Raw genomic sequence first — 107,681 nt, 5'->3', positions numbered from 1 at the left:
TGTGGTCTGCGAGCCTGCCCGGATATGATTTGAACTCATACCCCCATGATTTTTATTGGTTACAGCCCCGCCAACCCTCAGTGTTAAAAAAACGCAAACACAGCTCATCAACAACAAAAAGAGCGTTTGCAAAATGACTGATCCTCACTGTCAAGTCCACGCCAGCCCATCGCTGCGCTCTCCGACATCCCGATGTCTGTCCCGCGATCTTCGTGATCCGCGTGCACGTCTGATCGCCCAAAATAAATCCAAGAGTACCCCCCAATGAAAGAACTTGACCTCTACATCGGTGAAGGTTTCGAAGGCCCAGGTGTGAACGCCGCCCACATCAACATTCTGATCGGCCCGCGTAACGGTCATGCGGGGCAGGCGTTTGCCACCAGCTTGGCGTCGCCGAGCCAGGGGCATTGCCCGTTCATGGTGATCGCCCAACCGAACATCCCGGTCAAGCCGATGACCCTTTACGTCAACAAAGCTGCGATCAACAGCGACTTACATGGTAACGCCACTTGGGGCGCGTCCCAGGCCGGGATTGCCAAGGCTGTGTTAGAGGCCTTGCTGGACGGCACCTTGCCGCCGGAAGCCGAAGACGAGTGGGCAATCGTGACGGCCAACTGGGTCAACCCGGCCTGCGATGATCTCGATGCGGTGTACCTGAACAACTACAACGCCTGCTGCACCGCCATCCGCGCCGCCCTGACGGGCAAGCCGGAAACCGCGCAGCTGGCGGATGTGGTGGCGCATATCAGCAACCCTTTTTACACCCCCAAAGCCTGAGGTCTGCGCCATGCAATACATTCGTTTGGGCAACTCCGGCCTGCAAGTCTCCCGCCTGTGCCTGGGTACCATGAACATGGGTACCCCGGACTGGAAACCGTGGATCTTCGATGAAAAGCAAAGTGAGCCCATCGTTGCCCATGCACTCGATAACGGGGTGAATTTCATTGACCTGGCAGACTTCTATTCCGCCGGTGTGGGTGAGGAAGTGGTGGGGCGGATCGTCAAGCGCCTGGCCCGTCGCGACGACCTTGTGATCACCACTAAAGTCGGTTACGGCACCCGTAACGGCATCAATGCCAGCGGCCATTCGCGCAAGCACATCATGGACAGCATCGACGCCTCGCTGAAGCGCTTGAGCATGGATTACGTTGATGTGTTCATGCTGCATTACTTCGACCTGAATACCCCGGTTGAAGAAACCATGAGTGCGATGAACGACATCGTGCGTTCCGGCAAGGCTCGATACATCGGCGTTTCGACCATGCTCACCGGGCAACTGGCGAAGATCCTCATGGCCTGCGAGCGCAGTGGCTGGGTCAAGCCGATCAACATGCAGCTGCAATTGAATTGCGCCTACCGCGAAGAAGAGCGCGAGATGATTCCGTTCTGCCGCGATCAGGGCCTTGGTGTCTCGGTGTTCAGCCCGCTGGCTCGCGGCTTGCTGACCGGCGACGTGCAATCGACCCGCAACCAGACCGACTTTTTCACCCAGCAGATGTACAGCGACGACGCTTCGTACGAGATCGCTCGTTCGGTGCAACGCGTGGCCCGTGCCCGTGGCGTGGCAAATGCGCAGATCGCTCAGGCGTGGGTCGCCAACCATCCGGGCGTCGATTGCATGCTGGTCGGCGCTGACACCACTGCGCAGTTCGACAGTGCCCTGGCGGCGCTGGAGACCAAACTTGATGCCGAAGAGCTGCAGGAACTGGAACGTAACTACACCCCGTGCGACGTGATCAACGATTACACCGCCGGCAAACGCATCCTGCGCTCGGCCCGCCCGGGTCTGGAACGCTTTACCCTGACTGAGGCTGTGGCATGAGCACGCTGATCCGTAACGGCAATTTCATCGACGGCCAATGGTCGAGCGGTGGTGCGACCTATCCGGTGTTGAACCCGGCCAATGGCGATGTGATAGCCGACGTGCAAAAGGCCGGCGCCGAAGCAACCCACCTCGCCATCGCCGCGGCCAACCGTGCCTTGCCGGCCTGGCGAAAATTGACCGCCAAAGAACGCAGCCAGTGCCTCAAGCGCTGGAGCGAACTGATGCTGAGCAACCAGAAAGACCTCGCCACCTTGCTCAGCCGCGAGCAGGGCAAACCGTTGGCTGAAGCCATGGGTGAAGTGGTCTACGCCGCGAGTTTTCTGGAGTGGTTCGCCGAAGAGGCCAAGCGCGCTTATGGCGACGTGATTCCCAGCCACAAGGCCGACGCGCGAATCATCGTGGTCAAGGAAGCCATCGGTGTGGTCGCGGCGATTACCCCGTGGAACTTCCCGCTGGCGATGGTCACCCGCAAGGTCGGTCCGGCGCTGGCGGCGGGTTGCACAATGATTCTCAAACCGTCAGAAGAAACGCCACTGTCAGCCTTCGCCCTGGCGGTGTTGGCCGAGCAGGCGGGCATTCCGGCCGGCGTGTTCAACATCGTTTCGGGTGACGCGGTGGCGATTGGCGGCGCACTGCAGGCCTCCAGTATCGTGCGCAAACTGTCGTTCACCGGCTCCACCCGCACCGGCAAATTGCTGATGCGCCAAGCGGCGGACACCCTGAAAAAAGTGTCGCTGGAACTGGGCGGCAACGCGCCATTCATTGTGTTTGACGATGCGGATCTGGACGCTGCGGTCAAAGGCGCCATGGCCTCGAAATTCCGCAACACCGGGCAGACCTGCGTCTGCGTGAACCGCTTCTTTATCCAGGACGGCGTCTACGAAGTCTTCACCGGCAAACTTGCCGAAGCAGTCGCCGCCCTGCGCGTCGGCAGTGCGCTGGACGGTGAAACCGAGCAAGGTCCGCTGATCAACACGGCAGCGTTGGCCAAGGTTGAACGGCATGTGGGCGACGCCTTGGAGAAGGGCGCCAAACTGCTGTGCGGCGGTCGTCGCCATGCACTCGGCGGCACGTTCTTCGAACCGACCATCCTCACCGAAGCCAACAGCGAGATGTTGATCGCCCAGGATGAAACCTTCGGCCCGGTAGCCGCGTGCTTCCGCTTCAAGGACGAAGCCGACGTATTGCAACGCGCGAATGACACGCCCTACGGGTTGTCGGCGTACTTCTACAGCCGCGACATCGGTCGCGTCTGGCGCATGGCTGAAGGCCTGGAAGCCGGCATGGTCGGGATCAACGAAGGCATGATCTCCACGGAAGTCGCGCCGTTTGGCGGCATCAAGGAATCGGGCCTGGGGCGCGAAGGCTCCAGGTACGGCCTGGAAGACTACCTGGAGATCAAATACCTGTTGATGGGCGGCCTCTAGTCCCCAACGGCAATTTCTGTGGGAGCGAGCGAGCCAGCTCCCACAGGTTCAAGCGCTATCGATTTCATTTCTCCGTCAATAACAACAACTGGAGACGAACATGTCCGCTCAATCGATCAAGATCGATGACCTGCCCATTGGGCGCTTCCACATTAAAATTGCCGGTCTCACTTTCGGCGCGCATTTCACCGACGGCTACATCCTGGGCCTGATCGGAATTGCTTTCACATTGCTCAGCCCGCAGATGCACCTCGATGCCTTTTGGCAAGGCCTGATCGGCGCTTCGGCACTGATTGGCCTGTTTGTTGGCAGCCTGTTCTTCGGCTGGATTTCCGACAAGGTCGGGCGGCAGAAAATCTTCCTGGTCAGTTTTGTCCTGATCACCGTTGCATCGGTCATGCAGTTCTATGCCGAGACCGCGATGCAGCTATTCCTCTGCCGGGTGCTGATCGGTATCGGCCTGGGCGGCGACTTCAGCGTCGGTCACGCGATGCTCGCCGAGTTTTCGCCGAAAAAACACCGGGGCGTGTTGCTCGGTTCATTCAGCGTTATCTGGACGTTCGGCTACGTCGCCGCGACCTTCGTCGGCACCGCGATGCTCAACCTCGGTGATGACGCCTGGCGCTGGATGCTGGCCTCTTCAGCCATTCCGGCAGCGTTCATCCTGATCGCGCGGATCGGTACACCCGAGTCACCGCGCTGGCTGGTCAATCAGGGGCGAATCGCCGAAGCTCGGGCGATTGTCAAAAAACACCTGGGCGGTAATGTCGAACTCGATGAAACCCGCTCCACCGAAACCCGCTCCGGCTACGCGGTGCTGTTCAGCCGCGAATACCGCAAGCGCACCGCGTTCAACTGCCTGTTCTTCGTCTGCATCGTGATGCCGTATTTTGCGATCTACACCTTTCTGCCGTCGATTCTGCAGAAGCTGGGCCTGGCAGAGGGTTTTGGCACTGAATTGATGCTGAACCTGCTGCTGATCCTCGGCGCATTGATCGGCATCTGGTGCACGGTGAAGTTCTCGCGCCGAGGGTTCCTGATCAATTCGTTCATCATCCTCGCAGTAGCCTTGTTCCTGCTGGCGGCGTTGCCGGGGAGCGCGGCCTTCCTGATGGTGCTGGTGTTTGGCGTGTTCACGCTGGTGTTGTCAGCGGTAAGCAACCTGGTGGGCGTGTTCCCGGCCGAGAGCTTTCCGACCGAAGTGCGGGCCAGCGGGATTGGCCTGGCGACGGCGGTGAGTCGCCTGGGCTCGGCGGTCAGCACCTTCCTGTTGCCGGTGAGTGTGGCCGGGATGGGGTTGAGCCCGACCATGGGCATTCTGGCGGCAATTCTGGCCTTGGGCGCGATGATTTCCTGGGCCTGGGCACCGGAAACCAAATCCCTGACATTGAGCCAGGCGTGCAAGGCGCAGACCCCGGCGGAGCGCGCGGAGCCTGTCACGACCAAGGTCGCAGCCCCGATCTGAAACCCACTACCGTTCCAATGTGGGGGCGGTTTTGCTTCCACATTGGTATATCGATGGTTCAAGGATTACTCACCAACCCCAACCACTGCGTAAACAACCGCACCTTCGACAACCCCTGCTTATCATTCGCCACATCCAGCCAATACCCATAAGGCCCAAGCACTTCCACCGGTGTGATCGGCTGCAGGCTGCCATTTGCCAGTTCCTTTTCAATCATTTGCCGGTCAATCACCGCCAACCCACCCCCCGCCAGCGCCGTGTGGATCACCTGGTCCAGCGTGCTGAATTCGAGCCCTTGCGCGGCATCGACATCCTCGCGGCCCATCACCGCCAACCAGTTCTCCCACACCTTCAAGCGTTTGCCATCGTGCAGGATGTGCAATAGCGGAAACTGCCGCAGATCCGGCGGCTGGCCATTGACGAACAAATCCGGGCTGGCCACTGCCATGTGCCGCTCCATCACCAGCAACTGACTGCTGCAATGGTTGGCCGCCTCAAGGCCGAAGCGGATGTGGCAGTCGGTTTCCGCGAGGCTGTCGTTGCCGTTCTGGTGGGTCACGCTGAGGCTGATGTCCGGGTAGCGTTGGCAGAACGCGCGCAAATGCGCCGACAACCAGCGGGTCGCCCAGGTGGGTGGCGCAACGATGCGCAGGCGTTGGCGCAGGTTGGGCACGCGCACCGCTTGCAAAGCACGTTCGACGTGGTCGAAGGCATCGCTCAATTGAGGGGAGAGGGCGAGGCCGGTCTGGGTCAGCGACAGGCCTTGGGGTGTGCGGATAAACAGCGCCACGCCGAGATAGTCTTCGAGCTGCTTGATCTGACGGCTGACCGCGCCTTGGGTGACGTTCAGACCCAAAGCCGCCTGGCTGAAACTGCGATGCCGCGCGACTTCTTCAAAGACGCGCAGCATGTTGAGCGGGGGCAGTTGACGCATGAAAGGGTGACTCCGAAACGGCCTTCTACGCATTAAATGCGTGGGCAGATTTATTGTTTTTGGTGGATATTGGTTGGTGCGTGTGTGACTCCATCAGTGATGGGCTGATGCAAGTGTTCTGTCTGTTATTCGCCAGCAGGCTCACTCCCACACGTTATGCGCCAAACCTGTGGTGTGGAGACGAACCTGCTGGCGAAGGCGCCTTCAAGGGCAACAAAGCACCTGGGTCAGAAGTAATACCCAATGTTCATGTACAGCTGGTTTTCCCAGTGGTCAGTGCCCCCGGCCCCCAGGCTCTGGGTGTAGCTGCTGCCCCCAATGTACGGATCATTTTTGCCGTACAACCATTCCGTCGCGATCCACAGTTTGCTGAAGGAAAACGAGGTCCCCAGGATCAACCGCTGCGACGTCTTGAACGCGTCGGCGGATTTATCGAAGGCGCTGTAGTTGGCGTATAGCTTCACACCGCTTATCTGATCGAACAGGTATTTACCGGCGACGTCGTAGCTCAGGTCGGCGACGTACAAATTGCCTCGACTGGCGACGTTGTAGGTGCCGTCGTACCCGCCGAGTGTGACCACTTCATCGCTGCCGGGATTGCGCGGCGACATCTGTTGCCGCGCCGCTTGCAGTTGCACGCCCCATGGGCCGTTCTTGCCGAGGTAGTGCACGGCCACGGCGTTGCGGCGGCCGTCGTTGTCGGTGTCCTTGTTTTCCAGAGTCGAGGTCAGGCCGGAGATCCCTATTTCGGACTTCCACCCCCCCAGGTCCAGGGCTTTGGCCACCCGCACCACCACAGTGTTGCGTTCCTGGTTGTCGCTGCCATCGCCCACGTAACTGTCGGCCCCGGACACCACGCTGGAGTAAGTCACCCCTTTGCTGGTGCCTTTGCCTTGCCACGCCGGGCGCAGGTAGTAGCCGGCCTGGATGTTCCAGTCGCCACTTTGCTGGATGTACTTGGCGCCGATTTGTTGCACATCTTCCAGGCCGATGACGTTGCCCAGGGTTTCGTAAAAGGTGCTGCCGAAGTACGGCTGCAAACCGAACGGCACTGTATTCAGGCCCACCTGCACTTGCTGGTCGGGATTGAACTTGTAGCCGACCCAGGCGAACTTGGCGAACTGAATATCGCCGTAGTTCTTGGTGTACTGGTAAGGATAGGAACGTCCGTAGAAGCGGTATTGGGCCTCGCCGATCCAGGTGTCGGAGTTGTACTTGGCGCTGAGGAACACCGTGTCCAGGCCAAACTTCTGGATGTCTCGGTCCGGATCATAGTCCCAACGCGCCCGGACGGCGCCGCCGAGGTCGAGGTTATCGGTGACCTGCACCGCCATGGCTGGCGCCGCGAAGGCGCCGAGCAGCGGAATGAGAACGATGGAACGGGCTGCAATCGGGGTGTTGGTGCGCACAGTCATGCTCCTGATTTTTTAGTTATCGTTGGCAACAGCAACCCATGCCGCAGCGAACGCTGCGACTGGGTGAGAGGGTTATTGACTCAGTGGGCTTGTGGTCTGATCAGCCTCAGCGTGGGTTCGGCGGCAGGCACCACCGGGATAGCCGACGCGCCGGGTGCCGCTGCCAGCAAGGTCTGGGTGTAGGTGTTTTGCGGACGCAAGAGCACCTGTTCCGCCGTGCCGTATTCCACCACTTCGCCCTGACGCATCACCGCGATGTAGTCGCTGATCTGCGCCGCCACGCGCAGGTCGTGGGTGATGAACAAAATGCTCAGGCTGAGGCGCTGTTGCAGTTCAGCGAGCAGTTCCAGCACCTGCTTTTGCACCGAGACATCCAGTGCCGAGACGCTTTCATCGGCGATCAACACTTCCGGGCGCATCGCCAGGGCCCGGGCGATGCCGATGCGCTGGCGCTGACCGCCGGAGAACTGCCGAGGCTTGCGCTTGAGGGCGTCACGTTTGAGCCCGACCTGTTCCAGCAAATCACCGGCCTCGGTCCATGCATCCCTGGACGACAACCCGCGCAATTGCGCCGCGCGGGCGATGATGTCGCCGACTCGGTGGCGTGGATTGAGCGAGCCATACGGGTCCTGGAAAATCATTTGAATCCGCCGCCGATTGGCCGCCAGCGCAGAGCCGCGCAACGCGAGAAAATCCGTGTCACCGACCCAGACGTGGCCGCTGTCGCTTTCCACCAGCCTGATCGCCGCTTTCACCAACGTACTTTTGCCCGAGCCAGACTCGCCAACAATCGCCAGCGTCTTGCCCCGTGGCAGTTGCAGCGAGACATCCTTGAGCGCCGGGATCAACCTGCCACCGACGTTGTAGGTTTTGGTCAGGTGCTCGATGCGCAACGCCAACTCACCGTCGGCGCAGGGGACGTGCAACTCGGGATGAAGCGCCGGCACGGCGGCAATCAGCTTGCGGGTGTACGGGTGCTTCGGCGCATTCAACACTTGATCGCGCTCACCGATTTCCACCAGCACGCCGCCCTCCATTACCGCGATACGGTCGGCGATTTCCGCTACCACGCCGAAGTCGTGGGTGATGAACAGGATGCCGTGCTGACCACGACCGCGCAGGTCGCGGACCAGTTTCAGCACTTGGGCCTGTGTGGTCACATCCAGTGCCGTTGTCGGTTCGTCGGCAATCAGCAGATCCGGGTTCATCGCCAGCGCCATCGCAATCACCACCCGTTGGCATTGGCCGCCGGAGAGTTGATGCGGGAAGCTGTTGGCGATCCGTGGCGGATCGGGCAGTTGGGTGGAATCCAGGAGGGCGAGCATGCGTTCGCGGCGCTCTGTGGCGGGCATGTGCGGCGCGTGAATGTCGAAGATTTCCTCGACCTGCTGACCAATACGAATCGCCGGATTCAGCGCTGCCATCGGCTCCTGGAAAATCATTGTGATGCGGTTGCCACGCAACTGGCGCAGGGCGTTGTCGTCCATGCGACAGATGTCGTCGCCGAGGAAGTCAATCACGCCTTCTGTGTGGCGCAACCCCTTGGCGTAGTCGCCCATGATCGCCGCCGAGAGCACCGATTTGCCGGAGCCCGACTCGCCGATCACACACAGGATTTCGCCCTTGCGCACGTCGAAGCTGATGCTTTTTATCGCGTGGCTGCGGTCGGCGCCGGGAGGCAGTTCGATGGAGAGGTTCTCCACGCGTAGCACCTGTTGCACGTTCTCCAGTTGACTCATGCTCAACTCCTTGCGCCGTTCTGGGCGTGTTCGTCCAGACCGTCCGCCAACAGGCTCAGGCCCAGCATCAGGGTGGAGATGGCAATGCACGGGAAGATAACCAGGTGCGGGAAAGCGATGGCCATGCTGCGGCCTTCGTTGATCATGCTGCCCCAGTCCGGGGTCGGCGGTGGAAGGCCGAGGCCGAGGAAACCGAGGGCGCCGATCATGATCGCGGTGTAGCCGATGCGCAGGCAGAAATCCACGATCAGCGGGCCGCCACAGTTGGGAAGGATTTCCATCAGCATGATTCGCAACGACCCTTCGCCCTGGGTGATCGCGCTGAGCACGTAGTCCCGGGAACGAATGTCGATGGTCAGCGCGCGCATGATCCGGAAGATCGCCGGGGCGCTAGTGAAGGTCACCGCAATCAGGATGTTCAGTGCCGAGGCGCCGAGGGCGATGATAATCACGATGTACAGCACCAGCACCGGAAACGACAGCACGGTGTCGGCGAGATAGGAAAGCAATCCGTCGACCCAGCCGTTGAAGTAACCGGCGCACAGGCCCATGGCAATGCCCACGGCAAAGGCGGTCAAGGTCGCGAGGATCGACCAGAACAACACGGTCCGCGTGCCCCAGACCAGCCGCGAGAGAATGTCCCGACCGATCATATCGGTGCCCAGCAGGAATCTCATGCCATTGCCGTCCGGAGTCATCGGCGTCAGCAGCGGGGTGAAGCTTTCGAGAGGGTCATGAGGTGCCAGCCACGGCGCGAAAAGCGCCATCAGCACCCAGCCGCCGACGAGTAGCAAACCGAGGAACGCCAAGGGATGTTTGAATGCGTTGAGGACGTTCATTGCCCACCTCCGCCAAGACTGCGCAGGGTGATGCGCGGGTTGAGCCAGGTGTAGGCCAGGTCCGAGAAGATTTTAGTCGCGCCGACGACGATGCCGCTGATCATCGCGCAGGCTTCGATCAGGTAGACGTCATGGTTCAACGACGCGGTGTAGAGCAATGAGCCAAACCCTTTGTAGGCGAAGAACACCTCGACCACGATCACGTTCGACAGCAGCCACGGGATGTACAACATGATCACGGTGATTGGCGCGATCAGCACATTGCGCAGGGCATGGCGCAACACGATGCGTGAGGTCGACGCGCCTTTGAGGCGGGCGGTGCGGATGTACGGAGCCTGCATCACTTCGACCATCGAGGCCCGAGTGATACGCGCCAGATAACCGATGCCGAACAGGCACAGCACCATTAGCGGCAGCGCCAGTTCCACGGGATTGAATCCGTCGCTCATGCTGCTCACACCCGGCAGCCAGTTGAGCCAGAACACGAAGATCGCCGAGACAAAAACCGCGCTGGCGAAGTCCGGGATCGAGGTGGTGACAATCGACAGAAACGACACCAGTCGATCCACCGCCGAGCCCTGACGAATACCTGCCAGAATGCCGAGCGTCAACGCCACCGGCACCATCACCGTCAAGGCCAGGCCGGCGAGGATCAGGGTTTGCCACAGCGTTGGCAGCAGCAGGTTGATCACTGGCTCACGAAAATGCACCGAAGTGCCCCATTCGCCGCTGACAAAATCTTTCAGCCACACCAGGTAACGCCACACGAAAGGCTGGTTGTAACCGTGCTCCACCAGCCACGCGGCGCGTTGGTCCGCGGCGGAGTAGGGGCCCAGGACGTTGATCGCTACGTCCTCGATGTTCAGTTCCAGGGCCAGGAACACGATCGCCGACACTGACAGCAAGGTCGCCGCCAGCGCCAATAACTTGCGCAATAGAAATTCAGCCATGCTCGCACGCTCCGGCTAATCAAGGGATGGCGGCCCGCCGCACCGAGGTGGGTGAGCTCGTTTTTCCGGCGCTTGAATCAGGCGCTCAACCAGACTTCATCCATTGGGTAGAAGTCCGAAGGGTGAACCTTGAATCCCTGAACTTTCTTACTGGCGGCGGTGAATTTGTCGCCCCAGAACGGCTGCACCATCACGCAGGCGTCCTGGAGGATTTGCTCGACGTTTTGCATGGACACGGCTCGTTGTTTCGGATCGATTATGCCCATGGCTTTATCCAGTGCGGCGTCGAAGGCCGGGTCGCTGTAGTGGCTTTCGTTCCAGGCCGCGCCGCTGCGGTAGGCCAGTTCCAGCGACATCACCCCCAACGGGCGATGCGCCCAGTAGGTGAGGCTAAACGCGGCTTTGTCCCAGATCGGCCAATATTGGGTGGCCGGAATAACCTTGAGGTTGATGCGGATGCCGGCCTCGGCGCAGTTCTGCTGCAGGATCTGCGCACAGTCCTGTTCGTAGCGTCCCTGGGTGTTGCCGACGATCAGGTCGATGTCGATGCCGTTCGGATGACCGGCTTCAGCGAGGAGTGTCTTGGCGCCAGCCACATCCCGGGCACGTTTGGGCAGCGGGATGTATTCCGGGTGGGACGGGGCGACATGATGGTCTTCGCCCAGGGTTCCCATGCCGCGATACGCGATCTTGAGCATTTGTGCGTTGTCGGCGCAGAGCACCACGGCTTTGCGGATCCGCAGGTCGTCAAACGGTTTCTGGTCACAGGCCATGCGCATGACGACGGTTTGCGCCGATTTACAGGTCAGCAGTTGCGCGCCCGGCAAGCGTTTGGCCAGGTCGAGTTCGGCCACGGTGACCCGGTACAACACGTCCACTTGCCCGGCCTGCAACGCCGCGAGGTGGGTGGAGATGTCGGTGCCCATGTCGACGTAGCGCAACTCGTCGAGGTTGGCCGGTTTGCGCCAGTAATCCGCGCGCTTGGCGAAGGTTGCCTGTTTGTTCACGGCAAAAGAGACCAGCTTGAATGGCCCGGTGCCGAGTGGATTTTTCGCCCAGTCGTCACCGGCCTTGAAGCTGCGGTGGACGATGGCGCAAGTAAAGGCATTGAGCATTTCCGGGATAGCCAGCATCGGCCGCTTGAGCACCAGGCGGAACTGGAAGTCGGTTACTTTTTCGAAAGCGGTAACGTCCTGGAACGCGGTGCGGTTGACGGACTTGGAGTCGGTGGCGATCCAGCGCTCGATGTTGTGCCCCACGTCCTCGACGTTGAAGGTGTCGCCGTTGCTCCACTTCACGTCCTGGCGCAGGTTGAAGGTCCAGGTTTTCAGGTCTTCGGACGGGCTCCAGCTCTCGGCCAGGTACGGGTGAGTGATGTTGTCGGCATCGACCCAGGTCAGGAACTCCAGCGAGTTGCGCAGCAGGTTCGACGCTTCGATCCAGGTGATCAGCATCGGGTCCTGGATTTCCTGGATGGCGCAGGCAAACCGCACGCTACCGCCCTGGCGCGGCGTCACCGCATCGGCGGCGTGGGCGGGGTTACCGAGCAGCGCGGAACCGATGAAGGCGCTGGCGCTGGCGGCGGTGATGCCCAGCAGTGCTGCGGTGCGCAGGAATTGGCGACGGTTGATCTCACCGCTGCTGACTTGGGTACACAGATCGTTAACCGCTGGATGCGGCAGGGCGCCGTCCAATGTCATTAGGTCTTTCATATGCCTCTCCGATAACGTGCAAAAGTGCGTTTTTCGACTGGCCGCAAACAGGGCGAGCGGCAGACGCGGTCGGTTTTCGATGAACCGAAACTGTCAGTGGCAGGCGCCGTGAAGGCGCAGGCAAGACAGGCGTGAAGCCGGCAGCAGAACAAGGCGCAACGGAATCAGAAGGACGTAGGCGGGGTAGGACATAGGGCGGCTCTCATGTTGTTTTTATTTGAGATGTCCGCAGTTTTGTCATCTGGGCAACGATCGACAAACGATAAATTCAACGTGGAAACGTTCGATAAATGCATGTTACTGACCGTAAGGAAGGCTGCTGCTTGAGCTAGACACGCCGGATGAATAAAAACGCAGATACGAAACACTGCGCGGTGGCCGAAAACGCCCCCTGCTCCGGGAGCAACAAGGTGCAAACGGGCGGCGTCAAAGGAGGTGATGGCGTCGCCCGGGGCAACTCAACGCGGCATCAGGCGTGCATCGAACGGGTAGTCGGAAAGCAGTTCGATGCCGTTTTCGTGGATGTAGATCTGCTCTTCGAGCTTGACGCCTTCGCCGCCCTCATCGTGGCCGATGTAGCTTTCCACGCAGATGGTCATGCCGGCTTCGAACACGCCGTCGTAGCCCAGCGCATCGATATCTTCGCGGTGCACGACGTACGGGTATTCACCGGTCATGCCAACGCCGTGGGCCAAGGCGAAATAGCGATTGGTCTTGTAGTTGTCCGGGATGCGCCAGGCCAGCTCGGCGTACTCCTTGAAGCTGCGGCCGGCCTTGAGCATTTCCATGTTGGTCTGCACTTGCTCGTAGGCCAGTTTGTACAGCTCCTGTTGTTTGGCGGTGGCGGCTTGTTCGCCACAGAGAAATGTTCGAGAGAAGTCGGCGTAGTAGCCGAAACGCCCGACCACGTCGGTATCAAGCGCCACCAGGTCACCGGCCTCGATGGGCCGGGTGCTGCATTCCTGAAACCATGGATTGGTGCGCGGTCCGGAGGACAGCAGGCGGGTTTCGATATAGTCGCCGTCGGTGGCGATCACGTGCTGATGCAGGTGCGACCACAGTTCGTTTTCGCTGATGCCCGGCACCAGTTTGCTTTCCATCAAGCGCACGCCAGCCTCGGTGGCGCGCAGGCTGGCGCGGATCATCTTCAGCTCGTTCGGCACCTTGATGCAGCGCGCGCGCTCCAGGGGTTCCTGGGCGTCGAAAATCTGGTAACCGAGTTTTTGCAGTTCAAACGCAGCGGCTGAGGTTGCGCTTTCGATGGCGATCCTTTTGTTGCCGCCACCGTGTTTGCGCACCAGCTCATCGATTTCGGCGGCCCATTCGGCGGTGACGTTATTCAGGAAGCTGTCGCAGAAATAATAGGAGATGGCTTTGGCCGGGCGCACTTCATCGACGGTATTGAGTTGTTCGGCCAGGTGCAGGCAGCCGCCGAATTCGAAGACCACCACCGGGCCTTCTGCCGGGATGAAGGCGTAACGCGCCGGGTTGCGCGCCGAGTACACCTGCATGTTGCGCGAGCCTGTGGCGTAACGCATATGGGTCGGGTCGAACAGCACGCACGCAGCGTAGTCGCGCTTTTTCAGTTCGTTGCGCACCCGTTGCAAGCGGTCGAGCTGGATCTGCTGGATCTCGTCATACGTCGGTTCGCAGTCGGCGGGGTTGCGGTTAGGGCCAGACAGACTCATGGGGTGTTCCTCGCAGGGCGGATACGGTTGGTTTTTCAGGATTTTTTTTGAAGGGTTCAGTCGAGCAACTGGTCGCTGCGCACCAGGTTGCGTTCGGCTTGCAGATGGGCTTCGGACAGGCGTCCGTAAAGCTGCTTGGTGCGCTGGGCACGGCCGATGATTCCGGGCTTTTCGGAGTAGGCGAAGATGGCGGTGTTGCGCTCGGTGGCGCCCTCGACGCGAGTGACCCGGTGCACCGAAAAGCGGCCCTTGAAAATCTGCAGGTCGCCGGGGTTGAGTTGCAATTCCTGCACGCGGCTGCGGTCGTTGCCTCGCACCACGTTACCGACGGCCCCGAGGTTTTCCTGTGTGCGGGTGCGGATCATCGGCGCGTACTCGAACAGACCGCCAGCCTCGGGCTTCTGGGTCATCATGCTGACGATGAATTCGTTGGTGTCGAAGTGCCAGGGCTGTTCGGTGCCTTCTGGCATGACGTTGATGACTAGACCGGCAAACGGGTCGGCGTATTCGAAAATCTCTGGCTCGTTGAGGCAGGCACCGATAAATCGCTTCATCATGGGCGAGACGTACAGACGATGAATGATCGCGTCCGGGGCAATCATGTCCCGGGTAACAAAACCGCTGGTGCGCTCCATGAATGTGCGGCGCGGGTCATCCTGGGGCAGGGCGGGGTCGTCCTCGGTGAAGTAGGCGTTGACCTTGCGCACCGAGTAAAAGGTCTTGCCCGACAGTGCCTGACCTTCGGCACGGGCCTGTTCCAGCGCCTCGGGCCGCAGGAAGTTCTTCAGCAGGCAGCAACCGTCCTCGGCGAGTTCGGCACGGGCGTGTTCGATCAGCGCCTGCAACCGGACATGGCCCGAATCATGTATGGGGTATAACTCAGTATTAATAATGTCGCTGATATCGCCCACTTCGGCGTCGGCAAGTTGAAGGCTCATGCAAGTCTCCTGAAACTATCAATTAACAGTGTTTGGCGTTGAATCGATAGTTGCCTACAGAGGTGCGAAGTGGAAATTACACGTTGTGATCGAATCCATCGGCAGGGGCGATAGTTATGTCGGGCGAACTGGATGGAAGCTTACTTAAAGTGTTTGTCGCGATTATCGAGTGCCATGGATTTTCTGCGGCGGCCGAACGCCTGCATAAAACCCAGTCGACGATCAGTCAGAGCTTGCAGCGGCTGGAAGAGATCGTCGGTACACCGCTGGTCCAGCGCACCAGTCGCTCCGTAAGTCTGACGCCCAGTGGTGAGACATTTCTGATTTACGCCCGCCAGATCCTCAAATTGCACGCGGATGCGATCAACGCCATGCATCGGCCCGAGGCGCAAGCGTGCATTCACGTGGGCATGCCTGAAGACTACGCGCAGTTCTGTCTGGCTGAAGTACTGCGGGACTTTCAAGCGCAGTTTCCCAACGTGCGACCGGACATTTGTTGCGAGATGTCGACGGCGCTGGTCAGCCGTTTGCAGCGCGGTGAACTGGATCTGGTCTTGGGTGTGCAACACGCCAATCTGCAACCGGGTGAATACCTGTGCGATGAGCCGCTGGTGTGAGTGGCAGCTGCAGGTTGGCGCGCGGGTTCGGAGGCATCGATACCCTTGGCGGTGTATGCCGAGGGGTGTGCGTTTCGCGCGAACGCGGTGCGCGCGCTGGCCGAAGCCGGGCGGCGTTGGCATGTGGTTTACACCAGCCAGAGCCCGCGCGGCATCGGGATTGCCATCGAGCAGGGGCAGTCGGTCGGTGTCACGGCGCGGCGTCTGGTACCGGCAGGTTGGCAGGTTCTGGACGAAGCCCAGGGCTTTCCGCCGATTGAGCCGGCGCGGTTGATGTTCTGGCGCTCGACTCAGTGTGAGGCGCTGGCTCTGGAGACCTTGGTAGACATTCTTTCACGCCAGTTGGGACGTTCAGCGTGGTTGAACGAGAGCGGGGGCGCGACGTTGACGACGAGCCATCAGTCTCAGCAATAGCAGGCTCGCCGTCACACAGCAGGCGATCCAGCCATGCACCAGGGCAAACTGCCCGGAGGCTTGCAACAGCCAGCCGCAGAACCCGTTGGCGGTGGCGCTGCCCAGGCCATAGCCCACCATGCTCAGGCTCACCACTTGCAGACTGTGCACCGGACTCAACCGGGCGCTGAGGTAAGCTGCCATCAAGCCCCAGACCGGGAAATAGAACAGCGCAAACAGCCCGGCCGCCAGCCAGGTCAGTCCCAGCCCCGGTTGCCAGAGCAGGGCCAGCATCGACACGCCGAAGGCGCTGATGCTAGCCGCCATGACCCGAAGCCCGCCCCAGCGATCCGCCAGCGAGCCGAGCAGCAAACCTCCGACCACCCCGCCAATACCGATCAGCGTCCACAACGACCCGGTGACCTGTGCGTTGGCGCCAAGGCGATCAGTGGCAAACGCTGAGAGAAAATTCAGGAACGGTCCGCTGACAGCGCCGGTACACCCACTGAGCAGCAATATATGCAGCGCCACCGGATGCTCCACGCACAGTTGCAGCCATTGTCGGAGTACCCGGCTTAGCGACGGCGCGCTGGCGGGTTTGATACGCGCGTGCTCTGTGAGCGGGGCCAGGGCCCAGAACGTCAGCAGCGTGACCATCAACGTCAGGCCCGCGCAGATCAGCCAGAAGTGTGTCAGGGAAATGCCTTGCAGCAGGGCGATCAGTAAGCCGTTCAGGCAAATCGCAAACGCTGCCCCGGAAGAGGCCAGACCCAGCACTCGGCTGCGGTGAGAGGCCGGGATCACCTCGCCGGCCAGCGCCGCAATCGCATTCCAGTTCGACACCGCACACGCCGAGACCAGCGCAAGGCATAGCGCAAACGGCAGCACCCACGGTGTGGCGACGGCCAGTGCCAGCAGCGCCGGACTCAATGCCATCGTCAGGCGCACCATGTTGCGCGGGCTGATCCACGCTGCCGCGATGCCACTGACGATCGACGCGCCCATATAGAACAGTTGCAGCAGCGCGGCAATAAATGCGGCCTGGCTGTAACTCATTTCGAACACTTCGCGGATCTCGGGCAATAACGCTGAATACAGGAAAATACTGAACCCGTGGGTAGTGGCATTACACGCAGTGAAGATCAGCGCCAATACACCGATACTTCTTGCAGGCGAACCTTTTGCACGTGTCATGGAGTTGGCTCAATCAGATGGGTTGCAGCAGAAGGGGGCGAAGTTGCAGTGTCCGCCCTCTGAAAGTGCGCAGTCTTTTCGGTCAATTAATTAAAGTCAGACTAGCGTTTACAGGAAGAAATCAGCCAGTGCTTAATAGTCATGAGTGGCCTGCGAAATACTCATGCCATTTATGCGTCAGCGACAGTTATCGGGCTGAAAACGACCCCGATTGCTCGCGAAGATTCGTCGTCGTCCACACAGCGCGCTGTTGCGCTCCGAACACACGACCGTGGAAAGCGTTTGCGAGCGCCGGCAGGACGGGGCGATGCCATCGAAATCGCCCTGCACAACACAAAAAGGCATGTTACTCAGGAAATTTCCCGCAAGCCGTGGGATGCTTCGCACTTGTCAGCCCTTGCGCGAGTACTGTCCATGAAACGCAAAATGCCCGCGCTCAATGCGCTCAAAGCCTTTGAAGTGGCCGGCAGCACAGGGAGTTTCACCCGGGCGGCAGAGCTGCTGAATGTCACGCAAAGTGCGGTCAGCCGCCAGGTGCGTCAGCTCGAAGAAAATCTCGGTGAAACCCTGCTGGAGCGCCGGCATCATCATCTCGAATTGACCAGTGCAGGACGGGTGTTGCTGCGGGCTTTGCACCAGTCATTCGACAAGATCGAGCTGACAGTGCGCAGTATCCAGCAGAAATCTCACGCCAATCGCCTGCACATCAACGCGCCGCCAACCTTTACCAGTCGCTGGCTGATGCCACGGCTTGGACGGCTGCGGGAAAAGCACCCGGAGCTGGACCTGAGCATCACCACGCGCCTGCAAGACAGCCTGGCGGAGACCAGCACCCTGGACTGCTCAATCCGTTTCGGCGATGGCGAATGGGACGGGCTCGACAGCTCGTTGCTGATCCAGGAGCGGCACATCGCCGTGTGCGCGCCGTCCTTGTACGCAAGGGAGTGGGGCGAGCGGGGCATCGACCTCAATCGCATGACCCTGCTGCATGTGCTGGCCCGGGAAGACCAGCGCTACCTGACCTGGAAACACTGGCTCGACGCAGCGAAAATCAGCGGGGTGGACACCCAGGGCGGTTATGAATTCGACCTGCTGGACCTGGCGATCCGTGCGGCGACCGACGGCCTGGGGATCACCATCGCCGACTGGCACATGGTCGCGCCGGAACTGGCCAGCGGGCAGTTGACCCAAGTGCTGAACGTGCACGTGGAAGGGCATCAATCCTACTGGCTGGTGACCCGCCCTGAGCAGACGCTGATGCCGCAATTGCAGGTGTTCAGCCAGTGGTTGCAGGAAGAAATCTGGTTGGCGCAACGGCAGCTCGAACCCTCGACCGCCGCCACCTGAGGACGCATACCAGGTAACCTGCGTTTTTTGAATGTTCCTGCGCTCAATAAATCGTTTGTTCAAGCCGCTCCGGATGCCAAGACTGCGGGAACTGGATAAAAACAACGATGGGCGATTCACATGCGACTTGAGCGAAACTTTGTAAACGGTCACTTCATCGAGCCTGCCAGCAACGCGCTGATCGCAGTCTACAACCCGGCGACCGAAGCCCTGGTCGGTCATGTTTCAGCGGCCACGGCTGCTGAAGCCACCGCCGCCGTCGATGCTGCCGCTGCGGCGCAGAAGCGCTGGGGCAAGCTCACCAGCATTGAACGCGCCGAACATCTGCGCGCATTCGCCGACGCCCTGGAAGCCTGCGCCGACAACATCGGTCATGCGCTGGCGGCGGAATCCGGCAAGAGCGTCAGCGACGCCAGCAACGAAGCCCGATACGCGGCGCAGATCACCCGTTACCACGCCGAGTGGGCACGCCGGATCGAAGGCGAGATCATTCCCAGCGATTCCCCGAACGAAAACCTGTTCCTGCACCGCGAACCGATCGGCGTGGTCGCCTGCCTGATCCCGTTCAATTACCCGGTCTACACCTTATTGCGCAAAATCGCCCCGGCCCTGATTGCCGGTAATACAGTGGTCGTGCGCCCGAGTAACAACACGCCCATTTCGGCGTTTGAAATCGCCAGGGCGGTGCAACAGTCCGGCTTGCCGGCCGGGGTCGTGAACATCCTGACCATGGACCACGCCACTGCCGCTGCCGTTTGCACCCACAAAGCCGTGGGTCTGATCACCCTCACCGGCAGCGTCAACGCCGGGCGCATCGTGCTCGATTACTGCAAGGCCAATATTGCCAAGCCATCGCTGGAGCTGGGCGGCAAGACCCCGGCGATCATCGAAGCCGATGCCGATCTGGAAGCCGCCGCCAGCGCCATCGTGGCCTCAAAGACCACCCACTGCGGCCAGTTGTGCACGGCAGTGGAGCGGGTCTACGTCCAGGAAAGCGTCTACGAGCAATTCCTCGCGCTGCTCAAAGCCAAGATCAGCGCCGTCCGGTTCGGCGACCGCGCCACCGATGCGAACCTCATGGGGCCGCTGGTCAACGCCAGTTCGCGGCAGAACATCCACGCCATGGTCGAGCGCGCGGTTGCTGACGGCGCGGTATTGGAAACCGGCGGTTTTATCCCGCAAGGCGACGGCCATTTCTATCCGCCGACGCTGCTCGGCAACTGCCGGCAGGACATGGAAATCATCCAGGAAGAAATCTTTGGCCCGGTGTTGCCGGTGCTCAAATACCGCGACATCGACGAAGCGCTGGCCATGGCCAACGATCACCAGTTCGGTCTGTCGTCGGTGCTGTACACCGAGAACTATCGCACCACGATGAAAGTGGCCAATGCCATCGAGGCCGGCGAGCTGTACGTCAATCGCACCCCGGCTGACCCGTATCAGGGCTTCCACGCCGGCTGGAAACGCTCCGGTCTGGGCGGCGATGACGGCAAGCACGGCATGCTCGAATTTACTCAGACCCGTCTGGTGGTCATGAAGTACTAGCCAGCAGCTACAAGTTTCAAGCTACAAGCGGCAAATAAAAGCGAAAAGCGACCGGCTGTGACTTGCCGCTTGTAGCGCTGCCCTTGCCGCTGCTGCAAACCTATAAAAACAATTATTCAGGACGCCTGGACCACCGGGCTCCCCGAGGTCTCATCGATGTCCAAGCCTGCAACCACTGCTGCCGCTGTTCAGGGTTCGAACGCGGGTTCAAAAAGCCATAGTGATACGGGAAGTCGGTATGTCCAGTTGATGCTGCTGGTGCTGGCGGCAGGGGCGATCTACCCGATCCTGTACCTGCGCCAGGTCTATCAGACCACCATGCTGGAAGTGTTCCAGATCAACCACAGCGAGCTGGGTTATCTGTACTCGATACTGGGGACGATTTTTCTGCTCAGCTACTTGCCCAGTGGCTGGCTGGCGGACCGAATTGCACCACGGTTTCTGATTTTCTTTTCGCTGTTGGCCACCGGAGCCTTGGGGCTCTGGTACTCCACGGCGCCGTCGATGAGCGGTTTGATGATCATCTTCGGTTGCTGGGGCCTGACCACTGGCCTGACGTTCTGGGCCTCGGTGCTCAAGCGGGTGAAGATGATTGCCCATCACACTGAGCAAGGCCGGTTCTTCGGCATTCTCGACGGCGGTCGCGGTCTGGTTGAAGCGTTGCTGGCGACCGTCGCCCTGGGGCTGTTTGCGTTTTCTACCGAAACCCGAGGCGAATCCGCCGCCGAAGGCTTCAAACACGTGGTTTATCTCTACGCCTTCACCTGTGTCGCCATTGGCTGTGTGCTGGTGCTGATCAAGGACCCGAAGTCGATCGAAGACACGGCAGCGGTGGAGAAGGGCACGTACAACCTGCTCAGCGACCTGACGACGCTGGTGAAAATCCCGGAGCTATGGCTGGTGACAGCCATTGTGTTCTGCGGTTATCACATCTTCTGGGCCACCTATAGCTTCTCCGATTACTTGCAGGGCGGCGGCATGACGGCCGTCATGGCCGGCACCATTACCACCATCAAATTGTGGATGCGCCCGATTGGCGGGATCGGTGGTGGCTGGCTCGGTGACAAGTTCTCGAACATTTCGGTGCTGATCGTGGCGCTGTTCCTCGCGACCCTGGCCATGGTCGGCCTGATCGTGTTCCCGGCGCTCAACAGCATGGGGCTGCTGATCGGCACGGTGATCTTCATCGGCTTGATGACCTACGCCATTCGCGGCTTGTACTGGGCCATCCTCGACACCTGCAACATCCCATTGCGCACCACCGGCCTGGCCATCGGCATCGTCTCGGTGGTCGGTTACCTGCCGGACGCCTTCATTCCGTTGATCAATGGCTACCTCACCGAACATTTCCCGGGTGCCGCCGGTTACCAGCTGTATTTCGGCTACATCGCTTTCGTCGGCCTGCTCGGAACCCTGGCAGCCTTGACCCTGCGCGCCCGAATCAATCGTCAATTCTTGAACAAGACTTCTTTGAAAAAATCAGGCGCCTGAAATGAAAATCATAGCCCTAGAAACCCACATCGTTGCCGTACCGCCACCGCACATCGGCGGCATGTACTGGCTGTTCGTCAAGCTCAAAACCGATTGCGGCATTGAAGGCGTGGGCGAAATCTATGCCGCGACCTTCGGCCCGAAGGCCATGCTGCCGATCATCGAAGACGTGTTTGAACGCCATCTGCTTAACCACGACCCGCACCACATCGAGCGCTTTTTCCGCCAGGCCTACTCCAGCGGTTTCACCCAGCGTCCAGACCTGACGATGATGGGCGTGGTCAGCGGCCTGGAGATGGCGTGCTGGGACATCATCGGCAAAGCGGCGAACAAACCGGTCTATGAACTGCTGGGTGGCAAGGTCAACGAGCGCCTGCGTTCATACACGTATCTGTACCCGGTCAACAGCAAGGGCCAGTACGACTACGACGACCCGGACCTTGCGGCCGAGTGCGCCATCGAGAACATGAACAAAGGTTTCACCGCCGTGAAGTTCGACCCGGCAGGGCCTTACACGGCCTACTCCGGCCACCAGATCTCGCTGCAAGTGCTGGAACGCTGCGAAACCTTCTGCCGCAAGATCCGCGAAGCGGTGGGCGACAAGTGCGACCTGCTGTTCGGCACCCATGGACAAATGGTGCCGTCCTCAGCCATTCGCCTGGCCAGGCGCCTGGAGAAATACGACCCGCTATGGTTCGAAGAACCCGTGCCGCCGGGTCAGGAAGAGGCCATGGCGCAGGTCGCGGCCAAGACCAGCATCCCGATTGCCACTGGTGAGCGTCTGACCACCAAGTACGAATTCTTCAAACTGCTGCAGGCTGGCGGGGCGTCGATTCTGCAGATGAACGTTGCCCGCTGCGGCGGCCTGCTGGAAGCCAAGAAAATCGCGAGCATGGCCGAGGCCTATTACGCGCAAATCGCGCCGCATCTTTACAACGGGCCGATTGGTGCCGCAGCGAGTTTCCAGCTGGCGACCTGCACGCCGAACTTCCTGATCCAGGAAAGCATCATGACCTGGGGCGGTTTCCATGCTGAAGTCCTGACCAAACCGCTGCAATGGGAGGACGGCTACATCATCCCGTCCACCGAGCCGGGCCTTGGGGTGGAGCTGAACATGGAGGTGGTACGCAGGCATTCGCCCTACACCGGCGAGCGCTTGCACCTGCAAATGGCGCCGACCCCGGTTGACGTGAAAGACACATCGCCAGCCAGGGGCTGACGGGAGAGGGCGCAAGCGTTGTAGCAGCGAGACTCGCTGCTACAACGCGAGCGCTCGGTTTCGTACAACGACTTACGCGGTAACCGTACATGACATACGACTACATCATCGTTGGCGCTGGCGCCGCCGGCTGCATCCTCGCCAACCGGCTCTCTGCCTCGGGCCAACACACGGTGCTGCTGCTGGAGGCGGGCGGCAAGGACAGTTCCCTGTGGTTCAAGATTCCTGTCGGCTTCGCCAAGATGTATTACAACCCGACGTTCAACTGGATGTACTACAGCCAGCCGCAAAAGCAACTGAACAACCGGGAAATCTATGCCCCGCGCGGCAAGGTCCAAGGCGGTTCGGGGTCGATCAATGCGATGGTCTACGTCCGTGGTCAGGCCCATGACTTTGACGACTGGGCAGCCAACGGCAACGATGGCTGGGGCTTCAAGGACGTCCTGCCGTACTTCCGCAAACTGGAAAACCATCCGCTGGGCGACAGCGAATACCACGGCGGCAGCGGTCCGATCAGCATCACCCCGATGAAGGGCCAGACCCACCCGATCTGCGACGTGTTTCTCAAGGGCTGCGATGAACTGGGCTATCCGCACAGTGACGACTTCAACGGCCCGAGATTCGAAGGTTCGGGCATCTACGACGTCAACACCAGGAATGGCCAGCGCTCCTCCAGCAGCTTCGAGCATCTGCACCCGGCGCTCAGTCGGCCGAACCTGACGGTCGAGCATTACGCCCTGGTGGATCGCGTGCTGTTCGAAAACAAGCGGGCGACGGGAATTGCCGTCACCCAGCGTGGTGTCGCCCGCACGTTCACGGCATCCAGGGAAGTGATCCTCTGCGCCGGTGCCGTGGACACGCCCAAAGTGCTGCAATTGTCCGGTGTGGCAGATCAGGCGCTGTTGGCCAGACACGACGTACCGCTCGTCAAACACCTGCCAGCGGTGGGGCAGAATCTGCAGGATCACCTGTGCGCCAGCTATTACTACAAGGCCAACATCCCGACGCTGAACGATCAGCTTGGCTCGCTGTTCGGCCAGTTCAAGCTCGGCATCAAATACCTGCTTACCCGCAAGGGTGCGCTGGCGATGAGCGTTAACCAGGCGGGCGGTTTTTTCCGCGGGAACACTGCGCAAGCCAATCCGAACCTGCAGCTGTACTTCAATCCGCTGTCGTACCAGATCCCGAAAAACAACAAGGCCAGCCTCAAACCCGAGCCGTATTCAGGCTTCCTGCTGTGCTTCAACCCGTGCCGGCCTACCAGCCGTGGGCGTATCGAGATCAAGTCGAAGAACCCTCGGGACGCGGCACTGATCGACCCCAATTACCTGAGCACCCAGAAGGACATCGACGAAGTCATCCAGGGCAGTCGGCTGATGCGCAAAATCATGCAGGCGCCCGCACTGAAGGACATCACCGTTGCCGAGGTACTGCCGGGGGCGGCGGTCGAAAGCGACGAGCAGATGTTGCAGTACTTTCGCGAGAACAGCGGTTCGATTTATCACCTGTGCGGTTCGTGCGCGATGGGGGCTGATGAACAAAAAACCGTGGTGGACAAACGGCTTAAGGTTCACGGTCTAGACGGTTTACGCATTGTCGACGCATCAATTTTCCCCAACGTGACCAGCGGCAACACCCATGCGGCAGTACTGATGGTGGCAGAGAAGGGCGCTGACCTGATTCTGCAGGACGCTTGATTTTGTAGGCTTACTCTAGGGTAAAACCTTTTGATGGGCCGTTTACTGCCCAGTCACTGGCAGTCTGGACCCACGGCGGTCATTCAGGGCGAATGACCTCCCCATGCCTATTTCAACGCTTTCAAGCGCACGCTCGCCCTTTGCACGGCCGCCATTTTTTCAGGGCGCTTCATGCGTTTCCACTTTTTGATGTCTTCCTTGGTCCGCCCACAACTCACACACAAATCCCCCCTCAGCTGGCACACAGAGATGCACGGATTTTCGATTTCTTTAGCCATCGTCAGTCACCCTTAACCAGTCGCTTCTGCCACTGGCCACCCTGAACGCGCTGGCATTCCTCCTCAGAGTCAAAGCGGACATTGCGATCTGACAGCTTCAGATCGATGCAGGCTTCATCCAGCGCGGTGGCCGTCAGCTCGAAAATGCGAGCCTTCGCTTCAACCTGGGCGAGCTTTCTGTCCGCCGCCGTTTCGAACACCCAGATCACCTCCAGGGTTTCAGCCAACGCGTCCAGGTCAGCCATGTGGGTAAGCCAGGTGAAGCCTTTGATTTCACCTTTTGCGGTTTCGCACGCTTCGGTCAGCGTGGCGATCAACCGGCGTTCGATTCGCGCCAGTTCACGTTTGCCGGGTGGCATCGCAATTTCCTTTGGAGTAAGTGCAGAGGCGCTAAATCAGGCCAGTCGGAATTCGACCGTCAGATGCCTGACTTCATGGACCGGCTGGAGACGTTCACGAATGGTGTCGGCGTTCGCAGTGGCTGCGCCAAGGACGCTGACGATGGCCGCATGGGCTTGCGGTCCAACCCGCCAGACGTGCAAGTCGGTGATGGTGGCATCCCCCGGTTCTTCAACCAGTTGGCGGATCTCCTCGGCAACGTGTGCGTCAGTCTGATCGAGCAATACGCCTGCGGTGGCTCTCATCAAGGTCCATGCCCACCGCGCGATAACGATGGCGCCGACGATGCCCATGGCCGGGTCCAGCCACACCCAGCCCAGATAGCGACCGGCGAGCAGTGCAGCGATGGCCAGCACCGAAGTCAGCGCGTCCGCGAGGACATGGACATAGGCTGATTTCAGATTGTTGTCGTTGCCATGGTGATCATGGGTATGGCCATGATCATCATGATCGTGTTCATGGTCGTGTTCATGACTGTGCCCGTGGCCCAGCAACAGGGCGCTGACGATGTTGACTATCAAGCCGGCAATCGCGATGAGCGTCGCGGTGCCGAACTGAACGTCCGTTGGCTGCAAGAGGCGCATGACGGATTCAACGCCGATTCCCAGGGAAACCATACCGAGGATCAGCGCCGACGCGAACCCGCCCAGATCTCCTACCTTTCCTGTGCCGAAACTGTAACGCTGGCTGGAAGCGTTGCGTTTAGCGTATCCATAGGCGGCCGCCGCGATGCCCAATGCACCGGCATGGGTGGCCATGTGAAAACCATCGGCCAGTAACGCCATCGAGCCCGTGACGTACCCGGCGGTGATTTCACCCACCATCATCACAACCGTCAGGGCCACCACCCACAGTGTGCGCCTGGCATTCTCATCGTGGGCCGTGCCAAGGAACACGTGGTCGTGCCCGTAGTTGATGTTCGTGCTTTGCATAAGCGAGTGCCTGGATGTGTTCATTTGGAATAACGACGGATGGCTTCAAGAAGCTCTTCGACGCCTTTGTTACGCTCTGCGTCGCTGAGATCAGGATTCGCCACATGCGCGCGCGCGTGGTCTTCAATGATCTCCTCCATCAAGCCGTTGATGGCCCCGCGAGTGGCGGCAACAAGGTGCAGTGTCTTGGCGCAGTCGAGATCCGACTCCAATGCCCGTTCGACGGCCTGGATTTGTCCGGCGATGCGTTTGACACGCTTGAGAAGATCGTTTTTGTTTGCTGCGATATGACCCATCGGATACCCCCCTGACCAGACGGCTTGCATCATAGGGATACCCCCTATACCTATGCAAGGATTGGCCTACGAATGGATCAACAATGGATCAACCGCGCCATGCACGCCGGACATACCGGCGCACATCGTCCAGCGCAGGCACAACGGCCAGTGTTCCGAGGACCAGCGAAAGCGGCACCGTTGCGATGTACCCCACGTGTTTGAACCCGTACGCGCCCGCCACCCCACCGGCGAAAAAGCTCAAGGCCAGTACGGTCAATATTTTCAGGCGCGCACGATTCGCCAGCACTCGCGGCTGCCCGGGCGGTGTGGCGCCATTCCAGTAAAAGAGTTTGCCGCATTCAATACCGATGTCCGTGACGATGCCGGTGATGTGCGTCGTTCTGATTTCGGCTTTGGAGACTTTGGTGATGAGGGCGTTTTGCAGGCCCATGATGAAACACAGCAGCATGACGGTCAGGGAGACGATCAATCCGTCCACTGCCGACAACCTGGCGCCCAGAAAGCCGAAGCACAGGAGCAAAAAAGCCTCGAACAACAGGGGCAAAGCGAACGCGCTGTGCAGGCGTCTGCGGCGGGAGTAATTGACCATGATGGCCGAACAGGCAGCGCCTGCCATGAAAGACAACAGGGCGCTGACCCCGCGCAGTAGCAGATCGTACGCACCCAGCACCGCGTTGTCGGCCATTAACGAGACGATGCCGGTCATGTGCGACGTGTATTGCTGAACCGCCAGAAAGCCCCCCGCGTTGATGGCGCCGGCCACAAACGCCAGGGCAAACCCGAGGTGCCGGTTGGCGTCCGGGGTCCGTCTCCTGCCGGTCAGGCTGCGGATGTATCTGATCGACATTAAAAGGTCCCGTTTCTGCTTGCTCGCTTGACGCAGTATTCACCCGACCTGCGCAAAACCGCCTCGAACCTTCAAGGCCTCAGCGCCGACATGATCACTCATGTCGGTGGGTGTCGTTCAGCAAACGGTCGGACTCGGCCTTTACCACCGAATAACATTCGCAGCTCAAGCGCTCCAGCTGCGGGCGGTCAAGGACGTTGATCTGGCCCCGGTGGTATTCGATGACCCCCAGGCGCTGCAGCTTGCCCGCCGCCTCGGTAACGCCCTCTCTGCGAACACCCAGCATGTTGGCCATGAGTTCCTGGGTCATGGTCAGCTGATGGCCTTCCAGCCGATCCGGCGACACCGGCGACCAGCGGCACTGGGGGTCAATCATCAGCCGCTGTCGTGTATTCGACCGGCTCCGGCGCTGCGGGCCGCGAGCCGCCGCATTCAATGCGCACCCGGCGCTCCACGCCATCGTCCACCAGCGCCAGCGTATTGCCTTCGACCGGCGTGCCATCCACTGTCATTGAGGTGCCGGTCGTATCGCCACGGGTCACCTCGAAGTGGTACTGCGTGCGTGCAAAGCGATAACTCAAGGAAAATCCGGGCCAGTCCGCTGGAAGCACCGGGTTCAGCTGCAGCAGATTGCCGTTGCGCTGAAGCCCGAGCAGTGACTCGACGCCCAGACGGTACATCCAGCCAGCCGAACCGGTGTACCAGGTCCAGCCGCCACGTCCTGCATGGGGCGCAATGCCGTAGACATCGGCCGCCATCACATAGGGTTCGACTTTATAGGTGTCGATCCTGGCGCTGTTGAGGGGGTCGGCCGGGTTGATCATGTGCAACAGCTCCCAGGCTTTGGTCGAGTCGCCCAACTGCGCAAACGCCATCGCCGCCCAGACAGCCGCGTGGGTGTACTGCCCACCGTTCTCGCGCACGCCCGGTACATAGCCCTTGATGTAGCCCGGGTCTTGCAGGCCTTTGTCGAACGGCGGGTCAAGCAGCAGGACCGCGCGGATGTCGGGTTTGACCAGATACTGATCCACCGCCTGCATCGCCCGATGCTGGCGGGCGGGTGATCCGGCACCGGACAACACCGACCAACTCTGGGCGATGGAATCCAGCCGACACTCATCGTTGACTGAAGAGCCCAGAGGCTGCCCGTCGTCAAACCAGCCGCGGCGATACCACGCCCCGTCCCAGGCAGAGGCTTCCAGGTTGTCACGCAGCTGTTTCGCCTGTTCGCCGCAGCGTGCCGCGAATTCACTGTCGCCATGGCGCTCGGCCACCTGTGCGAAGCGTTCAAGCACATGACACCCGAAAAAGCCCAGCCAGACGCTTTCACCACGGCCGAGATAGCCCACGCGATTCATCCCGTCGTTCCAGTCGCCACTGCCCATCAACGGCAGGCCGTGTTCGCCGCGGGTCAGGCCGTGCTCGATGGCGCGGACGCAGTGCCGATACAGCGGCTCCTGCAAGGGCGACGCACCGGGCAAGTCGTAATAGGATTCTTCCCCCGGACCCAGCGCGCGCCCTTCAAGATAGCCGGCGGGTTCATCCAGCACCGACAGATCATCGGTGACCTCGACGTAACGGCTGGTGGCGGCGACGAGCCACAGGAAATCGTCGGAGCAGGCCGTGCGTACGCCTCGATTGAGGGGAGGGTGCCACCAGTGTTGAACATCGCCCTCGGCGTATTGATGATTCGCGCACAGCAACAGATGCGTCCGCGCCGCCGCTGGGTCGGCATGAATCATCGCCATGCTGTCTTGCAACTGATCGCGAAAGCCGATGGCGCCGCCCGACTGGTAATAGCCACTGCGGGCGAGGAAACGGCAAGCGATCACTTGATACATCAACCAGCCGTTGAGCATCACGTCCAGCGCCGGCACGGGCGTCTTGACCTGAATGACGGAGAGCACCGAGCGCCAGTGATCCTTCACTTTCTGCAACTGCGCTGCCGCCACCTGCACGCCCTTGTAGCGTTGCGCCAACTGGGTCGCCGCCTGACCATTTTTCTCCGCCCCCAGGCGCAAAATGACTTCTGTGCCTTGCCCATGGGCGAGCGCCACCGCCACCTGTATCGCGGCGCACGGGTCCAGACCGCCACCGGTTTTCCCGGACAGTCCTTTATGCCGCATCGCGGCGGGAGACTGCAGGCTGCCGCAGCGTCCGATGAACTCGGTACGGTCCGCCGTGACACTGTGCTCGACAGCATCGGTATCAAAGAACGCCACACGCTCGCTGAATTCCACCGACCACGCGTTGCGCGCGAACAATGCGCCGCTGGCAGGATCCGAATGGGTGACCACGTGCATGGCTGATTTACTGCGCAGATCGCCCAGCACCCACTCCACATAGCCCGTCACCGTCAGGTTGCGGTCACGCCCCGACACATTACGCAGCACCAGCCTTGAGAACTTGATCGGCGCATCCAGCGCCACGTAAACCCACAGTTCGCTGTGGATGCCATCTTCCTCGTGCTCGAACACGGTGTAACCAAAGCCGTGGCGCGTTCGGTAGGCGCCAGTACCCGAGGCCGGCCTGGGGGTCGCCGACCAGAAATGCCCGGTGTCTTCATCCCGCAGGTAAATGACCTCGCCGACGGGGTCGCTCACCGGGTCGTTGTGCCAGGGCGTCAGGCGGTATTCGTGCGCATTTTCGGCCCAGGTGTAGGCGCTGCCGGACTCCGAGACCACCGTGCCCATCTGGGCATTGGCAATCACGTTGACCCAGGGCGCTGGCGTGGGATGGGATGCCGGGGCATCGATAATGTACTCACCGCCGTCCTGGCTGAACGCACCGTAGGCGTTGCTCAGTGGCAACGACACGGGCAACGGGGCAAGGGCCTGTAATGGCGCTGGCACATGAACGCGGGTCGCGACAAACGCTGGGTGCACCCGTACCACGCGGCGGCGGTGAACCTGTTCGGCAAGGCTTCCCCGTCCTTCGGAAAACACCAGGCGCGCAGCCGACAGGATCAGCGTGCGGTCCTCGTTCGACATCTGCTGCGCCATACGGACGAATATTCCGCCCGGCCGATCCACCAGCGTGGCTTCGCTGCCGGACGTGACCAGCCCCATGATCGCGTCCTGCAGTTGCTGGCGATAACCCACCTGATCTTCGTTCCAGATCAGCAGGTCCGTCAGCAAGCCTTTCTGGCGCCAGTAGGCGTGGGCCTGAATCATCTTCTGGACCAGCTCGATATTCTCAAGGCTTGTGACCTGCAACAGCACAATGGGAAGGTCGCCGGAAATCGACTGTCCCCACAGGCCTTGCTGGTTGCGCAGGTTGGCCGTCAGCACGGTGCTGTCGGGGCGCAACCCTGCGTTGGCGTAAATCAGTGAAGAGGCCATCTGTTCAAACAAACGGGCATCGGCGGGCGAAACGTTGAGCTGACGCACCAGCACCTGACTGTGGGTCCACGACAAGTCGAAGACCCGATCCGCCAGATGTCGATCCCGGTACTTGTTGATCAGAGAGAGGCAGTCTTGGCGGCTGTCCGCGACGCCTGTGACCAGATCGATGGTGCCTTGCTGCCCGGGCTGCAGGGTGATCCGGCAACGAATGGCGACAATCGGGTCCAGGACCGGGCCGGCGCTGCCGGACAGTTGCTCGCAGTCCGGGTCCAGCGCTGCCGGCGACTGGGTGCTGCGGCCTCGACCAATGAAGCGGGCACGGTCGGTCTCGTAGGAGATGGCCTGGATATCCACCCCATGGGCCGCCAGCAGGTGGCACATCCACGGCGTGATTTCATCGCTGGCGCGCGGGCGGCGGCTACAGACGATGGCTTGCAGCGGCAGCAGCAATTCGGTCTGCACGAATAACTTGCTGAACGCCGGGTGCATGGCGTCCGTTTCCGGCGAAGCCAGCACCACTTCCGCATAGGTGGTGATCTCCAGCGTCTTGGCAGATTCCCCTCGGTTGGTCACGTGCAGGCGGCGCAGTTCGATGTTGTCTTCAGGGGAAACGACGATTTCCATATGGGTGTCGAAGTCCCGTTCCCGGGTGCGAAACTCGGCACGGGCATCGCTGAAAATGGCCTCGTGGCTCTCGGCCCTGTGCAAAGTCGGCTGAAAGGCGCTGGACCAGACGGCGCCCGTTGCAACGTCCCTCAAGTAACAGAACATGCCCCAGTTGTCCCGGGTGGTGTCTTCCTGCCAGCGGGTGGCGGCCATGGTGTCGAGGCGGCTGTAACCGCCGCCGGCGCTGGTGAGCATGACGTGGTACTTGCCGTTGGACAGCAATTGCACCGCCGGGCGCTTCTGTCCGGGGTTGGCGAACACCCTCAGGTCGTGTTCCTGGCCGGCACCTGCATCGCCTGCGGCCGGCTGCTGGGCGGTTTGCAGGTAAGGTGTTGCCACTTTGGGCACCCGCTCTTGCAACAGCAACAGGGCCGACTGCAGGGTTGGGTCGGATTCAAACCGCCGTTGCATGGGCTGATTGAGTAACACACTGGCCAAGGCCAGCAGACTCATCCCCTGATGGTGGGCCATGAAGGACTGCACCCAGACGTAACGCTGGCCCCGTGGCAGACGCGCTTCGGTGTAATCAATGGCCTCGTAGAATCCGTAGCGCCCGCAGGCACCTTTGCGGGCAAGACGCTGCAGGTTTTTGCAGGCCGCCTCGGCGTCCACCATCAAGGCCAGCACGCTGGCATAAGGCGCGACAACCACGTCGTCGCCCAGGCCGCGCTTGAGGCCGAGGGCCTGAACGCCGAACGCCCGGTACTGGTAATTGAAGTGCGCATCCAGCGTGTAATAGCCCGATTCCGATACGCCCCACGGGATGCCCAGGCGTTTTCCGTGTTCGATCTGCACGGCCACCGCCGCACGGCAGGTCTGGTCAAGCAGGCTGCCGTCGTAGTTGGGCATAACCAGCATGGGCATCAGGTATTCGAACATCGAGCCGGACCAGGACATCAACGTCGGTACGCCGGCGGAGTCACCGAGCAGTCGCCCGAGGGTGAACCACGCCCGCTGCGGAATCTGACCTTGGGCGATCACCACGAAGTTGGTCAGGCGCACTTCGGACGCCAGCAGGTCGTAATAGCCGGTGTCCAGGCGACGCTCGTCGGCGTTGTAGCCGATCACGAACAAGTCGCGTTTGTGGTCATAGAGCAGGGAGAAGTCCATCTGCGCCAGATTGCCCGTCAGCATGATCAGGCGATCCAGTTGGGCGATCGCGTCGCGGGCAGCCTGGCGGACGGCGTCAATGCGCGGGTGATCATCCAGAGCCCAGTCAGCTTCATCCAGCCTGGACAGCTCCCGCAGCGTGCGGCGACGCGGGTGTCGACCGATCGAAGGCGTGGGCAGTCGATAACGTTCGAGGGCCGCGATCCAGTCATCACACTGCGCGAGCAACGCGTTTTGCCAATAAACGCTGTCTTCGGTGCTGCCCGCCGTCATGGCCGCCACCCGAACACGGGCGGTCTGCAACGCCGTCAACAGCGCACTGGGTTCGTGGGCTTCGGCAACCTCTTCAAGCAGGGGGTAAAGCGCGTTCAATGTGCCGTCGGCGTCCGTTGTCTCAAGCAGCGTGTCCAGCGTGATGCGCAGGCCTTTAACCATCGCGGCATCGAACACCGCAGCGTCGGGCAGCTGGATCAAACCGGCACGCAGGGTCAGCAGGTGTCCGGCCAGGTTGCCGCTGTCAACGGTGGAGATGTATTGAGGGCGCAGGGGCTTGAGTGTCTGCGTGTCGTACCAGTTGTAAAAATGTTGCTGGTAACGCTCCAGGCTGTCCATGGTGTCCAGCGATGCGGACAAGCGCTGCAGCAGTCGGTCGGTGCTGAGATAGCCGAAGTCGTGGGCCGCCAGATGCGCGAGCAAGGCCATGCCCATGTTGGTCGGTGAGGTCCGGTGGGCGATCACCGATTTCGGCTCTTCCTGAATGTTGTCAGGGGGCAGCCAGTTATCCTGCGGCCCGACGAAGTCGTCGAAAAACGCCCAGGTCCGCCGCGAGAGCACCTGCAGGAAGCGCAATGCCTCCACCGAAGGCTCGAACACTGCATTTTCCGGCATCGCGCTCAGGCGCCAGGCGATCCAGGGCCCCGCAGCCCAGGCGAGCAAGAATGGCATGGCGATCGCCAGCGCGAGCGGGTCAGTCAGCAAGCCGGCGAACCCGCAGAGGGCGAGCAGAGGGCCTAGCCACATCTCGCGGTAGAGCGCCGGCAGCGGATTTTGCGTGTTGCGCTCGACTTCGCGGGAGGGTTGCCATTGCAGCAACAGGCGGCGGCTGAACAGGATGCGCCAGAGCGAGCGCGCAATGGCGCCCACGCTGTAATACATCTCGAACGGCAGCCATGCGACGTTGGCCGCAGCCTGAGCGAGGTCCTGCCCCAGACTCCTGGACAGCGCGGCCAGGTATTGCCGATAAGGCACGTTCAACGGCGGTTGCAACCCATCGGTCAGGGTCCTGAGCAGCGGTTGCATGACCAGCAAGCCGACCACCGCCAATGTCCAGGCCAGCGGTTCACTGCTGGCGAACCAACCCCAGGCCAGCATCAGCAACACAGCCGCCGGCTCAAGGCTGCGGCGCAGGTTGTCGAGAATCTTCCAGCGCGCCATCACATCGAGTCGATTGCGTGCCCATTCGCCGCGCGTGTTCAGGGTCCAGGGCAGGATCCAGGGGATCAGCTGCCAGTCGCCGCGAATCCAGCGATGGCGGCGTTTGACGTCCACGCTGTAGCGAGACGGGTATTGCTCGTACAACTGCACGTCGCTGAGCAGGCCTGACCGGGCGTAGCAGCCCTCGATCAAGTCGTGACTGAGGACCTGGTTGTCCGGCAGACAGCCCTCCAGCGCGCAGGTGAACGCGTCGACATCGTAGATGCCCTTGCCAATGAAAGAGCCCTGTTTGAAGAGGTCCTGATAGATGTCCGAGACCGCCCGGGTGTAGGGGTCAACGCCGCCGCCACTGCCAAACAGGCGCGAATAGATCGAGCGGGGGGTGCTGGTCAGGCTGATGCCGACCTGGGGTTGTAACAGCGAGTACCCGGAAATGACGCGCTCATGCTGCGCATCGAAAACCGGGCGGTTCAGCGGGTGCATCATGGCGGCCACGCACTGGCGGGCAACATCTCCCGGCAGCAGGGTGTCGGTATCAAGTGTCAGTACATAACGTACAGACCCAAGGGCCGAGATGTCACCCACGATGGTGGTGAAACGGTCTTCGCCCGCGCCACGCAGCCACGCGTTGAGGTCGGTCAGCTTGCCGCGTTTGCGTTCGTGGCCCATCCACGCGCGTTCACTTGCGCTCCAGCGGCGGGGGCGGTGAAACAGGAAAAACCGCGCTGGCAATTCGTCCGCATACTTGCCGTTGAGTCGATTGATCGCCTCTGAGGCATAGTCGAGCAGATCTGCATCCGCTGCCTGCACTTGCGTCGGCGCATCGAGAAAGTCGGTGAGCAGGGCGAAAAAAAGATTGCTGTCGCGATTGGCCAGGAACCTGACTTCCAGGCCCTCCACCAGTTCGTCGATGTCCGCGCGCGAACCGATCAGCGTGGGAATGGCGACCAGCGTACGCGCCTCATCGGGAATCCCGTCGGCGTAATCCATCTTCGGCAACATGGCGGGCAGCAGGCTGAACGTGACCAGCCAGTTGATGAGGCTGAAGGCCAGGCGACTGGTCATGACCAGGCAGGGCAGCGCCAGTGCGATGAGGGCGACATCGGGCAGCCCATCCCGGTGCGCCGAAGACAGCAGCGGCAGCGCAAAAATAATCGTCAGGGCCCCTGCAGGCGCCAGGTAGAAGGTCAGGGGTGACCGTTGCAGCAGGCGTTTCCAGCGTTCGTGAAAGGGCACACGGGCACCGAGTTTTTCTTCAAGAACGCCGATTCCGGGACCGACCAGGAAAAACCCGATATGGCGGGCGAGATCGTCTCCGGCTGCCGCGTCTCGATGTTCGCTGGACAGCGCCACGACGGTTTGCGCGACGAACATTTCAGTGCGTCGACTGCGCCTGGCCAGCCGTTCGATGACGTGGCGATAGCTGTCGCGCGTGGCGAAGTCCATGCGCGGGTAGACCGCGGCCGGGTCATGTTGAAGGGTCTGCTCGACCTGGCTCATCGCTTCGACAAATTCACGCCAAGGGGTGGCTGAGAGCAGGCGCAGGCTGGCGATGCTGTTGCTGATGGACATCTGATCCGCAGACTGCTGCTGCGCATCGAATTGCACCTGTCGTTCGGTACTCGAACCGGTCTCGGCGAGCAACTGCTCGATCCAGTTGAGCGGCAGCGCCAGGGCAGCGCTTTGACCCTGCAATCGACGGGCGAACTCGGCCACGAATGCAGCGGTCATGGGCGGGGATGAATGCGCCATGTCGGCGACGCTCAGCACCACGCTTTTCACGTCGTGCTCGGACACCTCGATGAGCCGCTCGGCCCAGTCATCGGCGAGGTTGCGATCGTCCCAGTTGGCCATGACCCGCGAGGCCACTCGCCGCAGGTTCTCGATCAATGCCAGGCGCAGCATGATCGGGATGGCCCACAACTCGCCCAGCGTCAGCGGCATGACCGTCTGATAAGAGGCGACGAAGCGCGTCAGGCTCAGTTCGTCAAACCGGCCATCACCGTGGGAAATCGTCTCCAGGGCAATGTCATAAACCCTCGGCAGGCCGCTGGAGGGCCCATTGCTCAGGCGCGGCAACTCACGGCTGTAACCCTTGGGAAGGTGGGACCTTGCTGTGCGGATGTGATCTTCGATGAGGAAAAAATTATCGAGCAGCCACTCGGCGGCCGGGGTGATACGGCGGTCGGACGCCTGGGCTTGAGTTAACGCGTTGCAGCTTTCCTTGAGCAATGCCTCATTGTCATCCAGCCTGCCCAGCAGGAAGTCCCGCGCGGTCACTGCGCCGAGTTGATGATGGCCGGCCAAGGCAATCCCATGGCTGGCCATCTGGTCGGCGTTGAAGAGTTCGGCGCGCAGTAGCCGTTCGTAGGCGAACGCAAGCTTTGGATGGGCCCCGGCGCGACCCGCAAGTGTGACCCGGGAGATCGCCTGTTTGGTGCGTTTCCATGTGCTCGTCATTATTTTCCCTGAAATGACTTGCACTCCGGCGAACGCAGCATGTTGAGCAGTGTGCACAGCGGAGCGCCGGCACCGATGTGCCCTGGTGAACGAAGCGTTCAAGCCACCACAGTGTGAGTACGCTTTTTCAGGGCTGTCTGTTCGCTGGCGCACATAGCGTCGCGCACAAGCCTCTTCCTGCGCGGTTCTCCAGCGTGATTTCACCGCCGAGGCGTCGTGCAATCGATTGCACAATGGTCAGGCCAAGCCCGGCGCCCTGATCGTTGCCGCGGCTGTAGAACCGCTCGAAAAGTCGTCCCCGCTCAGCTTCGTCAATGCCGGGCCCATCGTCGGTAACGCTGAGCTGGAAATAGCCATTGCTCACGCCCAGGGTGACGATCACCTGACCCTTCAAGGGCGAAAAATTGACCGCATTGGTGACCAGGTTTTGCAGGGCAATGTCGATGGCGGCGAAGTCCGTTCGTACCGTCAGGGAGGGCGCATCGCAGTCGAACACCAACTCCAGCCCCCGGCTCAATACCCACGGCGTCATTTGCACCAGGCTCTCGCGTACGGCCGCAACGATATCGGCGTTACGGGTGAGAACAGCGCCTGCACCGGGTTCCATCCGCGCGACGGTCAGCAACTGATTGACCAGCCGTGTCGTGCGGTCAACGCCGACGATGAGGTAACCTAGGGACTCGTCGCGCTGCGCGTCGTCGCGCGCTTCCAGCACGTTTTGCGCATGCACCCGCAGCACCGCCAGCGGCGTGCGCATTTCGTGGGCGGCGTCGGCGATGAAGCGCCGCTCACGGCTCAGCACCTCCTGAATCTGTCCGAGCAGTCTGTTCAGCGCTGCTTGCATCGGCTCCAGCTCGCTGGGCAGCGGGGCCAGTTGCAACGGTTCGAGCGAGCCTGGATGACGACCGCGCAGCGTGGCGGCCAGATCGGCCAGCGGCTTGAGTCCCCAGCCAATGGCCAGCCAGATCGCGCCCATCAGCAGCAGGCTGCCGATCAGATTGGGGGTCACTGTGTGGCGGACGATGCGGTTAACCAGATCCGAGCGCACGTCGTCACGCTCGCCGACCCAGATCAGCAAATCATGCTGCTCATCCCTGAGCACGAAGGTGCGCCACTCATGTTTGCCCAGATCATTGATATCGCTGAAGCCGGTGTACTGAGGCGCACGGGTCAGGCTCGGCGCGCTGGGGGTATGCACCAGCAGCCGGCCTTGAAGGTCCCAGACCTGAAAGGCGATTTTGCTCTCGTAGGGGTGGCCGTCGACCCGAGGTTCGGCTTGAGCCAACGCCTGATTGAACGCCTGGTACAGCTGTGCATGCTCCTGCCGCGCCAGGGGCATGCGCATCACGCCCTGCAGCAACCTGGCGTTGGTGGCGAGCTGGGCATCGTAGACTTCGGCGATTTCGTGGTTGCTGTCATGGACGTTGACCAGCGTCAGCATCAACAGCCCGATCAGTACCAGCCCGAGGATCAGGGTCAGCGTGCGTCGACGGATCGAAGTCACTGACGATCCTCCACCAGGTAGCCGACGCCGCGCACCGTGCGAATCAAGTCGCTGGAAAATTTCTTGCGCAGGTGATGGATGTGCACTTCGAGGGTGTTGCTCTCTGCTTCTTCATTCCAGCCGTACAGCAACTGCATCAAGCGTTCCCGGGTCATCACACGGCCCGGTGGGGAGAGCAGTTCGTACAACAGCTGGTATTCCTTGGGGGTGAGCGCGACGGGATCATCTTTGTAACTGACTTGCTGGGTGGTCGGGTCCAGGCGGATGCCCGCGTGCTCGATCATGACCCGCGCACGTCCGGCACTGCGCCGCAACAGCGCCCGCAAGCGTGCCTTGAGTTCGGATAGATCGAAGGGCTTTATCAGATAATCGTCAGCGCCTGCGTCGAGGCCGGCGATGCGGTCCTCGGTGGCGTCGCGTGCCGTGAGGATCAGCATTGGCAGGGATGAGCCACTTTCACGCAGGCGCCGCAACACCTCCAGGCCGTCCAGCCTGGGCAGCCCGAGATCGAGAATGGCCAGATCGAACACTTCGCTCAACAACGCATGGAGGGCGCTGGCGCCATCTTTCACCCAGTCCACCGTGTAGCCTTCGCGACTCAACGCCTGATGAATGCCCTCACCGAGGGCGACATCGTCTTCAACCAGCAGCAAACGCATGAACGCCCCGTCACTTCAGTTTTTTGTTTACGTCCACCAGCAATAGCTGGATATCTTTGCGACGTCCACTGTCGGCCACTTCGCGGCCGGGCCGTGGCGCAGCGAGCAAGGCCTTTTCCAGCGCTTCCTTTGCCTGAGCATAGTGGCCTTGGCGGTAGAGATGATCGCCCCAGAAGTACAGCGGATCGATGCCTTCGGGATTGATCTTCAGCGCCTGCTCCAGCAGTCCTTGTGCCTTATCCGAGTCGCCGAACCCGATCGGCCACCCGGGCACGCGATCGTACAGCGCAGCCAGGCTGGCGTAGGCGGAGCCTTGCAAGGCATTGGGGTCCAGCGTCAATGCTTTTTCGAGATCGGCTTTCGCGGTTTTCACCTTGCTCAATGCACCCAGTCCGCCCTGGGCACCGGCCCAACTGCTGGTGACAATGCCCGACCAGATCCAGGCCTCGGCGGCGGCGGGACGCTGCTGCGTGAAGGCAGAGGATTTGGCGGCCAACTGTTCAAATGCGGCGACTCGCTGGTCTTCCGGCAACTGGTATTGAATCCGCGCCCAATCCTGCTGGATGCCTGTCAGGCGTTGCTGGTCAGGTGCATCCAGTGCCCACACCGGCAGGGTGAAGGTGGCGAGCAGTACGACGAGTAGACGTTTCATGGCTTGGTGCTCTTTTCGAGGGGGGCGCTGCTGAGTCGGCGAATGAGGGGCAAGTGTTTGCGCAGCCCACGGTCCACCACTGAAGGCAGCAGACTGTTGAGGCGTACGAAAAACTGTTCAGGCCACCCCATATAAAGCTCGCGCTGATTACCGACGATGGCACGAACAACGGCGGCTGCGACCGTTTGCGGATCGTCCTCGGCGGTTTTAAGTGCAGCGTTGAGGGCGCGCGCTGAGGGGCTGTTCATCGTCGTGCGGGTGGCGCGCGGGGCGACGTACAACACGCCGACCCGCGTATCCGCCAGCTCACGGCGCAAGGCTTCGGAAAACCCGCGCAGCGCGAACTTGCTCGCGCAATACGTGGCGTAACCGGCATAGCCGATCGAGCCATAGGTAGAACCGACGTTCACCACCATGGCGCGGCTGGCCTGGCGCAGCAGCGGCAACATCAGGCTGGTGAGCTGAATCGGCGCGTTCAGGTTGATGTCGAGCATCGAATCGATCTCGTGCCCGGGCAACTGTTCCAGCATCGCGAAATGATTGACGCCGGCGGCGTTGATCAGCAGGTTGACCCCTTCCATCGCCTGGGCTGTCATCAGCACGTGCTGACGACCTTCGGCGGTGGTGAGATCGGCCTTCACCCAGTGCAACAGATGCGGGTACTGCTGTTGCAAAGGCAACAGCGGCTCCTGATGGCGGCACACGGCGAGCACTTCGGCGCCGTGGCTGCACAGCGCCTGGGCAATGGCCATGCCGATGCCGCCACTGGCGCCGGTCAGGACGACGCGGGTTTCAGACAGACGCATGGGCGAGTTCCTTCACGGGTTCGGCGTGCACCAGGGGCAGTTGGCGGAACATCTCGGTGTACAAGCCGTACACCACTTTCGAGGCCTTGATCACGGCCGCCTGATCCTCCGGATCTTCAAGCCGGTCCATCAGCGTGCGATAGGTCTCCATGTGGCCGACATCGAGGCTGCCATGGGAACTCAGGTAGCTGAACGCCGTGGCCGGCAGTCCCAGGCGCTGCTGAATGCTGCCGGCGGCATGGGTCGCCAGGGCAATGCTGGTGCCTTCCAGCACATTGACCATGCCGAACAGTCCCACCGGATTGCCCCGAGCGATGAGATCGTAGAGGTAGGCGACCATGAGCTCGATGGGCAGGCCGGGCGTACCGTCGCGCACGGCATCGGCATCGGCATCGGCATCGCCACCGCAGGCCCGAAGGTCGTTAAGGATCCACTGCTCGTGGCCGTATTCGTCCTCGATGTACTCGCACACCGCGCCGCGCAGCCATTCCAGCCGGGAAGGCAGCCGCGCGCCACAGGCCATCATCAACGGCACGGTATGCCGCACGTGGTAATACGCCTGAGTCAGGAAGGCGCGATAGCTGTCCAGCGAGACCTCACCGTGCAGCGCCTGATGGATGACGGGCAGATTGAACAAGGTCTCGCGCTCGGTGCGGGTGGCGTCTTGCAGCGTTTGGAAAAAACTCATGATTGAAGGTCCTTTGCTCGCGTGGGCTCAGTGAAAAGATGCCGGTAATTCGCCAGAATGGCTTCGCGCCGGGGTCGGCCGTTGGCGGTGGCCATGCCGTTGGCTGCGGTGAAAGGCTGGTCCAGACGGGTCCAGGTGTGGATGCGTGCGTAGTCCGGCAGCGCCTGGTTGGCCTGCTCGACAGCGCTGTTGATTTGCGCGTCGGTGGTGTCTGGGCGCAGTGGCCACAGCAGCGCGTGGTTGCGAGGAAGGGCTTCGCCGTAGACGAATGCTTGAGCGATCTGACCGCGTTGGGTCAGTTCGGCCTCGACCCACTCAGGGTTGACGTTGCGACCGAAGCTGGTCACGAACTGATGCTTCTTGCGGCCATGAAGGTAGAGGTAGCCGTTGGCGTCGAATTCGCCGAGATCACCGCTCGGCCACCACGCTGGTGTGGGGTCTGCGTCGCCGAGATAGCCCAGCATCCGCGACCCGCCAATCAGGACCTCACCGTCTTCGGCGAGGCGAATCTGTACATGGGGCAAGGGTTTGCCGACGCTGCCGGGATGATGGGCGTCGGGACGGTTGAGGGCCACCACCGACGCGCACTCGGACAAGCCATACCCTTCGTACACCGGAATGCCGAGGGTCTCGGCGCGCAGCAACAGTTCATGGGTGACTTTGGCGCCGCCCACCGCGATGAAACGCAGCGTTGCCGGGTTGAACGCATTCATCTCGCAAGCGCTGACCAGCAGCAACAACAGCTGCGGGACCAGGATCATGCTGTGCGGCTGGCGCACCGCCAACGTTGACAGCAGGCGCGGCAATTCCACGCCACTGGCCCCTTGAATCCCCAGGGCTCGCTGACTCGGCAGACTCAGCATGGCCCCGGCATAAAGCGCGGCATAGCAGCCGACGTTTTCCAGCAGGATCGCCAGAGGCAAGAGTGAAAGGTGGTGGGCGGGCTGGCGAGATTCGCTGGCGCGCTGCAGCTCGAATGCCACGGCGAGTACGCTTGCGGCGTCCAGGCAGACACCTTTGGGGGTGCCGGTCGTGCCAGACGTAAAGGTGAGCTTTGCCGTGCCAGCGGGAAGGGGCGACGGCTGACGGTTTGTCCGCAGCCAGAATCCCTCCTCATGACGGAACGCCGAGGTGGCGAGTTCATTGGCGTACTCGTCGCCCGCAATGACCACGTCGGCCTGGCTCTGCTCCAGGCAATGGCGGCGCTGCGCTGCGCTGAAGAACGGCGGCAGCGTCACGCAGGCCAGGCCTTCGAAGAGGATCGCCAGGTCCCAGATCAGCAGGTCCGGGCCATTTTCCAGGGCGAGGGCCACGACCCTGGCGTCCAGGTCCTTGAGCCTCTGCTGACGCAGCGTGATTTCTGCGTCCAGCTCGGCATAGCTCAACTTCAGGTCATCGCCCCACAGCGCGCACGCATCGGGCTGCCCGGAGGCCAGATCAGCGATGCGTTGGCGAAACCCGCTCAGTTCAGGCGACATGGCAGCTGTCCTCCCGTGTCAGGGGTAATCCGAAGCGTTCAAACACGCCGCTGTTGCTCAAATGCAGGAACCCGGAGCGGATGTCCCCCACGTGCACGCTGGGTTGAGAGTCGTAGTAATTGCCCCATGCGTGCCTGTCTTCACCCAGGCGCAGAGGGTCGGCAAGGCAAAGCGTGAGGGGGCGCAGCCCGAGGCGATTGAAGCTGTTCACCAGTCCGGCGTTGCCGGTGAATGCCACCCATTCCAGGCCGCTCATGGCGAGTAGCCAGGTCACAGTAATGATGCTCAGCCGCGCGCTGCCCAGGTTGCTGGCGGCGAGGTTGCCCACTTCGACGATGCCCTGACGGTCCACAGGCCTGCCTGCACTGGCTTCGATCATGTGCTCGACAGGCTGATCAAGGTAGCGCTCCAGAAACAACGCACCGGATGTCGCCACACGCACGCCGGCCACGGCGCAGAGCGTGCCTGTGTTGTCGTGGAGTCCAAACAGCTCCGGCATGAAGCTACGGATCTCGGCGTTGTGGGCCTGGCGAAAGCGATGCTGGATGAACGTCTCGTAGGCGTCGCGCAGTGGCTCCTGAGACAGCGCACGATTGAGCGAGAGGGGCGGTGATTGCGCAGTGCCGAATCCCATAGGCAGGAAATCCAGAGGCAGCGCACTGGACGGCATTGAGTGCTGTGGTGATCGGATATTCCAGTCCAGACCCTGCATGGGTGTGGCTCCTCCCCAGTGGTGAATGGGGTGGAGTATCTGCGTCGATTCTTAACGAAGTCTGAAGGTGGGAAATGTGCTTCGCCTGGCTTGCTCCGCGATCTTCGCGACGTCTTCAGACTGCCTTAAGACAGTGGCGTCAAGGTGCGTGGGAATTCATCAACATCCCCCCACTCAGCGAGCGCCCCCACATGATTTCAACCCCACACCGGTACGCCAGATTGTCGATGTCCCTGCACTGGCTGATGCTGGCGTTGTTTGTCGGCGTTTACGCCTGTATCGAGCTGAAGGGGTTTGCTCCCCGGGGCAGCACGTTGCGCTCGCTGTTGTTAGGCATGCACGGCCTGTTCGGTCTGTCGATATTTGCACTGGTCTGGCTGCGCTTGCTGGGCAGACTGATGTACAAAGCGCCACCCATCACGCCGGCCCCTCGCACCTGGCAGCTCGGGATGGCCCACCTCGTTCATGCGCTGCTGTACGCACTGATGATCGCGACACCAGTGCTGGCCTGGCTGATGCTGGCGGCGGGTGGCAAGCCGATGCCGTACTTCGGCTTCTTCCTGCCCGCGCCTGTGGCCGTCGACCCTGATCTGGCCAGACAGATCAAAGGCTGGCACGAGTGGGCCGGGAATCTGGGCTATTGGTTGATCGGCGTACACGCGGCAGCAGGGCTCTTCCATCATTACTTTGTCCGCGACAACACCCTTCGCCGCATGCTGCCGTTGACGGCCGAAAAGCGTTAAGCGGTCACTGCTTTTATCACTCCATCGCGACCCAGTGATCCGCCGCCACCGCCGAAAACCGCTGCACCGGCGCGACAAACTCCGCTGTCTTGATCGGGTCAGGACGCTCCAGCTCTTTGAGCAGGCTTTTGAAATCCCGGCGCCGGCCCACTTCCGGCACCGGCACCGCCGCCAGCAAACGTCGGGTGTAGGCATGCTGCGGGTTGTGCAGCACCTGATCGCGCGCACCGATTTCGACGATGCGCCCGCCGTACATCACCGCCACGCGGTGGCAGATGCGTTCGACCACGGCCATGTCGTGGGAGATGAACAGGTAGCTCAGGCCATGCTCGGCACGCAGCCGTTCCAGCAGCTCCAGCACCTGGGCCTGGACCGAGACGTCCAGCGCCGAGACCGATTCGTCCGCGATGATCACTTTGGGGTTCAGTGCCAGCGCCCGGGCGATGCAGATGCGCTGGCGCTGCCCGCCGGAAAACTGGTGGGGATAGCGTTCGAGGGTGTCCCGTGGCAGGTCGACCTGCTGCAGCAGCTGCGCCACACGCTCACGCCGTTGGGGCTCGGGCATCTTGTCGTGAATCAGCAGCGGCTCGCCTACCAGATCGAACACGGTCTTGCGCGGATTGAGTGCCGCGTAGGGGTCCTGAAATACCATCTGCACGTCGCGGCGCACCCGCTGCAACGCGTCACCCTGCAAACCGTTGAGTTCCTGCCCGAGCAATTTGACGCTGCCCTGGTAATTGAGCATGTTCATCAAGGCTTTGCCGGTGGTGGACTTACCGCACCCGCTTTCGCCGACCAGTCCCAGGGTCTCGCCCTGACGCAGCTCGAAACTCACGCCCTCGACCGCATGCACCGTGCGCGGGGTTTCGAACCAGCCGTGGCGCAGAGGGAAGCGCACGCTGAGGTCCTTAACGGCGAGCACCACCGGCTGTTCAGTCAATGCATCAGGCGGCGGCGCGCTGCCCAGCACCGGCACTGCGGCCAATAATTTCCGTGTGTAGGGCGCCTGCGCAGCGGTGAAGACTTGATGCAAAGAGCCACGCTCTTCCATGCGGCCCTGATTCATCACCACCACTTCATCGGCCATTTCGGCCACCACGCCCATGTCGTGGGTGATCAGTAAAAGGCTGGTCGCGAACTGCTGCTGCAATTCGCGCATCAGCTCAAGAATCTGCGCCTGAATCGTCACATCCAGCGCGGTGGTCGGCTCGTCGGCGATAAGGATTTCCGGCTGGCAGAGCATCGCCATGGCGATCATCACCCGCTGGCGCATCCCGCCAGATAACTCATGTGGGTACTGGGTCAGGCGTTTGTCGACCTGGGGCATGCGCACCGCGTCGAGCATGGCGCGGCAGCGCTGGTGAATCTCGCCGCGACTCAACGCCTCATGCCGGCGCAGGGTTTCCGCCAGTTGCTGGCCGACGGTCAGCAGGGGGTTCAGCGACGTCATCGGCTCCTGAAAAATCATGCCGATGCGTTTGCCGCGCAGGCGTTGCAGCTCCCGCTCCGGCAGGCTCAGCAGGTCGCGGTTGTCGAACAGAATCGCACCGCCCGGGACGCTGGCCGCCTTGGGCAACAGGCCCATGATCGCCAGGGACGAGAGCGATTTGCCGCTGCCGGATTCGCCAGCGATGCACAGGGTTCGGCGCGGATAAAGGGCGAAACTCAACTCATCGACCACCCGCCTGCGAGACGCACCGCCGCCGACATCAATGCTCAGCCGTTCCACCGACAGACTGGGCTGATCGTCTGGCTTCACTGGAACACCACTTTCGGAAAGTAGAACGACACCACCCAATTCGGCAGGTCGACGATTTCGCTGATGCGCAAATCGCCGCACACCGAGCACAGCATATAGGCCTGTTCCGCCGGCATGCGGTGCTCTCGGCACAACCAGTCGATGGTGTTGGCGACAGCTTGGCGTGCGGCCTGCATCAGGTCCGGGCCGATGCCGGTGAAGGCCTCGTAGCCGGCGCTGTCCAGGTGCCCGGTGACCGGGCCGGGGGTGCTGAAACGCGGCGTCGCCAAGGGCGTTTGCTTGATCAGGTCGAGCTTGACCACCACGTCCATGGCGCTCTCGATGGCGGTGCCGCAGACCTCGCCATCGCCTTGCGCCGCGTGGGTGTCGCCAATGGAAAACAACGCGCCGGCCACTTCCACCGGCAGGTACAAAATGCTGCCGGCCGCCAGGTCGCGGATGTCCAGATTGCCGCCGACCCGACGCGGCGGCACGATGGAATGCAGCCCCGCTTCGGCGGGCGCCACGCCCACGGTGCCGGCGAACGGCTTGAGCGGCACTTTGGCGAAATCGCCGAAGGCGGCGGGGGCGAGGGTGTGCGTGTCGTAATGCCACAGCGCCAAAGCGGGTGTCTGAAACTGGTCGGCGAGCAGGCCGAACCCGGGAATGTTGGCGGTCCAGCCGAAGCCCCCGGGCTTGAAACTATCCAGGGTGATTTTCAGGATGTCGCCGGGTTCGGCACCCTCGACGTAGATCGGCCCGGTGACCGGATTGATCTGGTCGAAGGGCATGACGCTGACGTCGGCGACCTGGGACTGCGCAGTGAAATACCCGTTGGACGAATCACGGCAGTTCATCTGTAACGTAGTGCTGGGCGCCACGCGCTCGACCGGGGTAAAACTGTGGTCCCAGCCGAAGTGGCTGTTGACGCTGTGAATGGTCTTGACCAGGCAGTTCTGGCACATGGGTGCGGTCCTCGTTGCAAACAGGCTATGGGGGAGGGAAAGCAGTGGCCCGTGACCCAGGCGTTGCCGGGAAGAGGCCAGAGCGAAATCACTTCACCCAGATGTAGTCATAGTTGACCGGCACGTGGACCGGGTCGACGTACAGCGCGTCGTCGCCGCCCATGCGCTTGGAGCGCACGGTGAAGCGTTGCTCGTTGAAGATCGGCACCCACGGCGCATCGGCCATGGCGTCGGTGAAGATCTTCTTCCACGCCTCGGTGCGCTCGGCCTGTTGTTCCGGGCGTGCCATGGCGTCGGCTTTGGCGGCGCGTTCATCCAGCGCCTTGTTGCAATACAGCGACCAGTTCCAGCCGCCTTCAACCGCGCCGGTGCAACCGAGAATCGGGCCGTAGAAGTTCGAGGGATCCGGGAAGTCGGCGATCCAGGCCATGCCGCCGGACCACACCATCGGCGCCTGATCCCTGGAGCTGCCGGCGGCAATCACGTTGGCCTGGGCCAGGGACTTGATCTGCACGCGGATGCCGACCTTGGCCAGGTCCTGCTGGATCGACTGGGCGATGCGCGGCTGCGGGTCGGTGTTCATCACGTAAAGCTCGGTGTCGAAACCCTTGGCGAGACCGGCGTCGGCCAGCAGCTTTTTCGCGCCTTCGACGTCGTAGGGCAGGCCCTTGTATTGCGTGTCATAGCCGGGCATCGCCGGCGGCAGCGGCTGGTTCGCCGGGACCGCGCGACCATTGATGATGCGCACGATGCGCTCTTTGCTGATGGCCATGTTGATGGCCTGGCGCACCTTGAGATTGTCGAACGGCGGCAGGGTGGTTTTCAGCGTCACGTAGCCCGTCTGCAACTGGTTGCCGGTGACCAGCAACTGCCTGGACGCCGGGTCATTCTTGAACTGCAGGAATTGCGCAGGCGGCACGCCGTCGCCGGCAATGTCCACTTCACCCTTGTTCAGGCGCAGCAGCGCAACGGTCGGGTCCTGGCCGATTTCGAAAGTGATCTTGTCGACGTAGGGCAGGCCCTTCTGGAAGTAACTGGGGTTCTTCACCAGTTCGAGCTTCTGCCCCAGCTTCCATTCGGCCAGGCTGAACGCGCCGCTGCCCACCGGGTGCTTGCCGAAGTCGGCGCCCCATTGTTCCACCGCTTCCTTGGGCACAACCGAGGCGAAGTTGATCGCCATGATGTGCAGGAACGTGGCGTTGGGCGCGCTCAGCGTGATGGTCAGGTGTTGATCATCGACCACCTTGATGCCGCTGAGCGTCGTGCTTTTGCCGCCGGTTACGTCTTCATAACCGACGATGGAGCTGAAGAAACCGGCGCCCGGGCTCTGGGTTTTCGGGTTGACGGTGCGCTCCAGGGAGTACTTGACGTCATTGGCAACCAGCTCACGGCCGTTCTGGAATTTCACGCCCTTGACCAGGGTGAAACTGTAGACCAGCCCGTCCGTGGAAATGCTGTAGTCCTCGGCCAGACTTTTCACCAGCTCAGTGGTGCCGGGCTTGTAGTCCATCAGGCGGCCGAACAGGCTTTTGATCATCGACCAGTTCTGCCAGTCGTAGCCAATCGCCGGGTCCAGCGTCGCCACATCATTCTGGTAGGTCACCACCACATCGCCGCCGCTTTTCGGCGTGTCGGCCCACAGTGGCGTGGTAAACAGCGTGGCCGCCACGGCCAGGGTCAGCGCGTTGATCTTCATTGTTGTGCCCCGTTGTGTTGATGAATTCAGTGCTGCTTGATGTCGATGCGCGGGTCCACCAGCGGGATCACCAGATCCGCCAGCAGGTTGCCGAGGACGATGGCCACCGCCGACAGTGTGGTAACGCCGACGATGACCGGGATGTCGACTTGCTGAATCGACTGCCAGGCAAGTTGGCCGATGCCGGGCCAGCCGAACACCGACTCGACCACCACCAGCCCGCCCATGAACACGCCAATGTCGATGCCGATCATCGGGATCACCGGGACGATCGCGTTGGGCAGCACGTGCACGAACACGATCCGCGCACGACTCAGGCCCTTGGCCCGTGCGGTGCGGATGAAATCCTGATGCAGCACTTCGATCATCGAAGAGCGGACCATGCGCGAATACCAGCCACTGCCGAGCAGCCCGAGGGTCAGCGCCGGCAGCATCAAATGGCTGGCGCCGCCATAGCCGCCCAGGGGGAACCAGCCCAGTTGCACGGCGAAGAAGTACAGAAACAGCATGGCGGCGATGAACTGCGGCGCCGACACGCCGACGAAGGAAAACGCCATGAGCAGTTTGTCGGCGAAGCTGTCGCGCTTGAGCGCCGCGAGCATGCCCAGGCTGATGCCGATCAACAGCTCGAAGCCGATGCCTGCCGCCATGAGTTCCAGCGAAGGCCGCAGTCGTGCGCCGATCAGCTCACTCACGGCGGTGCGCTGGATGTACGAGCGGCCAAGGTCGCCATGCAACAGGTTGCCCAGGTAACTCAGGTATTGCTGATAGAAGGGCAGGTCCAGGCCCAGTTGCGCACGAATCGCCGCGACCACTTCAGGGGTCGCGCTGCGTCCGGCAATTTGCCGCGCAGGGTCGGCGGGCAGCAGGAACAGCAGCAGGTACGTGATGAAGGTCACGCCGAGCAGAATCAGCAGCGCATAACCGACCCGACGGCCAATGAACGGCAGCATCAGCGACGCCCCTTGAGTGTGGGGTCGAGTTCGTCGCGCAGGGCGTCGCCGACCAGGTTGAACGCCAGGGACAGGAGGATGATCGCTGCCCCCGGAATGAACACCAGCCACGGTGCCGAAGTGAAGTACGTCTGGCTCTCGAAAATGATGTTGCCCCAGCTCGGCGTCGGCGGCTGCACGCCTACACCCAGGTACGACAAGGTGGCTTCCAGCAGAACGGTGGTGGAAATCCCCAGCGTCGCCCACACCAGAATGGTCGGCAGCAGATGCGGCAACAGGTGCGAGAACAGAATGCGCAGGGAACTGGCGCCGAGGGTGCGCTCCACGGCGACGAAATCACGCGCACTGAGCGCCACGGTTTCGGCATAGATCACTCGGGCGATCTGCACCCAGTTGACCATCGCGATGACCATGGCAACGATCCACACGCTGGGCTGGAAAATCGCCGACAGGGCAATCGCCAGCAGCAGGGCGGGGAAGGCCATCATCAAATCGGTCAGGCGCATCAGCACGCTGCCAAGCCAGCCGCGGACAAAACCGGCGGTCAGGCCCACCAGCGTGCCGATCAACACCGCCAGCCCGTTGGCCAGCACGCCGATGAACAGCGAGGTGCGCGCGCCGAATATCAACCGCGACAGCAAATCACGACCGAGCAAGTCGGTGCCCATCCAGTACGGCGTCGCGGGCGCCATGGGTGCGCCTTCCAGGGTCAGGCCTTCGACGAATTGCTCATCCGGGTCGAAGGGGCTAATCCACGGGGCCAGCGCCGCGAGCAGCACCACAGTGACGATGAACAGCAGCGACACCGCCACAGCGGGTCGACGCAACAGGGCCTTGAGGGTGTTCATGCGCGGTCCTCGTCCCGCGCCGCGAGCAAGTCAACACACAGCGCTTCGATCGGCCGGTTGAGCTGCATCGACAAACTGCGCAAGCGCTCGTACGCCGTCGCCTCGTTGATGCGCTGGGTCACCATCAAGCGCGCCAGGGCCTGGGCCATGAGTGGACGCAGCGCCAGCCGCTGTTGCAGCTCGTTGAGTTGTTCGGCGTCGGCGCGCTGCCGGTCGCGCAATCCCACCGCCATCATCAGCGTGGTGTAGACCGAGCCCTGGCTGATGGGTTTGTTGAGCAGTGCCGTCGCGCCAAGCTGCAGCGCGCGCTGGATCTGCGACAGGGTTTCGTGGGCGGTCAGCGCCACGATGGGAATGCTGGCCGCATTCAGCGCCTGCACCGCCAGCGGGCTGGCGAAATGTTCGATTTCAAGGATCGCCGCGAAACAGCCCTGGGTGTCACACGGCGCGTCGTGATCAAGCACCTGCGAGTGAATCCCCAGGCGTTGCAGGCTCTTGCCCAGATTCCCCTGACTGCGTTCATCGCAGTCGATCAGCAGCAAGTGACCCTGGTCAAAAGCAGGAAAGGCGCGTGTGTTCATTTGACAATCCTCAAGCGCGGCGCTGGGGTGGCGTGTCGGTCGACCACATCGGCGTGTACATCCGTAACAGTGAGATAAGGGTCGGCGGCAATGGGGTGAGGCGCCGATTGCACAACCTGGAAGCGTCCATCGCGCAGTTCGGCGATATGACTGGCCAGCGCGCTGTGATGATTGCGCGCCGACAGACTGACGGTGCCAAGCACGCTGGCGACCGGGTGCCCGTAAAGGTGCTCGCAAATCGCCTTGGGCGATGCATCCGCGCTGGCGTGCAAGGCATCGGCGAACACCCGTAACGCGGTGTAGGCGCTGGTGTAATAGTGCGAACAGGTGCGCGGGCCATGGCGCTGCTGGCCTTCGCAGAACGCCGGGTTCAGGCTCTCGAAAAACGGACCGCAGGACAGCAGCCGCAGCGCCTGCATCGGGCCTACCGCATCAAGCTCCGCTTCGGTGAGGTTGCAGCTGAGCACCGGCAGGCGCAGGCCTTGGCGCTCGCAGGCCCGATCCAGCTGCTGCAGAAAAGCGTAGGACGATTCGCCCACCAGGTTGTTCAGCACGAACGTCGGCGGGTCCTGGATGAGCCCTTCGATCAGCGTGTCGAAGCCGGTCGCGCCCAGGTGCCAGTACTTTTCCCCGAGCACTTCAGCGCCGTTGGCTTCCAGCACTTCCCGGGCAATGCGGTTGCTTTCCCAACCCCAGACGTAGTTGGAACCGAGCAGAAACGCCCGATTGCCAAACTGGCCGAGGGCGTAGCGCAGCAGTGGCAACAGCGTCTGGTTCGGGCATCCGCCGAGGTACAACACGTTCTCGCTGCTTTCGTAACCTTCGTATGGGCTCGAATACCAGAGCAGCGCGCCGTGCTGATCCAGGTCCGGGATGATTTCCTTGCGGCTCGCCGACAGCGTGGTGCCGAAGATGTGCCTGACGCCCGCCCCCAGCAATTGGCTGACGCCGCTGCTGTAGGCGGCCGGGTCGCCTTGCGGGTCAACGCAGATCGCCTCGAGCAGCACGCTGCGCTGGCCGTCAGCGTTGATCTCGGCCAGCGCGTCCTGCAACCCGAGCAAGGCACTACGGCCCATGCGCCGATAGGTGCCTTCGGTCGAGAGCAGGAAGCCCACGGTAACGGTGGGGCGCAGATCGGGAGTCAAAAAGTCCGGCATGAACAGCATCCATAAAAAAAGCCCGACCAACCCGGTGGGGGTCGATCAGGCTTCGATACCTGGCGCATTCGAGGCGCATATGTGGACGAGACTTAAGGACCTGCGTCCGGCTTGCCGTTTGCTTTAAACATGAAAGAAGCGTGCCAAGTGAAAATCTCCCGGTTTGATGGCCCTCGCCGGGGTTGGTCTGCCCGGGATTGCTCCGCAGTGGGGCGCCCGTGTGTGATCAGGCCTCAAAGCGGAGCAGGGCGGGTTGTGCGGTGTGGCGCCCGACGCTTTACCGTAAAGCCGGTCCTGCCTCCGACTCCACACTCAGTCTGCGGTGATGTACAGCTCAAGCCTCCCGCTTGAACAGGTCCTGAAAAATCAGTGGCGCCCATTGCTTGTCCCGCGCCTGCACCAGTTGTCCGCCTTCGGACAACCCGCCCAGGCTGACCGGGGCGTAGCCAAGTCGCGTGACCAACGCAGCAACTTCGCTGACAGCACCCTCGTCGTCCCCCGACAGAAAGATCACCCGCCGGCCTGACGCTGTTGCCGGAGGTTGCGCCAGCACACCGGCCGGCAGGTGATTGAACGCTTTCACCAGTCGAGCACCGGAGAAAGCCTTGGCCACGACTGCCGAAGAGGGCAGATGTTCTAGCTCGGCGAGCGGCACGCCATAGGCGTTCGTCACGTCGATGATGATCTTGCCCTGCCAGTCGGTTGCGGCGCTGGCAACGTCGACGTGGGACCAGAAAGGTACTGCCAGCACAATGACGTCCGCCTGCAGAGCGTCCTGCATAGCGAGGGGCGTGACGGTGCCGTCGAATTCTTTAACCAGCGGCGTGATGGACGCCGGTCCGCGGGTGTTGGCAATGCTGACGGGAACCCTGCTACGAGCGAACTGGCCCGCCAGTGCCAGGCCAATGCTGCCTGTGCCAATGATTGAATAGGTCATGATGACTCCTTGAATGTGCGGGGCGCCGGTGGTGTCGCTGGGCGCTGATGGCTGAGGCGCTCATCGTGCGCACTGGCCATGCATCTGAGAAGACGGCATATTGCGATGCATACCATCTCCCGTTGAGATAGAGGGCACACTCATGCTGGATGGCGTTTCTCTCGATCAACTGCGCACGTTCATCGCTGCCGTGGATGAAGGCAGCTTTTCCGCTGCCGCACGCAAGCTCAACCGCGTTCAGTCAGCAGTGAGCGGCTGGATCGGCGGGCTGGAAGATCAGATCGGGGTGCAGCTGTTCGACCGCACCGGCCGGTTTCCGAAGCTGACCCGTGAAGGCGCGCTGTTGCTCGCCGATGCGCGGGACATCGTACTCAAAGTCGACACGCTGAAAGCGCGGGCCAAGCTGATGACCTCGGGTGTCGAGCCCGAGCTTGCCGTGGTGATCGATGTGTTCTTCCCGACCGCCGTGGTCACCGCAGTGGCCAAGGCCTTCGCCAAGGCATTTCCGTTGACGCCTCTGCGGGTGTTCGTGGAGGCGCTGGGCGCGGCCTATGAACCGGTCCTCGCAGGCCGTTGCAGCCTGGGCATTCTGCCGCCGTTGCCCCTGGCGTTTCCCTCGCTGTCCATCGAAAAACTCGGCGAAGTGCCGTTAGTGGCGGTGGCTGCGCCGGATCACCCTCTCGCCCACTTTGCGTCGCGCATCCCTCGGCGTGAGCTCGCCAGGCATACCCAGTTGGTCCTCACCGACCGCTCCGAGCTGACCGCAGGCCGCGACTTCGGGGTGGCCTCGCCGGCAACCTGGCGTTTGGCGGACCTGTCGACCAAACATGCGTTCCTCAAGGATTGCGTCGGCTGGGGAGGGATGCCCTTGCACATGGTCGCCAAGGACATTGCCGATGGCACCCTGGTGGTGCTGGACGTGGACGAGATGCCGCCGTCCGGTTCCATGTTGACGATGTCGGCTTTTCATCTGGCCTCTCGTCCTCCGGGACCGGCGGGCCGGTGGTTCATTGATCGGCTCAAGCAGGTCTGGGAGCAAACGGGATGAGCGGCGGATGGGGTGAGGCGCGTTGGCTGCTCAGGTGTTCAACCGCGCTCTCATGAAATCAATGAACGCGCGCAGTTTCCGTGGAACGTGGATACGACTCGGGTAGTACAGGTGGAACGGCGAGACGCCGGGCCAGAAGGGTTCGAGCAGTGCAATCAGTTGTCCACTGTCGATCTCGGCCTGTACCTGTGCTTCAAACGCGCAACCGATGCCTGCGCCCGCCCGGATCGCGTGAATCAAGGTGTCAGCGTCATTGGAGATCAACGGGCTGGGCGGAAGAATTTCCATGATGGCGCCGTTGTGCATGTACTCCCATTGGTAGACGGCGTTGTTCAGACGAATGTTGAGGCAGCGATGCTGACGAAGGTCTTCGGGGGTACGCGGCAGATCGCGTCCCCGCAGGTAGCCGGGCGTCGCGACAGTGGCGATGCGGTGGTCGCCACCCATGGGGATCGCGACGACGTCCTGGGCGAGGAACTCACCGACCCGGATGCCCGCATCGAAGCCGCCCGCGACCAGATCCAGCAATGCGTTGTCGCAGTGAATCTCCAGTGTAATGTCCGGATAGGCGTCCATGAACGCGGCCAGATGGGGCATTAGAACGATGTCCGCCGCCGTGCGCGAAACGTTGAGCCGCAACACGCCGGTGGGTTTGTCGCGCAGTTCATTGACGTCTTCAACGGCGGACGCCAGCGCCGCCAGCCCAGGTTGCGCGTATCCGAGAAAACGCTGACCCAGTTCGGTCAAACCGACCTTGCGCGTGGAGCGCTCCAGCAGCCGCACACCCAACCGGTTCTCCAGGGTACGCAGGGTTTGCGACAGGGCCGAGGGCGACATGCCCATGACTGCCGCCGCTTTGGTAAAACTTCCGTAGTGAGCGATCTGCACAAAGGCGGCGATGCCGGGCAGCAGGTCAGGCCGGATGACGCCGTTGTGAAGCAAGGCTTCATACTGCATGCCGATTGCACCTCTGAATAAACGGGATCGTGGAGCCTACCATGCGACCCTACATTCACAGGAGCGGCAAACATGAGTCAGTTAGCGGGTAAGGTTGCCATCGTCACAGGGTCTTCAAAAGGTATCGGCGCGGGCATTGCCATGCGACTGGCGGCTGATGGCGTGAAGGTAGTCGTCAACTATTCACGGAGCGCCGAAGATGCTGAAAGTGTCGTTGACCGGATTGTCGCTGCCGGCGGGCAAGCCATCGCGTGCAAGGCGGATATCGCGCGGCCCTCTGACATCCGGCCTTTGATAGACGCAGCGGTTCAGGCGTTTGGCCGGCTGGATATTCTGGTCAATAACGCTGGCATCTATAAACCCGATTCACTGGACGAGTTGAGCGCTGACAGCTTCGATGAGCATTTCAATCTCAACGTACGCGGCCTGTTGCTCACCACCCAGGCCGCCGCTCGGGTCATGCAAGCGGGTTCGGTCATCGTCAATATCAGCTCAGGCCTGGCCCACAGCCCCTATCCCCAGGTGCATGTCTATTGCGCCACCAAAGGCGCGGTGAATACCCTGACCCGCTCCCTGGGCATGGAACTGGGTCCCCGGGGCATTCGAGTGGTCGGCATCGCGCCAGGGTTCGTCCACACAGAAGGCAATGCGGAATCGGCACGCGGTATGGATGAGTTCTTCATCGCCAAGACCCCGCTGGGACGCGTCGGCAAGCCGAGGGACATCGCTGCGGCGGTCGCGTATGCCGTGTCAGAAGACGCCGCCTGGATCACGGGCACAACGCTCGATGTCGCAGGCGGCATGGTGTTCTGAGGTTGCGTCACGCCACGTCATCGTCGAAGACCGATGACGTAGCGCTTTGACCGCCGCCATGTCCAGACTTTTGACGATTCTGCGTGCCTCCCATGAAAGCTCACGCCAGAAGAATTTGAAGGTGGCCTGAGCGCCGGCGACCGCCGCCTTGAGTTCGTCGCTCTCGCCTTTCACGCTGTAGATGATCTGCCCGGTCATAAGTGAGTCGTTCCCTCTGTCGATCTAAATAATGTTCTACCATGAGCCTTCATTCATGGTGTGGGCCGCTTCGCTCATGCCCGTTGAGGCCCGAAGTGATGAGAGATCTGCCACCCACCGCCACCTTGCGCGCCTTCGAAGTCGCCACCCGTCACGGGACGTTTACCTCCGCGTCCGAGGAGCTGCACGTTACCCAAAGTGCGGTGAGTCACCAATTAAAAAATCTAGAAGACATCTGGGGCGTGCAGCTGTTTCAGCGTGGCAAGACGTTGAGCCTGACGCCCGCCGGTGCAGCACTGGCGCCGATCGTGCGGACGTTTTTCATGAACCTGGAGGCCACGCTTGCGGACCTTCGGGAAGAGAATGGCCGCGTCAGGCTCAAGGTCAGTACGACCTATTCCTGCGCGCTGAAATGGCTGTTGCCGCGCTTGCCCAATCTGTCCCAGCTGCACCCGGAAATCCTCGTCACGCTGGACAGCACAGACACCGCCATCAACTTTGCCAGCGGCGAGGCCGACGTCGCGATCCGTCTGGGCGGCGGCAACTACCCCGCGTTGCACTCGGAATTCATGTTCAGGGAACACATTTTTCCCGTGGCGAGCCCTGACTTGCTCAAGCGCTTCGGCATGCCCCGGGAACCGGCCGAGTTGTTGCGCTATCCGCTGTTGGCCCGGGACGGTTCGGATCTGGTGCCGAAGTGGGAGGTGTGGTTTCAGAAGATCGGCCTGGGCGTGACCTCGCTGAAGGAAAGCGTGCGTTTTCCCGACACCAATATGACCGTGGAGGCGGCCTTGTTGGGGCAGGGCATCGCCCTTGTTCGAAGTGGGCATGTGGAAAAAGAGCTGCGCGACGGCAGTTTGATCAGGTTGTTCGAGGTGCCGTTTCCTTCGCCGGTGGCCTATTACTTCGTCTGCCCGAAGGGGATCGAAACGCAGCCCCACGTGGCGAGCTTTCGCGACTGGCTGATCGGGGAATCGACCGCAGCCGGCCTCAGTTATGGCTGAAGCATGAGGAATTGGTCATCATCCGATGAGCAGACTTTGCTTTCGTTCCGTGTGTCAGCCTGACTAAGATCGGCCCATGCCTACTCACATCATCCTGTTAATCCTCTTCGCCGCTTTGCTGCATGCCAGCTGGAATGCCTTGCTGCGCGGCGGTGGCGACAAGCTCTGGTCGATGACCGTCATGTGCGTCGCGGTTGCCATCGTCAGCATTGCAGGGGCACTGTTCATGGACGCCCCGGCGCCGGAGAGCTGGCCTTGCGCGGTGCTCTCGGCGCTGCTGCATATCGGCTACAACCTGTTTCTGGTACGTACTTACCGCAGCGGCGACCTCGGGCAAACCTACCCGATCTCACGGGGTTCATCGCCGGTGCTGATTACGCTGTGTGCGTCGATATTTGCGGGGGAGGTGGTCGAGACCGGCGCGATGATCGGCATTGCACTGGTGTCAGCGGGGATTATTTCCCTCGCGTTCAAGGGCCGAAAACTGGACATGACCAGCCTTCCTTATGCGCTGGGCACCGGTTGCTTCATTGCGGCCTACAGCGTGACGGACGGCATCGGCGGTCGTCTGTCCGGCGCGCCGATGGCTTACACCGCCTGGATGTGCGCCCTGTGGGGCGTACTGATGCCGATCACTTACATCTGTCTGCGGGACGCGCGCAGTCTGCTGACGGTCCGACCCGGTTTGGTCGCCTCGTTGGGCGGAGGTGTGGTGTCGCTACTGGCCTACGGCATCGTCATCTACGCCATGACCCTCGCGCCGATGGGGGCGGTGTCGGCTCTGCGCGAAACCAGCGTGCTGTTTGCCGCATTGCTCGGGTATCTGTTTTTGGGCGAGTCGCTGACTGTGCGCAAGATCCTCTCGTGCGTGGTCATTGCGGCCGGCACGATCATCATTGGCTGAGCGGCGGGTGCTCACCTTCGCAGCTTCGGTTTCACAGCCTTCAGCCGCGCAATGGCCAGGTTGTGCAGGTATTGGCGCACGGCGTCATGGTGCTCGACGCTCACGTGATAGCCGTCCAGCAGTCCCAGCAAATACCCCTCGGCCATGGCGTGGTAACGCGACACGCTTTCCCGGGTGTCACTGGTGTTGAGCCGGGCAATCAGCTCGTCGATCCGGGCGCGGTGCTCCTGTGAGAACCAGTTCTGCTGAGGCGCAGAGCCGGCGTCGTCGGTCAGGGGCGTGTGCAGATTCATTGGGCCTCCAGGCAAGCACAGCGGTCGCGGGCGGAAATGACGGGGGGCGGTTTTGCTGCGAGATCCCCCGAACATGGGGTAGGACAGCGCATCTGCCGCAAAATCCGGTAGACCGCGCCGCAAAGGCTCAGAAATACCGGCCAGCATCGCCGGCCGGGATTTCAAAGGTCAGCTGAACTTAGCCAGCGACCGGGGAGCGCCAGTCATCGGAGCCCGAAGTGCCGCATACTTCGTGGGTCCAGGTGATCTTGCGGTAGGTAAACTCCACGTCTTCCAGATGGGTGAAGTGGGCGTTAGACGGGTCCTGGCAGTTATGCATGTAGTCTTTGATGTCGACGATAATCGCGTCCTCGAGTTTGGTGGTGTAGTAATGCTCCTGCGTGCCCGCTGCCGAGGTGCGATACCACTGGATAGTGATTTCGGTTAAGCGTTCGCCCGACGTCAACGCGGCCAGCAACAGTGGCGAAGACTTGTCGAACACCTTGGTGATCTTGACCGGCTTGTGAACACGCTGACCGGTTGGCTGACCCGACTGTGGGTCGCGCGGGATGATCATTTCATGTTGAAACCCTTGCACCATGACCTGATCTTCGTGACCTTCCTGAAACGTGTTGCCGACCGAGTCTGCGGTGAAAGCGCCGGCGGTGATCAGGCCCTGCTTGGTGCCTGTGATGGACATATACGCTGGTGTCGCCATGAAGATGCTCCTTGCCTCATAAATTAAAATGCCCAACAGCGAATTCGCGTGGTGGGCAGCAGTGATGTTTCAAGCTTCGTGCCAAGTAAGAGGTTGTTCATATGGAACGTGGGCTTGATGAATGTTTAACGGTTGGTTGTCTTACAAGAAACGACTGTGTGGCGTTAATGTGCGCAAGAAGTTGCACAGTGATGCGCAACTTCTTGCGCACTCTCCTGCAGGGCACGCGCCATAAGGGGCGGACGGGGTAAATTAGCGATTTCTCGATCAGGAGGTGCGCAACTTATTGCGCATGGAGGCCCTGTGCCATTGCTCGTCGCGGGTGATTCAACATTAGCTGAGGAAGACTGCTCGATCCCCTTTACAGTGTATGAGTGACCGCGAGACCCCCCGTCCGCGCTCTGGGCAAAGTATTCCAGCTGCTTACGCATCGATAAAAAAAGATGTATGAACGAAAGCTGCTTTGAATTTCGGTATTCGAAGAAACTTCCTACAATACAAATCGAATAATCGCGTTTATAGAGAGCTTGATAGTGTTATTCGCGCTACGTATTATTCCCGGCGTCTGAAGGGTAGACGTTTTGTTACATGTCAATTGCCCAAGTAGCTCTTATTTAAATTTCGTTATGCTCGCCGATTTAATTGTCGGTACTTGGCGCGGTTTTACACTGAAGATCTCGAATGTCTTATTCAAGCCAACTTTCTGAACATTATCTTGAAGCTGCTCAAGCCTCTATATCCACCGAGAGCTTCGCGGGTGAAGACGTTCGCTTTTCAAATGAATACGAGGCGTTGGAAAGCGAAGTCAACAAAGCTCAATCCATGCACGAAACGGCTCAGATCGACTGGCTGAAAGTGCGTGAACAAAGTGAATACCTGCTTCGCACCCAATCCAAAGATCTTCGCGTCGCGGCCTGGCTTACGTGGGCCTTGTACCAGCGTGAATCTTTTCAGGGTCTGTTGGCAGGACTTGAGCTTCTTCACCATCTTTGCGTGCGCCATTGGGTTGAAGTTCATCCCGTCAAGGCCCGCACCCGTTCCGCAGCCATCGGTTGGCTGCTCCCCCGTCTTGAGCAAGTGCTCTTTGATAACGTCGCTATCAAAGAGCAGTTGCCGCTGTTCAGTCGCCTCGTCGAGATGCTCGAAGACCTTGATGCGTTGTTTACACGGCACATGGGCGCCAACGCACCTTTGCTGTTGCCGATCTCACGGCGTTTGAAAAATATGGCCCAACGCGTGGTTCACAACCTGCCCGACGCCGGGATCATTGTTGGCGCTGACGCGCCAGTCAAGCAGCCTGCTACCCAGTCATTCCCCCCAACAGCGCTGGTCAACAGCGAGAAAGACGCGAACAAGTCGCTGCGACTTCAGCAGGAGAGCGCGCGCTCATTGTGTGCCTGGTGGCTCAAGCAAAAAGCCAGCGACCTGCGCGCGTTGCGCCTGAATCGGACGTTGCTGTGGTTGCCAATCGAGGCACTGCCAGAGTGCAACTCAGAGCAAATCACCGCGCTGCGCGGGCTTCCGGCAGACAAGCTCAAGTGCTATCGAGACCAATACGATCAGGGCAGCTACGCCGATCTGCTTGTCGAACTGGAGGCGAGTCTGGCAAAGGCGCCGTTCTGGTTCGATGGCCAGCGAATGGTCTGGGAGTGTCTGCGCGCGCTAAACGCCGAGCTGGCAATGCGCGAGGTAGAAACTCAATTCGCGTTGTTGATTCAGCGGCTGCCGGGGGTCATCGAACTGCGTTTTCACGACGGCACCCCGTTTGCGGATCCAGCGACTCGCGCCTGGATTGGCGCCAGTGTCATGCCTCGCCTGCAGGCCGCCAGTGCGCCTCGCAGAGTCGAAACAACAGATAGCCAGCCGGCCTGGGAGTCTGCCCTGGAGGGCGCGCTCTCGGTGTTGCGCAATGACGGCCTCAGAGCCGCTGTACAGCTCCTGAAGCAAGGCCTGCACGGCGCCCAGGGCGGGCGTGCACGATTTTTCTGGCAATTCGCCCTGGCGCGGTTGTGCTTCACCGCCAGGAAATACGAACTGGCCAAAACCCAACTCGAAACCCTCGACCAAACCCTGCAGGACTCAGGCATCAATGCCTGGGAGCCTGATCTTGCGCTGGAAGTGCTGCATCTCTTGCACAGCTGTTTCGAATTGCTGCCTCAGGGTCATGGGGCCCGGGAGCGCAGGGAAGAGGTTCATCGCAGGCTGTGCCACCTCGACCTCGAAGTCGTACTTGAATAGGCCTCAGGGCCCTAATTACCAGGAGAACGGCCATGGCCAAAGAAGGATCGGTAGCCCCCAAAGAACGCATCAATGTCACGTTCAAACCCGCGACCGGTGGTGCGCAGGAAGAGATCGAACTGCCGTTGAAGCTGCTCGCAATCGGTGATTACACCCTGCGTAAAGACGAGCGAAAAGTCGAAGAGCGCAAGCCGATCAGCATCGACAAGATGACGTTTGACGAGGTGCTGGCGAAGCAGGCCCTGAGCCTCACGCTGAGCGTGCCAAACCGGCTGCAAGAGGATGAGGGCAATGAAGAGCTGGCGGTGCAACTGAACGTCAAGTCGATGAAGGACTTCAATCCGGCCTCGCTGGTTGACCAGGTACCGGAACTGAAAAAACTCATGGAACTGCGCGACGCCCTGGTGGCGCTCAAAGGACCGCTGGGTAACGCGCCTGCTTTCCGCAAAGCCATCGAAGGCGTCCTCGCCAATGACGAGTCTCGCGGTCGCGTGCTCGGCGAGCTGGGTTTGAACGCCGCCGCCCAGGACACCTGAGTCCATCCGCCAAGGAGCCAACATCATGAGTACTACACCAGCGCAGCAGCAGAGCAAAGAATCCGGCGAGTTCAGCATTCTCGACAGCATTATCGCCGAAACCCGTCTGCCTCGAGACGAGGATGCCTATGGCATCGCCAAGCGCGGCGTGTCGGCGTTTATCGAAGAGCTGCTCAAGCCACAAAACGCGGGTGAGCCGGTCAAGAAGGCAATGGTTGACCGCATGATTGCCGAGATCGATGCCAAGCTTGGCCGCCAGATGGATGAGATTCTGCACCACCCGGACTTCCAGTCTCTGGAGTCGTCCTGGCGTGGACTGCAATTGCTGGTCGAGCGGACCGACTTCCGCGAAAACATCAAGATTGAAATCCTCAACGTGTCCAAAGAGGACTTGCTGGAAGATTTCGAGGATTCACCCGAAGTCATGCAGGCCGGGCTCTACAAACATATCTACACCGCCGAATACGGCCAGTTCGGTGGGCAGCCTGTGGGGGCGATCATCGCCAACTACTTCATGTCTCCAAGTTCACCGGACGTGAAGCTGATGCAGTACGTTTCCAGCGTCGCCTGCATGTCCCATGCGCCGTTCATCGCCGCCGCCGGCCCCAGGTTTTTCGGCCTGGAAAGCTTCACCGGACTGCCAGATCTGAAAGACCTGAAGGATCATTTCGAGGGCCCGCAGTTCGCCAAATGGCAGAGCTTCCGTCAGTCGGAAGATGCCCGTTACGTCGGCCTGACCGTGCCGCGCTTCCTGCTGCGCAACCCGTACGACCCGGAAGAGAACCCGGTCAAGTCGTTCGTCTACAAGGAAACCGTTGCCAACAGCCATGAGCACTATCTATGGGGCAACACGGCGTACGCCTTCGGTACGAAACTGACTGACAGCTTCGCCAAATTCCGCTGGTGCCCGAACATCATCGGCCCGCAGAGCGGTGGCGCAGTCGAGGATTTACCGCTGCACCACTTCGAAAGCATGGGTGAAATCGAAACCAAGATCCCTACCGAAGTACTGGTGAGCGATCGGCGTGAATACGAACTGGCGGAGGAGGGCTTCATCTCCCTGACCATGCGCAAGGGCTCAGACAACGCGGCGTTCTTCTCCGCCAGCTCGGTACAAAAGCCGAAGTTTTTCGGCACCAGCGCGGAAGGCAAGGCGGCGGAGCTGAACTACAAACTCGGCACCCAACTGCCCTACATGATGATCGTCAACCGTCTTGCTCACTATTTGAAAGTCCTGCAACGCGAGCAGCTGGGTTCCTGGAAAGAACGCACCGACCTCGAGCTGGAACTGAACAAATGGATCCGCCAGTACGTTGCCGATCAGGAAAATCCGAGCGCTGAAGTCCGTGGTCGTCGTCCCCTGCGTGCCGCGCAGATCATCGTCAGTGACGTGGAGGGCGAGCCCGGCTGGTATCGCGTCAGCCTTAACGTGCGCCCGCATTTCAAATACATGGGCGCCGATTTCACCCTGTCGCTGGTGGGCAAGCTGGACAAAGAGTAAAGGGCTTCAACACATGACTGGATACGGCAGCCTTTTCGAACGCCTGGGTGGCGATGCAGACAAGCGCGTCGGCTGGAGCCGCGAAGACTCTGCGACGGCGTCGGTGGCTGCCCATCTGGCCAAGATGCTCAGTACCCGGGCGGGCAGCGTTCAAACGCTTTCGGACTACGGGCTGCCGGATCTCAATGACATGCGTTTGAGCCTTCATGACGCTTTAACGAAAGCGCGGCTCGCTATCGAGGTCTTCATCGAAACCTACGAGCCACGCCTGAGCAGCGTCCAGGTCATCGCGCTGCCCCACGACAACGATCAGCTTCGGCTCGCCTTCAGTATTGAAGGGTTGCTGGAGGTTGAGGGTTTCAAGCGTCAGGTCAGTTTCGCCGCACGCCTGGAGGGTGGCGGTCAGGTACAGGTCAATCGCAGGAAAACCTGATGTCAGGAACCCGCTGCACGTGGCTGCACTGATGACATAAGGCGCTAGCAGGCAGTTTTTCCGCACGCCCACCCTTGAACCAAACCGCTCCGCTCGAAGGTAATACCATGTCCTTTAACCACTACTACCAAAGCGAACTCACCGCGCTTCGCCAGTTAGGTCGTCGATTCGCCGAGCGCAGCCCGGCGTTGGCGCCTTTTCTGGGGCAGGCCGGGCGGGATCCCGACGTAGAGCGGTTGCTGGAGGGTTTTGCGTTCCTGACTGGACGCCTGCGGCAGAAGCTCGATGACGAGCTGCCTGAGCTCACCCATTCGCTGATGCAGCTGCTGTGGCCCAATTACATGCAGCCACTGCCGGCTTTCAGCATTCTCCAGTTTGACCCGTTGATGCTGGCAGGGCCTGCGCTGAGGGTGGAGCGGGATACGCCTGTGGACAGCGTGCCGATCGATGGCGTGCAGTGCCGCTTTCGCACGTGCTACCCAACCGACGTCCAGGCGCTGGATCTGGTGGAACTGACGTACTCGGTCAAGGGCGACGGCTCGCTGTTGAGCTTGCGTCTGGAGATGAGCGGCGAAGGCCATTTGGGTGAGTTGCAATTAAGCCGTTTGCGCCTTCATTTTGCTGGCGAGCGCTACATCAGCCAGATGCTCTATCTAAGCCTTCTGCGCAATCTGGAGAGCATCGAGCTGTTGCCATTGGACGGGGACGGGAAGCCCGTACAGGGCGTCAACGGCATGCCCATGGCATTCAAACTGCCTGGCGATCGTATCCAGCCTGTGGGGTTTGCCGAAGACGAAGCGCTGATTCCGTATCCGCTGAATACCTTCCGCGGTTATCGCTACCTGCAGGAATACTTCGCCTTCCAGGACAAGTTTCTGTTCGTGGACGTGAACGGCCTGGACCTGCTCGCTGCGCTACCGGAAGACACGCTCAAACAAGTGCGCGGGCTTGAATTGCGTTTCGACATTCGCAAGAGCGGCGTCCAGCGTCTGCGCCCGACGCTGGACAACGTGAAGCTCCATTGCACGCCCATCGTGAACCTGTTCAAGCATGACGCCTCGCCGATACGCCTTGAGGGCAAACAGGACGAGTACCTGTTGTTGCCGGCGCTCTACAGCCCGGAAAATTGCGGCGTGTTTTCGGTCGAATCCGTGATCGGCTGGAAGCCCGGTGGCTTGGGTTACGAGGCCTACGTACCCTTCGAGTCCTTCGAGCATGACCCCAGTTTCGATGTGCCGAACCGCCGTCCGCATTACAGCATTCGCCAGCGTTCATCGTCGCTGCACGATGGCCTCGACACCTACCTGAGCTTCGGCATCCGTCACACCGAAGCCTCTGAAACACTGTCGATCGAAATGATGTGCACCAATCAGAACCTGCCGCGCAAGCTCAAGCTGGGTGACATTTGCATCGCCTGCGAACAGACACCGGAATTTCTGACCTTCCGCAACATCACCCCGGCCACACCCAGTTATGCGCCGCCGCTGAATCGGGACTTCCTGTGGAAGCTGATCAGCAACATGTCGCTTAACTACCTGTCCCTGGCGGACGTCAACGCCTTGAAGGTGATCCTCGAAACATACGACCTGCCGCGTTATTACGACCCGCACGCAGAAAAGGTCAGCAAGCGCCTGCTGGGCGGGCTCAAGTCGATCAGGCACCAGCATGTCGACCGGCTGCACAGAGGGCTGCCGGTACGCGGGTTGCGCACCGAGCTGACCATCGATCCCCAAGGCTATATCGGCGAGGGCGACGTGTTCGTGTTCGCCTCTGTTCTCAATGAGTTTTTTGCGCTTTACGCCAGCCTCAATTCGTATCACGAGCTGCGCGTGAAAAGCACACAGGGAGAGGTGTACCAATGGACACCCCGTATGGGCCTGCAGCCCCTGCTTTAAGCGGGCTGACCCAAGGCATACGCGAATACTCGCTGTTTCAGGCCGTCTTGCTGGTCATCGACCGGCTGCGCACTGCGCACCCGCGTCTGAACGATGACGACGTGTATGACCTGCTGGAATTCCAGGCCAAGCCGAGCCTTGGCTTTCCGGGCAGTGATGTGGACCGCGTCGAATTTTTTGAAGAATCCGGGCTGATGCGTGCACGCCTGCGCTTCAACCTGCTGAGTCTTGTCGGGTCCGGATCACCCTTGCCTGCGTTCTATAGCGAGCAAGCCTTGGGCGACAGCGAGGAGGGCAATCCGACCCGCCAGTTCCTCGATCTGTTTCACCATCGGCTGCATCGGCTGATGCTGCCGATCTGGAAGAAATATCGCTACCGCGGCCGTTTTGAAAGCGGCGCGATCGACCCGTTTTCGTCGCAGTTGTTCTCGCTGATCGGACTGGGCAGCGAGGAGATTCGAAGTGCGCGGGAGCTGAACTGGAAGCGACTGCTGCCGTACCTGGGTTTGCTCAGCCTGCGCGCGCATTCGGCAGCGCTGATCGAGGCGGTGCTGCGTTACTACTTCAAACACGCAGAACTGACGATCGAGCAGTGCATGGAGCGCCGCGTGGAAATTCTCGAAGAGCAGCGCAACAGTCTTGGTCGAGCCAACAGCCACCTGGGCGATGACCTGGTAATCGGCGAACACGTTCGCGACCGCAGTGGCAAGTTCCGCATTCATGTTCGAGAGCTTGGCTGGCAGCGTTTCCACGAGTTCCTGCCCATCGGCACGGGTTACCAACCGCTGTGCGCATTGGTGCGATTCACGCTGCGTGACCCACTTGATTACGACGTTCGCCTGGCGCTGCGTCAGGAAGAAATTCGCGAGCTGCGCCTGGCCGCACAGAACGCGTGTCGCCTGGGATGGACCAGTTGGCTCGGCCGCGAACGTGCGGACGGCGTGGTGACCCTGGGCAGCCAATCATTAAGGACAGCCGAACGATGAGTAACGTCAACCTGCAACAACTTATTCAGGCGCTCGACGCCGAAAGCCGTCGCGACCTGGAGCACGCCGCCGAACGCTGTGTGGGACGCGCCGGCAGCAAGGTCCTTGTCGAGGACCTGTTGCTGTGCTTGCTGGAGCGCCCGCAGGGCCTGCTTTCCCGCGCACTGCAGGATGCCGGTGTGGACGCGGGTGAACTTGGCGCCGCGCTGCAGATGCGGATGGAAAACAGTGCCTCCCGCAACCCGGTGTTCGCGCCGGAACTGGTGCAGTGGCTGCAGGATGCATTGCTTGTGGCCAACCTTGAATTGGGCCAGACCCAGGTTGAGCAAGGGGCGCTCATCCTTGCGCTATTGCGCAACCCCATGCGTTACGCAGGCAGCCGCTATCAGGCATTGCTCGCCCGACTGGATACCGAGCGACTGAAAGCATTCGCCTTGTCGCAGAAGGAGGATTCCGACACGGACAAACGCGGCAGGGCTGGCGAGTCATTGCTCACGCGCTTTACCCATAACCTCACCCAACAGGCCCGAGACGGCAAACTCGACCCGGTGCTGTGCCGCGACGACGCCATTCGGCAAATGGTGGATATTCTCGCTCGGCGGCGGAAAAACAATCCGATCGTCGTGGGGGAGGCCGGCGTCGGTAAGACGGCGATCGTTGAAGGGCTGGCGTCGCGCATCGTCGCCGGGGAAGTGCCGCAGGCGATAAAGGGCGTTGAGCTGCTGTCTCTGGACATGGGGCTTTTGCAGGCCGGCGCCAGCGTCAAAGGGGAGTTCGAACGTCGCCTCAAGGGCGTGATCGACGAGGTCAAGGCGTCGCCCAGGCCGATCATATTGTTCATCGACGAGGCCCACACCCTGATCGGGGCCGGGGGTGATGCGGGTGGTTCCGATGCGGCCAACCTGCTAAAACCGGCGCTGGCGCGCGGCGAACTGCGCACCATCGCTGCGACCACCTGGACCGAGTACAAGAAATATTTCGAGAAAGACCCGGCGCTGGCCCGTCGCTTTCAGCCGGTGCGGCTGCACGAGCCGACCGTCGATGAGGCGGTGACCATTCTGCGGGGCCTTGCTCACGTCTACGAGCGAAGCCACGGCATCTATTTGCGTGATGATGCAGTGGTGGCGGCCGCCGAGTTGTCTGCGCGCTATCTCGCCGGCCGCCAGTTGCCGGACAAGGCCGTCGATGTGCTCGACACGGCGTGCGCGCGCGTTCGCATCAGCCTCGCCGCCGCGCCGCAACGTCTTGAGCGTCTGCGCAACGAACTGGCTGAAGGCAGCCGCCAGCGTCAGGCGCTGCGTCGTGACGCCGAAGCCGGTTTGCTCATCGATCATCCGGCACTGGATGCATTGGAAAACCGTCTGCGCGCTGCGGCGGAAGAAAGCCTTGCTCTCGAATCCCTCTGGTTGGAACAGAAAGGATTGGCCGAGCGCCTGCTGGACTTGCGTGAGCAACTGGCGCAGGCCCGTGATGTCGCGACGCTTGAACTGGCCATCACGGTTGAGGACGACACCGAAGGTACGGCGATCGAAACCGGGGTTATCGATGAAACGCGAAGCATCGAAGTCCTGCAAGCCGCGCTCAACGAGACTCTCCGCGTGTTGACTCAGGCCCAGGCCCAAGAGCGGCTGGTGAGTTTCGAAGTCTGCCCGCGGCTTGTTGCTGAGGTGATCAGCGCCTGGACCGGCGTGCCCTTGGCGCAATTGGCGCGAGAGCACAACGCCAAAATAGCCAGGTTTTCAACCGACCTGCGCGACCGCATTCGCGGTCAGGAGCAAGCTGTCCACGCCCTTGATCGTTCGATGCGTGCTACTGCAGCCGGCCTGAACAAACCTGATGCACCGGTGGGCGTGTTCCTGTTGGTCGGGCCGAGCGGTGTCGGCAAGACTGAAACCGCGTTGGCGCTCGCCGACTTGCTGTACGGCGGCGAGCGGTTCATCACCACCATCAACATGTCCGAATTTCAGGAGAAGCACACCGTCTCGCGTCTGATTGGCGCGCCGCCGGGCTACGTGGGATACGGCGAAGGCGGCATGCTCACCGAAGCGGTGCGGCAGAGGCCGTATTCCGTGGTCCTGCTCGATGAAGTGGAAAAAGCTGATCCGGACGTCCTGAACCTGTTCTATCAAATCTTTGACAAGGGCGTGGCCAACGACGGGGAAGGGCGGGAGATCAACTTCCGCAACACGCTGATCCTGATGACCTCGAACCTTGGAAGCGACCTCATCAGTGGCCTTTGCGCCGACGGCGCGCGTCCCTCCGCACAGGTGCTTGAGGAGCGTATCCGTCCGGTTCTTGCGAAACACTTCAAACCGGCGCTGCTGGCGCGCATGCGCGTTGTCCCGTACTACCCCGTGGGCGGGTCGGTGCTGCGTGAACTGATCGAGATCAAACTGAACACCCTGGGCCAGCGTCTGAACCGCCGTCAGCTGGCGTTCACCTTTTCCGAGGCGCTGGTCGATCATCTGGCTGAACGCTGCAGCCAAGGCGACAGCGGGGCACGTCTGATCGACCACTTGCTGGAGCTTCATGTTCTGCCCCGGCTGGCTGACCGATTGCTCGATGCGATGGCGGCAGGTCAACCTCTCACGTCCGTGCACGCAACGCTTGATGACGAAGCCGCCGTGACCTGCGAGTTTGCCTGAGGTGGGCGCGATGTTCATTCAGGTGCCGCAGCCGCTGGCCTACGCAGAAGCGTTGCTGGAGCAATTCGCCCGGCTCGCGTGCGCCGCCGACGATGCTGCGCTGCTGGGCGGTCTCGTGCTTGGACTCGCCGAGTTGAGCGGGTGCGAGCTGACGCAGCTTTATTTGCTGGACGCGACCCATACGTGTCTGGGCATGACGGCCGAGAGCCTTGAGGGCCGCTTGCAACCCCGTGAGGCAGACAGCCTGCCAGCCGATTACAACGGTGAGCAACTGCTGCAGTTTGCGTTGTGCCAAAACCGCGTTGTGTGCCTCGCCGATTTGCCAGGCAGCCTGCACGAAACCAGCTTCCTGCCGACCAGGGCGGTGCCTTGGCAGTCGCTGCTGTGTGTGCCCATCGTCAGTGATCAACAGACGGTAGAAGGCTTGCTCGTCTGCGCGAGCAGTCGACAAATCGAGCTGGAGGCTTTTGCCGACTCCCTTGGCCGACTGGGCACGTTCGTGCTGCGTCAATTGCACCTGCTTCAGCGCTTGAGAAGACGTATCGATGATTCACAGCCCGTGCGCGTCAGTGTGCCAAGCATTAGCGCCTACGGATTAATCGGCAAAAGCGCGCCCATGCGCCAGACCTGTTCGATGATCAGTAAAGTCCTGCACAGCCCGTATACCGTTTTACTGCGCGGAGAGACGGGCACCGGCAAGGAAGTGGTGGCACGTGCCATACACGACTATGGTCCGCGTCGCTCGCAGCCCTTTATCGTGCAGAACTGCGCGGCGCTGCCTGAAAGCCTGCTTGAAAGCGAGTTGTTCGGCTATAGCAAGGGAGCGTTCACCGGCGCTCTGCGTAATCGCGCCGGACTCTTCGACGCAGCCAACGGCGGCACGCTGTTGCTCGATGAAGTCGGCGACATGCCGCTGTCGCTGCAGGCCAAGCTGCTGCGCGTGCTGCAAGAGGGCGAGATACGCCCGCTGGGCTCCAACGACACCCACAAGATAGACGTGCGCATCCTCGCAGCGACCCACCGGGATTTGTCGGTCATGGTCAGCGAAGGCACGTTTCGCGAGGACCTCTACTACCGCCTCTCGCAATTCCCCATCGAGCTGCCAGCCCTGCGCCAGCGCGGCGATGACATCGTTGATCTCGCCCGGCATTTCGCCGACAAGGCCTGCGCATTTCTACAACGGGATGCACTGTGCTGGTCGGACGCGGCGCTCGATCATCTGTCCGGCTATGCCTTCCCCGGCAACGTTCGCGAGCTCAAGGGGCTGGTCGAACGTGCCGTTCTGCTGTGCGAAGGGGGCGAATTGCTTGCCGAGCATTTCACCCTCCGCGCCCAGGCTGCCCCTGATGATGCCCGCCTGAATCTGCGCGAACGCCTTGAGCAGGTCGAACGCGGCTTGCTGCTCGATTGCCTGCGTAAAAACGATGGTAATCAGAGCCTGTCCGCGCGTGAGCTTGGCCTGCCCAGGCGCACGCTGCTGTACCGCCTTGGCCGCCTCAATATCAATCTGGGTGAAGCCAATGCGTAGGCACGAACGACTTCTTTCCCACTCGCTTTCCATCGCGCCAACCGTCGGCGCCTTGTGCTCACCCCTGGAGACCCTCTGATGTTTGCTCATCACCGGCAAGCTGTTCTGCTGACCCTTGTTCTTCTCTGTGGCCTATCGGGTTGCAGCGGCAATTACAAGTTCAACGACCACACCTATCGCCCGCTGGGTGATCCGCAGGCGGCCAACCGCGATAACTGACCGCTAGGAGCATCACCATGGAACTGGTTTTCGAAATGCTGAGCGCCCGGCAGTTTGTGCCTGCGGAGCAATGCCAAAAGACCTTCAGGCAGGCGGGTGGCGTGATCGGACGCGGCGCGGACTGCGATTGGGTCATTCCCGACCGCAGCCGGCACGTGTCCCACCACCACATCACGATCAGCTGCCGCGATGGCGGCTTTTATCTCACCGATACCAGCAGCAATGGCGTGCTGAGTGGCGAGAGCAGGGCGCGCCTGCCCAAGGGGCAAGCCGTTCGCATCGAGCATGGCAGTCTGTATGTGCTGGGCGATTTCGAGCTCCGTGCCCGGCTCATAGGTGACCCGGCCTCATTTGACGGTGACGTTGGTCATATTTATGCGGCCGGCAGCATCATCCCGGACGACTCGTTTCTGGACCTCGACCCGCTGAATGCCCTCGACCAGCAGGAGCGCGTCCACTCAGACATCGACGAACTGATTTCGCCAGGTGCCGCCATCAAGAACGGTCAACAGCGTGCGGACTATGCCCGGGTTGATATGGAAAGCCTGCGCGTGCCCGAGCTGGTCGAAAATCCCGCAGCACAGCCAGCTCCGGCACCCACGCCTGCAACGATTGAAGTCGAGCGCCAGACCGATGATTTCTGGACCCGGTTTTCCGAAGCGCTGGGCATCGAATTCGACGGGCTGGATCAGGATGCCCGGGAGGCGCTGGCGCTCAATACCGGCCGTTTGCTCAGGCAGTGCGTCGGCGGTCTGCAGCAGAACCTGCACACCCGCAGCGAGCTGAAAAATGAATTGCGTCTGTCGCTGACAACCGTGCAGGGCGCTCAACGTAACCCGCTGAAATCAGCTGTCGATGCTGGCGAAGCATTGTCGGCGTTGTTGCGACCTGGCAAACCCGGGCAACTACCCGCTGAGCTGGCCGTAAGCCGAGCCTTCCATGACGTGCAGGCGCACCAGGTCGCCTTGCTGGCCGCCAGTCGCGCAGCAACGCGCGCCACGCTGGAGCATTTTTCACCGGAACAACTCACCCTGCGATTCGAGCGCGACAACCCGCCACTGCTCGCGACCTCCGGCAGTCGCTGGAGAGCCTATGGCCGTTATCACCAGACCTTGCGTCAGGACAATGACTGGAGCGAACGCTTGCTGGCGCGAGATTTCGCCCAGGCCTACGAAGAGCAAATTCGTCTGATTTCCACCCTCCACACTGGTCACCAGGGATGAAGCGCATGTTTCGCCGTTCAACTGTTTTTCTACACGCGCTGACTGCGTTGATTGCCTTTCTCGTGCTCGCAGGTTGCTCGACGCTGTCGCCGTACTCCCACCTCACCAAACTCAAGCTCAGCCTCACCGCCAGTGATCAGCTGAATCCCGATCTGAACGGTCGTCCGTCACCGATCGTGGTCCGCCTGTACGAGCTCAAACATGCGGTGGCCTTCGAGAACGCTGACTTCTTCAGCCTGTATGAGCGGGCCAAAGAGTCCCTGGCCCCGGACATGGTCGCCACCGAGGAGCTTGAGCTGCGTCCGGGCGAAACGGTCGAGCTCAAGCTCAGTGTGCAAAAGGGCAGTCGCTATGTCGGCGTTGTTGCGGCGTACCGCGACCTGTCACACGCCTCGTGGCGCTCAACGCTTTACCTCGCGCCGCAAACCGCTACCGAAGTCGATCTGACCCTTGATGAAAGCGGCATTCGGGCTTCACATGACGTGCTCGCCGAGGCGGTTGACCAACCATGAATACGCACAAAGTCATCTGGCAGGAGGGCATGCTGCTGCGTCCTCAGCACTTCCAGCACAACGACCGCTATTACGATCACCAGATGAAGATCCGCACTCGATTAATGGGTGGCTACGCCTGGGGATTCCTCACGCTGGAGATCGACCTGCAGTTTCTCAACATGGGCAAACTGGTGATCAGCCAGGCCTCGGGCATCCTCCCTGACGGCAGCGTGTTCGAGTTGGCCGGCAATACGGAGTCACTGGCCCTCGATATACCGCCCAATACCGGCAACACGCCTCTTTACCTGGCGTTGCCGTTGGTCACAGGCAATCATGTGGAAGCCCGGCGACCGGAGCAGTCCGATGTGCTGGCACGTTACACCGCGTATGAAGCGCAAGTTGCCGACTCAAATGCAGGTGATGACGCGGCGTGTCAGGTCACCTGCGGTCGTCCCGACTTCAGATTGCTGCTGGGCGAACAGCAAAGCGACCACGCCTACGTCAAGCTAAAGATCTGCGATGTGCTCGACACCACCCCTGACGGCGTGGTCAGCCTCGCCCCGGATTTCATACCGACCTACCTTCAGTCCCACGCCTCCAGCTATCTGCTGTCATGCCTGAAGGAAGTCATCAGCATGCTCAGTCACCGGGGCGACAGCATTGCCGAACGCATCCGCTCCAGCGGCACGGTCGCTGGCGCGGAAGTAGGCGACTTCATGATGCTTCAGCTGATCAATCGTGCCGAACTGCTGCTGCGTCACTACCTGGGTCTGGAGCACGTGCATCCGGAAGAACTCTACCGCGCGTTGCTGACCCTGCTGGGCGATCTGGCGACCTTCTCGAGTGACAGCAAGCGGCCGCGTCTGGACGGCCGCTACCGGCACAGCGATCAAGGGGAAAGCTTTCGCAAGTTGATGGAAGCGCTGCGCCAGATGCTGTCGATGGTGCTGGAGCAACACGCTATCGAGCTTGTGCTACAGCCGCGTCAATACGGCATCACCGTCTCGCCGCTGCACGATCGCACGCTGCTCGGTTCGGCTTCCTTTGTATTGGCGGCGAGTGCCAATTGCGACGCCGAGGAACTGCGCCATCGTCTGCCCGCGCATTTCAAGGTTGCACCGGTGGAGCGTATCCGCCAGTTGGTGAACCTGCACCTGCCCGGCATCAAGCTCACCCCGTTACCGGTGGCGCCGCGGCAAATTGCGTTTCATTCGAACAAAACCTACTTCGTCCTCGAACTCAGCTCCGAAGACCTCGCGCAGCTGGAGCGCTCCGGCGGTTTCGCGTTCCACGTGTCCGGTGAGTTCGCCGAGCTTGAGCTCAAATTCTGGGCTATCAGGAACTGACCGCCATGATCAAGGATAACGATTACCGCCAGGACCACAAAACCGTTCTGGTCAGCCGGCAGGGTCATGGCCCGGCATCGAAGCCGATCACGGATTCCACGCCGCCGCCGCGCTTCGAGCAGCTGGAAGAACGCATGATCTACGCTGCGCGCCTGCGCCCGGCGCAGACGTTCAATGTCGGCATGAACCCGCTTGTGGCCGCGGCATCGGAGCTGTTGTCCGAGGTTGTACGGCTCAAGCGCGGTGACCTCCCGCAAGACATGAGCGCGCTCCACGAGCATCTGACCCGCGTGATGAAATCCTTTGAAGCACGCGCGCTGCACAACGGCGCCGAGAACAGTCAGGTCGCGGGCGCCCGCTATGTGCTTTGCACTGCGCTGGATGAGGCCGTGGTAACGAGCGGCTGGGGCAACGAAAGCGAGTGGTCACAGATGAGCCTGCTCAGCAGGTTTCACCAAGAAACCTTCGGTGGCGAAAAGTTCTTCCAGCTGCTGGATCGACTCTCGAAAAACCCGGTGAAGCATCTGTCGATGCTGGAGCTGATGTACCTGTGCCTGTCGCTGGGTTTCGAGGGCCGCTACCGGGTGCAGACCCGCGGCGTGCAGGAACTCGAAAACATTCGCGACGCGGTTTATCGACAAATTCGTCAGCTGCGCGGTGATGCGCCTCGTGAGCTGTCGCCCCACTGGGAAGGCCTGAGCAACCAGCGCCGCAACCTGGTGCGCATCGTGCCCAGCTGGATGGTAGTGGGCTTCACCCTGGTCTGTCTGATCGTGATGTATTCGGGCTTCGCCTGGGTGCTGGGCGAGCACCGGAACGCCGTCCTGCAACCTTATCAGCCGTTTGATCAGCCTGCCGTTCACCCGCAACCGCAACCGCAACCGCAACCGCACCAAGCGCAATCGTGGCCGCAGCCGTAAACAGAGACGTGTGATGAAAAACCTTTTCAAGAAAACCGGCGCGCTTTTGCGTCAGACGTGGGTGTGGACGCTGCTGCTGGTATTGCTCGTGGCGCTGATGGTCTGGTTCGTCGGGCCAGCCCTGGCGGTTGACGATCGCAAGTTCTGGGAGGGTCCTACCTCTCGCCTGTTGACCATCAGTTCCCTGTTCCTGCTCTGGGGCCTTGCCATGGTCTATGTCAGCTGGCGTGCGGGGGAGCGCAAGAAAGCGGTCGAGGCCAGCGAAGACGGTCAGGCGCGCCTCCTGCGCGACGATCAGATCGACGAGGAACAGGCTGAACTGACGACGCGTTTCAAGGACGCGCTGAAAACACTCAAGACCTCAAGCCTGTATCGCGGCCGCAGCGAACACTGGCGCACCGAGTTGCCGTGGTACCTGCTGATCGGACCCGAGGGCAGCGGCAAGACCAGCCTGCTGGACTTTTCAGGGCTCGAGTTTCCGCTCAACAAGGTCGAGCGCAGACTCACCCGTGACCCTCGAGGCACTCACCACTGCGACTGGTATTTTGCCAACAACGCCGTGCTCGTCGATACCGCAGGCCGTTACCTGACCCAGCCGAGCGCCGACATCGACCGCAGCGCCTGGTGCACGCTGCTTGACCTGCTGCGCAGATATCGCCGCAACCGACCTCTGAATGGCGTACTCGTCACACTCCCTGTCGACACGCTGCTCGACGGCGGTGACCCTGAACTCGAGACCCTCGCCCGGCAGGTGCGTACGCGGTTGCAGGAGGTGAATCAGAAGCTGCACGTCGAGGTGCCGGTCTACCTTGTGTTGAGCAAGGCCGACAGCCTTCCGGGCTTCGACGCGTTTTTCGATCAACTGACCCGAGAGGAAAGTGATCAGGTCCTCGGTACCACCTTCCGGAAAGGCCAGAGCGGCACCGACACCGACGTGCTGCGCAACGAATTCGGCGAACTGCTGGTTCGGCTGAACAGCCAGGTGATCACCCGCATCCATCAAGAGCGGGATACCTCGCGCCGTGGCGGCATTCTCGACTTCCCCCATCAACTCAGTCGAATCGGCGAGCGCGTGTGCGTGTTTGTGGAACTGGCGTTCACTGGCAATCGCTATCAGTCAGCCAGCCAGTTGCGGGGCTTCTACCTCACCAGCGCGCCAGGCTTTGAACAGGACATGCACGCGCCCGCTGTCGGCAGGGGGGATACTCCGGGGATGAGCACAGGAACGCTGCCGACACTGGGCAGCGGCCGATCGCGTTTCATCAATCACCTGCTCAGCAGGGTTATCTTCCCGGAGGCGGACCTTGCGGGCCTGGACATGCGCGAGCGCAGCCGTATTCATTGGGGCCAGCGCGCGCTATATCTAGGCGCGCTGGCGTCACTCGCGCTGTTCGGCAGCCTCTGGGCCGTGAGTTTTTCCGGCAACTATGAACGCCTCGACGGTGTGAGCGCCCTTGCTAGAACCTGGGCCGAACAGCGGTCGGCAAAAAAGGCCCAGGATGATCTTTTCGCAGCGCTGAAAGTGTTAGACACCGGCTATGCGGCGACCCAGGTTTTCCCAGGCAAAGGCGATGTCGGTTACCCGGCGCGTGGCGGCCTTTATCAAGGCGAAGCGGTCAACCCGGTCGTTGAAAGCGCTTATGAGCGCGAGCTGGAACGGCTGCTCTTGCCTCAGGTGGCGACGATGCTGGAAGGACAGATTGCCGCCAACCTGGAAAATCGGGAGGGCCTGCTCAAAAGCCTGCGCGCCTATTTGATGCTGGGCATGAAAGACCGGCGTGATGCGGCGTGGCTCAAGGAACGGGTCGCTGCTGCCTGGTCCGAGCTGTACCCCGGCAATGCCGTTGCGCAAAACGGTCTGAACAGCCACTTCGAACGGTTGCTGAAGCTGCCCTTCGTCCATGCCCTCAATGATCAACGCGTGGCGCAGGCACGGCAGGTGCTGCGCGGTGAGTCCCTGGCGAACGTCGTCTACCGGATGCTGCGCGAGCAGGCCGGCAACTTGCCGGATTACAGTTTCGACCAGCACCTCGGGCCGCAGGCAGCGCTGTTCGTCGGTGCCGATTATGTGATTCCGGGGTTCTACACCCGACAGGGCTACGAGCAGTATTTTTCGGTGCAAGGCTCCCGGGTGGTGGCCGATATCCTGCGGGACAATTGGGTACTCGGCGAAGGCGCCGGCCTCAGTGACATGGACTTGCGGCGTTTGATGGTTGAACTTGAGCAGCTTTATTTCCGCGATTACGCCGATTACTGGGGCGAGGCGGTGAGCGCGGTCGAGCTGCCCGGGCCCTACGATTTTGCCGACAGTGCCGAGCAGCTGGCTGGCCTGACGTCGGCCCATTCACCGGTGATCAACCTGCTCAGGGAAGTACGCGAGAACACCCGCTTCACGCCTGTTGCCGAGGCACTGACAAACGCCGTCGATGCCACCGCGCAGTTGGCGGACAAGGGTGGCAAAGCCGGCAAACTGGCGATCGCCGCGTCCAGTCAAGCCTCTGAAGCGTTGAGTGCATCCGTCCCGGATACCGCGCGAAAATCACTGCAAAACCGGTTTGATCCGTTGCACCGGTTGCTCGACGAAAAAGACGGCCCGACGGCCGATCTGATGCCCGTTCTGGCAGTGGTCAACGAGCTGCAAATGCAGATGGCCAGTCTGGGCAGGGCCAGCTCGCCGGAGCAGGCTGCGTTCGACATGGCCAAGTCACGCATGGGCGGGCAGCGTGATGCGCTGGGCACTTTGCGTGCGGCATCCAGTCGCCTGCCGCGTCCGGTGGGCGCGTGGTTCAATACCCTGGCCGAGGACGCGTGGCGGTTGGTGCTTCGCGACGCGTATCAACACGTGAACCAGCACTACCAGAGTGAAGTGTACAGTTTTTACGCCAAGGCGATCGGCAAGCGTTATCCGTTCAAGGCCGACAGTGCCAGCGACGTCGCACTCGGTGATTTTCGCGAGTTCTTCAAGGTTCAGGGCGTTGCAGACCGCTTCTTCGACGGATTCCTGCGGCCGTTCGTGAGTGGCGAGAAGGGCAGTTATCGTCTGCGCAGTATCGACGGGCAAAGCCTGCCCATCTCTCGGCCGTATCTCGATCAGATGAGCGCCGCCAGGGTCATCCGACAGGGGTTCTTTGCGGACAACCCGGCCGAGCCTCAGGTGCAGTTCAAACTTGAGCCCCATACCCTGGACTCTTCTGTCAGTCGTTCCGAATTCAAGCTGGGCGACATGACCCTCGAATACCGCCACGGCCCGATCGTCCCGGTGTCATTCAAGTGGCCCACCGATGCGCAGGCCGGTCGAACCAGTCTGGTGCTCGACAGAATGATTGGCCGCCCATTGGGTATCGAAGAAAGCTCAGGGCCGTGGTCGTTGTTCCGTTTGCTGGATTCGATGCAGCGGGAGGAGCTGACCGGTCGCGACGTGCTGGTACTGAAGGCCGACGTGGGGGGACTGCGTGCCAGCTACCTGTTGACGAGCCAGCGCTCGCCGAACCCATTCGACATGAGCGTGCTGCGCAGCTTCCGCATGCCGGCACAACTCTGATGCCGGTCGCCGCCCATTGGCGCAGCGCTGCGCGGACCCACGCCGGCAAGGTGCGGGAACGTAACGAAGATGCATGTCTGGAGTGTCCCGAGCAGGGACTGTGGGTGGTCGCTGATGGCATGGGCGGCCACCAGGGGGGCGATATCGCCAGCCAGATGATCGTCGCCAGTCTGGCGGAGCTGCCGGTGCACGAAAACTTCGATGACAGGCTTATCGGCATTAGACAGTGCCTGCACTGGCTGAACCGGCGGCTGGGCCAGGAGCTGACCGTCAGTGCAGGCCGACAGGACAGCATCATCGGCAGCACGGTGGTCGCACTTCTTGTGGAGGAAAACCGGGCGGCCTGTGTATGGGCGGGCGACAGCCGCTGCTATTTGTGGCGCGGTCAGCGCCTGTACCAGCTGTCCCGAGACCATTCGCTGCAACAGCAACTGATCGACGAACGACAGATGAATGCTCGACAGGCCCGGGCCTACCCGGGAGCACACGCCTTGACCCGCGCGGTAGGCGCTGCCGAGCAACTGACGCTGGAGGTGCTGGAACTTGAGGTGTTTCCGGGCGATGCGTTCCTGCTGTGCAGCGACGGTTTGTATCAGGGGTTGAGTAGCGATGCATTGGGCCGCGCATTGAATCTCGCTCTGCCGGCAATGGCGCTCGAGCGCCTGTTCGATGACGCATTGCGTGGCGCCGCCCGAGATAATCTGACGGCTGTGGTGATTCGCGGATGACCGATCCCCTGCAAACAGATCCCGCTGGACAGGCACTCGTTGCTCCCCCCGGCGATGACCCGCCCGGCGATCTCACCTACTTCGCCTTCGCTGAGTCGAAAGAGCTTGAACCCGCTCGCACGTCCGCCCCATCCGGCTTCAGCACGATGCCCGAGGTTCTGGCAGGCCGTTACTGCATTGAGCGGCTGCTTGGCGCCGGCGGTATGGGAGCGGTCTACCGCGCTCGAGATCTGCTGGCCGAGCAGTACGGGGACCCTGACCCGTATGTCGCGCTCAAAGTCCTCAACGAAGACTTCGCCGAATCGCCGGACGCCAGCGCCGTGCTCTACAGCGAGTTCTGCATCACCCGATACCTTCGGCACGACAACGTGCTGCGTGTGCACGGGTTTCACGTCGACACCAGCTGCGAGCGCGCCTTCATCACCATGGAACTGATGCGAGGCCTGACGCTGGACAAACTACTCTGCGAGCGGCCGTTGGGGCTGCCGTGGAAAGAACTGCAAGACATCGTGCTGCCATTGCTGGACGCCTTGGCTTACGCCCACGCCTGCGGCGTTGTTCACGGGGATATGAAACCGAGCAACGTCATGCTCAGCGAGAAGGGTGTGCGCCTGTTCGACTTCGGCCTTGGCAGGGCCGAGGAGGGCGTGCTGGCCGGCCTACCGCACCTGAGCCGCGAGCGTTTCAACGCCTGGACGCCGGGATACGCCGCACCTGAACTGCTTGAACACCGGCAGCTTTCGGCATGCGCTGACATCTACGCGGTGGCGTGTGTCATCTACGAACTGGCAAGCGGCAAGCATCCCTTTCGCCATCTGCCCTCGACCCAGGCCCGGGATCAGCACCTGGGGTCTGCGTTGAAACCGCCCTGCCACTTACCCAGGCACGGTTGGCCTGCCTTGCGAACCGCGCTCGCTTTTGACGCCGGTGCACGCGCGATCACGGCGGGGCAAATGCGTGACGCGTTCATCGCCCCCTCGTCCTGGCCGTGGCGCAGGAAGATCCGCCCTTCTCGGTGAGGCCATCAGTTGTGCGGTGCGAGATCCAACGCTTTCCAGGCTAAAGCCTGGTCCTACCAGGAGCGCGTGTGCTCCTACAGGGTCAGGGCCAGGCGTGACTATTCATCATCCCGCGTCAGCACTTCCAGCAGTTCAATTTCAAAGACCAGATCTGAATGCGGTTTGATGTGGGCGCCCATCGAACGCTCCCCGTACGCCAGCGCCGCAGGCACCCGCAGCGTGCGTTTGCCGCCGACCTTCATGCCCATCAGCCCGATGTCCCAGCCCTTGATCACCCGCCCGCTGCCGATGACGCACTGAAACGGCTTGCCGCGCTCCCAGGAGGAGTCGAACACTGTGCCGTCTTCCAGGGTGCCGCTGTATTGCGTGGTGATCAGCGCGCCTTTGACGACGGCCTTCCCGGTGCCTTCCTGCAAATCGATGATGCTCAGTTCTTCATTCATGTTCAGGTTTCCACAGCGAGATGGCGCGAGATGCTAGTCAGCCAATCGCCCACTGGCAACGTTCCCTGCCAAACACAGGGCAAAAAAAACGGCGCGGCCCCTCACAGGGTCGCGCCGTTTTTCATTACCTGACAAACTGGACCTTATTAATGAGGCCCCATCATCACGCGATGACGTCGGTGCTCCACTCGCCGTTCACCAGGCGCTTGAGCCCCAGCGGGTTGGCGTTTTGCAGAGCGGCCGGCAGCAGGCTGTCCGGGTAGTTCTGGTAGCAGACCGGGCGCAGGAAACGATCGATTGCCAGGGTGCCCACCGAGGTACCGCGCGCATCGGAGGTCGCCGGGTAAGGACCGCCGTGAACCATGGCGTCAGACACCTCGACACCGGTCGGGTAGCCGTTGACCAGGATGCGGCCGACTTTCTCTTCCAGCACCGGCACCAGCCACTGGTACTTCTGCAGGTCGGCGGTTTCGCCGATCAGCGTGGCGGTCAGCTGACCGCGCAGGGCCAGCAGTGCGGCTTTCAGTTCAGCGTCGTCCGCTACTTCGATCAGCAGCGTGGTCGGGCCGAACACTTCTTCCTGGAGCAGCTCGTCGCCGTTGAGCAACATGCTGACGTCAGCCTTGAACAGTTGAGCCTGGGCCTGCTTGCCTTCCTGCGGCTTGCCTGCCAGGTGCGTGATGCTCTTGTGCGCCAGCAGCTTCTCGACGCCTTTGCTGTAGCTGCGCAGGCCGCCTTCGTTGAGCATGGTCTGAGGTGGCTGACCGCCCATGTGCTCGGTCAGTTGCTCGGTGAACGCGGTCAAAGCAGGGGAGCGAATGCCTATGACCACGCCCGGGTTGGTGCAGAACTGACCTGCGCCCATGACCACGGAGGCCGCAAGCTCGCCGGCAATGGCGGTGCCGCGTGCCGTCAGTGCGCCTGGCAGCAGGACCACCGGGTTGATGCTGGACATCTCGGCGAACACCGGGATCGGCTGCGGACGCTCGGACGCCAGTTTGCACAGGGCGTTGCCGCCGTGCAGCGAACCGGTGAAACCGACCGCTTGAATGGCCGGGTGCTTGACCAGGCCTTCGCCGACGCCGCTGCCGAAAATCATGTTGAACACGCCTTTTGGCATGCCGGTCTTCTCGGCGGCGCGAACGATGGCGTTGCCCACCAGATCGGCAGTCGCCATGTGCCCGCTGTGGGCTTTCACGACTACCGGGCAACCGGCCGCCAGTGCCGAGGCGGTGTCGCCGCCCGCTGTAGAGAACGCGAGGGGGAAGTTGCTGGCGCCGAACACGGCCACCGGGCCGACGCCGATGCGCTGCTGGCGCAGATCGACACGTGGCAGCGGCTTGCGATCCGGCAGTGCCTGGTCGATACGCGCGCCCAGGAAGTCACCACGACGCAGGACTTTGGCGAACAGGCGCATCTGGCCGGAGGTACGGCCACGCTCGCCCTGGATACGACCGGCCGGCAGCGCGGTTTCCTGGCAAACGAGGGCAACGAAGTCATCGCCCAGGGCGTCGAGTTCGTCAGCGATGGCATCGAGGAATTCAGCGCGGCGCGCCGGGCTCAACTGGCGGAATTCAAGGAAGGCGTCTTTGGCGGCCGAGGCAGCGGCGTCGATTTCCGCGTCGGTGGCCTGATGGAAGGTGTAAGGCAGTGCTTCGCCAGTGGTGGCGTCGAGGCTTTTATGGCGTGCTTCGCCGAGGCCGCTGCGGGCGCCGCCGATGAAGTTCTGACCGAGAACGGTAGGCATCTGCTTCTCCTGTTATTTTTGGGGCGAATCGATCAGGCATGGCGCCTGATGGGGAATTCGAGATCGTATGAAGCGTAGCGGCGACAAGCTCAGCGGCTCGTCGCAAAGTCGACAGTCATCATACAACTGCATTTTTTCAGCCGCAAGGCGCGCCGCAATGAGGTGCCGAGCAAATCCCGGCCATCAAAATGGCCGGGCTTTTGCACCGTGATCACCGCGCGGTAGGCGGCGACGCCTGATTGACGTGCAGCAACGCGTGATCAATACGCACGGTCACGCATTCGGCTCATCGGTATTGATGTACTCCGGCACCTTGGCCAGCGGCAAGCGACGGGCTTGCTCGATGCTGATGCCCGGGCGCTCCGGCAGTGGCTCGAGTTTCTGCGGCTGGCCGGTGGTCAGCGCGCGTTCAATGGCTTCGACCACCCGTACATCGCGCCAGCCCTCGTCGCCGTCTGGCTCGGGTTCGCGGTCCTGCAGGATGCAATCGGAGAAGTACTGAGTCTCGCCGCCGAACTGGTCGACCACCGGGTGCGTGTGCTCGGTGGTCTGGCCGTCGATGATCGCGCGGTAACCAATCGCTACGCCTTCGCCGAAACCGAAGCACGGTGAGGCTTCGAACTCGCCCTTGGTGCCGATCAGCTGGAAACGCTCGGTGGACGGCAGGCTGTAACTCACGGTGAAGGTCGCCAGGCGCTCTTCGGCGAAGCGCAGCGTCACATTGACCGTGTCGAAGGTGTTGATCTCACGGCCCGGCGTTTTGATGCCGACGGCGTGGACTTCAATCGGCTCGGCGGCAAACAGGTTGCGCACGGCGTTGATGGGATACGGGCCCATGTCTGCCACGGGACCTGCGTCGAAGCCGCTCTGCATGCGGTGGTTGGCCGGGTCGGTGGTCTGGGCGAACGTCGCGGTGAACAGGCGCAGATCGCCGAGGTCGCCGGCGCGCACGCGGTGGACCATTTCGACGGTGCCGGGCTCGAAGTGCAGGCGGTAGGCGACCATCAGTTTGGCGCCCGAGCGTTTGGCGGCTTCGGCGATGGCCAGGCAGTCTTCTTCATTGGCGGCCATGGGCTTTTCCAGCAGCACGTGGATGCCGGCTTCCAGGGCGGGAACGGCGAATTCGCGGTGGCGGAAGTTGGGGGTTGCCAGGTAGATGGCGTCGATTTCGCCGGAGCTGAGCAGGGTGTCGAATTCGTCGTAGTGGTAGCTCTTGAGGTCGTACAGTGCCGCCAGTTGGTCGGCCTTGATCGGGTCGCCGGTGACCAGGGCGGTCATGACCGAGTTGTCGGTCTGTTCGAGTCCCGGCATGAAAGCGCCTTGGGAGATCCAGCCTCCAGCGACCACTGCGTAGCGGATTTTGCCGTTTGCGTCTGGCATGTATAAGCCTCCATTTCTCAGCGGACGGTGTGTCCGGCAGCTCTGTAGTCGGCAGGTTCTGGGGTTAGAAGTTCCATTGGATTGTGTCAGCTGGACCTGTGGCGTGGCTTATTGCGCCAGGATCAAGGGCGTCTGCCTGGGGGCAGACGTTTCGCCTTCGGCGAGTTACTTGGAAAAGCACCCCAAGTAACCAAGGGTGCTTGCTCCTGGTTGGGTTCCTCCTTCGTCGGAATACCCTCACTCCGACGACGCTCCGTGGGCCCGCGCCGAACGGACATCCATGTCCTGACGGCGCTCTCGCCGCATCCATGCGGCTCGGCCCACTGCGCGTCGTCTGCGTTCGGCCTGCACCCAAGTCGCGATTGTCGTCGTCTGAGCGTTATGTGTATGAAGATCAAGATCAACAGCTTCCCGGCTGACGCCGGTCCCACAGGGTGTACGCGGTCTGCTGTTAGTGGGACCGGCTTCAGCCGGGAAGAGGCCAGTGTGAGCGCCATCAATTTTATGATCGTGCCCACGCTCTGCGTGGGCACGCATCCATGGACGCTCCGCGTCCATTCCCGGCTAAAGCCGGTCCTACTGAATGCGCGCGGTGTTGGTAGGACCGGCTTTAGCCGGGAAGGGGCCGGTGGGCGCTATCAATTTCCCCGATCAACCAAACTCCATCAGCAGATCCCGCAACCGATCCAGCGCCGGGTCGATGTCGAGCAGGTCGATGGCGCCGAAACCCATCATCAGCCCATCACGGGGTGACGCGTCGCTGTAGAAGCCGTCGAGGGGGTACAGGCCGAGGGTTTTGTCCCGCGCGCGGTCGACCAGCAGGTGCAGATTGATCGCCGGATCGAGCGAGGCCTTGAGCATCACCGCCATGTGGAAGCCTGCCGTGCACGGGATGGTTTCCAGCCAGAGCGACAGGTCGCCGGCGATGCGCGACAGGATTCGTTCGCGGCGCCCGGCGTAGGTGCTGTGGCAGCGGCGGATGTGTTTGTTGAGCAGGCCTTCGCTGATGAATTTGCTGAGTGCCCATTGCGGCAGCGTCGAGGTGTGCCAGTCGGTCAGTTGCTTGGCCTTGATCACCGCTTCGAGGATCGCCGCCGGCAGCACGGCGTAACCCAGGCGCAATTCCGGCAGCAGGGTTTTCGAAAAGGTGCCGACGTAGGCGACCACGCCGTGCTCGTCGATGCTCTGCAACGAGTCAGTCGGGCGCCCTTCGTAGCGGAATTCGCTGTCGTAGTCGTCCTCGATGATGATCGCGCCGATTCGTCGCGCCTTCTCCAGCAGGGCATGGCGGCGTGCCAGGCTCATGGGCATGCCGAGCGGCATCTGGTGGGACGGGGTGACATAAATGGCGCAGACGTCGCCCGGAATCTGCTCGACGATGATCCCTTCACTGTCGACCGGCACGCCGGTCACCTCGGCCCCCTGGGCGGTAAACAGCTGGCGTGCGGGTGTGTAACCGGGGTCTTCCACCGCCACGCGGCTGCCGGGTTCGATCAGCACGCGAGCGATCAGGTCCAGGGCCTGTTGCGCGCCATTGCACACCACCACGTCCTCGGCCACGCACCGGACGCCGCGCGCAAAGGCAATGTGCCCGGCAATCGCGGCGCGCAGGGCGGGCAGGCCTTCGGGCTGGCCGTAGAAGCCGCGCTCGGTGGACATCTGCCGGACCGCGTGGTGTACGCAGCGCCGCCATTCGTCATGGGGGAACTGGGTTTTTGCCGTCGCACCGCCGAGAAAGTCGTAGCGCAGGGTGCCCGCGCGCGTCGGGTGGCGCAGGGGCAGGGAAATACGTTCCCATTTCGCCACGATGTGGGCGCTGGCAAGCTCCGAAGGCGCCGGCCGAGGCGGGCTGTAAGCGCTCAAGGCGTTGACGAATGTGCCGCTGCCGACCTTGCCCACCAGATAGTTTTCGTAGGTCAGCCGGCTGTAGGTGTCGGAAATGGTTTTGCGCGACAACCCCAGTTGCGCCGCCAGCAGGCGACTGGGCGGCAATTGCACACCCGCCGCCAGCCGGCCGGACACGATACTGTCGCGCAGCTGCTCATAGACTTGATGGGCAAGGTCCTTGCGGCCCTCGATAACGATGTGTAATTCCACGCAAACCCCTGAACAGCGCCGACGGTGCGGATGCACGTCGGTGGATTTTAGCCAGCGCTGCGGTCCATGGCATAGCAACCGATGCAACGTTTACGCGCCAAGGTGCTCTTAGAGTTAGGCAGAAACCTGGACACGCACAGGCAGGACGGTCCGGACAGCGCTCTCAGCGCCGTTGGGCCGCCGCTCCCATCCACTTGAAGATGGAACCCCGAACACATGACCACCCCGGACAAGCAGTACGTGGAATGGCTGGTTGAGCAATCGATGCTCAACGCCGCAAAGCAACGCGCAAAATTGTATGGCGGCCAGGGCCGTCTCTGGCAGCGCCCTTACGCCCAGGCTCGTCCAAGGGACGCTTCGGCCATCGGTTCGGTCTGGTTCACCGCCTACCCGGCGTCGATCATTACCCGCGATGGCAGCTCGGTGCTCGAAGCGCTGGGCGATGAACAGCTCTGGCACGCGCTGTCCGAAATCGGTATCCAGGGCATTCATAACGGCCCGTTGAAAGCGTCCGGCGGTTTGAAAGGCCGCGAGCGCACCCCGAGCATCGACGGCAACTTCGACCGGATCAGCTTCGAGGTGGATTCGGACCTGGGCACTGACGCCCAATTTCTCAACCTCAGCCGTATCGCCGCCGCGCACAACGCAATCGTCGTCGATGACGTGATCCCGTCCCACACCGGCAAGGGCGCGGATTTCCGCCTGGCCGAGATGGCCTACGAAGAGTACCCGGGCCTCTACCACATGGTGGAGATCAAGGAAGAAGACTGGTCGCTGCTCCCGGAGGTCCCGGCCGGACGCGACGCCGTCAACCTGCAGGCCGCCACCGTCGATGCGCTGCGTGACAAGCACTACATCGTCGGCCAGTTGCAGCGGGTGATCTTCTTCGAGCCTGGCGTCAAGGAGACCGACTGGAGCGCCACGCCCATTGTGACCGGCGTCGACGGCAAGGACCGCCGCTGGGTCTATCTGCATTACTTCAAGGAAGGCCAGCCGTCGCTGAACTGGCTGGACCCGAGTTTCGCCGCGCAGCAAATGATCATTGGCGACGCCCTGCACGCCATCGACGTAATGGGCGCGCGGGTCTTGCGTCTGGACGCCAATGGCTTCCTCGGCGTCGAGCGCAAGGCCGACGGCACGGCGTGGTCCGAAAGCCACCCGCTGTCGATCACCGGCAACCAGTTGCTCGCCGGGGCGATCCGCAAGGCTGGCGGCTTCAGCTTCCAGGAGCTGAACCTGACCATCGACGACATCGCGGCGATGTCCCACGGCGGCGCCGACCTGTCCTATGACTTCGTCACCCGTCCGGCCTACCAGCACGCGCTGCTGACCGGTCGCACCGAATTTCTGCGGCTGATGCTCCGCCAGGTGCATGATTTCGGCATCGACCCTGCATCGCTGATTCACGCGTTGCAGAACCACGACGAACTGACCCTGGAACTGGTGCATTTCTGGACGCTGCACGCCCACGATCAGTACCTGTATCAGGGGCAGACGTTCCCGGGCAATATCCTGCGCGAGCACATTCGCGAGGAGATGTACGAGCGTCTGGCGGGCGAGCACGCGCCCTATAACTTGAAGTTCGTCACCAATGGCGTGTCCTGCACCACGGCAAGCATCATCACGGCCGCGCTGGGCATTCGTGAGCTGGACAGCATGACCGCCGCCGACATCGACAAAATCCAGCACATTCATTTGCTGCTGGTGATGTTCAACGCCATGCAACCGGGCGTGTTCGCGCTGTCGGGCTGGGACCTGGTCGGCGCCTTGCCGCTGCCGGCCGAGCAGGTGGCGCACCTGATGGGCGATGGCGATACCCGCTGGATCCATCGCGGTGGCTATGACCTGGTCGACATGGACCCGGATTGCGAAATCTCGGCAGGTGGCATGCCTCGGGCTCGCGCGCTGTACGGCAGCCTCGTCGAGCAGTTGAAGCGGCCGGATTCGTTCGCCTCGCAGCTGAAAAAACTGCTGGCCGTGCGCCGTGCCTACGACATTGCTGCCAGCCGGCAGATTCTGATTCCGGATGTCGAGCACCCGGGGCTGCTGATCATGGTTCATGAATTGCCGGCCGGGAAGGGCACGCAGATCACCGCGCTGAACTTCAGTTCAGAGGCCATCGTCGAGACCCTGCACCTGCCGGGCATCGCGCCGGGCCCGGTGGTGGACATCATCAACGAACGGGTCGAAGGCGATCTGACCGAAGAGGGTGAATTCACCATCACGCTGGACGCCTATGAAGGCCTGGCGTTGCGCGTGGTGAGCATGGCGGCACCGATGATGTGATCGGTTACGGACCTGGCCTCTTATTTTCGGTAGGACTGGCTTCAGCCGGAAAAGCGTCAGGCGTTATGTCGCCGATCCCAGGTTGGGGGAGGTGCTGTAGGAGCCGGCTTGCTGGCGAAACTGATCTGTCAGACACGTGAAAGGGTGACTGACACACCGCTCTCGCCAGCAAGCCGGCGCCTGCAGTGGATGCATGTTGTCCTTCATCGGAGGGACCGACTTTAGCCGGGAAGGCGTCAAGTGCCACACCGCGACAATCAAGGTGTTCACAATGGCCTCTTCCCGGCTGAAGCCGGTCCCACGGGAGAAATGCCTGCGCGAGGGATCGCGCTTTTTCATTCACCGTCTGCCGGTCGCGCAGACCCGTTCAGGTTGTTTTCTGTGTCAGTTGCTCAATCCGTTCATGCCCCCGTCTTCGTTCACCTGTGGAGTTATCGCCTGACATTTCTGCTGTCCGGCATGTCGCTGGGTGCGTGGGCGCCGTTGGTCCCTTTCGCCCGCGAACGCGCCGGCCTTGAAGAAGCCCAGCTCGGCCTGCTGCTCTTGTGCTTCGGCCTCGGCTCAATGCTGGCAATGCCGTTGGCGGGAATGCTGACCACGCGCAAGGGCTGCCGGTTTGTCTCGTTGATTGGCGGCGCGTTGATCTGCTGCATGCTGCCGTTGCTCGCTACGCTGTCCTCTCTGCCGGGGCTGGCAGTGGCGCTGGCGGTGTTTGGCGCCGGCCTGGGCAGTATCGACGTAGCGATGAACGTGCAGGGCCTGATGGTCGAGCGCGATCATGGGCGGCCGATGATGTCGGGGTTCCACGGGCTGTTCAGCCTCGGCGGCATCGGCAGTGCGCTGTTGATGACCTTGCTGCTGTGGCTGGGCGCGTCGCCGTTGCTGGCGGTGGCCGTGGTGGTGGCGTTGATTGCCGGGATGCTGCTCTGGCACGCGCGCTACCTGGTGCCCCACGGCGCGGATGATCCATCAGCGCCGTTCGCCCGGCCGACCACCAACGTAGTGATCGTCGGGATTCTCTGCTTCATCGCGCTGCTGGTGGAGGGCGCGATGCTCGACTGGAGCGCGGTGTTCCTGAACCGAATGCACCAGATCGATTTGTCGGTGGCCGGCGGCGCGTACGCGGTGTTCTCCCTGACCATGGCAGCGGGGCGTTTTTCCGGGGACTGGTTGAGGAACCGTTTCGGCGCGGTGAACCTGCTGATCGGCGGCGGGCTGCTGGTGATGGTCGGGTTTGCCATGGCGATCCTGCTGGAGCCGTGGCCACTGTTCCTGCTGGGCTTCGCGCTGATCGGGTTGGGGTTGTCCAATACGTTTCCGGTGTATTGCTCGGTGGTCGGTGCACAGACCGGGATGCCGGCGGGGCTGGCGATCGCGGTGATTACCGGGATCGGCTATTGCGGGATTTTGCTGGGGCCGGCGCTGATTGGTTTTGCTGCCCACCTAATCGGTCTGCGGGAAGCGCTGCTCTGCGTCGGCGCGCTGATGCTGGCCCAGGTCCTGACGGCGCGACGGATGGCGAAGGGCTGAGGAAAGGCATCCGTTTTGCCTTATGGCATCTGACGCCTTCCCGGCTGAAGCCGGTTCTACTGACAGCACGCGGTTTTGGCTGTAGGACTGGCTTTATCCGGGAAGAGGCCGGTGTGGACACCATCAGTTTTGCGGTGTGGCATCAGATGCTTTCCCGGCTGAAGCCGGTCCTACGAAAATCGCGTGTCCAGCCATCCAGCCAGCCAGCCAGCCAGCCAGCCATCCAGCAACCCTTCAACCCACCGGCGCCTCTGGTAGACTTCGGCGCCTTGAAACTCAGGGGCTTCCCATGACCGACCCGATTCGTCTCACCCAATACAGTCACGGCGCCGGCTGCGGCTGCAAGATCTCGCCCAAGGTGCTGGAAACCATCCTCGCCGGCAGTGGCGCGCAGAACCTCGACCCGCGCCTGTGGGTCGGCAATGCCTCCCGCGATGACGCGGCGGTCTATGCCATCGACGACGAAAAGGGCGTCGTGTCCACCACCGATTTCTTCATGCCCATCGTCGACGACCCGTTCGACTTCGGCCGCATCGCCGCGACCAACGCCATCAGCGACATCTACGCCATGGGCGGTGATCCGTTGATGGCCATCGCCATTCTGGGCTGGCCGGTCAACGTGCTGGCTCCGGAAATCGCCCGCGAGGTCATCCGCGGCGGGCGTGCGGTGTGCGATGCAGCGGGCATCCCGCTGGCTGGGGGTCACTCCATCGACGCGCCGGAGCCGATCTTCGGCCTGGCGGTCACCGGGTTGGTGGAGAAGCGCTTCATGAAGCGCAACGACACCGCCACCGTGGGCTGCAAACTGTTCCTGACCAAGCCGCTGGGCATTGGCATCCTCACCACCGCCGAGAAAAAAGGCCTGCTGCGCGACGAAGACATCGGCCTGGCGCGCGACGTGATGTGCACGCTGAACAAACCGGGCAGCCGTTTTTCCAGGCTGACCGGCGTAGCGGCCATGACCGACGTCACAGGCTTCGGCTTGCTCGGGCATCTGGTTGAAATGGCCGACGGCAGTCAGGTCACTGCACGGCTGAATGCTGCTGCCGTGCCGCGTCTGGGCAGTGTCGATTTCTACATCGAGCAGGATTGCATCCCCGGCGGCACCCACCGCAACTACGACAGCTATGGCGAGCGCATCGGCGCGTTGACTGAGGCGCAGAAGTTGCTGCTGTGCGACCCGCAAACCAGCGGCGGCCTGCTGATTGCCGTGGAGCCCGCTGAAGAAGCGGCGTTCCTGGCACTGGCCGACGAACTGGGCCTGAGCCTCGCGCCGATCGGCGACCTGGTCGAGCGACAGCCACTCGCGGTCGAGGTGTTCTGATGCGCGACAACAGCGCCGACCTGCGGGAAATTTTCCTCAACGACGTGCCGATGATGGACGTGCGTGCGCCGGTGGAATTCACCAAGGGCGCGTTCCGCGATGTGATCAATTTGCCGCTGATGAATGACGTCGAGCGCCAGAAAGTCGGCACGAGCTACAAGCAGGACGGGCAACAGGCTGCCATTGAGCTGGGCCACACATTGGTGTCCGGCGACGTCAAGCAGGCGCGGATCGAGGCCTGGGCGGATTTTGCTCGCCGTCATCCCGAGGGCTTTCTGTATTGCTTTCGCGGCGGCCTGCGTTCGCAGATCACCCAGCAGTGGCTCAAGAGCGAGGCTGGTATCGAGTATCCCCGGATCATCGGTGGCTACAAGGCGATGCGCAGCTTTTTGATCGAGGTGACGGATCAGGCGGTGGCTGAATGCGATTTTGTGGTGATCGGTGGGCTGACCGGCAGTGGCAAGACCGAGGTGCTGCAGGCGCTCGACAACGGGCTGGACCTGGAAGGGCATGCCAATCATCGCGGTTCCAGCTTTGGCAAACACGCGACGCCGCAGCCGGGGCAGATCGATTTCGAGAATCTGCTCGCCGTGGACATTCTGAAGAAGCGCGCCCGGCATTTGAATCAGTTTGTGGTCGAGGACGAGGGGCGGATCGTTGGCAGTCGTGCGGTGCCGCTTGAGTTGTACCGGACCATGCAGGACGCACCGCTGGTGTGGCTGGAGGACAGTTTCGAGGGTCGCGTCGAGCGGATTCTGAAAGATTATGTGACCGATCTGTGTGCCGAGTTCGTTGCGGTGCAGGGCGTTGAAACGGGCTTTGCTGCCTATGCCGAACGGCTGAAGCAGAGCTTGTCGAGTATCGTTCGACGGCTGGGCGGTGAGCGTTATCAGCGGCTGGCGGCGATCATGGACCGTGCCTTGGCCGAGCAGGCGCGCAGCGGGGCGGTGGAGCTGCACCGGGGCTGGATCAGCGGGATGTTGAGCGAGTATTACGATCCGATGTATTCGTTTCAGCGGGACAGCAAGAACCCCCGGATCGAGTTTGCCGGAGATCAGCGGGCTGTTGTGGAGTATTTAAAACAGCGGAGCGTTAATTCCTGCGATTGAGGGTCAAGATCAAGAGCGTCTGCCTGGGGGCAGACGTTTCGCCTTCGGCGAGTTACTTGGAAAAGTCGAAAGTCGCACCATCCCCAAGTAACCAAGGGTGCTTGCTCCTGGTTAGGCCCCTCGTTCCTCGGGGTTCCTTCACTCCGCTCCCGCTCCGTGGGCCCGCGCCGAACGGACATCCATGTCCTGACGGCGCTCTCGCCGCATCCATGCGGCACGGCCCACTCCGCGAGACCTGCGTTCAGCCTGCACCCAAGTCGCGATTTGCGGTGTTTGGGCATTTTGCGCATGAAGATCAAAAGCAGATCAAAAGCTTCCCGGCTGAAGCCGGTCCTACGACGTGCGCGTTGTTCAGGTGACCTTTGATCGTTCCCACGCTCCGCGTGGGAATGCATCCCGTGACGCTCCGCGTCACTTTCCCGATCCTTGAATGCGCGTCGTCTGCGGGACGCGGAGCGTCCGGGGCGGCATTACCACGCAGAGCGTGGGAACGATCGATCTGCTTTGATCTCCTCCGCGGTAGTCCAGACACCACAAAACGCGACTTGGGTGCAGGCCGAACGTAGACGACGCACAGTGGGCCGAGCCGCATGGATGCGGCGAGAGCGCCGTCAGGACATGGATGTCCGTTCGGCGCGGGCCCACGGAGCGTCGTCGAAGTGAGGGAACCCGACGAAGTCGGGCCAAACCGAGAGCAAGCACCCTTGGTTACTTGGGGTGCTTTTCCAAGTAACTCGCCGAAGGCGAAATGCTCTGCCGTTAGGCAGAGCCGCTGTAGATCTTGATCTTGAGATCTTGATCCTGGCTTTACAACAAAGCGGCGCCAACCAGTCCACTGACTACCCCGACCAGCATGGTCAGCACACCCACGGTCACCAGTACGTTGGCGTCGAAGGATTTGCGCAGCATCAGCAGCGACGGCAGGCTCACGCTCGGCAGGGTCATCAGCAATGCCACGGCCGGCGCAGTGCCCACGCCCAACGTCAGCAGGGTCTGCACGATCGGGATTTCGGCGGCGGTCGGGATCACAAACAGCGTGCCGACGATCGCCAACGGTACCAGCCACAACAGGCTGTTGCCCATGGCACCGTCGACGTGGGGGAACAGCCAGACGCGCGCGGCGCCAAGGATCAGCACGGCGATGACGTAGATCGGGATAGTGGTCCAGAACAACTGCCAGAGGGTCTTGCCCCAACGCACCAGCAGGCTGCCTTCCTCCGGCGTCTCGGCGTTGGCCACGGCCTCCAGCGCCTGTTCCGGCACAGCTTCCGGGCGGGAAATGCGCTGAGCCACCAGCGAAACACCGATCACCAGCACGAGGCCCGCCACCAGTCGCAGTGCCGTGAAGCCCCAGCCCAGCACGAAGCCCATGAACACCAGCGTGGCCGGGTTGAGCACCGGGTTGGCGATCCAGAAGGCCAGCGCCGCGCCTACCGACACGTTCTGCTTGCGCAAGCCCGCAGCCACCGGCGCTGCGCAGCAGCTGCACATCATCCCGGGCAGGGCGAACAGGCCGCCGCGAATGGTCGAGCCCAGTCCGGCGCGGCCGAACATTTTCAGCAGCCAGTCCCGGGGAATCAGCACCTGCAACAGCGAGCCGAGGATGACCGCCAGCACGGCTGCCTTCCAGATCGCCAGAAAGTACACCTGGGCGTACGCCAATGCGGCGGCCCACGGCGTGGCCGGGTTGTCGTTGATGATCGAGCCACCGATGTTATGGGTGTCGGCCGCGATGAAGGATTTCAGGTAATACGGCGACCACTTGACGTAGTACAAGCCGATGGCGGCCACCAGCAGGAACGCCAGGGGTTTCCACCAGAACGACCAGCCGCGGCGTTCGGAGGTGAGCGGGAGGGCAGTCATGACAGGCACCAGAGCAGGAAATCGTGGGGCCGCGATGATACGCCGTCGCCGGGCATTATAGTAGCGGTCGCACGGTGTGTCGGCTCACACCCGTAGGCCGAAATCCAGCCCGGAGGCGCGCAGCAGTTCCTGGGTGTAGAGCTGGCGCGGATGGCTGAAGATCTCCCGCGCCGCCCCTTGCTCGACCACTTTGCCGTCCTTGATCACCAGCACCTCATGGGCCAGCGCGTGCACCACCGCCAGGTCGTGGCTGATGAACAGATAGCTGAGGCCGTGGCGGATCTGCAAATCCCGCAGCAGCGCGATGATCTGTTTTTGCACCGTCCGGTCCAGCGCCGAGGTGGGTTCGTCGAGCAGGATCAGCTCCGGTTCCAGCACAAGCGCCCGGGCAATGGCCACGCGCTGGCGCTGACCGCCGGAGAATTCGTGGGGGTAGCGATGGCGGCTGTCCGGGTCCAGGCCGACTTCGCCGAGCACCCGGATCACCGTCTGTTCACGCTGGGCCGGGGTGCCGATGCCGTGGGTCAGCAGCCCTTCGGCGATGATCTGCTGCACGGTCATGCGCGGACTCAGGCTGCCGAACGGGTCCTGAAACACCACCTGGATGCGCTTGCGCAGCGGCCGCATCAGTTGCTGGCTGCGCAGGCTCAGCTCCTTGTTGCCGAAGCGGATGCTGCCTTCGGAATCAATCAGCCGCAGGATCGCCTGGCCCAGGGTCGATTTGCCCGAGCCGGATTCGCCGACGATGCCGAGGGTCTGGCCTTTCAACAGCTCGAAACTCACCCCGTCCACCGCCTTGATGTACTGCCGCTCGCGCCGCAAAAAAGATTTGGGCAAGGGAAACCAGACCTTCAGCGCGTCCACCGACAGCAGCGTCTGGGTGTGCTCGCCGGGCACCGGTTCGCCGTCGGGTTCGGCATTGATGAGCAGGCGGCTGTAGGGGTGTTGCGGATCGGCGAACAGCGTCTGGCAGTCAGCGTGCTCGACGATTTCGCCGCCGCGCATCACGCAGACCCGCTGGGCGACGCGCCGCACCAGATTGAGGTCATGGCTGATCAGCAACAGCGACATGCCCAACCGTTGTTGCAGGGATTTGAGCAGTTCAAGAATCTTCAGCTGCACCGTGACGTCCAGCGCGGTGGTGGGTTCGTCGGCGATCAGCAGCTCGGGTTCGTTGGCCAGGGCCATGGCGATCATCACCCGCTGGCGCTGGCCGCCGGACAACTGATGGGGCAGGGCCTTGAGCCGCTGCGGCGGGTTCTGAATCCCCACCAGCCCGAGCAGTTCCAGGGTGCGCTCGCGGGCGGCCTTGCCCTTGAGGCCCTTGTGCATGGCGAGGATTTCGCCGATCTGCTTCTCCACGGTGTGCAACGGGTTCAGCGAGGTCATCGGTTCCTGAAAAATCATCGCGATGCGGTTGCCGCGCAGCCCCCGCAGGACCTTGTCACTGGCCTGGAGCAAATCGACGCCCTTGTAACGAATGCTGCCCTGAGTGCTGACGGACTTGCCCGGCAACAGCCGCAGGATCGAGTGCGCGGTCACTGACTTGCCCGAGCCGGACTCGCCGACCAGCGCCAGACACTCGCCGGGCTGGATGTCGAGGTCGATGCCGTGCACCACCTCGGCCCCGTTGAAGGCCACGCGCAGGTTGCGGATCTGGATCAAAGGGTCAGTCATGGCAGCGCTCAACTCCGGGGGTCGAAGGCGTCACGGCAGGCTTCGCCGATGAACACCAGTAGCGTGAGGATCAGCGCCAGGGCGCAGAACGCCGTGACGCCCAGCCACGGCGCCTGCAAGTTGCGTTTGGCCTGGCCGATCAGCTCGCCCAGGGACGCGCTTTCGGCGGGCATGCCGAAGCCGAGGAAGTCCAGCGCGGTCAGCGTGGCGATGGCGCCGGTGACGATGAAGGGCAAGTAGGTGAGGGTGCTGGTCATGGCGTTGGGCAGAATGTGCCGCCACATCAATGCGCCGTCGCTGAGGCCCAGGGCGCGGGCGGCTTTGACGTATTCCAGGTTACGCCCGCGCAGAAATTCGGCGCGGACCACGTCGACCAGTGCCAGCCAGGAAAACAGCGACATGATCCCCAGCAGCCACCAGAAATCCGGCTCGACGAAACCGGACAGAATGATCAGCAGGTACAGCACCGGCAGCCCCGACCAGACTTCCTGTAGACGCTGGCCAATCAGGTCCGCCAGCCCGCCGTAATAACCCTGAATCGCCCCGGCGAACACGCCGATCACCGTGCTGATGGCGGTCAGTGCCAACGCAAACAGAATCGATACGCGGGTGCCGAACAACACCCGCGCCATCACGTCTCGGGCCTGATCGTCGGTGCCCAGCCAGTTGCGCGCGCTGGGCGGGCTGGGCGAGGGCTCGCGGAGTTCGTAATTGACCGTGTCATCGCTGAACGGGATCGGGGCGAAGAGCATCCAGCCGCCCTTGTCGGCGATCAGCTTGCGCACGTAGTCACTGGAATAATCCGGCTCGAAAGGCAGCTCGCCGCCGAAGTCGGTCTCGAGATACTGATGCAGGGCCGGGAAGTACAGGTCGCCCTGATAACGGACGAGCAAGGGCTTGTCGTTGGCGATCAGTTCGCCGCACAGGCAGATGACCAGCAGCGCCACGAACAGCCACAGCGACCACCAGCCACGACGGTTGGCCTTGAAGTTGGCCAGGCGGCGCCGGTTTTGCGGGGAAAACTCGAACATCAGGCGCTCCTCGCGGAAAAGTCGATGCGCGGGTCGACCAGCGTGTAGCACAGGTCGCCCACCAGCTTGATCAACAGGCCGAACAGGGTGAACAGAAACAGCGTGCCGAACACCACCGGGTAATCCCGGGACACCGCTGCTTCGTAACTCATGCGGCCGATGCCATCGAGGCCGAAGATGGTTTCGATCAGCAGCGAGCCGGCGAAAAACACCTCGATCAGCGCCTGGGGAATGCCCGCCACCACCAGCAGCATGGCGTTGCGGAACACGTGGCCGTAAAGCACGCGCTGTTCGCTGAGGCCCTTGGCCCGAGCGGTGACCACGTACTGGCGGCCGATCTCGTTGAGGAAGCTGTTTTTGGTGAGGATGGTCAGGGTCGCGAAGCCGCCGATGACCAGCGCGCTGACCGGCAGCACCAGATGCCACAGGTAATCGCGCAGCTTGCCGAATGGCGAGAGGCTGGCGAAGTCGTCCGAGAACAGCCCCTGGGCCGGAAACCAGCTCCAGTAGCTGCCGCCGGCAAACACCACGATCAGCAGAATGGCGAACAGAAACGCCGGGATGGCGTAGCCGATGATGATCACCGTACTGCTCCAGACATCAAAGCGGCTGCCATGCAGCACGGCCTTGCGGATGCCCAGCGGGATCGAGATCAGGTACGTGATCAGCGTCGCCCAGAGCCCCAGGGATATCGTTACCGGCAACTTTTGCAGGATCAGCCCGGTCACCGTGGCGCCGCGAAAAAAGCTGCTGCCGAAATCCAGCTGCGCGTAGTGGGTGAGCATCAGCCACAGCCGCTCGTGCAGCGGTCTGTCGAACCCGTATTGGTGCTTGATCGCTTCGACCAGCGCCGGGTCCAGACCTTGGGCGCCCCGACTGATGCCGCCGGTGGCCGCGACCTCGCCACCGCCGCCACCGATCCCGCCCGTTGGGCCCATGCCCTGAACCCGGGCGATGGCTTGCTCGACGGGACCGCCCGGCGCGGCCTGCACGATGAGGAAATTGACCACCAGAATGCACAGCAGCGTGGGAATGATCAGCAGCAGGCGACGCAGGGTGTAGGCGAGCATGTCACTGGCCCTCCGTTTCTGGCACTGGCGTTGGCGCAGGACGGTCGTTCGACACACTGCTCTGTGTCGCCAGGCGCGCGGCCATTTGCGCGGCCATCTGCACGTTGCTCAGCGGCACGCGGCTGACTTCCCACCAGCTTTCCAGGCCGACGTCGTAGGTCGGCTCGATGGCCGGTTTGCCAAAGCGGTTGGCATAGACCACCGGTGTGCCTAGGGAGTAATAGTTCGGAATCATGTAGAAACCCCAGAGCAGCACCCGATCCAGGGCGCGGGCGTAGTGCAGCATGTCGTTGCGGTTGTTGGCTGCGACCAGGCCGTCGATGAGGCGATCGACCGCCGGATTGCGCAGCACCATGGCGTTGGAACTGCCGACCTGACGGGCGCTTTGCGAGCCGAACAGGTTGTACAGCTCACGGCCAGGGGAGAGGATCGGATTGCCGTTGCTCGGCAGCGTGACAACGATCATGTCGTAGTCCCGGGCGTTTAAACGGTTCATGTACTGGGCCGAGTCCACGCGACGGAAATTCAGGGTGATACCGATCTGCGCCAGCACACGCTTGTACGGCAGCACCAGCCGCTCGAAACCGCCCTGGCCGTCGAGAAAGGAAAATTCCAGTGGCTGGCCTGCGGCGTTCACCAGCCGGTTGTTCTTCGGGTGCCAGCCGGCGTCGGCCAGCAGCTTGAGGGCCTTGAGCTGCTTGTCGCGGATGTAGCCGCTGCCATCGGTCTTCGGTGCGCGCCAGACCTGATCAAAGACTTCGTCCGGAACCTGCCCGCGTAGGGGCTCGAGAATGCTCAGCTCTTGGGCGTCGGGCAGCTCGGTGGCGGCCATTTCGCTCTTCGGGAAGTAGGTTTGTTCGCGCACATAGAAGTTGCGCATGATCTGGCCGTTGACCCACTCGAAATCCCAGAGCATGGCCAGGGCCTCACGGACACGGCGGTCCTGAAACATCGGTTTGTCGAGATTGAACACGAAACCCTGACCGGCCACCGGGCGACGCTTGGCCAGGATGGTCTTCTGCAGACGGCCGTCCTGCAGGCTCGGCGCGGTGTAGCCGACGACATAACCGGCCGAAGAGAACTCTCGGTTGTAATCGAAACTGCCGGCCTGGACCAGCTGGCGCGCCACGTCAGTGTCGCCGTAGAAATTCACCGTCAGCCCGTCGAAGTTGTACAAACCACGGCTGACCGGCAGGTCTTTGCCCCACCAGTCCTTGACCCGCTCGAAGCTCACGCTGCGCCCGGGGTCGACCCGCGAGACCCGATACGGCCCGCTGCCCAGCGGCGGTTCGAAGCCGCCGCCCTTGGTGAAGTCGCGGGTCTTCCACCAGTGCTCGGGCAAGATGCGCAGGCTGGCCAAGTCCAGCGCCAGGGTGCGGTTGGTGCCGGTCTTGAAGTCGAAACGGATCTGCCCGGGCGCTTCGATGACCGCGTCCTTGACGTCGCCGTACAGCGGCCGATAGCTGAAGCTGCCCTGGGTGATCAGCGTTTGCCAGGTGTAACGCACGTCTTCGACGGTGATGGGCGTGCCGTCATCGAAACGCGCCTTGGGGTTCAGATAGAAGCGCACCCAGAGGTTGTCGGGGTCGCGTTCCATCTTCTGGGCGACCAGTCCGTACACCGTGTAGGGCTCGTCCAGTGAGCGATAGGCCAGCGGCGCATACACCCACGTATCAATCTGGCTCACGGAAATGCCCTGATCGACATAAGGCGTGAGGTAGTTGAACTGGCCGATCTCCTCGGACGCGCGGCTCATCGAACCGCCCTTGGGCGCGTCAGGGTCGACGTAGTCGAAGTGCTGAAAGTCAGCGGCGTATTTAGACGCTTCACCATAAACGGTCAGCGCATGCACCGGCGCGGCAAACACCTGGGGCATACCGAGCAGCAGCGAGGTACAGAACAGCACCGAGTACAGCAATGCCACGCCCGGCAGCAGGCGAGGCAATGAGAGAGGGGGGGTGCACATGTGCGGACAATCCTTGAGTGCAAGCCGAAGCATCAGTGGCGCCGCGAAAAATCCCCTGACCCGATCTCGTGGACGAGGGCGGGTCAGGGGCGCGATTTCGCAGAAGCAGCCCGACGCGCCGGAGCATTGGCGCGTCGGGCAGTAGCGCTTAGAAGTGGTACGTGGCCCGCGCGAACAGCGTGCGGCCCAGTGGATCGGCGTAACGAGGGTCATAACCGGACTGGAAGTTGTAGGCCTGGTTGGTGAACGGCGGGTCGCGGTCGAACAGGTTGCGCACGCCGGCATCAACGTCCAGCACCTTCTCGAAGGTATGGCCCACCGACATGTCCCACAGCGAGTACGACGGTACGGTGCCGTTGGTGGTGCGGTCGTAGTCGTTGTAGCCGCTGGTGAAGCGGTTGGTCAGGGAGGCACGGCTGTCGCCCAGGGTCCAGCTGCCGATCAATACGTGTTTCCAGCGCGCGATCACGCCATCACCCTGGAAGTCGCCGACCTTGTCGGTGTACGGACCGTCGATGATGTTCTGGAAGTCGTAGCGGTTGACGTAGGTCCCGGTCAGCCCCAGACCGAACTGGCCATACGGCGTGTTCGGGAAGCGGTAGTCCAGGGTCACGTCGACACCGTTGGTCTTGACGATGCCCAGGTTGGAGTTGCCGGTCACGATGTTGGCGATGGAGCCGTCGGCGTTGCGGATGATGCGGTCGCCGTACAGGTCGGCCTGATCGAACACGGTGGATTCAGGAAACGACTGGATCTGGTTGGAGATGTGAATCCACCAGAAATCCAGGCCCATGGAGAGGTTGTTCATTGGCTGATAAACAAAGCCCAGCGTGACGTTGCGGGCTTTCTCCGGGGACAGATTCGCGTTGCCACCGCTGCGGTTGAGGAACTGCTGATTACAGTCGCGACCGGCCTGACCACCCGGTTGCACGGTACCGCCCGCGCACAGCGTCGGGTCATCGTAGTAACCCTGGCTGTAGGCCAGACTTTGCGGGGCATACAACTCGTACAGTGACGGCGCACGGAAACCTTCGCTGTACGCGCCGCGCATGACCAGCTCTTTGAATGGCTGGAAGCGGAACGAGTATTTCGGGTTGGTGGTGCTGCCGAAGTCGCTGTATTTGTCGTGGCGTACGGCAGCGGTCAGTTCCAGGCTGTCGATGACGGGAACGTTCAGCTCGGCGTATTCGGCCTTGACGGTGCGATCGCCGGACACGGAACCTGCCGAGTCCAGACCCAGGCTGTTGATGTCGTCAACGAAGTCCTCGTAATCCTGATGCAGCTTTTCCTTGCGGTATTCGCCGCCCAGCGCCAGGCCGGATTCACCGGCACCGAACCAGTTGCCGATCTCGCGACTGATACGCCCGTCCACCCCGTAAACACGACCGACGGCGGTGGAGTATTCGCCGTGGTACGCGGCGTCGTCGATGTACTGCTGACCCGCCGCCGATTGCGCGCCGAACGGGTTGAGCAAACCGCTGGCCAGGCCTGCCTTGAGGGCAGCGTCACTGGCGTAACCCGAGGTCACGCTTGAAACGACCTTGCTCTGGTTGTAGTTGGCGCCGAGGTTGTAATCCCAGCCGCCGACGGTGCCGTCGAAGGTCAGCAGCAGGCGCTGGTTGGTGTTCTGGTCCTTGCTGCCACGGGGGCCGGCGGCCGTCTCACGCCAGGCGGTGTCCACCGGCTGGGTCGGGTCGAGGGCGAAGTTGTTCGGGCCGGGGGTGATGCCGTTGCCCGGGTAGTAGGGCGACGACGGGTCGATGCTCAGGCCGGTCAATGGCGCCGGGCCGATGCTGGTGGCGTTGTGATTGCGGGCAAAGAAGTATTCGAGGCTGACGTTGTGGTCTTCGGCCAGCTTGCCGGTGGCGCGACCGAAGAACGAGGTCTTCTCGGTCTGCGGCACCAGGTCAATGTACTCGCGGGTGCTGAACCGGCACAGCCCGTTCACGCTCACCAGGCCCGGTCCGGCGCAGTTGGGCGCGAGGGGGTTGCTGCTGTTGTTGCCCTGATAGTAGTTGGCCGGGTAAGCGGTGCCGGAGGTCTGGTTGAGGCCACGGCCCGGGACGTAATCCTTGTCGAAGGAGCGGTCGTTGGCGTCGAGGTTCTGCTGCTTGTTGTAGTTGAACACGCCCATGACGTTGAAGCGGTCTTCTTCCAGATCGCCGAAACCCCAGCTGGCGCTGACGTCTTTGCTAGCGCCGCCACCGCTGGCGGTCGGGGTGTCGCCGCCGAGGCTCAGGGTGCCGTCGGTCAGCGATTTCTTGGTGATGAAGTTGATCACCCCGCCGATGGCGTCGGTGCCGTACAGCGCCGAGGCACCGTCGCGCAGCACTTCGATGCGGTCGATGGCGGCGAACGGAATCATGTTCAGGTCGATGGCACTGCCGTTGGGCGTGCCGACGCCGGACAAGGCGTTGTTGGCCAGACGACGGCCGTTGAGCAGGATCAGGGTTTTGTTGGCGCCGATGCCGCGCATGTCGGCATACGAAGCGCCACCGGTGGAGGCGCCAACCGAACCTGCACTGTTCATCATCGACTGGCTGCCGGTGATGCGCTGGACCATCTGTTCGGTGGTAGTCACGCCCTGTTTCTTCAGCTCATCGGCGCGCAGGATTGTCACCGGCACGGCGGTTTCTGCATCGGCCCGGCGCACGGCCGAACCGGTCACTTCCACCCGTTTAAGTTGGGTGGTCGCGGGCGCAGCAGCCACCGCTGCGGCGGGGACAGCGGCTTCACTGCCGGTCGCGGCATCGGCTGCGCTGTCCGTGCTGTCGGCGCCATAGGCCGGGGTCATGCCGACCGCCAGTGCGCAAATCAGCGCACGGGGGTGGCGTTGTACGGCAACAACAAGGGGCTTGAGGGTAAAACCAGGAAAGCTCATCAGCATGGTAGTTTCCGACTTATTCCAGATGTTATTGAAATGGCCTTGTGAGCCCTCGTTGCTCCGACGCGGTGATGGCGGTCGGGAATTTCCTTATTTCAAGCAAGCCGCTCCCCTCCGGGGCAAAAACCCGGACGGCGGTGAATCGGGAGTAAGGTGTGCAGCGCCGCAGCGGGGTACGGCGCCTACTTCACGTGCAGATCAGGTGCTGGTCATGTGCCGATCATTTGGAAGTCATCACTGAAATTTTCGTGATGCCCGAGCGTTCGATCGACGCCATCGCCTTGGCCACCTGGCCGTAGTTGACGTTGGTGTCGGCCTGCAGCTGCACGCGAACCTCCGGGTCCTTGGCCTTGACGTCCTTGAGGCTGAGTTCCAGGGATTCCGGCGCGACTTCGGACTTGGCCAGGTAGAACTTGCCGTCCTGGTCGACGCTCACCACCACCGGGTCTTTCTTGTCGGCAGGGGCGACGGCGTCGGTCTTCGGCAGGTTGACCTTGATCGCGTTGGTCATCAGCGGCGCGGTGACAATGAACACCACCAGCAGCACGAGCATCACGTCCACCAGCGGCGTGACGTTCATTTCGCTGAGCACTTCATCGCTGTTTTGAGTGGAGAACGACATCAGCTGGCCTCCCGCACAGCCTGGCTGTGCTTGCTGGCGATGGCCTGACGGTTGATGGCGAAGGCGCTGCGCTGGGCGAGGGCGTCGAAGTCGTGGGCGAAATCATCCATGTCGGCGACGGCGAGCTTGAGGCGGCGCAGGAAGAAGTTGTAGATCAGCACCGCCGGGACCGCGACGGCGATGCCGACACCGGTGGCAATCAGGGCGTGACCGATGGGGCCGGCCACGGTTTCCAGGCTCGCCGAACCGCTGGCGCCGATGCTTTGCAGTGCTTCCATGATCCCCCAGACCGTACCGAACAGGCCAATGAACGGCGCCGTGCTGCCGATACTGGCGAGGATGGCCTGACCGGCTTCCAGTGCGCGGCGTTCTTTCTGGATCTGCTGGCGCAGGTTGCGCTCCAGGCGGTCGGAGCGGTTGATGGTGTGGGCGAGCTGCTGAGTGTTGCGTGGCGTTTCATCGACTGCCATGGCTTCGAAGCCGCTGTTGGCGATGCGCGCCAGAGAGCCCGGGTATTGCGTGGAGTGCTCGGCAGCAGTGAGCAGATCCGGCGCGGCCCAGAAGGCTTTGGTGAACTGTTTGTTCTGGGTCTTTAAGCGTAAATACTGTGCGGATTTGATCAGCAGCAGTCCCCAGCTCAGCACCGAAAACACCACCAGCGCCCACAGTACGCCGGGGACAATCATCGAAGAGATCGATTCGTTCATGGTTACACCTCACCCGCTATATAAAGAGTTGTTGTTGATGGGCTGACCGGGTTCATTCGGGCAGCTTGAAGTCGATGGTTTGCGTCGCGAAGCCTTCGATCGGGGTGTCGCCGCGCTTGGCCGGAATAAACTTCCAGTTGCGCACCGTCTCCACCGCCGCGTCGTCCAGCACCTGTTTGCCGCTGGATTTGGTCACCTCGACCGTGCCGGCGCGGCCGTTCGGCAGCACCTTGATGCGCAGGATCACGCGGCCCTCTATGCCTTTGCGCAACGCCGCGCCGGGGTATTCCGGTGGCGGGTTGCCCAGGCTGGCGAGCCCGGAGATCGCGGCCGATTCCTTGGCCGGTGCCGCCGGTGCCGCCGGTGCAGCAGCAGCAGGCGCCGGTGGCGCGGGCGACGGCGATGGCGCAGCAGGCGCAGGCGGGCTCGGCGCAGCAGGTGCATCCGGGGCGGGCGGTGTTGGCTTTTTCACCGGTTCAGGTTTCTTCACCGGTTTGGGCTTCTCGACCTTGGGTTTTTCCACCGGCTTTTCGACGGGCTTTTCCACCGGTTTTGGCGGCGGCTTGGCGGCGTCGGGGTCCTCGACAGGTTGCTCCGGTTCAGGGGGCGGCGGAGGCGGCGGTGGCGGTTCAGGCGGAGGCGGCGGTGGTGGCGGCTCCGGAGTCGGCGGTGTCGGGCGGGTCAATTCCACGGTCATCTCGGGCACTTGCGGCGCAACTTCCGGGACGTCGGCTTTGGCGGTCTGCATATACCACCAGAGGGCGCCGTGAATAAGGACCGAGGCGGCAATCCATATCAACACGTGCGTGCGGCTTAGTTCGCCAGGGCGCGATGTGTTTTCCTTGAAAGGAATACGCGGCCAGGCCATGGACAGTGCATCCGGCGCCGGGTCAGGTATAGCTTTCGTTTTTACCGCGTCATTCATTAAAGCTCCCTCGGGTCGTTGAAGGGCAATAAGGGTCCGTTCAAACAAGTCACCCTGTTTGAAGTTGACGTCCGTGCTGTCGGGAGCACGAGGCCTGGGGGAGCAGGTCTTTAAAGAACCACTCTTATAAGTGCTGTTGCAGCGTGGGCTATGGAGACGACATTGCAGTGTCCTGATTTCTTGTCGAGTACGAAGAAGTACGTCTTTGTTTCAGAATGACCACCTAACGATCATCGCTATTGCAACCGCTATGCCAGTGCAGGGCTCTAGCCCGCCATTTCTGGGTTGGAGCGGGGCGATGTCGCATTCCTGTAAGTTTTTAGCGAATTTCATCTGATCTGGCTCGAATCGTTCTATAGAAGATGCATAACTTGCCTGACTACGGCGCGAACCTATCCACTCAGGTTCACCGCGTGTTGGCGCGTTGACCCGTTCCGATTCAATCAGAAGTGCTGTGCACCAAACGTGATTAAGTAGGTGCAAGTTGGTGCGTGAGTGTTCAAGTGATCATTGTGATGAGTCCTGAAAGTTTGACTTGTCGGTCACGGAGTGAAGGGTGGTTAACAGTAACGCGCACTTCCTGAAAATGATCAGTGATGGTTTTTAGTGTGCGTGGATCAACAACGAGCGATTCCGCGCGTTATTCAAAATGTTATTGGAGCAGGCGCACCTGTGCCGAACAGGAATAATAAATAGTGGCCACCGGATCGCTATAAAAGCGACGGCCATTGAAGCAAAACAAATGTCGGGCACTGCAGCGAATTGGGGCTACGTTTCAGCCGGAGCGCTGAAGGGAGATGTGGCGAATGGCAGGCTCGCTGACGGATGCGTGCAGCGGAAAAGGCAAGGTGCGGCGTGGGCGGATCGGGTGCGATGGGCGAATGTCTGGCACGAATCGAATTCCTTATCGACGGACGCCAGACTTCTGGTCGGCGTCCTGCACTGTTTCGGACGGGGTAATGTCCGGTTCCTGCCCATGGGTGCGTGGTGCGCACCGTTTGGCAGCGTAGACTCGCGGTAGCCTGGGCTGGACGCGAAGCATTTCGTGGTACTGACGTTCCACTCCAATGACACTAGAAAGAAGTGTGCCAAAACGTGTCCGGTTGTAACATTTCTGACGCAGTGTCTTTTTTGCGCGGCGTTCGGCCTGTCTGGTACGGACTCATGCGCACGGTGTCATCACCTTGGAGCGTATCAATGAGCCACTTTTTTCCTGATCGTCCGGGTTATCGCCGCCTTCGCGAGCGCTTCATTGCGGCCGCGACGGCGGCTGGGGCGCGGTTGAGCGAATACGTCCATCCAATGCCCGGGCCGTTCGGCGAGACGCTGGCGACGGATGTTGCCTGGCTGGGCGACCCGGATGCGCGGCGGGTGTTGGTGGCGTTGAGCGGCACCCATGGCGTCGAGGGTTTTTACGGCTCCGATTGCCAGAGCCGCTGGCTCGAAGGTTTTGACCCACGCTCGCTGCCCGAGGGCGTGGCGATCCTGATGATTCACCTGATCAACCCCTGGGGCACGGCGTGGATGCGCCGGGTCAATGAAGACAACCTCGATCAGAACCGCAACTACCTGGACTTCAACCGGCCATTGCCGGACAACCGCGCCTATGCCGACGTCCACGCCATTTATGCCTGCGAGCAACTGCGCGGGCCCCGGCGCGATCAGGCTGACGCGTTGTTTCAGGCAGCGATCGACGCCCGCGGCTGGTCAGGGTTGATGTCGGTGGTGGAGGCGGGGCAGTACGCATTCCCCGATGGGCTGTTTTTTGGCGGCAGCGGGCCGAGCTGGTCAAATCGCACGCTGCGCAGCATCGTCGGGCAATACCTGCAGGACGCCGAGGTGGTGACCTGTTTCGACCTGCACGCCGGCGCCGGGGATTACGGTCATCCGATGCTGATGAGCATCGTCGAATCAGTCTACCCGGCGCTGGAGGATGCGAAAGGGTTGTTCGGGCCGTGGCTGTACACGCTGATCACCGGCGCCAATCGGGTCAGCGAAACCGGTGTCGCGGCGACCTCGACCGGCTACACCTCGCAGATGCTTCTCGACGCCTTGCCCGGCGTGCACCTGATGCCGTTCGTCATCGAGTGCGGCACGTACCCGGGCGCAGAAGTGCATGGGCATCTGCGTGATGATCACTGGCTGCACCTGCACGGCGATCCCTTGGACGAGACGGGCCGGCGGATCAAGGAAGGGCTGCTTGAGCAGTTCTATCCGGCGGACCCGGATTGGCAGGAAGTGGCGTGGGTCAGGACGCGGCAGGTGTGGGACAGGGCGCTGGCGGCGTTGCCGGGGATTCGCGGCGTCGAGATTTGACTGGCTGAATGCCGGCTGTTCGCTGACACCTGTAGGAGCGCGCTTGCCCGCGAAGAGGCCTTCAATGCCTACGCCTCCAGCAACCGTTCCACCAGCGCTGGCAACAGCACCTCGCATGACGCTTCGAGCTTGAGATCCAGCAGGTCATCCGCCCGGGTTTTGCCCAGGTTGATGGCGATCAGCGGTTTGCCCTGATCGCTAATGGCGCGGCACAGACGAAACGCCGAGAACGCCATCAGCGATGAGCCCACGACCAGCAGGCCTTGGGCTTCTTCCACGCGCTGCATGGCCTTGGCCGCCGTGGGTGGCGCGACGTTTTCACCGAAAAACACCACGTCAGGTTTCATGCGTTCACCGCCGCAATGGGGGCAGTGCGGCACCTGGAAGCGTTCTTCGAACGCAGGGTCGAGCAGCGTGTCGCCATCGGGGGCCTGCACCGCATCGACGCCCGCCAGATAAGGGTTTTGCTCGACCAAAGCCAGCTGAATGATGTCGCGTTCGGTACGCTGTCGGCAGTCCAGGCACAGCACCCAATGCAGGCTGCCGTGCAGTTCCACGACATCATGACTGCCGGCCTGATCGTGCAAGGTGTCGACGTTCTGGGTGATGACGCCGCTGATGAGGTCATGCTGCTGCAAACGGGCAATCGCCTCGTGGGCGGGGTTGGGTTGTGCGGCGCGAACATGCGGCCAGCCGAGCATCGCCCGGGCCCAGTATCGGCGCCTGGCCTCGGGCGCGTTGAGGAATTCCTGAAACATCATCGGCTGCCGACCCCGGCGCACGCCCTCGCTGTCGCGGTAATCCGGTATCCCGGAAGACGTGCTGATCCCGGCGCCGGTCAGCACGACGAACGAGCGGTCGTGCATCCAGTGCAGCAGGGTGTCGACGTGAGTGGTGTCAGGTACATCAGGCATGCACAGGTCCTCATGAGCGGCTGCGCGCTGATATTAGTAGGACCGGCTTCAGCCGGGAAGGGGCCCCAGTGAGCGCCCTCAATTTTGCAGCGTGACGCCTGACGCTTTCCCGGCTAAAGCCGGTCCCACGGTCGAGGTTTAGTAGGACCGGCTTCAGCCGGGAAGGGGCCGGTGTGAGCGCCCTCAATTTTGCAGCGTGACGCCTGACGCTTTCCCGGCTAAAGCCGGTCCCACGGTCGAGGTTTAGTAGGACCGGCTTCAGCCGGGAAGAGGCCGGTTTGGGCGCCACCCATTCCAGACCAC

At 61.7% G+C, this 107,681-nt stretch carries 85 protein-coding genes and 1 pseudogene; 37 read left to right on the top strand and 49 right to left on the bottom strand.

Annotation, left to right across the window (positions count from 1 at the left end):
• The first annotated feature begins 264 nt into the window (after window positions 1–264).
• From fae to L4G42_RS23315, 4 genes are all read left to right on the top strand, one after another.
• Window positions 265–777: a formaldehyde-activating enzyme gene (fae, locus tag L4G42_RS23330; RefSeq protein WP_237253880.1), complete on the top strand. Its 513-nt coding sequence runs from the start codon at window positions 265–267 to the stop codon at window positions 775–777.
• 10 nt (window positions 778–787) lie between these two features.
• Entirely contained in the window at window positions 788–1,822 is a 1,035-nt protein-coding gene (locus L4G42_RS23325; protein WP_237253881.1) for an aldo/keto reductase, read from the top strand.
• A complete protein-coding gene (locus L4G42_RS23320) occupies window positions 1,819–3,252 on the top strand; it encodes an NAD-dependent succinate-semialdehyde dehydrogenase (protein WP_237259670.1) in 1,434 nt (477 codons plus the stop codon). The genes L4G42_RS23325 and L4G42_RS23320 overlap by 4 nt, the downstream gene beginning before the upstream one ends.
• Before the next feature lie 100 nt (window positions 3,253–3,352).
• On the top strand, window positions 3,353–4,717 hold the full coding sequence (locus L4G42_RS23315; protein ID WP_237253883.1) for an MFS transporter: 1,365 nt from the start codon (window positions 3,353–3,355) through the stop codon (window positions 4,715–4,717).
• Between the two features lie 58 nt (window positions 4,718–4,775).
• On the opposite strand, the gene L4G42_RS23310 is transcribed toward L4G42_RS23315, so the two are convergent.
• From L4G42_RS23310 to L4G42_RS23275, 8 genes are all read right to left on the bottom strand, one after another.
• Window positions 4,776–5,651 (bottom strand): LysR substrate-binding domain-containing protein, encoded by an 876-nt coding sequence (locus tag L4G42_RS23310; protein WP_237253884.1) that lies wholly within the window; start codon window positions 5,649–5,651, stop codon window positions 4,776–4,778.
• Between the two features lie 227 nt (window positions 5,652–5,878).
• A complete protein-coding gene (locus tag L4G42_RS23305; protein ID WP_237261241.1) occupies window positions 5,879–7,066 on the bottom strand; it encodes a hypothetical protein in 1,188 nt (395 codons plus the stop codon).
• An 80-nt stretch (window positions 7,067–7,146) separates the two neighbouring features.
• Window positions 7,147–8,805 carry a dipeptide ABC transporter ATP-binding protein gene (locus L4G42_RS23300; protein ID WP_237253885.1) on the bottom strand — a complete coding sequence of 553 codons (1,659 nt, stop codon included), beginning with the start codon at window positions 8,803–8,805 and terminating at the stop codon, window positions 7,147–7,149.
• A 2-nt stretch (window positions 8,806–8,807) separates the two neighbouring features.
• A complete protein-coding gene (locus L4G42_RS23295) occupies window positions 8,808–9,644 on the bottom strand; it encodes an ABC transporter permease (RefSeq protein WP_237253886.1) in 837 nt (278 codons plus the stop codon).
• Complete coding sequence (locus tag L4G42_RS23290) at window positions 9,641–10,594, bottom strand: ABC transporter permease (protein ID WP_237253887.1); 954 nt, start codon at window positions 10,592–10,594, stop codon at window positions 9,641–9,643. Before L4G42_RS23290 ends, L4G42_RS23295 begins: the two co-directional genes overlap by 4 nt.
• 77 nt (window positions 10,595–10,671) lie before the next feature.
• A complete protein-coding gene (locus L4G42_RS23285) occupies window positions 10,672–12,306 on the bottom strand; it encodes an ABC transporter substrate-binding protein (RefSeq protein WP_237253888.1) in 1,635 nt (544 codons plus the stop codon).
• A gap of 458 nt (window positions 12,307–12,764) precedes the next feature.
• Entirely contained in the window at window positions 12,765–13,994 is a 1,230-nt protein-coding gene (locus L4G42_RS23280) for a M24 family metallopeptidase (protein ID WP_237253889.1), read from the bottom strand.
• A 56-nt stretch (window positions 13,995–14,050) separates the two neighbouring features.
• Window positions 14,051–14,932 (bottom strand): HalD/BesD family halogenase, encoded by an 882-nt coding sequence (locus tag L4G42_RS23275; protein WP_237253890.1) that lies wholly within the window; start codon window positions 14,930–14,932, stop codon window positions 14,051–14,053.
• Between the two features lie 116 nt (window positions 14,933–15,048).
• Here L4G42_RS23275 and L4G42_RS23270 point away from each other — a divergent pair, with 116 nt between their 5' ends.
• Together L4G42_RS23270 and L4G42_RS23265 are read left to right on the top strand one after the other, a co-directional pair.
• A complete protein-coding gene (locus tag L4G42_RS23270; protein ID WP_237253891.1) occupies window positions 15,049–15,549 on the top strand; it encodes a LysR family transcriptional regulator in 501 nt (166 codons plus the stop codon).
• On the top strand, window positions 15,550–15,963 hold the full coding sequence (locus L4G42_RS23265) for a type 2 periplasmic-binding domain-containing protein (RefSeq protein WP_237261240.1): 414 nt from the start codon (window positions 15,550–15,552) through the stop codon (window positions 15,961–15,963). It begins immediately after the preceding gene.
• On the opposite strand, the gene L4G42_RS23260 is transcribed toward L4G42_RS23265, so the two are convergent.
• Entirely contained in the window at window positions 15,901–17,136 is a 1,236-nt protein-coding gene (locus L4G42_RS23260) for an MFS transporter (protein ID WP_237253893.1), read from the bottom strand. The two genes, L4G42_RS23265 and L4G42_RS23260, sit on opposite strands and share 63 nt — an antisense overlap.
• A gap of 414 nt (window positions 17,137–17,550) precedes the next feature.
• Here L4G42_RS23260 and L4G42_RS23255 point away from each other — a divergent pair, with 414 nt between their 5' ends.
• The 5 genes from L4G42_RS23255 (at window position 17,551) to L4G42_RS23235 (ending at window position 24,435) form a co-directional block, all read left to right on the top strand.
• Window positions 17,551–18,483 carry a LysR substrate-binding domain-containing protein gene (locus L4G42_RS23255; protein ID WP_237253894.1) on the top strand — a complete coding sequence of 311 codons (933 nt, stop codon included), beginning with the start codon at window positions 17,551–17,553 and terminating at the stop codon, window positions 18,481–18,483.
• Between the two features lie 120 nt (window positions 18,484–18,603).
• Complete coding sequence (aldA, locus tag L4G42_RS23250; RefSeq protein WP_237253895.1) at window positions 18,604–20,028, top strand: aldehyde dehydrogenase; 1,425 nt, start codon at window positions 18,604–18,606, stop codon at window positions 20,026–20,028.
• A 156-nt stretch (window positions 20,029–20,184) separates the two neighbouring features.
• Window positions 20,185–21,519, top strand: coding sequence for an MFS transporter (locus L4G42_RS23245; protein WP_237253896.1), 1,335 nt, complete (start codon window positions 20,185–20,187; stop codon window positions 21,517–21,519).
• A 1-nt stretch (window position 21,520) separates the two neighbouring features.
• Window positions 21,521–22,738 (top strand): mandelate racemase/muconate lactonizing enzyme family protein, encoded by a 1,218-nt coding sequence (locus L4G42_RS23240; RefSeq protein ID WP_237253897.1) that lies wholly within the window; start codon window positions 21,521–21,523, stop codon window positions 22,736–22,738.
• 89 nt (window positions 22,739–22,827) lie between these two features.
• Window positions 22,828–24,435, top strand: a complete 1,608-nt coding sequence (locus tag L4G42_RS23235) for a GMC family oxidoreductase (protein WP_237253898.1) — start codon at window positions 22,828–22,830, stop codon at window positions 24,433–24,435.
• Between the two features lie 107 nt (window positions 24,436–24,542).
• On the opposite strand, the gene L4G42_RS23230 is transcribed toward L4G42_RS23235, so the two are convergent.
• The 14 genes and pseudogenes from L4G42_RS23230 to L4G42_RS23165 form a co-directional block, all read right to left on the bottom strand.
• The gene (locus tag L4G42_RS23230) at window positions 24,543–24,713 is read right to left on the bottom strand and encodes a DUF1289 domain-containing protein (RefSeq protein WP_237253899.1); all 171 of its coding nucleotides are present in this window, start codon (window positions 24,711–24,713) and stop codon (window positions 24,543–24,545) included.
• A gap of 2 nt (window positions 24,714–24,715) precedes the next feature.
• A complete protein-coding gene (locus L4G42_RS23225) occupies window positions 24,716–25,072 on the bottom strand; it encodes a hypothetical protein (protein WP_237253900.1) in 357 nt (118 codons plus the stop codon).
• Between the two features lie 36 nt (window positions 25,073–25,108).
• Window positions 25,109–26,044 carry a CDF family Co(II)/Ni(II) efflux transporter DmeF gene (gene dmeF, locus L4G42_RS23220; protein ID WP_237259673.1) on the bottom strand — a complete coding sequence of 312 codons (936 nt, stop codon included), beginning with the start codon at window positions 26,042–26,044 and terminating at the stop codon, window positions 25,109–25,111.
• 20 nt (window positions 26,045–26,064) lie between these two features.
• Window positions 26,065–26,340, bottom strand: coding sequence for a metal/formaldehyde-sensitive transcriptional repressor (locus tag L4G42_RS23215; RefSeq protein WP_237253960.1), 276 nt, complete (start codon window positions 26,338–26,340; stop codon window positions 26,065–26,067).
• A gap of 88 nt (window positions 26,341–26,428) precedes the next feature.
• A complete protein-coding gene (locus tag L4G42_RS23210; RefSeq protein WP_237253902.1) occupies window positions 26,429–27,190 on the bottom strand; it encodes a YoaK family protein in 762 nt (253 codons plus the stop codon).
• Window positions 27,191–27,284: 94 nt separating this feature from the next.
• Window positions 27,285–27,563, bottom strand: a pseudogene (locus tag L4G42_RS23205) (Crp/Fnr family transcriptional regulator); the annotation flags it as partial.
• A complete protein-coding gene (locus L4G42_RS23200) occupies window positions 27,559–36,204 on the bottom strand; it encodes a glycoside hydrolase family 94 protein (protein ID WP_237253903.1) in 8,646 nt (2,881 codons plus the stop codon). The gene L4G42_RS23200 and the pseudogene L4G42_RS23205, both read right to left, overlap by 5 nt.
• A 127-nt stretch (window positions 36,205–36,331) precedes the next feature.
• Window positions 36,332–37,708 (bottom strand): ATP-binding protein, encoded by a 1,377-nt coding sequence (locus L4G42_RS23195; RefSeq protein WP_237261238.1) that lies wholly within the window; start codon window positions 37,706–37,708, stop codon window positions 36,332–36,334.
• The gene (locus L4G42_RS23190) at window positions 37,705–38,367 is read right to left on the bottom strand and encodes a response regulator (RefSeq protein WP_237253905.1); all 663 of its coding nucleotides are present in this window, start codon (window positions 38,365–38,367) and stop codon (window positions 37,705–37,707) included. The genes L4G42_RS23195 and L4G42_RS23190 overlap by 4 nt, the downstream gene beginning before the upstream one ends.
• A gap of 10 nt (window positions 38,368–38,377) precedes the next feature.
• On the bottom strand, window positions 38,378–39,019 hold the full coding sequence (locus L4G42_RS23185; RefSeq protein ID WP_237253906.1) for a tetratricopeptide repeat protein: 642 nt from the start codon (window positions 39,017–39,019) through the stop codon (window positions 38,378–38,380).
• On the bottom strand, window positions 39,016–39,825 hold the full coding sequence (locus L4G42_RS23180; RefSeq protein WP_237253907.1) for an SDR family oxidoreductase: 810 nt from the start codon (window positions 39,823–39,825) through the stop codon (window positions 39,016–39,018). The genes L4G42_RS23185 and L4G42_RS23180 overlap by 4 nt, the downstream gene beginning before the upstream one ends.
• Window positions 39,812–40,513, bottom strand: coding sequence for an iron-containing redox enzyme family protein (locus tag L4G42_RS23175; RefSeq protein WP_237253908.1), 702 nt, complete (start codon window positions 40,511–40,513; stop codon window positions 39,812–39,814). Before L4G42_RS23175 ends, L4G42_RS23180 begins: the two co-directional genes overlap by 14 nt.
• Window positions 40,510–41,991 carry an AMP-binding protein gene (locus tag L4G42_RS23170; protein WP_237253909.1) on the bottom strand — a complete coding sequence of 494 codons (1,482 nt, stop codon included), beginning with the start codon at window positions 41,989–41,991 and terminating at the stop codon, window positions 40,510–40,512. The genes L4G42_RS23175 and L4G42_RS23170 overlap by 4 nt, the downstream gene beginning before the upstream one ends.
• A complete protein-coding gene (locus L4G42_RS23165; protein ID WP_419789402.1) occupies window positions 41,981–42,703 on the bottom strand; it encodes a thermostable hemolysin in 723 nt (240 codons plus the stop codon). The genes L4G42_RS23170 and L4G42_RS23165 overlap by 11 nt, the downstream gene beginning before the upstream one ends.
• A gap of 191 nt (window positions 42,704–42,894) precedes the next feature.
• Here L4G42_RS23165 and L4G42_RS23160 point away from each other — a divergent pair, with 191 nt between their 5' ends.
• Window positions 42,895–43,446 carry a cytochrome b gene (locus L4G42_RS23160; protein WP_237253910.1) on the top strand — a complete coding sequence of 184 codons (552 nt, stop codon included), beginning with the start codon at window positions 42,895–42,897 and terminating at the stop codon, window positions 43,444–43,446.
• Between the two features lie 16 nt (window positions 43,447–43,462).
• Here the strand turns inward: L4G42_RS23160 and L4G42_RS23155 are convergent, their stop codons facing one another.
• The 8 genes from L4G42_RS23155 to L4G42_RS23120 all read right to left on the bottom strand — a co-directional run bounded on the left by L4G42_RS23155 (window position 43,463) and on the right by L4G42_RS23120 (window position 52,321).
• The gene (locus L4G42_RS23155) at window positions 43,463–45,205 is read right to left on the bottom strand and encodes an ABC transporter ATP-binding protein (protein WP_237259676.1); all 1,743 of its coding nucleotides are present in this window, start codon (window positions 45,203–45,205) and stop codon (window positions 43,463–43,465) included.
• The gene (locus L4G42_RS23150; RefSeq protein ID WP_237253912.1) at window positions 45,202–46,149 is read right to left on the bottom strand and encodes an acetamidase/formamidase family protein; all 948 of its coding nucleotides are present in this window, start codon (window positions 46,147–46,149) and stop codon (window positions 45,202–45,204) included. The genes L4G42_RS23155 and L4G42_RS23150 overlap by 4 nt, the downstream gene beginning before the upstream one ends.
• Window positions 46,150–46,237: 88 nt before the next feature.
• Window positions 46,238–47,845, bottom strand: a complete 1,608-nt coding sequence (locus tag L4G42_RS23145; RefSeq protein WP_237253913.1) for an ABC transporter substrate-binding protein — start codon at window positions 47,843–47,845, stop codon at window positions 46,238–46,240.
• A 26-nt stretch (window positions 47,846–47,871) separates the two neighbouring features.
• On the bottom strand, window positions 47,872–48,798 hold the full coding sequence (locus L4G42_RS23140; protein ID WP_237253914.1) for an ABC transporter permease: 927 nt from the start codon (window positions 48,796–48,798) through the stop codon (window positions 47,872–47,874).
• Window positions 48,798–49,646 carry an ABC transporter permease gene (locus L4G42_RS23135; RefSeq protein ID WP_237253915.1) on the bottom strand — a complete coding sequence of 283 codons (849 nt, stop codon included), beginning with the start codon at window positions 49,644–49,646 and terminating at the stop codon, window positions 48,798–48,800. Before L4G42_RS23135 ends, L4G42_RS23140 begins: the two co-directional genes overlap by 1 nt.
• Entirely contained in the window at window positions 49,643–50,227 is a 585-nt protein-coding gene (locus L4G42_RS23130; RefSeq protein ID WP_237253916.1) for an ANTAR domain-containing response regulator, read from the bottom strand. Before L4G42_RS23130 ends, L4G42_RS23135 begins: the two co-directional genes overlap by 4 nt.
• On the bottom strand, window positions 50,224–51,384 hold the full coding sequence (locus L4G42_RS23125; RefSeq protein WP_237253917.1) for a transporter substrate-binding protein: 1,161 nt from the start codon (window positions 51,382–51,384) through the stop codon (window positions 50,224–50,226). Before L4G42_RS23125 ends, L4G42_RS23130 begins: the two co-directional genes overlap by 4 nt.
• Window positions 51,385–51,718: 334 nt before the next feature.
• Window positions 51,719–52,321 (bottom strand): NADPH-dependent F420 reductase, encoded by a 603-nt coding sequence (locus tag L4G42_RS23120; protein ID WP_237253918.1) that lies wholly within the window; start codon window positions 52,319–52,321, stop codon window positions 51,719–51,721.
• Between the two features lie 142 nt (window positions 52,322–52,463).
• On the opposite strand from L4G42_RS23120, the gene L4G42_RS23115 reads away from it, so the two are divergent.
• On the top strand, window positions 52,464–53,369 hold the full coding sequence (locus tag L4G42_RS23115) for a LysR family transcriptional regulator (RefSeq protein ID WP_237253919.1): 906 nt from the start codon (window positions 52,464–52,466) through the stop codon (window positions 53,367–53,369).
• A 30-nt stretch (window positions 53,370–53,399) separates the two neighbouring features.
• Here L4G42_RS23115 and L4G42_RS23110 read toward each other — a convergent pair whose 3' ends face one another.
• Window positions 53,400–54,326, bottom strand: coding sequence for a LysR family transcriptional regulator (locus tag L4G42_RS23110; RefSeq protein WP_237253920.1), 927 nt, complete (start codon window positions 54,324–54,326; stop codon window positions 53,400–53,402).
• 72 nt (window positions 54,327–54,398) lie between these two features.
• On the opposite strand from L4G42_RS23110, the gene L4G42_RS23105 reads away from it, so the two are divergent.
• Window positions 54,399–55,139 carry an SDR family NAD(P)-dependent oxidoreductase gene (locus L4G42_RS23105; RefSeq protein ID WP_237253921.1) on the top strand — a complete coding sequence of 247 codons (741 nt, stop codon included), beginning with the start codon at window positions 54,399–54,401 and terminating at the stop codon, window positions 55,137–55,139.
• On the opposite strand, the gene L4G42_RS23100 is transcribed toward L4G42_RS23105, so the two are convergent.
• Window positions 55,077–55,337, bottom strand: a complete 261-nt coding sequence (locus L4G42_RS23100; RefSeq protein WP_237259678.1) for a DUF2314 domain-containing protein — start codon at window positions 55,335–55,337, stop codon at window positions 55,077–55,079. The two genes, L4G42_RS23105 and L4G42_RS23100, sit on opposite strands and share 63 nt — an antisense overlap.
• A 98-nt stretch (window positions 55,338–55,435) precedes the next feature.
• Here L4G42_RS23100 and L4G42_RS23095 point away from each other — a divergent pair, with 98 nt between their 5' ends.
• A complete protein-coding gene (locus L4G42_RS23095; protein WP_237253923.1) occupies window positions 55,436–56,341 on the top strand; it encodes a LysR substrate-binding domain-containing protein in 906 nt (301 codons plus the stop codon).
• Window positions 56,342–56,417: 76 nt separating this feature from the next.
• Window positions 56,418–57,245: a DMT family transporter gene (locus L4G42_RS23090; protein ID WP_237253924.1), complete on the top strand. Its 828-nt coding sequence runs from the start codon at window positions 56,418–56,420 to the stop codon at window positions 57,243–57,245.
• Between the two features lie 11 nt (window positions 57,246–57,256).
• Here the strand turns inward: L4G42_RS23090 and L4G42_RS23085 are convergent, their stop codons facing one another.
• Window positions 57,257–57,538, bottom strand: coding sequence for a hypothetical protein (locus tag L4G42_RS23085; RefSeq protein WP_237253925.1), 282 nt, complete (start codon window positions 57,536–57,538; stop codon window positions 57,257–57,259).
• Between the two features lie 178 nt (window positions 57,539–57,716).
• Window positions 57,717–58,235: an Hcp family type VI secretion system effector gene (locus L4G42_RS23080; protein ID WP_065988875.1), complete on the bottom strand. Its 519-nt coding sequence runs from the start codon at window positions 58,233–58,235 to the stop codon at window positions 57,717–57,719.
• 681 nt (window positions 58,236–58,916) lie between these two features.
• Here L4G42_RS23080 and tssA point away from each other — a divergent pair.
• The 16 genes from tssA to L4G42_RS23000 all read left to right on the top strand — a co-directional run bounded on the left by tssA (window position 58,917) and on the right by L4G42_RS23000 (window position 79,487).
• Complete coding sequence (gene tssA / locus L4G42_RS23075) at window positions 58,917–60,473, top strand: type VI secretion system protein TssA (protein ID WP_237253926.1); 1,557 nt, start codon at window positions 58,917–58,919, stop codon at window positions 60,471–60,473.
• A 32-nt stretch (window positions 60,474–60,505) separates the two neighbouring features.
• On the top strand, window positions 60,506–61,009 hold the full coding sequence (tssB, locus tag L4G42_RS23070; RefSeq protein ID WP_237253927.1) for a type VI secretion system contractile sheath small subunit: 504 nt from the start codon (window positions 60,506–60,508) through the stop codon (window positions 61,007–61,009).
• Window positions 61,010–61,034: 25 nt separating this feature from the next.
• Entirely contained in the window at window positions 61,035–62,510 is a 1,476-nt protein-coding gene (gene tssC / locus L4G42_RS23065; protein WP_237259679.1) for a type VI secretion system contractile sheath large subunit, read from the top strand.
• 13 nt (window positions 62,511–62,523) lie between these two features.
• Window positions 62,524–62,943, top strand: a complete 420-nt coding sequence (tssE, locus tag L4G42_RS23060; protein WP_237253929.1) for a type VI secretion system baseplate subunit TssE — start codon at window positions 62,524–62,526, stop codon at window positions 62,941–62,943.
• Between the two features lie 107 nt (window positions 62,944–63,050).
• Window positions 63,051–64,838, top strand: a complete 1,788-nt coding sequence (tssF, locus tag L4G42_RS23055; protein ID WP_237253930.1) for a type VI secretion system baseplate subunit TssF — start codon at window positions 63,051–63,053, stop codon at window positions 64,836–64,838.
• The gene (gene tssG / locus L4G42_RS23050) at window positions 64,802–65,824 is read left to right on the top strand and encodes a type VI secretion system baseplate subunit TssG (RefSeq protein ID WP_237253931.1); all 1,023 of its coding nucleotides are present in this window, start codon (window positions 64,802–64,804) and stop codon (window positions 65,822–65,824) included. Before tssF ends, tssG begins: the two co-directional genes overlap by 37 nt.
• Window positions 65,821–68,469, top strand: a complete 2,649-nt coding sequence (gene tssH, locus L4G42_RS23045; RefSeq protein WP_237261235.1) for a type VI secretion system ATPase TssH — start codon at window positions 65,821–65,823, stop codon at window positions 68,467–68,469. Before tssG ends, tssH begins: the two co-directional genes overlap by 4 nt.
• Before the next feature lie 10 nt (window positions 68,470–68,479).
• The gene (locus L4G42_RS23040; RefSeq protein WP_237253933.1) at window positions 68,480–69,997 is read left to right on the top strand and encodes a sigma-54 interaction domain-containing protein; all 1,518 of its coding nucleotides are present in this window, start codon (window positions 68,480–68,482) and stop codon (window positions 69,995–69,997) included.
• 78 nt (window positions 69,998–70,075) lie between these two features.
• A complete protein-coding gene (locus L4G42_RS23035; protein ID WP_237253934.1) occupies window positions 70,076–70,216 on the top strand; it encodes a type VI secretion protein in 141 nt (46 codons plus the stop codon).
• A gap of 17 nt (window positions 70,217–70,233) precedes the next feature.
• Window positions 70,234–71,439 carry a type VI secretion system-associated FHA domain protein TagH gene (gene tagH / locus L4G42_RS23030; protein WP_237253935.1) on the top strand — a complete coding sequence of 402 codons (1,206 nt, stop codon included), beginning with the start codon at window positions 70,234–70,236 and terminating at the stop codon, window positions 71,437–71,439.
• A gap of 5 nt (window positions 71,440–71,444) precedes the next feature.
• Window positions 71,445–71,951, top strand: a complete 507-nt coding sequence (gene tssJ, locus L4G42_RS23025) for a type VI secretion system lipoprotein TssJ (RefSeq protein WP_237253936.1) — start codon at window positions 71,445–71,447, stop codon at window positions 71,949–71,951.
• Entirely contained in the window at window positions 71,948–73,279 is a 1,332-nt protein-coding gene (gene tssK / locus L4G42_RS23020) for a type VI secretion system baseplate subunit TssK (protein ID WP_237253937.1), read from the top strand. Before tssJ ends, tssK begins: the two co-directional genes overlap by 4 nt.
• Window positions 73,280–73,284: 5 nt before the next feature.
• Entirely contained in the window at window positions 73,285–74,199 is a 915-nt protein-coding gene (gene icmH, locus L4G42_RS23015) for a type IVB secretion system protein IcmH/DotU (RefSeq protein ID WP_237259681.1), read from the top strand.
• A 13-nt stretch (window positions 74,200–74,212) separates the two neighbouring features.
• Window positions 74,213–77,740: a type VI secretion system membrane subunit TssM gene (gene tssM / locus L4G42_RS23010; RefSeq protein WP_237253939.1), complete on the top strand. Its 3,528-nt coding sequence runs from the start codon at window positions 74,213–74,215 to the stop codon at window positions 77,738–77,740.
• Window positions 77,740–78,468: a PP2C family protein-serine/threonine phosphatase gene (locus L4G42_RS23005; RefSeq protein ID WP_237253940.1), complete on the top strand. Its 729-nt coding sequence runs from the start codon at window positions 77,740–77,742 to the stop codon at window positions 78,466–78,468. Before tssM ends, L4G42_RS23005 begins: the two co-directional genes overlap by 1 nt.
• On the top strand, window positions 78,465–79,487 hold the full coding sequence (locus tag L4G42_RS23000; protein ID WP_237253941.1) for a serine/threonine-protein kinase: 1,023 nt from the start codon (window positions 78,465–78,467) through the stop codon (window positions 79,485–79,487). Before L4G42_RS23005 ends, L4G42_RS23000 begins: the two co-directional genes overlap by 4 nt.
• A 98-nt stretch (window positions 79,488–79,585) precedes the next feature.
• Here L4G42_RS23000 and L4G42_RS22995 read toward each other — a convergent pair whose 3' ends face one another.
• From L4G42_RS22995 to pdxR, 4 genes are all read right to left on the bottom strand, one after another.
• Window positions 79,586–79,930: an FKBP-type peptidyl-prolyl cis-trans isomerase gene (locus L4G42_RS22995; RefSeq protein WP_237253942.1), complete on the bottom strand. Its 345-nt coding sequence runs from the start codon at window positions 79,928–79,930 to the stop codon at window positions 79,586–79,588.
• Window positions 79,931–80,093: 163 nt separating this feature from the next.
• The gene (locus L4G42_RS22990; RefSeq protein ID WP_237253943.1) at window positions 80,094–81,677 is read right to left on the bottom strand and encodes an aldehyde dehydrogenase (NADP(+)); all 1,584 of its coding nucleotides are present in this window, start codon (window positions 81,675–81,677) and stop codon (window positions 80,094–80,096) included.
• 273 nt (window positions 81,678–81,950) lie between these two features.
• A complete protein-coding gene (locus L4G42_RS22985; protein ID WP_237253944.1) occupies window positions 81,951–83,057 on the bottom strand; it encodes a Gfo/Idh/MocA family protein in 1,107 nt (368 codons plus the stop codon).
• Between the two features lie 651 nt (window positions 83,058–83,708).
• A complete protein-coding gene (pdxR, locus tag L4G42_RS22980) occupies window positions 83,709–85,154 on the bottom strand; it encodes a MocR-like pyridoxine biosynthesis transcription factor PdxR (protein WP_237253945.1) in 1,446 nt (481 codons plus the stop codon).
• Between the two features lie 216 nt (window positions 85,155–85,370).
• Between pdxR and treS the strand changes: the two genes are divergently transcribed.
• The 4 genes from treS to mnmH all read left to right on the top strand — a co-directional run bounded on the left by treS (window position 85,371) and on the right by mnmH (window position 91,403).
• Window positions 85,371–87,440: a maltose alpha-D-glucosyltransferase gene (gene treS, locus L4G42_RS22975; protein WP_237253946.1), complete on the top strand. Its 2,070-nt coding sequence runs from the start codon at window positions 85,371–85,373 to the stop codon at window positions 87,438–87,440.
• Between the two features lie 381 nt (window positions 87,441–87,821).
• On the top strand, window positions 87,822–88,970 hold the full coding sequence (locus L4G42_RS22970) for an MFS transporter (protein WP_237253947.1): 1,149 nt from the start codon (window positions 87,822–87,824) through the stop codon (window positions 88,968–88,970).
• A 289-nt stretch (window positions 88,971–89,259) separates the two neighbouring features.
• Window positions 89,260–90,294 carry a selenide, water dikinase SelD gene (gene selD / locus L4G42_RS22965; protein WP_237253948.1) on the top strand — a complete coding sequence of 345 codons (1,035 nt, stop codon included), beginning with the start codon at window positions 89,260–89,262 and terminating at the stop codon, window positions 90,292–90,294.
• Window positions 90,294–91,403 (top strand): tRNA 2-selenouridine(34) synthase MnmH, encoded by a 1,110-nt coding sequence (gene mnmH / locus L4G42_RS22960; protein WP_237253949.1) that lies wholly within the window; start codon window positions 90,294–90,296, stop codon window positions 91,401–91,403. Before selD ends, mnmH begins: the two co-directional genes overlap by 1 nt.
• 807 nt (window positions 91,404–92,210) lie before the next feature.
• Here mnmH and L4G42_RS22955 read toward each other — a convergent pair.
• The 9 genes from L4G42_RS22955 to L4G42_RS22915 form a co-directional block, all read right to left on the bottom strand.
• Window positions 92,211–93,266 carry a permease gene (locus L4G42_RS22955; RefSeq protein ID WP_237261233.1) on the bottom strand — a complete coding sequence of 352 codons (1,056 nt, stop codon included), beginning with the start codon at window positions 93,264–93,266 and terminating at the stop codon, window positions 92,211–92,213.
• Between the two features lie 84 nt (window positions 93,267–93,350).
• The gene (locus L4G42_RS22950; RefSeq protein WP_237253951.1) at window positions 93,351–94,943 is read right to left on the bottom strand and encodes an ABC transporter ATP-binding protein; all 1,593 of its coding nucleotides are present in this window, start codon (window positions 94,941–94,943) and stop codon (window positions 93,351–93,353) included.
• Between the two features lie 8 nt (window positions 94,944–94,951).
• The gene (locus tag L4G42_RS22945) at window positions 94,952–95,974 is read right to left on the bottom strand and encodes an ABC transporter permease (RefSeq protein ID WP_237253952.1); all 1,023 of its coding nucleotides are present in this window, start codon (window positions 95,972–95,974) and stop codon (window positions 94,952–94,954) included.
• Window positions 95,974–97,044, bottom strand: coding sequence for a microcin C ABC transporter permease YejB (locus tag L4G42_RS22940; RefSeq protein ID WP_237253953.1), 1,071 nt, complete (start codon window positions 97,042–97,044; stop codon window positions 95,974–95,976). The genes L4G42_RS22945 and L4G42_RS22940 overlap by 1 nt, the downstream gene beginning before the upstream one ends.
• 1 nt (window position 97,045) lies before the next feature.
• Window positions 97,046–98,920 (bottom strand): extracellular solute-binding protein, encoded by a 1,875-nt coding sequence (locus L4G42_RS22935; RefSeq protein WP_237253962.1) that lies wholly within the window; start codon window positions 98,918–98,920, stop codon window positions 97,046–97,048.
• 238 nt (window positions 98,921–99,158) lie between these two features.
• Window positions 99,159–101,897: a TonB-dependent receptor gene (locus L4G42_RS22930; protein WP_237261232.1), complete on the bottom strand. Its 2,739-nt coding sequence runs from the start codon at window positions 101,895–101,897 to the stop codon at window positions 99,159–99,161.
• 217 nt (window positions 101,898–102,114) lie between these two features.
• Window positions 102,115–102,516, bottom strand: a complete 402-nt coding sequence (locus L4G42_RS22925) for an ExbD/TolR family protein (protein ID WP_237253955.1) — start codon at window positions 102,514–102,516, stop codon at window positions 102,115–102,117.
• Window positions 102,516–103,223 (bottom strand): MotA/TolQ/ExbB proton channel family protein, encoded by a 708-nt coding sequence (locus tag L4G42_RS22920; RefSeq protein WP_237253956.1) that lies wholly within the window; start codon window positions 103,221–103,223, stop codon window positions 102,516–102,518. Before L4G42_RS22920 ends, L4G42_RS22925 begins: the two co-directional genes overlap by 1 nt.
• A 52-nt stretch (window positions 103,224–103,275) precedes the next feature.
• Window positions 103,276–104,148 (bottom strand): energy transducer TonB, encoded by an 873-nt coding sequence (locus tag L4G42_RS22915; RefSeq protein WP_237261230.1) that lies wholly within the window; start codon window positions 104,146–104,148, stop codon window positions 103,276–103,278.
• Window positions 104,149–105,345: 1,197 nt separating this feature from the next.
• On the opposite strand from L4G42_RS22915, the gene L4G42_RS22910 reads away from it, so the two are divergent.
• Entirely contained in the window at window positions 105,346–106,464 is a 1,119-nt protein-coding gene (locus tag L4G42_RS22910) for a DUF2817 domain-containing protein (protein WP_237259685.1), read from the top strand.
• A gap of 68 nt (window positions 106,465–106,532) precedes the next feature.
• Here L4G42_RS22910 and L4G42_RS22905 read toward each other — a convergent pair whose 3' ends face one another.
• Entirely contained in the window at window positions 106,533–107,378 is an 846-nt protein-coding gene (locus tag L4G42_RS22905) for an NAD-dependent protein deacetylase (protein ID WP_272903987.1), read from the bottom strand.
• Between the last annotated feature and the right edge of the window lie 303 nt (window positions 107,379–107,681).

Source organism: Pseudomonas petrae (genome assembly GCF_021728295.1).
In the GTDB taxonomy this organism is placed as follows: Bacteria; Pseudomonadota; Gammaproteobacteria; order Pseudomonadales; family Pseudomonadaceae; genus Aquipseudomonas; species Aquipseudomonas petrae.
The sequence above is the reverse complement of the archived record's forward strand: the minus strand, read 5'-3'. Positions and strand labels throughout refer to the sequence as shown.

Bases quoted from the DNA above. Each gene is read 5' to 3' on its own strand.
- fae (WP_237253880.1), top strand. From the start codon at position 265: ATGAAAGAACTTGACCTCTACATCGGTGAAGGTTTCGAAGGCCCAGGT.
- L4G42_RS23325 (WP_237253881.1), top strand. From the start codon at position 788: ATGCAATACATTCGTTTGGGCAACTCCGGCCTGCAAGTCTCCCGCCTG.
- L4G42_RS23320 (WP_237259670.1), top strand. From the start codon at position 1,819: ATGAGCACGCTGATCCGTAACGGCAATTTCATCGACGGCCAATGGTCG.
- L4G42_RS23315 (WP_237253883.1), top strand. From the start codon at position 3,353: ATGTCCGCTCAATCGATCAAGATCGATGACCTGCCCATTGGGCGCTTC.
- L4G42_RS23310 (WP_237253884.1), bottom strand. From the start codon at position 5,651: ATGCGTCAACTGCCCCCGCTCAACATGCTGCGCGTCTTTGAAGAAGTC.
- L4G42_RS23305 (WP_237261241.1), bottom strand. From the start codon at position 7,066: ATGACTGTGCGCACCAACACCCCGATTGCAGCCCGTTCCATCGTTCTC.
- L4G42_RS23300 (WP_237253885.1), bottom strand. From the start codon at position 8,805: ATGAGTCAACTGGAGAACGTGCAACAGGTGCTACGCGTGGAGAACCTC.
- L4G42_RS23295 (WP_237253886.1), bottom strand. From the start codon at position 9,644: ATGAACGTCCTCAACGCATTCAAACATCCCTTGGCGTTCCTCGGTTTG.
- L4G42_RS23290 (WP_237253887.1), bottom strand. From the start codon at position 10,594: ATGGCTGAATTTCTATTGCGCAAGTTATTGGCGCTGGCGGCGACCTTG.
- L4G42_RS23285 (WP_237253888.1), bottom strand. From the start codon at position 12,306: ATGAAAGACCTAATGACATTGGACGGCGCCCTGCCGCATCCAGCGGTT.
- L4G42_RS23280 (WP_237253889.1), bottom strand. From the start codon at position 13,994: ATGAGTCTGTCTGGCCCTAACCGCAACCCCGCCGACTGCGAACCGACG.
- L4G42_RS23275 (WP_237253890.1), bottom strand. From the start codon at position 14,932: ATGAGCCTTCAACTTGCCGACGCCGAAGTGGGCGATATCAGCGACATT.
- L4G42_RS23270 (WP_237253891.1), top strand. From the start codon at position 15,049: ATGTCGGGCGAACTGGATGGAAGCTTACTTAAAGTGTTTGTCGCGATT.
- L4G42_RS23260 (WP_237253893.1), bottom strand. From the start codon at position 17,136: ATGACACGTGCAAAAGGTTCGCCTGCAAGAAGTATCGGTGTATTGGCG.
- L4G42_RS23255 (WP_237253894.1), top strand. From the start codon at position 17,551: ATGAAACGCAAAATGCCCGCGCTCAATGCGCTCAAAGCCTTTGAAGTG.
- aldA (WP_237253895.1), top strand. From the start codon at position 18,604: ATGCGACTTGAGCGAAACTTTGTAAACGGTCACTTCATCGAGCCTGCC.
- L4G42_RS23245 (WP_237253896.1), top strand. From the start codon at position 20,185: ATGTCCAAGCCTGCAACCACTGCTGCCGCTGTTCAGGGTTCGAACGCG.
- L4G42_RS23240 (WP_237253897.1), top strand. From the start codon at position 21,521: ATGAAAATCATAGCCCTAGAAACCCACATCGTTGCCGTACCGCCACCG.
- L4G42_RS23235 (WP_237253898.1), top strand. From the start codon at position 22,828: ATGACATACGACTACATCATCGTTGGCGCTGGCGCCGCCGGCTGCATC.
- L4G42_RS23230 (WP_237253899.1), bottom strand. From the start codon at position 24,713: ATGGCTAAAGAAATCGAAAATCCGTGCATCTCTGTGTGCCAGCTGAGG.
- L4G42_RS23225 (WP_237253900.1), bottom strand. From the start codon at position 25,072: ATGCCACCCGGCAAACGTGAACTGGCGCGAATCGAACGCCGGTTGATC.
- dmeF (WP_237259673.1), bottom strand. From the start codon at position 26,044: ATGCAAAGCACGAACATCAACTACGGGCACGACCACGTGTTCCTTGGC.
- L4G42_RS23215 (WP_237253960.1), bottom strand. From the start codon at position 26,340: ATGGGTCATATCGCAGCAAACAAAAACGATCTTCTCAAGCGTGTCAAA.
- L4G42_RS23210 (WP_237253902.1), bottom strand. From the start codon at position 27,190: ATGTCGATCAGATACATCCGCAGCCTGACCGGCAGGAGACGGACCCCG.
- L4G42_RS23200 (WP_237253903.1), bottom strand. From the start codon at position 36,204: ATGACGAGCACATGGAAACGCACCAAACAGGCGATCTCCCGGGTCACA.
- L4G42_RS23190 (WP_237253905.1), bottom strand. From the start codon at position 38,367: ATGCGTTTGCTGCTGGTTGAAGACGATGTCGCCCTCGGTGAGGGCATT.
- L4G42_RS23185 (WP_237253906.1), bottom strand. From the start codon at position 39,019: ATGAAACGTCTACTCGTCGTACTGCTCGCCACCTTCACCCTGCCGGTG.
- L4G42_RS23180 (WP_237253907.1), bottom strand. From the start codon at position 39,825: ATGCGTCTGTCTGAAACCCGCGTCGTCCTGACCGGCGCCAGTGGCGGC.
- L4G42_RS23175 (WP_237253908.1), bottom strand. From the start codon at position 40,513: ATGAGTTTTTTCCAAACGCTGCAAGACGCCACCCGCACCGAGCGCGAG.
- L4G42_RS23170 (WP_237253909.1), bottom strand. From the start codon at position 41,991: ATGTCGCCTGAACTGAGCGGGTTTCGCCAACGCATCGCTGATCTGGCC.
- L4G42_RS23165 (WP_419789402.1), bottom strand. From the start codon at position 42,703: ATGCAGGGTCTGGACTGGAATATCCGATCACCACAGCACTCAATGCCG.
- L4G42_RS23160 (WP_237253910.1), top strand. From the start codon at position 42,895: ATGATTTCAACCCCACACCGGTACGCCAGATTGTCGATGTCCCTGCAC.
- L4G42_RS23150 (WP_237253912.1), bottom strand. From the start codon at position 46,149: ATGTGCCAGAACTGCCTGGTCAAGACCATTCACAGCGTCAACAGCCAC.
- L4G42_RS23145 (WP_237253913.1), bottom strand. From the start codon at position 47,845: ATGAAGATCAACGCGCTGACCCTGGCCGTGGCGGCCACGCTGTTTACC.
- L4G42_RS23140 (WP_237253914.1), bottom strand. From the start codon at position 48,798: ATGCTGCCGTTCATTGGCCGTCGGGTCGGTTATGCGCTGCTGATTCTG.
- L4G42_RS23135 (WP_237253915.1), bottom strand. From the start codon at position 49,646: ATGAACACCCTCAAGGCCCTGTTGCGTCGACCCGCTGTGGCGGTGTCG.
- L4G42_RS23130 (WP_237253916.1), bottom strand. From the start codon at position 50,227: ATGAACACACGCGCCTTTCCTGCTTTTGACCAGGGTCACTTGCTGCTG.
- L4G42_RS23125 (WP_237253917.1), bottom strand. From the start codon at position 51,384: ATGCCGGACTTTTTGACTCCCGATCTGCGCCCCACCGTTACCGTGGGC.
- L4G42_RS23120 (WP_237253918.1), bottom strand. From the start codon at position 52,321: ATGACCTATTCAATCATTGGCACAGGCAGCATTGGCCTGGCACTGGCG.
- L4G42_RS23115 (WP_237253919.1), top strand. From the start codon at position 52,464: ATGCTGGATGGCGTTTCTCTCGATCAACTGCGCACGTTCATCGCTGCC.
- L4G42_RS23110 (WP_237253920.1), bottom strand. From the start codon at position 54,326: ATGCAGTATGAAGCCTTGCTTCACAACGGCGTCATCCGGCCTGACCTG.
- L4G42_RS23105 (WP_237253921.1), top strand. From the start codon at position 54,399: ATGAGTCAGTTAGCGGGTAAGGTTGCCATCGTCACAGGGTCTTCAAAA.
- L4G42_RS23100 (WP_237259678.1), bottom strand. From the start codon at position 55,337: ATGACCGGGCAGATCATCTACAGCGTGAAAGGCGAGAGCGACGAACTC.
- L4G42_RS23095 (WP_237253923.1), top strand. From the start codon at position 55,436: ATGAGAGATCTGCCACCCACCGCCACCTTGCGCGCCTTCGAAGTCGCC.
- L4G42_RS23090 (WP_237253924.1), top strand. From the start codon at position 56,418: ATGCCTACTCACATCATCCTGTTAATCCTCTTCGCCGCTTTGCTGCAT.
- L4G42_RS23085 (WP_237253925.1), bottom strand. From the start codon at position 57,538: ATGAATCTGCACACGCCCCTGACCGACGACGCCGGCTCTGCGCCTCAG.
- L4G42_RS23080 (WP_065988875.1), bottom strand. From the start codon at position 58,235: ATGGCGACACCAGCGTATATGTCCATCACAGGCACCAAGCAGGGCCTG.
- tssA (WP_237253926.1), top strand. From the start codon at position 58,917: ATGTCTTATTCAAGCCAACTTTCTGAACATTATCTTGAAGCTGCTCAA.
- tssB (WP_237253927.1), top strand. From the start codon at position 60,506: ATGGCCAAAGAAGGATCGGTAGCCCCCAAAGAACGCATCAATGTCACG.
- tssC (WP_237259679.1), top strand. From the start codon at position 61,035: ATGAGTACTACACCAGCGCAGCAGCAGAGCAAAGAATCCGGCGAGTTC.
- tssE (WP_237253929.1), top strand. From the start codon at position 62,524: ATGACTGGATACGGCAGCCTTTTCGAACGCCTGGGTGGCGATGCAGAC.
- tssF (WP_237253930.1), top strand. From the start codon at position 63,051: ATGTCCTTTAACCACTACTACCAAAGCGAACTCACCGCGCTTCGCCAG.
- tssG (WP_237253931.1), top strand. From the start codon at position 64,802: ATGGACACCCCGTATGGGCCTGCAGCCCCTGCTTTAAGCGGGCTGACC.
- tssH (WP_237261235.1), top strand. From the start codon at position 65,821: ATGAGTAACGTCAACCTGCAACAACTTATTCAGGCGCTCGACGCCGAA.
- L4G42_RS23040 (WP_237253933.1), top strand. From the start codon at position 68,480: ATGTTCATTCAGGTGCCGCAGCCGCTGGCCTACGCAGAAGCGTTGCTG.
- L4G42_RS23035 (WP_237253934.1), top strand. From the start codon at position 70,076: ATGTTTGCTCATCACCGGCAAGCTGTTCTGCTGACCCTTGTTCTTCTC.
- tagH (WP_237253935.1), top strand. From the start codon at position 70,234: ATGGAACTGGTTTTCGAAATGCTGAGCGCCCGGCAGTTTGTGCCTGCG.
- tssJ (WP_237253936.1), top strand. From the start codon at position 71,445: ATGTTTCGCCGTTCAACTGTTTTTCTACACGCGCTGACTGCGTTGATT.
- tssK (WP_237253937.1), top strand. From the start codon at position 71,948: ATGAATACGCACAAAGTCATCTGGCAGGAGGGCATGCTGCTGCGTCCT.
- icmH (WP_237259681.1), top strand. From the start codon at position 73,285: ATGATCAAGGATAACGATTACCGCCAGGACCACAAAACCGTTCTGGTC.
- tssM (WP_237253939.1), top strand. From the start codon at position 74,213: ATGAAAAACCTTTTCAAGAAAACCGGCGCGCTTTTGCGTCAGACGTGG.
- L4G42_RS23005 (WP_237253940.1), top strand. From the start codon at position 77,740: ATGCCGGTCGCCGCCCATTGGCGCAGCGCTGCGCGGACCCACGCCGGC.
- L4G42_RS23000 (WP_237253941.1), top strand. From the start codon at position 78,465: ATGACCGATCCCCTGCAAACAGATCCCGCTGGACAGGCACTCGTTGCT.
- L4G42_RS22995 (WP_237253942.1), bottom strand. From the start codon at position 79,930: ATGAATGAAGAACTGAGCATCATCGATTTGCAGGAAGGCACCGGGAAG.
- L4G42_RS22990 (WP_237253943.1), bottom strand. From the start codon at position 81,677: ATGCCTACCGTTCTCGGTCAGAACTTCATCGGCGGCGCCCGCAGCGGC.
- L4G42_RS22985 (WP_237253944.1), bottom strand. From the start codon at position 83,057: ATGCCAGACGCAAACGGCAAAATCCGCTACGCAGTGGTCGCTGGAGGC.
- treS (WP_237253946.1), top strand. From the start codon at position 85,371: ATGACCACCCCGGACAAGCAGTACGTGGAATGGCTGGTTGAGCAATCG.
- selD (WP_237253948.1), top strand. From the start codon at position 89,260: ATGACCGACCCGATTCGTCTCACCCAATACAGTCACGGCGCCGGCTGC.
- mnmH (WP_237253949.1), top strand. From the start codon at position 90,294: ATGCGCGACAACAGCGCCGACCTGCGGGAAATTTTCCTCAACGACGTG.
- L4G42_RS22955 (WP_237261233.1), bottom strand. From the start codon at position 93,266: ATGACTGCCCTCCCGCTCACCTCCGAACGCCGCGGCTGGTCGTTCTGG.
- L4G42_RS22950 (WP_237253951.1), bottom strand. From the start codon at position 94,943: ATGACTGACCCTTTGATCCAGATCCGCAACCTGCGCGTGGCCTTCAAC.
- L4G42_RS22945 (WP_237253952.1), bottom strand. From the start codon at position 95,974: ATGTTCGAGTTTTCCCCGCAAAACCGGCGCCGCCTGGCCAACTTCAAG.
- L4G42_RS22940 (WP_237253953.1), bottom strand. From the start codon at position 97,044: ATGCTCGCCTACACCCTGCGTCGCCTGCTGCTGATCATTCCCACGCTG.
- L4G42_RS22935 (WP_237253962.1), bottom strand. From the start codon at position 98,920: ATGCCCCAGGTGTTTGCCGCGCCGGTGCATGCGCTGACCGTTTATGGT.
- L4G42_RS22930 (WP_237261232.1), bottom strand. From the start codon at position 101,897: ATGCTGATGAGCTTTCCTGGTTTTACCCTCAAGCCCCTTGTTGTTGCC.
- L4G42_RS22925 (WP_237253955.1), bottom strand. From the start codon at position 102,516: ATGTCGTTCTCCACTCAAAACAGCGATGAAGTGCTCAGCGAAATGAAC.
- L4G42_RS22920 (WP_237253956.1), bottom strand. From the start codon at position 103,223: ATGAACGAATCGATCTCTTCGATGATTGTCCCCGGCGTACTGTGGGCG.
- L4G42_RS22915 (WP_237261230.1), bottom strand. From the start codon at position 104,148: ATGAATGACGCGGTAAAAACGAAAGCTATACCTGACCCGGCGCCGGAT.
- L4G42_RS22910 (WP_237259685.1), top strand. From the start codon at position 105,346: ATGAGCCACTTTTTTCCTGATCGTCCGGGTTATCGCCGCCTTCGCGAG.
- L4G42_RS22905 (WP_272903987.1), bottom strand. From the start codon at position 107,378: ATGCCTGATGTACCTGACACCACTCACGTCGACACCCTGCTGCACTGG.